The sequence below is a fragment of the Amycolatopsis sp. NBC_01480 genome (assembly GCF_036227205.1).
Taxonomy (GTDB): Bacteria; Actinomycetota; Actinomycetes; order Mycobacteriales; family Pseudonocardiaceae; genus Amycolatopsis.
Genome location: NZ_CP109442.1, coordinates 9,318,785 through 9,434,127 on the forward strand (window position 1 = coordinate 9,318,785; position 115,343 = coordinate 9,434,127).

At 71.9% G+C, this 115,343-nt stretch carries 97 protein-coding genes and 2 pseudogenes (2 of these 99 running past the window's edge); 46 read left to right on the forward strand and 53 right to left on the reverse strand.

All coding sequences use genetic code 11. The annotated features are described in order from the left end of the window. The 3 genes from OG371_RS43430 to OG371_RS43440 all read left to right on the forward strand — a co-directional run. A protein-coding gene (locus OG371_RS43430; protein ID WP_329062961.1) for a DMT family transporter crosses the window boundary here: on the forward strand, positions 1 to 726 show its 3' portion. It extends 219 nt beyond the left edge of the window; 726 of the gene's 945 nt are visible here — the last part of the coding sequence; its start codon lies off the left edge, out of view; its stop codon occupies positions 724 to 726. A 122-nt stretch (positions 727 to 848) separates the two neighbouring features. Further along, a complete protein-coding gene (locus tag OG371_RS43435) occupies positions 849 to 1,502 on the forward strand; it encodes a GPR1/FUN34/YaaH family transporter (RefSeq protein ID WP_329062962.1) in 654 nt (217 codons plus the stop codon). Between the two features lie 66 nt (positions 1,503 to 1,568). After that, complete coding sequence (locus tag OG371_RS43440) at positions 1,569 to 2,192, forward strand: RraA family protein (RefSeq protein ID WP_329062964.1); 624 nt, start codon at positions 1,569 to 1,571, stop codon at positions 2,190 to 2,192. On the opposite strand, the gene OG371_RS43445 is transcribed toward OG371_RS43440, so the two are convergent. Then, on the reverse strand, positions 2,182 to 2,319 hold the full coding sequence (locus OG371_RS43445; RefSeq protein ID WP_329062966.1) for a hypothetical protein: 138 nt from the start codon (positions 2,317 to 2,319) through the stop codon (positions 2,182 to 2,184). The genes OG371_RS43440 and OG371_RS43445 overlap by 11 nt on opposite strands. 49 nt (positions 2,320 to 2,368) lie before the next feature. Between OG371_RS43445 and OG371_RS43450 the strand changes: the two genes are divergently transcribed. From OG371_RS43450 to OG371_RS43460, 3 genes are all read left to right on the forward strand, one after another. Then, a complete protein-coding gene (locus OG371_RS43450; protein ID WP_329062968.1) occupies positions 2,369 to 3,118 on the forward strand; it encodes a Pr6Pr family membrane protein in 750 nt (249 codons plus the stop codon). Further along, entirely contained in the window at positions 3,118 to 3,420 is a 303-nt protein-coding gene (locus OG371_RS43455; RefSeq protein WP_329062970.1) for a hypothetical protein, read from the forward strand. Before OG371_RS43450 ends, OG371_RS43455 begins: the two co-directional genes overlap by 1 nt. Positions 3,421 to 3,697: 277 nt before the next feature. Next, positions 3,698 to 4,930: an alpha/beta fold hydrolase gene (locus tag OG371_RS43460; protein ID WP_329062972.1), complete on the forward strand. Its 1,233-nt coding sequence runs from the start codon at positions 3,698 to 3,700 to the stop codon at positions 4,928 to 4,930. Positions 4,931 to 4,939: 9 nt separating this feature from the next. Here the strand turns inward: OG371_RS43460 and OG371_RS43465 are convergent, their stop codons facing one another. Together OG371_RS43465 and OG371_RS43470 are read right to left on the reverse strand one after the other, a co-directional pair. After that, entirely contained in the window at positions 4,940 to 6,046 is a 1,107-nt protein-coding gene (locus OG371_RS43465; protein WP_329062974.1) for a hypothetical protein, read from the reverse strand. Positions 6,047 to 6,238: 192 nt separating this feature from the next. Continuing rightward, positions 6,239 to 7,810 (reverse strand): S53 family peptidase, encoded by a 1,572-nt coding sequence (locus OG371_RS43470; protein ID WP_329062976.1) that lies wholly within the window; start codon positions 7,808 to 7,810, stop codon positions 6,239 to 6,241. 71 nt (positions 7,811 to 7,881) lie between these two features. Between OG371_RS43470 and OG371_RS43475 the strand changes: the two genes are divergently transcribed. Both OG371_RS43475 and OG371_RS43480 read left to right on the forward strand, forming a co-directional pair. After that, positions 7,882 to 8,718 (forward strand): helix-turn-helix domain-containing protein, encoded by an 837-nt coding sequence (locus OG371_RS43475; RefSeq protein ID WP_329062978.1) that lies wholly within the window; start codon positions 7,882 to 7,884, stop codon positions 8,716 to 8,718. 74 nt (positions 8,719 to 8,792) lie between these two features. Next, positions 8,793 to 9,404 (forward strand): dihydrofolate reductase family protein, encoded by a 612-nt coding sequence (locus OG371_RS43480; protein WP_329062979.1) that lies wholly within the window; start codon positions 8,793 to 8,795, stop codon positions 9,402 to 9,404. A gap of 61 nt (positions 9,405 to 9,465) precedes the next feature. Here OG371_RS43480 and crcB (OG371_RS43485) read toward each other — a convergent pair whose 3' ends face one another. From crcB (OG371_RS43485) to OG371_RS43510, 6 genes are all read right to left on the reverse strand, one after another. Continuing rightward, entirely contained in the window at positions 9,466 to 9,831 is a 366-nt protein-coding gene (gene crcB, locus OG371_RS43485; RefSeq protein ID WP_329062980.1) for a fluoride efflux transporter CrcB, read from the reverse strand. Further along, positions 9,828 to 10,376: a fluoride efflux transporter CrcB gene (crcB, locus tag OG371_RS43490; protein ID WP_329062982.1), complete on the reverse strand. Its 549-nt coding sequence runs from the start codon at positions 10,374 to 10,376 to the stop codon at positions 9,828 to 9,830. Before crcB (OG371_RS43490) ends, crcB (OG371_RS43485) begins: the two co-directional genes overlap by 4 nt. Positions 10,377 to 10,504: 128 nt before the next feature. Beyond that, positions 10,505 to 11,167, reverse strand: a complete 663-nt coding sequence (locus OG371_RS43495; RefSeq protein ID WP_329062985.1) for an enoyl-CoA hydratase/isomerase family protein — start codon at positions 11,165 to 11,167, stop codon at positions 10,505 to 10,507. 48 nt (positions 11,168 to 11,215) lie between these two features. Continuing rightward, positions 11,216 to 12,031: a TetR/AcrR family transcriptional regulator gene (locus tag OG371_RS43500; protein WP_329062987.1), complete on the reverse strand. Its 816-nt coding sequence runs from the start codon at positions 12,029 to 12,031 to the stop codon at positions 11,216 to 11,218. A gap of 120 nt (positions 12,032 to 12,151) precedes the next feature. Continuing rightward, positions 12,152 to 12,439, reverse strand: a complete 288-nt coding sequence (locus OG371_RS43505; protein WP_329062989.1) for an isoamylase early set domain-containing protein — start codon at positions 12,437 to 12,439, stop codon at positions 12,152 to 12,154. A 120-nt stretch (positions 12,440 to 12,559) separates the two neighbouring features. Next, a complete protein-coding gene (locus OG371_RS43510) occupies positions 12,560 to 13,585 on the reverse strand; it encodes an epoxyqueuosine reductase (protein ID WP_329062991.1) in 1,026 nt (341 codons plus the stop codon). A gap of 166 nt (positions 13,586 to 13,751) precedes the next feature. Between OG371_RS43510 and OG371_RS43515 the strand changes: the two genes are divergently transcribed. Then, positions 13,752 to 13,883: a hypothetical protein gene (locus OG371_RS43515; RefSeq protein ID WP_329062993.1), complete on the forward strand. Its 132-nt coding sequence runs from the start codon at positions 13,752 to 13,754 to the stop codon at positions 13,881 to 13,883. A 151-nt stretch (positions 13,884 to 14,034) separates the two neighbouring features. Here OG371_RS43515 and OG371_RS43520 read toward each other — a convergent pair whose 3' ends face one another. After that, positions 14,035 to 14,886, reverse strand: a complete 852-nt coding sequence (locus tag OG371_RS43520) for a fumarylacetoacetate hydrolase family protein (RefSeq protein WP_329062995.1) — start codon at positions 14,884 to 14,886, stop codon at positions 14,035 to 14,037. 85 nt (positions 14,887 to 14,971) lie between these two features. After that, positions 14,972 to 16,708 carry an IlvD/Edd family dehydratase gene (locus OG371_RS43525; RefSeq protein WP_329062996.1) on the reverse strand — a complete coding sequence of 579 codons (1,737 nt, stop codon included), beginning with the start codon at positions 16,706 to 16,708 and terminating at the stop codon, positions 14,972 to 14,974. A gap of 119 nt (positions 16,709 to 16,827) precedes the next feature. Between OG371_RS43525 and OG371_RS43530 the strand changes: the two genes are divergently transcribed. Next, positions 16,828 to 17,103 carry a YggT family protein gene (locus tag OG371_RS43530; RefSeq protein ID WP_329062999.1) on the forward strand — a complete coding sequence of 92 codons (276 nt, stop codon included), beginning with the start codon at positions 16,828 to 16,830 and terminating at the stop codon, positions 17,101 to 17,103. A 12-nt stretch (positions 17,104 to 17,115) separates the two neighbouring features. Here the strand turns inward: OG371_RS43530 and OG371_RS43535 are convergent, their stop codons facing one another. Beyond that, positions 17,116 to 18,291 carry an acyltransferase family protein gene (locus OG371_RS43535; RefSeq protein WP_329063000.1) on the reverse strand — a complete coding sequence of 392 codons (1,176 nt, stop codon included), beginning with the start codon at positions 18,289 to 18,291 and terminating at the stop codon, positions 17,116 to 17,118. A 129-nt stretch (positions 18,292 to 18,420) separates the two neighbouring features. On the opposite strand from OG371_RS43535, the gene OG371_RS43540 reads away from it, so the two are divergent. Then, positions 18,421 to 19,302: an alpha/beta hydrolase gene (locus OG371_RS43540; protein WP_329063002.1), complete on the forward strand. Its 882-nt coding sequence runs from the start codon at positions 18,421 to 18,423 to the stop codon at positions 19,300 to 19,302. Positions 19,303 to 19,325: 23 nt separating this feature from the next. Here the strand turns inward: OG371_RS43540 and OG371_RS43545 are convergent, their stop codons facing one another. After that, positions 19,326 to 19,709: a MerR family transcriptional regulator gene (locus tag OG371_RS43545; RefSeq protein ID WP_329063004.1), complete on the reverse strand. Its 384-nt coding sequence runs from the start codon at positions 19,707 to 19,709 to the stop codon at positions 19,326 to 19,328. Positions 19,710 to 19,888: 179 nt separating this feature from the next. On the opposite strand from OG371_RS43545, the gene OG371_RS43550 reads away from it, so the two are divergent. After that, positions 19,889 to 20,890 carry an aldo/keto reductase gene (locus OG371_RS43550; protein ID WP_329063005.1) on the forward strand — a complete coding sequence of 334 codons (1,002 nt, stop codon included), beginning with the start codon at positions 19,889 to 19,891 and terminating at the stop codon, positions 20,888 to 20,890. An 81-nt stretch (positions 20,891 to 20,971) separates the two neighbouring features. Here the strand turns inward: OG371_RS43550 and OG371_RS43555 are convergent, their stop codons facing one another. Next, complete coding sequence (locus OG371_RS43555; protein ID WP_329063007.1) at positions 20,972 to 21,529, reverse strand: TetR/AcrR family transcriptional regulator; 558 nt, start codon at positions 21,527 to 21,529, stop codon at positions 20,972 to 20,974. A 191-nt stretch (positions 21,530 to 21,720) separates the two neighbouring features. On the opposite strand from OG371_RS43555, the gene OG371_RS43560 reads away from it, so the two are divergent. The 5 genes from OG371_RS43560 (at position 21,721) to OG371_RS43580 (ending at position 25,321) form a co-directional block, all read left to right on the forward strand. Continuing rightward, positions 21,721 to 22,515 (forward strand): S1 family peptidase, encoded by a 795-nt coding sequence (locus OG371_RS43560; RefSeq protein WP_329063009.1) that lies wholly within the window; start codon positions 21,721 to 21,723, stop codon positions 22,513 to 22,515. Positions 22,516 to 22,643: 128 nt separating this feature from the next. Further along, positions 22,644 to 23,141 (forward strand): YbaB/EbfC family nucleoid-associated protein, encoded by a 498-nt coding sequence (locus OG371_RS43565; RefSeq protein WP_329073418.1) that lies wholly within the window; start codon positions 22,644 to 22,646, stop codon positions 23,139 to 23,141. 25 nt (positions 23,142 to 23,166) lie between these two features. Then, on the forward strand, positions 23,167 to 23,499 hold the full coding sequence (locus OG371_RS43570) for a hypothetical protein (protein WP_329063010.1): 333 nt from the start codon (positions 23,167 to 23,169) through the stop codon (positions 23,497 to 23,499). Further along, positions 23,496 to 24,620, forward strand: coding sequence for a hypothetical protein (locus tag OG371_RS43575; RefSeq protein WP_329063012.1), 1,125 nt, complete (start codon positions 23,496 to 23,498; stop codon positions 24,618 to 24,620). The genes OG371_RS43570 and OG371_RS43575 overlap by 4 nt, the downstream gene beginning before the upstream one ends. Continuing rightward, the gene (locus tag OG371_RS43580) at positions 24,551 to 25,321 is read left to right on the forward strand and encodes a hypothetical protein (protein WP_329063013.1); all 771 of its coding nucleotides are present in this window, start codon (positions 24,551 to 24,553) and stop codon (positions 25,319 to 25,321) included. Before OG371_RS43575 ends, OG371_RS43580 begins: the two co-directional genes overlap by 70 nt. 43 nt (positions 25,322 to 25,364) lie before the next feature. Here OG371_RS43580 and OG371_RS43585 read toward each other — a convergent pair whose 3' ends face one another. The 6 genes from OG371_RS43585 to OG371_RS43610 all read right to left on the reverse strand — a co-directional run bounded on the left by OG371_RS43585 (position 25,365) and on the right by OG371_RS43610 (position 30,855). Beyond that, entirely contained in the window at positions 25,365 to 26,114 is a 750-nt protein-coding gene (locus OG371_RS43585; protein ID WP_329063014.1) for a short-chain dehydrogenase/reductase, read from the reverse strand. A gap of 41 nt (positions 26,115 to 26,155) precedes the next feature. Next, positions 26,156 to 27,073 (reverse strand): SDR family NAD(P)-dependent oxidoreductase, encoded by a 918-nt coding sequence (locus tag OG371_RS43590; RefSeq protein WP_329063015.1) that lies wholly within the window; start codon positions 27,071 to 27,073, stop codon positions 26,156 to 26,158. 84 nt (positions 27,074 to 27,157) lie between these two features. After that, a complete protein-coding gene (locus OG371_RS43595) occupies positions 27,158 to 27,589 on the reverse strand; it encodes a DUF6010 family protein (RefSeq protein ID WP_329063016.1) in 432 nt (143 codons plus the stop codon). Between the two features lie 116 nt (positions 27,590 to 27,705). Next, a complete protein-coding gene (locus OG371_RS43600; protein WP_329063018.1) occupies positions 27,706 to 28,818 on the reverse strand; it encodes a chitinase in 1,113 nt (370 codons plus the stop codon). Positions 28,819 to 29,099: 281 nt separating this feature from the next. After that, positions 29,100 to 29,573, reverse strand: coding sequence for a carboxymuconolactone decarboxylase family protein (locus OG371_RS43605; protein ID WP_329063021.1), 474 nt, complete (start codon positions 29,571 to 29,573; stop codon positions 29,100 to 29,102). A 97-nt stretch (positions 29,574 to 29,670) separates the two neighbouring features. After that, positions 29,671 to 30,855 (reverse strand): transcriptional regulator, encoded by a 1,185-nt coding sequence (locus OG371_RS43610; RefSeq protein WP_329063023.1) that lies wholly within the window; start codon positions 30,853 to 30,855, stop codon positions 29,671 to 29,673. Between the two features lie 152 nt (positions 30,856 to 31,007). Between OG371_RS43610 and OG371_RS43615 the strand changes: the two genes are divergently transcribed. Continuing rightward, entirely contained in the window at positions 31,008 to 32,825 is a 1,818-nt protein-coding gene (locus OG371_RS43615; protein WP_329063025.1) for a flavin-containing monooxygenase, read from the forward strand. A gap of 293 nt (positions 32,826 to 33,118) precedes the next feature. Here the strand turns inward: OG371_RS43615 and OG371_RS43620 are convergent, their stop codons facing one another. Continuing rightward, positions 33,119 to 34,915, reverse strand: a complete 1,797-nt coding sequence (locus OG371_RS43620) for a trypsin-like peptidase domain-containing protein (RefSeq protein ID WP_329063027.1) — start codon at positions 34,913 to 34,915, stop codon at positions 33,119 to 33,121. A gap of 178 nt (positions 34,916 to 35,093) precedes the next feature. On the opposite strand from OG371_RS43620, the gene OG371_RS43625 reads away from it, so the two are divergent. Continuing rightward, positions 35,094 to 35,807, forward strand: a complete 714-nt coding sequence (locus tag OG371_RS43625; RefSeq protein WP_329063029.1) for a M24 family metallopeptidase — start codon at positions 35,094 to 35,096, stop codon at positions 35,805 to 35,807. 56 nt (positions 35,808 to 35,863) lie between these two features. On the opposite strand, the gene OG371_RS43630 is transcribed toward OG371_RS43625, so the two are convergent. Beyond that, complete coding sequence (locus OG371_RS43630) at positions 35,864 to 39,994, reverse strand: S8 family serine peptidase (RefSeq protein ID WP_329063031.1); 4,131 nt, start codon at positions 39,992 to 39,994, stop codon at positions 35,864 to 35,866. A gap of 112 nt (positions 39,995 to 40,106) precedes the next feature. Between OG371_RS43630 and OG371_RS43635 the strand changes: the two genes are divergently transcribed. Next, positions 40,107 to 41,117, forward strand: coding sequence for a helix-turn-helix domain-containing protein (locus tag OG371_RS43635; protein ID WP_329063033.1), 1,011 nt, complete (start codon positions 40,107 to 40,109; stop codon positions 41,115 to 41,117). A 628-nt stretch (positions 41,118 to 41,745) separates the two neighbouring features. Here the strand turns inward: OG371_RS43635 and OG371_RS43640 are convergent. From OG371_RS43640 to OG371_RS43660, 5 genes and pseudogenes are all read right to left on the reverse strand, one after another. Next, a pseudogene (locus OG371_RS43640) lies at positions 41,746 to 42,585 on the reverse strand (glycoside hydrolase family 16 protein); the annotation flags it as partial. Between the two features lie 209 nt (positions 42,586 to 42,794). Then, positions 42,795 to 45,020 carry a 1,4-alpha-glucan branching protein GlgB gene (glgB, locus tag OG371_RS43645; RefSeq protein WP_329063034.1) on the reverse strand — a complete coding sequence of 742 codons (2,226 nt, stop codon included), beginning with the start codon at positions 45,018 to 45,020 and terminating at the stop codon, positions 42,795 to 42,797. Between the two features lie 3 nt (positions 45,021 to 45,023). Beyond that, positions 45,024 to 46,415: a maltokinase N-terminal cap-like domain-containing protein gene (locus tag OG371_RS43650; protein ID WP_329063036.1), complete on the reverse strand. Its 1,392-nt coding sequence runs from the start codon at positions 46,413 to 46,415 to the stop codon at positions 45,024 to 45,026. A 5-nt stretch (positions 46,416 to 46,420) separates the two neighbouring features. Continuing rightward, positions 46,421 to 48,235, reverse strand: coding sequence for a maltose alpha-D-glucosyltransferase (treS, locus tag OG371_RS43655; protein ID WP_329063038.1), 1,815 nt, complete (start codon positions 48,233 to 48,235; stop codon positions 46,421 to 46,423). Positions 48,236 to 48,361: 126 nt separating this feature from the next. Then, positions 48,362 to 50,338, reverse strand: a complete 1,977-nt coding sequence (locus OG371_RS43660) for an alpha-1,4-glucan--maltose-1-phosphate maltosyltransferase (protein ID WP_329063040.1) — start codon at positions 50,336 to 50,338, stop codon at positions 48,362 to 48,364. A gap of 465 nt (positions 50,339 to 50,803) precedes the next feature. Between OG371_RS43660 and OG371_RS43665 the strand changes: the two genes are divergently transcribed. Then, the gene (locus OG371_RS43665; RefSeq protein WP_329062161.1) at positions 50,804 to 52,192 is read left to right on the forward strand and encodes an IS1380 family transposase; all 1,389 of its coding nucleotides are present in this window, start codon (positions 50,804 to 50,806) and stop codon (positions 52,190 to 52,192) included. 334 nt (positions 52,193 to 52,526) lie between these two features. Here the strand turns inward: OG371_RS43665 and glgX (OG371_RS43670) are convergent, their stop codons facing one another. The 7 genes from glgX (OG371_RS43670) to OG371_RS43700 form a co-directional block, all read right to left on the reverse strand. Continuing rightward, positions 52,527 to 54,674 (reverse strand): glycogen debranching protein GlgX, encoded by a 2,148-nt coding sequence (gene glgX, locus OG371_RS43670; protein ID WP_329063041.1) that lies wholly within the window; start codon positions 54,672 to 54,674, stop codon positions 52,527 to 52,529. 80 nt (positions 54,675 to 54,754) lie between these two features. After that, positions 54,755 to 56,485 carry a malto-oligosyltrehalose trehalohydrolase gene (treZ, locus tag OG371_RS43675; RefSeq protein WP_329073419.1) on the reverse strand — a complete coding sequence of 577 codons (1,731 nt, stop codon included), beginning with the start codon at positions 56,483 to 56,485 and terminating at the stop codon, positions 54,755 to 54,757. After that, positions 56,482 to 58,764 (reverse strand): malto-oligosyltrehalose synthase, encoded by a 2,283-nt coding sequence (gene treY / locus OG371_RS43680; protein ID WP_329063043.1) that lies wholly within the window; start codon positions 58,762 to 58,764, stop codon positions 56,482 to 56,484. The genes treZ and treY overlap by 4 nt, the downstream gene beginning before the upstream one ends. A 103-nt stretch (positions 58,765 to 58,867) precedes the next feature. Next, positions 58,868 to 61,000, reverse strand: a complete 2,133-nt coding sequence (glgX, locus tag OG371_RS43685) for a glycogen debranching protein GlgX (protein ID WP_329063044.1) — start codon at positions 60,998 to 61,000, stop codon at positions 58,868 to 58,870. Between the two features lie 57 nt (positions 61,001 to 61,057). After that, positions 61,058 to 63,037, reverse strand: a complete 1,980-nt coding sequence (gene malQ / locus OG371_RS43690; protein WP_329063045.1) for a 4-alpha-glucanotransferase — start codon at positions 63,035 to 63,037, stop codon at positions 61,058 to 61,060. Between the two features lie 222 nt (positions 63,038 to 63,259). Further along, a complete protein-coding gene (locus OG371_RS43695) occupies positions 63,260 to 64,705 on the reverse strand; it encodes a M1 family metallopeptidase (RefSeq protein WP_329063047.1) in 1,446 nt (481 codons plus the stop codon). A 45-nt stretch (positions 64,706 to 64,750) separates the two neighbouring features. Next, positions 64,751 to 65,611 carry an LLM class F420-dependent oxidoreductase gene (locus OG371_RS43700; protein ID WP_329063049.1) on the reverse strand — a complete coding sequence of 287 codons (861 nt, stop codon included), beginning with the start codon at positions 65,609 to 65,611 and terminating at the stop codon, positions 64,751 to 64,753. 98 nt (positions 65,612 to 65,709) lie between these two features. Between OG371_RS43700 and OG371_RS43705 the strand changes: the two genes are divergently transcribed. Both OG371_RS43705 and OG371_RS43710 read left to right on the forward strand, forming a co-directional pair. Then, positions 65,710 to 66,855 (forward strand): permease, encoded by a 1,146-nt coding sequence (locus tag OG371_RS43705; protein WP_329063051.1) that lies wholly within the window; start codon positions 65,710 to 65,712, stop codon positions 66,853 to 66,855. A 96-nt stretch (positions 66,856 to 66,951) separates the two neighbouring features. Beyond that, a complete protein-coding gene (locus OG371_RS43710; protein WP_329063053.1) occupies positions 66,952 to 67,260 on the forward strand; it encodes a DUF3040 domain-containing protein in 309 nt (102 codons plus the stop codon). A gap of 11 nt (positions 67,261 to 67,271) precedes the next feature. Here the strand turns inward: OG371_RS43710 and OG371_RS43715 are convergent, their stop codons facing one another. Further along, the gene (locus OG371_RS43715; protein ID WP_329063055.1) at positions 67,272 to 67,754 is read right to left on the reverse strand and encodes an Lrp/AsnC family transcriptional regulator; all 483 of its coding nucleotides are present in this window, start codon (positions 67,752 to 67,754) and stop codon (positions 67,272 to 67,274) included. 133 nt (positions 67,755 to 67,887) lie between these two features. On the opposite strand from OG371_RS43715, the gene OG371_RS43720 reads away from it, so the two are divergent. Next, a complete protein-coding gene (locus OG371_RS43720; RefSeq protein ID WP_329063057.1) occupies positions 67,888 to 70,200 on the forward strand; it encodes a transketolase-like TK C-terminal-containing protein in 2,313 nt (770 codons plus the stop codon). Between the two features lie 35 nt (positions 70,201 to 70,235). Here the strand turns inward: OG371_RS43720 and OG371_RS43725 are convergent, their stop codons facing one another. Then, positions 70,236 to 71,318: an alcohol dehydrogenase catalytic domain-containing protein gene (locus OG371_RS43725; RefSeq protein WP_329063059.1), complete on the reverse strand. Its 1,083-nt coding sequence runs from the start codon at positions 71,316 to 71,318 to the stop codon at positions 70,236 to 70,238. A 34-nt stretch (positions 71,319 to 71,352) separates the two neighbouring features. Continuing rightward, entirely contained in the window at positions 71,353 to 72,768 is a 1,416-nt protein-coding gene (locus OG371_RS43730; RefSeq protein WP_329063061.1) for an aldehyde dehydrogenase family protein, read from the reverse strand. A gap of 219 nt (positions 72,769 to 72,987) precedes the next feature. Here OG371_RS43730 and OG371_RS43735 point away from each other — a divergent pair, with 219 nt between their 5' ends. The 3 genes from OG371_RS43735 (at position 72,988) to OG371_RS43745 (ending at position 75,407) form a co-directional block, all read left to right on the forward strand. Next, positions 72,988 to 73,434: a hypothetical protein gene (locus tag OG371_RS43735; RefSeq protein ID WP_329063062.1), complete on the forward strand. Its 447-nt coding sequence runs from the start codon at positions 72,988 to 72,990 to the stop codon at positions 73,432 to 73,434. A 208-nt stretch (positions 73,435 to 73,642) separates the two neighbouring features. Next, positions 73,643 to 74,395: a trypsin-like serine peptidase gene (locus OG371_RS43740; RefSeq protein ID WP_442876213.1), complete on the forward strand. Its 753-nt coding sequence runs from the start codon at positions 73,643 to 73,645 to the stop codon at positions 74,393 to 74,395. A gap of 52 nt (positions 74,396 to 74,447) precedes the next feature. Further along, the gene (locus tag OG371_RS43745) at positions 74,448 to 75,407 is read left to right on the forward strand and encodes an SDR family NAD(P)-dependent oxidoreductase (RefSeq protein WP_329063064.1); all 960 of its coding nucleotides are present in this window, start codon (positions 74,448 to 74,450) and stop codon (positions 75,405 to 75,407) included. A 7-nt stretch (positions 75,408 to 75,414) separates the two neighbouring features. On the opposite strand, the gene OG371_RS43750 is transcribed toward OG371_RS43745, so the two are convergent. Then, entirely contained in the window at positions 75,415 to 76,278 is an 864-nt protein-coding gene (locus OG371_RS43750; protein ID WP_442876051.1) for a hypothetical protein, read from the reverse strand. Between the two features lie 42 nt (positions 76,279 to 76,320). Continuing rightward, positions 76,321 to 77,841 (reverse strand): CehA/McbA family metallohydrolase, encoded by a 1,521-nt coding sequence (locus OG371_RS43755; RefSeq protein ID WP_329063066.1) that lies wholly within the window; start codon positions 77,839 to 77,841, stop codon positions 76,321 to 76,323. Positions 77,842 to 78,075: 234 nt separating this feature from the next. On the opposite strand from OG371_RS43755, the gene OG371_RS43760 reads away from it, so the two are divergent. Beyond that, positions 78,076 to 78,327 carry a DUF2510 domain-containing protein gene (locus OG371_RS43760; RefSeq protein ID WP_329063068.1) on the forward strand — a complete coding sequence of 84 codons (252 nt, stop codon included), beginning with the start codon at positions 78,076 to 78,078 and terminating at the stop codon, positions 78,325 to 78,327. Between the two features lie 101 nt (positions 78,328 to 78,428). Here the strand turns inward: OG371_RS43760 and OG371_RS43765 are convergent, their stop codons facing one another. Further along, a complete protein-coding gene (locus OG371_RS43765) occupies positions 78,429 to 78,878 on the reverse strand; it encodes an Lrp/AsnC family transcriptional regulator (protein ID WP_329063070.1) in 450 nt (149 codons plus the stop codon). A 92-nt stretch (positions 78,879 to 78,970) separates the two neighbouring features. Between OG371_RS43765 and OG371_RS43770 the strand changes: the two genes are divergently transcribed. From OG371_RS43770 to OG371_RS43780, 3 genes are all read left to right on the forward strand, one after another. Beyond that, positions 78,971 to 79,816: an LLM class flavin-dependent oxidoreductase gene (locus OG371_RS43770; RefSeq protein ID WP_329063072.1), complete on the forward strand. Its 846-nt coding sequence runs from the start codon at positions 78,971 to 78,973 to the stop codon at positions 79,814 to 79,816. Continuing rightward, positions 79,813 to 80,229, forward strand: a complete 417-nt coding sequence (locus tag OG371_RS43775; RefSeq protein ID WP_329063074.1) for a nucleoside deaminase — start codon at positions 79,813 to 79,815, stop codon at positions 80,227 to 80,229. Before OG371_RS43770 ends, OG371_RS43775 begins: the two co-directional genes overlap by 4 nt. 465 nt (positions 80,230 to 80,694) lie before the next feature. Continuing rightward, positions 80,695 to 81,216 carry a 2'-5' RNA ligase family protein gene (locus OG371_RS43780; protein WP_329063076.1) on the forward strand — a complete coding sequence of 174 codons (522 nt, stop codon included), beginning with the start codon at positions 80,695 to 80,697 and terminating at the stop codon, positions 81,214 to 81,216. Here the strand turns inward: OG371_RS43780 and OG371_RS43785 are convergent. From OG371_RS43785 to OG371_RS43795, 3 genes are read right to left on the reverse strand one after another with little or no spacing between them, the layout of a single operon-like run. Beyond that, on the reverse strand, positions 81,158 to 82,231 hold the full coding sequence (locus OG371_RS43785; RefSeq protein WP_329063078.1) for a hypothetical protein: 1,074 nt from the start codon (positions 82,229 to 82,231) through the stop codon (positions 81,158 to 81,160). The genes OG371_RS43780 and OG371_RS43785 overlap by 59 nt on opposite strands. Before the next feature lie 7 nt (positions 82,232 to 82,238). Then, positions 82,239 to 82,832, reverse strand: coding sequence for a hypothetical protein (locus tag OG371_RS43790; RefSeq protein WP_329063081.1), 594 nt, complete (start codon positions 82,830 to 82,832; stop codon positions 82,239 to 82,241). Positions 82,833 to 82,843: 11 nt separating this feature from the next. Continuing rightward, complete coding sequence (locus OG371_RS43795; RefSeq protein ID WP_329063083.1) at positions 82,844 to 83,293, reverse strand: helix-turn-helix transcriptional regulator; 450 nt, start codon at positions 83,291 to 83,293, stop codon at positions 82,844 to 82,846. A 214-nt stretch (positions 83,294 to 83,507) separates the two neighbouring features. Here OG371_RS43795 and OG371_RS43800 point away from each other — a divergent pair, with 214 nt between their 5' ends. Together OG371_RS43800 and OG371_RS43805 are read left to right on the forward strand one after the other, a co-directional pair. Next, complete coding sequence (locus OG371_RS43800; protein ID WP_329063085.1) at positions 83,508 to 84,452, forward strand: NAD-dependent epimerase/dehydratase family protein; 945 nt, start codon at positions 83,508 to 83,510, stop codon at positions 84,450 to 84,452. Next, positions 84,449 to 86,623: a glycosyltransferase gene (locus tag OG371_RS43805; protein WP_329063087.1), complete on the forward strand. Its 2,175-nt coding sequence runs from the start codon at positions 84,449 to 84,451 to the stop codon at positions 86,621 to 86,623. The genes OG371_RS43800 and OG371_RS43805 overlap by 4 nt, the downstream gene beginning before the upstream one ends. Here the strand turns inward: OG371_RS43805 and OG371_RS43810 are convergent. After that, positions 86,553 to 87,059, reverse strand: coding sequence for a GtrA family protein (locus OG371_RS43810; RefSeq protein WP_329063088.1), 507 nt, complete (start codon positions 87,057 to 87,059; stop codon positions 86,553 to 86,555). The genes OG371_RS43805 and OG371_RS43810 overlap by 71 nt on opposite strands. Before the next feature lie 181 nt (positions 87,060 to 87,240). Here OG371_RS43810 and OG371_RS43815 point away from each other — a divergent pair, with 181 nt between their 5' ends. Continuing rightward, positions 87,241 to 88,395: an NAD-dependent epimerase/dehydratase family protein gene (locus OG371_RS43815; RefSeq protein ID WP_329063091.1), complete on the forward strand. Its 1,155-nt coding sequence runs from the start codon at positions 87,241 to 87,243 to the stop codon at positions 88,393 to 88,395. Between the two features lie 55 nt (positions 88,396 to 88,450). On the opposite strand, the gene OG371_RS43820 is transcribed toward OG371_RS43815, so the two are convergent. Further along, the gene (locus OG371_RS43820) at positions 88,451 to 89,011 is read right to left on the reverse strand and encodes a maleylpyruvate isomerase family mycothiol-dependent enzyme (protein WP_329063093.1); all 561 of its coding nucleotides are present in this window, start codon (positions 89,009 to 89,011) and stop codon (positions 88,451 to 88,453) included. Between the two features lie 141 nt (positions 89,012 to 89,152). Between OG371_RS43820 and OG371_RS43825 the strand changes: the two genes are divergently transcribed. From OG371_RS43825 to rpmJ, 6 genes are all read left to right on the forward strand, one after another. Then, positions 89,153 to 90,712, forward strand: coding sequence for an SWIM zinc finger family protein (locus OG371_RS43825; protein ID WP_329063095.1), 1,560 nt, complete (start codon positions 89,153 to 89,155; stop codon positions 90,710 to 90,712). Positions 90,713 to 90,988: 276 nt separating this feature from the next. Next, positions 90,989 to 92,431, forward strand: coding sequence for a DUF5691 domain-containing protein (locus OG371_RS43830; RefSeq protein WP_329063098.1), 1,443 nt, complete (start codon positions 90,989 to 90,991; stop codon positions 92,429 to 92,431). Then, positions 92,428 to 93,513: an ATP-binding protein gene (locus OG371_RS43835; protein ID WP_329063101.1), complete on the forward strand. Its 1,086-nt coding sequence runs from the start codon at positions 92,428 to 92,430 to the stop codon at positions 93,511 to 93,513. The genes OG371_RS43830 and OG371_RS43835 overlap by 4 nt, the downstream gene beginning before the upstream one ends. Next, positions 93,510 to 95,690, forward strand: a complete 2,181-nt coding sequence (locus tag OG371_RS43840; protein ID WP_329063103.1) for a DUF5682 family protein — start codon at positions 93,510 to 93,512, stop codon at positions 95,688 to 95,690. The genes OG371_RS43835 and OG371_RS43840 overlap by 4 nt, the downstream gene beginning before the upstream one ends. A gap of 125 nt (positions 95,691 to 95,815) precedes the next feature. Beyond that, a complete protein-coding gene (locus OG371_RS43845; RefSeq protein WP_329073421.1) occupies positions 95,816 to 96,979 on the forward strand; it encodes a VWA domain-containing protein in 1,164 nt (387 codons plus the stop codon). A gap of 174 nt (positions 96,980 to 97,153) precedes the next feature. Next, positions 97,154 to 97,276 (forward strand): 50S ribosomal protein L36, encoded by a 123-nt coding sequence (gene rpmJ, locus OG371_RS43850; RefSeq protein WP_328610950.1) that lies wholly within the window; start codon positions 97,154 to 97,156, stop codon positions 97,274 to 97,276. A 63-nt stretch (positions 97,277 to 97,339) separates the two neighbouring features. On the opposite strand, the gene OG371_RS43855 is transcribed toward rpmJ, so the two are convergent. After that, entirely contained in the window at positions 97,340 to 97,900 is a 561-nt protein-coding gene (locus OG371_RS43855; protein WP_329063109.1) for a TetR/AcrR family transcriptional regulator, read from the reverse strand. A 37-nt stretch (positions 97,901 to 97,937) separates the two neighbouring features. Here OG371_RS43855 and OG371_RS43860 point away from each other — a divergent pair, with 37 nt between their 5' ends. Next, positions 97,938 to 98,447 carry an epoxide hydrolase family protein gene (locus OG371_RS43860; RefSeq protein ID WP_329063111.1) on the forward strand — a complete coding sequence of 170 codons (510 nt, stop codon included), beginning with the start codon at positions 97,938 to 97,940 and terminating at the stop codon, positions 98,445 to 98,447. A gap of 600 nt (positions 98,448 to 99,047) precedes the next feature. Here OG371_RS43860 and OG371_RS43865 read toward each other — a convergent pair. The 5 genes and pseudogenes from OG371_RS43865 to OG371_RS43885 all read right to left on the reverse strand — a co-directional run bounded on the left by OG371_RS43865 (position 99,048) and on the right by OG371_RS43885 (position 106,353). Beyond that, positions 99,048 to 101,399 carry a polysaccharide lyase 8 family protein gene (locus OG371_RS43865; RefSeq protein WP_329063113.1) on the reverse strand — a complete coding sequence of 784 codons (2,352 nt, stop codon included), beginning with the start codon at positions 101,397 to 101,399 and terminating at the stop codon, positions 99,048 to 99,050. A 118-nt stretch (positions 101,400 to 101,517) separates the two neighbouring features. Then, positions 101,518 to 102,978: pseudogene (locus tag OG371_RS43870) on the reverse strand (aldehyde dehydrogenase (NADP(+))); the annotation flags it as partial. Between the two features lie 27 nt (positions 102,979 to 103,005). Further along, positions 103,006 to 104,151, reverse strand: a complete 1,146-nt coding sequence (locus OG371_RS43875) for a hypothetical protein (protein ID WP_329063115.1) — start codon at positions 104,149 to 104,151, stop codon at positions 103,006 to 103,008. A gap of 4 nt (positions 104,152 to 104,155) precedes the next feature. Next, complete coding sequence (locus tag OG371_RS43880; RefSeq protein ID WP_329063116.1) at positions 104,156 to 105,412, reverse strand: glucarate dehydratase family protein; 1,257 nt, start codon at positions 105,410 to 105,412, stop codon at positions 104,156 to 104,158. After that, a complete protein-coding gene (locus OG371_RS43885) occupies positions 105,412 to 106,353 on the reverse strand; it encodes a 5-dehydro-4-deoxyglucarate dehydratase (protein WP_329063118.1) in 942 nt (313 codons plus the stop codon). Before OG371_RS43885 ends, OG371_RS43880 begins: the two co-directional genes overlap by 1 nt. A 221-nt stretch (positions 106,354 to 106,574) precedes the next feature. Between OG371_RS43885 and OG371_RS43890 the strand changes: the two genes are divergently transcribed. The 5 genes from OG371_RS43890 (at position 106,575) to OG371_RS43910 (ending at position 113,078) form a co-directional block, all read left to right on the forward strand. Beyond that, on the forward strand, positions 106,575 to 107,390 hold the full coding sequence (locus OG371_RS43890; protein ID WP_329063119.1) for an IclR family transcriptional regulator: 816 nt from the start codon (positions 106,575 to 106,577) through the stop codon (positions 107,388 to 107,390). A gap of 88 nt (positions 107,391 to 107,478) precedes the next feature. Continuing rightward, positions 107,479 to 108,303, forward strand: a complete 825-nt coding sequence (locus OG371_RS43895; protein WP_329063121.1) for an NAD-dependent epimerase/dehydratase family protein — start codon at positions 107,479 to 107,481, stop codon at positions 108,301 to 108,303. A gap of 118 nt (positions 108,304 to 108,421) precedes the next feature. Continuing rightward, the gene (locus OG371_RS43900) at positions 108,422 to 109,306 is read left to right on the forward strand and encodes an AraC family transcriptional regulator (protein ID WP_329063123.1); all 885 of its coding nucleotides are present in this window, start codon (positions 108,422 to 108,424) and stop codon (positions 109,304 to 109,306) included. A 95-nt stretch (positions 109,307 to 109,401) separates the two neighbouring features. Beyond that, a complete protein-coding gene (locus OG371_RS43905) occupies positions 109,402 to 111,312 on the forward strand; it encodes a maleylacetate reductase and hydroxyquinol 1,2-dioxygenase domain-containing protein (RefSeq protein ID WP_329063125.1) in 1,911 nt (636 codons plus the stop codon). A 14-nt stretch (positions 111,313 to 111,326) separates the two neighbouring features. Continuing rightward, positions 111,327 to 113,078 carry an FAD-dependent oxidoreductase gene (locus OG371_RS43910; protein WP_329063126.1) on the forward strand — a complete coding sequence of 584 codons (1,752 nt, stop codon included), beginning with the start codon at positions 111,327 to 111,329 and terminating at the stop codon, positions 113,076 to 113,078. Positions 113,079 to 113,082: 4 nt separating this feature from the next. Here OG371_RS43910 and OG371_RS43915 read toward each other — a convergent pair whose 3' ends face one another. Continuing rightward, complete coding sequence (locus OG371_RS43915; protein ID WP_329063128.1) at positions 113,083 to 114,270, reverse strand: peptidylprolyl isomerase; 1,188 nt, start codon at positions 114,268 to 114,270, stop codon at positions 113,083 to 113,085. Between the two features lie 57 nt (positions 114,271 to 114,327). Continuing rightward, positions 114,328 to 115,343, reverse strand: partial view of a M1 family metallopeptidase gene (locus OG371_RS43920; protein ID WP_329063130.1) — the 3' portion only. The gene runs 388 nt beyond the window's last position; the window shows 1,016 of its 1,404 coding nt (coding positions 389-1,404); its start codon lies off the right edge, out of view — the gene reads right to left on this strand; the stop codon is at positions 114,328 to 114,330.

The following is a 115,343-nucleotide window of genomic DNA, read 5'->3' on the forward strand; positions in this document are numbered from 1 at the left end:
ATGACGGCGTACCAGCTGCTGCTCAACTGGGGCGAGGTCCGCGTGCCGGCCGGGACGGCAAGCCTGCTGGTCGCCACCGCGCCGGTGTTCAGCGCGGTACTGGCGGCCGTCTTCCTCGGCGAACGGCTGGGCCTGCGCAAGATCGCCGGCAGCGCCGTCGCGCTCGGCGGCTCCGCGCTGATCGCCCTCTCCGGGGGCGACGTCGGCTACTCGACCGCCGCGTGGGCGCTCCTGGCCGCCGCGCTGGTGCAGGCGACGTACCACTTTTGCAGCAAACCGCTGCTGCGGAAGTATTCCGGCCTCGAAGTCGCCTGTTACGCGATGTGGACCGGCACGCTCTTCTCCCTCCCTCTGGCCCCGGCCGCCCTCCACGACCTCGCGTCGGCACCGCCCGCGGCGGACGCGGCGGTCCTGTTCCTCGGCCTGCTGCCGTCCGCGCTGGGGTTTGTGCTGTGGGGTTACGGCGTCGCCCGCAACACCGTCACCACGGCGACGGCCGCGCTCTACCTCGTGCCCGTCGTGGCGCTCGCGGTCGCGTACGTCTGGCTCGGCGAGGTCCCCAGCGCGGCCGAGCTGGCCGGCGGCGCGGTGAGCATCGGCGGCGTCGCGCTGATCGGCCTGCGCCGGTCGCGCCCTAAGTCCGTTAAGGCCCCCTTCACCGCGTCGGACGCGGGCAAGGAGTCCTTGACGGCGCCGCAGCCGGGGCCGGGCCGCGGCGCACCGTAGCGGTTCCGGCGCCGTCCACGCGTCTCGAAATGAGACTCCCGGAGGCGCGCGGGCGCGGTATACCGAGCTTTGTGCCTCCGCGACGACCCGGCACACTCCGGATGCCCGACCAGGGAGCCCGCATGACCACCCTCGATGCCAGTACCGAAAGCGTCCCCCGTGTCCCGGCCCAGCCCACCGCCGAAGCCGCCCCGGCTGCGGCGCCGGCCGCCGACCCGATGATGATCGGACTACCCAGCTTCGTGGTGGGTTCGGTCGCGCTCGGCCTCGTCCTGATCGGGTACGTGCCCGCCGCCGCGGTCGGCGCGTCGCTCGCCGTCATCATCGCCGCGACGGGCATCGGCCTGCTGATCGCGGCCGGCTGGGCCGCCGCCGTCGGCCAGAGCGCCGTGGCCGGCGTGTTCGGCATCTTCTCCGGATTCTGGCTGAGCTACGCGCTGCTCGTGCTCGGCCTGACGCACAGCTGGTTCGGCGTCCCCACGGCCGCGGCCGTGGACACCCAGGGCCTGTTCCTCATCTCCTGGCTGGTCGTGGTCGGCATGCTGACGCTGGCCACGCTGCGGCTGCCGGTGACGTACACGATCCTGTTCGCGCTGATCGAGGTCGCGCTCGCACTGGTGCTGGCCGGCACCGTGAACGGCTCGGCGGGCACGCTGCAGGTCGGCGGCATCGTGGTGCTGGTGTTCGCCGCCGTCGGCGTCTACCTGTTCTTCAGCACGGCCTCGACGGCGACCGGCGGGTCCGCCCTGCCGCTCGGCCCGCCGCTGGTGCGCTGACCCGATCCCAGCCGTGCCCCGGGGACCGCGACCCCGGGGCACTGTCGCGCACTTAGGATCCCGGGCATGACCGACGCCCGTGGCTTCCTGTCCCTGTCCCCCACCTCGCTGGCCGACGTGCTCGACCGCGGCCAGGTGATGGACCTCGGCATCCGCCCGCTGTGGTCGCCGATGCCGCGGGTCGCGGGCCCGGCGTACACGGTGCGCTGCCCGGCGGGCGACAACCTGATGCTGCACGCGGCGATCCACCGCGCGGAGCCGGGCTCGGTCATCGTCGTCGAGGCGGGCGATGTGGACTACGCGCTCGCCGGCGGCAACGTCTGCGCTGTCGCCCACCGCCGTGGCATCGCCGCGTTTGTGCTCGACGGCGTGATCCGCGACCTCGCCGAAATCCGCGAACTCGGCTTCCCGGTCTTCGCCCGCGGCGTGATTCCCATCCCCGGCGTCAAAGGCACTCTCACGCCGCTGAACGAGCCGGTCCGCTGCGGCGGCGTCACGGTGCACACCGGCGACATCGTGGTCGCCGACGAAGAGGGCATCGTGGTCACCCCCGCCGCCCGCGCCGACCAGGTGCTCGCCGACGCCTCCGCCAAGCAGGCCAAGGAAGAAGCCGAAACGCTCGACGAGTGGGCCGCCGCCCACCGCGACAAGGTCGAGAAGGTCCTGCGCGAGCAAGGCTTCACCGGCTGACCCTCTCCCCGGCGATGTGGTCCGGCGGCACTGCTGCCGGCGTCCCCGTGGCGTTGGCGCCCAGGCGGCAGTGCTTGTAGCCCTCGGCCTCCCCCGCGGCGTTGGCGCACAGGCGTTGTTGGGCCATTCGGGCTAAGCTCCCGGCAAATCCGCCGACCCGCTGAGCAGGGAGCCCCGTGACCAGTCGCCCCGCTGTCCTGACGTTGTCGCGCTGGTGGCACGGGCTGATCGCCGCGGTGATCGCCGTGTCGCTGGTGATCCAGATCGTGCTGGTGTTCCAGGGCGGTGAGGACGCGAACTCCGGCGACACGGGCTCGGCGGTGAGCGTCGGCGTCCGGCTGTGGCGGCTGTTCAGCTACTTCACCATCCAGAGCAACCTGATCCTGCTGGCCGCCGCGCTGGTGCTGGCCGCGCGGCCGGCGTTCGACGGCCGCGTCTGGCGGGTGGTGCGGCTCGACGCGTTACTCGGCATCCTCATCACCGGCCTGGTGTACGCGATCGTGCTGGCGCCGGACATCCACCTCACCGGCTGGGCGCTGACCGCGACCATCGGCTTCCACTACCTCTCGCCGTGGGCCGCGGTCGCCGCGTGGCTGCTGCTCGGGCCGAGGCCCGGGACCGGCAGCTGGGGCACGGTCGCGGCGGCGTTCCTCTGGCCGGTGGCGTGGCTGGTCTACATCTTCGTGCAGGGCGCGTTCACGCACTGGTACCCGTACCCGTTCATGGACGTCACCAAGATCGGCTTCGGCACGGCCGTGCGCAACGCGCTGCTGGTGGTCGTGGTCGCGCTGGTCTTCGCCGCGCTGGTGAAGCTGCTCGACCGGCGGCTGCCCGCCCTGCAGCGCCGCGAAGCCGCCGACCCGCCCGCCGAAACCCGGCTAGGGTCGGGTGCGGGGCAACCGGCCCGCGAAGGACGGAGCAGCTGATGAGCAGGAACAAGCCCGGCGACCAGGAACCCCTCGACGCCGAGATCGTCGCGGACACCCCAGCGGGCCTGCCCCAGCCGGTGGCGCTGCCGGAGCCGGACTACAGCGAGGGCGGCGTCCCGTCGTTCGACTCCGTGCGCGACCGGATCGAGAAGCGCTACGAGACTTCCGTGGGCGCGCAGGAGATCGCCGGTCTCGGCGGCAAGGAAGACCTGGCGTCGCTGGACAAGAAGATCGCCGACCGCGACAAGGCCGCGAAGGACAAGCTGGCCGAGATCCGCCGCGCGATGGGCCGCGAGTAGTCCCTTCACTGCACAGGGGGACCCCGCTGTGTCTCCCCGGCTGCGCCAGGTAGCGGATGACGCTTTCCCTGCACTCAGCGTAGCGAAAGCGTTATCCGCCACGGCCGCCGCACTGCCCAGCGGAAGCCACTGCGGCGCGGTGAAAGCCCCTTTCCCTGCACTCAGCGCGGGGGAAGCGTCATCCGCTGCACCGAGACCCGCGTTACCACCGGAAGTACTCGGCCAGGGTCGGCCCGACGATCCGCGCCGCCGCCGGTGATCGTGGTTGGATCGCGACATGGTTTCCACTGTGCGCGTCCCCGGCCTCGTCCTGACCGAGCACGAGTTCCGGGTGCCCCTCGACCACAGCCGGCCCGACGGCGAGCGGATCACCGTGTTCGCCCGCGAGGTGGCCGCCCCGGACGGCCTGGACCGCCCGTTCCTGGTGTTCCTGCAGGGCGGCCCGGGGCAGGAGGCGCCGCGGCCCGCAGGCGCGCCGCCGGCCTGGCTGGCCCGCGCCCTGCGTGACTACCGGGTGCTGCTGCTCGACCAGCGCGGCACCGGCCGGTCGACGCCCGTGGGCACGCTGCCGGGCAAGACGCCGGCCGAGCAGGCGGCGTACCTGACCCATTTCCGGGCCGATTCGATCGTGCGGGACGCGGAGCTGATCCGGGCCGAGCTGGGCGTCGAGCAGTGGAGCGTGCTGGGCCAGTCGTTCGGTGGTTTCTGTGTGCTGACCTACCTTTCGCAGTCGCCCGGCGGGCTGCGGGAGGCGTTTTTCACCGGCGGCGTGCCGCCGCTGCGGCCGGATCCGGACGACATCTACCGGGCCACCTTCGCCACGATCCTCGAGCGAAACCGCCGCTACTACGAGCGTTACCCGGCCGACCGCGAGCGCGTGCGGGCGCTGCACAAGCGGCTCGACGCGGGCGAGATCGAGCTGCTCGGCGGCACCCCGTTCACCTCACGCCTGTTCCGCCTGCTGGGCAGCGGGCTCGGCATGAGCGACGGCGCCGAGGCGCTGCACTACCTGCTGGAGCGTGACCCGGACTCCCCCGCGTTCGCGCACGACGCGGCGGCCGCGTTGCCGTTCTCCGCGCGAAACCCGCTGTACGTCCTGGTCCACGAGGCCGGTTACGCCGACGGCGGCGCCACCCGCTGGTCCGCCGCCCGCGTCCGCCCGCCCGTGTTCGACGAGGACGTGACGCTGTTCAGCGGCGAGCACGTGTACCCGTGGCTGCTCACGGACCTGCCCGGCCTGGCGCCGCTGCGCGAAGCGGCCGAGATCCTCGCCGAACACGAGTGGCCGCGCCTGTACGACGAAGAAGCCCTGCGAAACTGCGAAGTCCCTTGCGCCGCAGCCATTTACGCCGAGGACGCGTACGTGGACCGCGCCTTCTCCGAGCAGACCGCCCGCCTCATCCCGACCCTGCGCCCCTGGCTGACCAACGAATACGAGCACAACGCCCTCCGCGCCGCGGGCGACGTGGTCCTCGGCCGGCTGATCGACCTGGTGCGGGGCCGCGCCTGAGTTCCGTCGTCACCCGGAGGACCGATCAACGGAGCTGTGACGCGCCACAGACCGCTGCTGGGCCGGGATACCGCTTCGGCTGAACGGGTCTTCGGTCACCTTGAGCCAGCTGCGCAGCCCAGCCGGGCTCCGCCTCGTCAGCTCCTGGTGCAGCGACAGCGCATGGCTGCAGTGCTCGTGCCAGGTACTGGCGAGCGCTTCACTGGTGCGCGCCCGGCGCAGGTCTTGCCAAAGCAGGAGCTGGGCGTGGACGGAATGCCGGGCCGCCTCGGCCGGGGGCGCGGCGGCCCCGGCCAGCGCGGCCGGGGTGCGGCCGCGGCAGGACGGGCACTCACACACCCACAGGTGCTCGTGGTCGGGGGCGTCGCGGAAGAGCCGTTCCAGTGTCTCGAGCCGGTGGTAGGTCAGCAGCGGACCGACGAACGCGGAGACGCCGGAGTGCCGCGGCGAGCCGGTTCTCCGCAGCGGGTAGATGTGGCGAAGACCGCTGTCGGTCCCGGTCGCCGCGGCGTGGGCGCCGTGGCAAAGCGCCCCGAGCGCAGCGGCGTCCGCTCGGAGCAGCAGCACCGGCACGCCCGCCGAATCCAGCAGCTCCAGGAATCCGCGCACCACGTAGTGGGCGGCGAACGGGTCGGCCGGGTGCTCGATCCCGACCGCGACCGGCACGCCGTGCAGGGAGATCTGCGTGATCAGTCCTTCGAGGATTCCGGGGTAGCTGAACCACTCGGCGGCCAGCGGCAGCATCGCGACCACCGGTGGCTTCTGCGCCTTGGCGGCCCGCAGGATCGTGCGCAGGCCCGGAAAGTCCCGGTAGGCGAGATAACCGGAGTCGGTGAGCGGGAGCAAACCCAGATCCCGCTGCCGCCGGCACCAAGCGGGACGGATTCCGCGGCGACCGGCGACCCGCCGCCGTCCGGTGTAGCGCGCAGCGTCGCACAGGATGGGCCCGCCGAAACCGTTGTCCCGCAGCCGGCGCACGACGGGTTCAGGATCGGGACCGGTGAGTACCAGCCCGGTGTCGTGTTCCTGGGCCACCGCCGCGGCGGTGACAGCCTGACCGGGCCGGCACTGGATCAGCAGCCGGCCCGAAATGCGCTCCAGGAGGGAATCCCGCATTGATCAACAGTGCGCCCGGCGCACGCGGCGTGTCACCGGTCGTCACGCGGATGCAGAGCAACACCCGGCGGATGGCGCAAGGAACCGTCGCCCAGCGCACACGCTGAGGCGCCTGTGAGTTGCTTGCCGCGCCTACGGATCCGACGAAATCACCGCCGGTGCATCAGGTTTGGAATGTGCCCGCGCGATTGCCTACTTCTTTGCCGTCCCCCCGAGCGCTTTCAGCAACGCGGCGCCATCCGGTGAGCCGAGGCCGGTACAAGCATCCCAGCCACCGGAGGCCGAGTACGCGCCGTTGGTTCCGGAGGTGATGTCGCGGAAACCGGGCTGGACCGTGCCCGGCTTCACGCCGCCGTAGAGCTGCGTGTGGACGAGCCCGAACCGGCGGCCGGCGGATTGGGCGAGCCGGCAGAGCAGCGCGGCCCACAACGGCGCGACCGCGCTGGTCCCGCCGATCACCGATTCCTGGCCGTCGACCAGGATCCGGTAGCCGGTGGCCGGGTCCGCGTTGCCCGCGACGTCGGGGACGCCGCGTCCGGTGCCGCCGCCCGCGCGCGCCGGCACGCCTGCCGTGGTCTGGAACGCGGGGGGCGGGAACGCGTCGCTGACGCCGCCGCCGGTCGAGCCGCCGCCGGTGGTGTTCCAGACCGTTTCGGCCGTGATCGTGGCAGGCGGGGTGGCCTCGAGGCGGGTGCCGCCGCAGGCCAGGGCGTGCGGGCTGGACGCCGGGAAGTCGACGTGCTGCGCGTTGTCGGACTGGCCGTCGGTGCTGCCGTTGTCACCGCTGGCGACGCACACGGTCACCCCGAGCGCGGCGGCGTCGGCGAAGGCCTGGTCCATCGCGGTCCGCGCCTGGCCGGTCCACGCGTCCTCGGACTGGCCCCAGCTGATGCTGACCGCGGTCGGCGTCGGGGTGGCGTGCACGGCGGTGCTCACGGCGTCGAGGAAACCCTGGTCGGTGTTCGGCGCGAAGTAGACGAGCTGGGCGGCCCGCGGGGCGAGCGCGCCGACCACCTCGATGTCCAGCAGCACCTCGCCGTCGGCCGACGAGGGGTCGCCGGTGGGAGCGTTCTTGGCGCCGTCGACCTCGACGGCGGTGACCTGCGGCGGGGTGATCTTGAGGCCGCCGAAGTAAGTGGTGAGGTCCCCGGGCTTGAAGCCGCCGCCCAGTTCGATGATGGCGACGGTCTGGCCCGTGCCGTCCGTGCCGTCTGGGAACGCGTAGAGCTGGCCCAGCTGATCCGGGGTGAAGCCCTGCGACGCGGCGGGCTGCGCGTGCAGGCGGAACTGGGCGCGGCTCTGCGGACGGTCGTCCAGGCCCAGCACCCCGACCACGACGTCCGCCAGCTCGGCGGGCAGGTGCAGGTCGCCGGACCGGGCGCGGTGCTCGAAAGCGCCGCCACCGGGGGTGGTGGACCGCACCACGTTCAGCTCGGTCCCGAAGAACGTCGCCATGGCCTGCGCCGTTCCGCTGACGGAAACCCGCCGTGATCCGGCGTGCGTGTCGGTGATCGTGAGGCCCGCTCCGGTGAGCACCTCCTGCACGCGCTGGAGATCTTCCTCAGCCGCACCGTAACGCTCGGCCAGCTCGGCCGGCGTGATGGTGGCGGGGCCGGTGACCAGCTCCGGGTCGAGTTCTGCTCGGCGACGGAGCAGAACTGTCGCGGTCACGGTGCCGGATGGCTCGACCGGGCGGAGCACTTCGGCGCCGGCCAGCTCGGACCGGGCACTGCCTGGGAGGACGACGGGTGACGGCGCGTTCATCCATCCATCGTCACCCCGCCCGGTGACCGCCACCAACCGCGAGACGGGTGACCCGGGGGCACACTGAGCCGATGGAGTACGTCAGCCGGGTGCCCGCTCCGCCGCTCGAGGAGTTCATCGACGACCTCTACTGCCTGACCGGGACGCCGGGGCGGCGGCTGATGAGCGTCCCGCCGATGCCGTCGGCGCACCTGTACCTCAACCTGGGCGGACCGGCGCGCCTGTGGGATTCCGACCCCGCGGTGCCGCCCGCCGTGCTGGCCGACGGCTGGTTCATGGGGGTGTGGACCCGGCGGTTCCTGTTCGAATACCCCGAGCGGGTGCGGCTGGTCGGGGTGCATTTCAAGCCCTGGGGGATCTCGCCGTTCGCCGAGCTGCCGGCCACCGAGCTGCGGGATCGCTGGGTGCCGGTCGACGCCGTCTGGAAACGGTCCTTGGACCGGATCCGCAACCAGGTCGGCGACACCACGTCGGCGGCCGGGACATTGCGAGTAGTGGAGGACGAGCTGCGAGCACGGCTGGCCCCTTCGCGCGGTCTCGACCTGGTCCAGTACACCGGCGGGCGGCTGGCGGCGTCGCACGGCACGGTCCCGGTCGGTGCGCTGACCGGCCTCGCCGGGGTGAGCGGCAATCACCTGGCCGCGCAGTTCAAGGCGCACGTCGGGGTCACCCCGAAGCGGATGGCGCGGATTTACCGGTTCTCGCGGGCGATCCTGTCCGTGGACGCTCGGCGCCCGGTCGACTGGTCGGCGCTCGCCCATACGATGGGCTACTTCGACCTGGCCCACTTCAGCCGCGAGTTCAAGGACTTCACCGGCCACACGCCGACCGCGTACCTGGATCTGCGGCGCCGTTTCCCCACCGAGCGGGAGTTCCCGCCGGACCACGGCCCGATGCCCGCCGAGTGATTTTTTACAAGCGCGGCCGCCCCGGGACGAGAAGGATCAGGGGGCGAACGCTTGAGGGAACCCGAGGAGAGCCAGTGGGCACGGTAATCATGCACAACGTGGTGTCGGTGGACGGCTTCATCGCCGACGAGAAGGACGGCGTCGGGCCGCTGCACGAGTGGTACTTCAGCGGGGACACCCCGATCACCGGCAGCGACGACCCGGAGTTCGATCATTCCGGGAGCGGGAGCTCCTTCAGAGTCTCCCGGGCGTCGGCGGGTTATGTGCGGGAGATGTGGCAGGCGATCGGCGTGATCGTGATGGGCCGCCGGCTGTTCGACCTGGTGAACGGCTGGGAGGGCCGTCCGCCCACGGGTGAGCACGTGGTCGTGGTGTCGCACCGGCCCAAGCCCGAGGGCTGGCATCCCGAGGCGTCGTACCATTTCGCCGGCGATATCACGACCGCGATCGCCAAGGCCCAGGAACTCGCCGGGGACCGCGCCATCGCGGTGAACGCCGGCGACGTGGGCGGCCAGCTCCTCGCCGCGGGCCTGGTGGACGAGGTGGCGATGGACGTGGTCCCGGTGGTCTTCGGCTCCGGCAAACGCTACTTCGGCGGCATCGACGGGCAGGTCTTGCTGGAGGATCCCCACGTGGTCGTCCAGGGCGACCGGGTGCTGCACTTGAAGTTCAAGGTCCGCCGTTAGCCGGCGGCGCTTCGGTCCACCGGTATCCGGCGAGGCGCCGGCGGTTGTCATCAACCTGCCACTAGACTAGTGAATGCACTGCCGTGTAAGCGAACAACGCGCCGCCGACACCGGCGGCGACGCTGACGACCACGTTCATCACCGCGGCGACGTACGCCTTGCGCTCGGCCAGGCGGAGCGTCTCGTAGCTGAACGTGCTGTACGTCGTCAGCGCGCCGCAGAACCCCGTGCCGGCGAAAGCGAGCACGGCCGACGGCAGGGCCGAGCCCGCGCCGGCCAGCGAGCCGAGGATGAGGCAGCCCACCAGGTTCACCGCGAAGGTGCCCCACGGGAACTCGGTCTCGTGGCGCGTCTGCACGGCACGGTCGGTGAGGTAGCGCAGCGGCGCGCCCAGCACGGCGCCCGCGAAGACCAGCAGCAGCGTCACGACCGCACCGTCCTTTCCGGACGGACGGCTCGGGTGAGCGCCACCCCCGCCAGCACGGCGAGCAACGCGGCCACCACCGTGCCACCGAGGTAACCGAACGCGAGCGGCACGGACCCCGGCTGCAGCAGCCCGCGCGTTTCGACCGCATAGGTGGAAAACGTGGTGAACCCGCCGAGGAAACCGACGCCGAGGAACGGCCGCGCGAGGCGGTGCACGGGACGGATCTCGGTGAGCACGACCATGAGCACACCGATCAGGAAACAGCCGGCGACGTTGGTCAGGAAGGTGCCCCAGGGAAAGCGTCCGGGCAGGGTCGGCAGTGCTGTGGCGAGGCCGTAGCGGGCCAGTGCGCCCAGGCCGCCGCCGAGCGCGATCACGGCGAGTACTGGGCCTTGGCCTTGGCGGAGTTCGCGGCGGTGGGACTGGACCCGGAGGTCGACGTCGGGGTCGATCGGCTCGGTCAGGTCAGGTTGATCGGGGTGGCCGGACCGGTTGTCCTGATCGGACCGGCTGTTCTGGTGGGACCGGCTGTTCTGGTGGGACACAGCGTCTCTCCTACTCCGCTTCGGGCACGGTTCGTCCCGGTTCGAGTAGGGACTGTTGGCGGCGATCGCCGCGGTTGTCCGGGAGTCCCGGAACGGCGAGCCCCACCGCCGTGCCGGGGACTATACCGTCAGGGCGCGGGGGTTCGCAGGGCGGTCAGCGCGGGCGCGAACATGGTGGCCTTGATCGCGCCGAGGGTGCCGCGGTCCTTGCCGGCGAGGTCGCGGACCACGGTGGTCGCCGTTTCGAGGAGTGTGGCTTCGTCGGCCGTCGCGTCGACCAGTCCCAGGTCACGGGCTTGCGGGCCGGCGAAACGCCGTCCGGTGGTCATCGACGCGATCGCGGCCGAGGGAGTCAGCTTGCCCTGCAGCAGCGCCGCCATGCCCGGGGTGAACGGGATGTTGATGTCGGCCTCGGGGAAGCAGAAGTAGCCGCGGTCGGCGCGCATCACGCGGAAGTCGTGGGCCATGGCGAACATCGCGCCGGCGCCGAAGGCATGCCCGTTGACGGCGGCGACCGTGGGCACCGGCAGCTCCAGCATCCGCGCGAGCACCTCCTGCACGTCCGCGACGTACTTGCCGGCCTCGTCGCCGTGGCTCATCAGCCATTCCAGGTCGAGGCCGTTGGAGTAGAACTTCCCCCCGCCGACCGTGACGAGCGCCGCGGCCTCGGACCCGGCCACGACGGTGTCAAGCAGGGAATTGGCCTCCTCCAGCCAATCCGGGGAGAACCGGTTCTCCCCGTCACCGAGGTTCAGGACGAAAACGGCTTCGTGACGGGAAAGCTCAGGCATGGCGGAGTCCTTTTCAGACGGTCGGATCGGGCTTGGGACGGGGTGGGCTCAGCCGGTGGACGCGCGCCGCGGGCGGTCCGGCGGTGGCAGGGCGAGGACGGCGCGTACGGCGGCGGCCAACCGTCGACGCGTTTCAGGCCCCGCCGCTCCGTACGCAGCGAGGTCACGCTTCAACAGGGCAGTCGGCAGGTCGACGACGCAGGTGGTGATCACCTCGACGGCCGCCCCGTCACCGCGCTGCCACAGCTCACGCGCCAGCCGGACGAGCAGCCGGACGAGCCGCTTGTCGAGGGCATGCAGGTCTTCCAGCACGTCCTCAGGCAGCTGCGGCCCGAGGATCCGATCGGGCGAAACAGTCAACATCAGCCGCGCCGCCTCCGGCCGCAGCTCCGCGACGACCGCGGACGTATCCGCAGCCGCCACCACAGCGGCGACAGCCGGGGAATCCGCAGCGCTGACGGCCCCGCCAACCACAGGCAACCCCGCCGCACCCACGACCCCGCCAACCAAAGGCAACGCCGCGGCACCCACGGCCTCGGCGGCAGCAGTCAGGTCCGCACCGCCCGCCACCCCCGCGGGAGCAGGCAAGCCCACACCGCCATCCGACGCCGCGAGTGGCCCGCCGCCGGCCAGGGCCTGCTCGACCAGCTGGGTCTGGACGTCGAGGAAATACCCGGCCCCGCGCAGCCACGCGCGGCCGATCAAGGCGGGCAGCGAGCCGAAGCTGTGGTAAATCGTGCTGTTCGGCACCCCGGCCGCGACCGCCAGGCCGCGCACAGTGACCTCCTCGGGGCCGACGTCGGCGATCAGCCGCTCGGCGACGTCCAGCAGCCGTTCGGGGTCGTGGATCCGCGGGCGGGGCATGAGCCCGAGAGTAACGGAACAAGTGCTCCACAACCACCGTGAAGCCGTTGCCGAACATCACCAGAACGCTCACGCCCGGCCCCAAGCGGAACCCGACTGAGCCCAGAGCGCCGAACCGCCTCAGTGGGCCACGAAAACGCAGTTGGCGCCGCTGCGGTCGGGCACGTCCGGGTCGTCCAGCCAGTGGCCGCCGGCGGCCAGGTAGCGGAAGTGCAGGGTCGCGCTGGGGCGGACTTCCACGGCGGCCGAGCGGGTGCCGTTGGAGCGCTTGCGCAGCAGGTGCCGGCCGGGCGACCAGCCGTTGAAGTCACCGACGACGCTGACGGGTCCGGGCGGGGCGTCCTGCGGGAGGACGAAGGTGACCTTCCTCGCCTCGCGGCCGTCCCGGACCGGGCTGGTCTTGATCACGCGCGCGATTCCTTTCGTGGGTGCGGCTCGCCGGTGAGCCATTCCGGTTGACCCGCAAAGGGTTCCACGCCCGCCCGCGCGCCGGCGCGTGAACCGCGCTCCCGTCCGGGTGAACCGGGCTCAGGCCCGGCGGCCGCGGACCTCCTTGACGGTCTTGTTCGGGAACCGCCGCTCCACATGGGACCCGGCCGGCGAGCCCGGGGTGACGTAGATCGTCTCCTCCTTGTCCTGCAACGGCCTCAGCACATCTCGCATGAACCCCTTGCGGTCCTCCAGGTACGGGCCGAGCACGTCCTCCCCCGCCGGGCACACGGCCATGCAGTACGCCGCCTTGTAGTTGGCCTTGAAGGAAAGGCTCTGCCACATCGACGCGTTCTCCGAATCGGTGACGCGCTCGCGGAAGTCCGAGCCGTCCGCGCTGTCCGCGACGGTCTCGACCCAGTCGGTGAAGCCGCCCATGAACTCGCGGTAGTTGTGCGTGGAGCAGGCCGCCCAGTCGAACTCGCCGGCCTTGCCGATCGCGCCGACCGGGCACGCGGCGACGCACAGCTTGCACTCCACGCACGGGTTGTAGTCCAGCGGCTCGCCGTACTCGCCCACCTCCGCGTCGACCAGGAGCGTGGCCAGCAGGACGAAGTTGCCGAACTTCGGGTGGATCACGTTGCGGTGGATGCCCATCACGCCGAGGCCCGCCGCGACCGCGACGGTCTTGTGCGCCACCACCCAGATCCGGCCCGGGTAGCGGTCCATCTCCATCGGGAAGGTGGCCGACGGGTTCAGCACCCGGTGCCCCGCGTCCTGCAGCGCGCGGGTGATGGCGCGCGCGGCCTCGTTGATGATCTCGCCACTGCGGTGGAACTCCTGGTTCGCGACGCTGCGGGCCGGCGTGCGCACGTTGTCCCGGTTCATCCGCACCACCAGCGAAATCAGGCTGCGGGTTCCGGGCAGGGCGCCGAGCACGTGCGGCCGCTCCCCCTCCAGGTCGGGGTGGTCGAGCGAGACGGCGGCGACGTCGTCGGCCCCGGCCTCCAGCGCCAGCTCCCGCAGCCAGGCCGTGTCGATCGGACCGGGCCTCGGCGGCGTCCCACGCTCCAGCACGGCGCGGACCGACGGGTGGCGGGCGAGCTTCGGCGGCAGGTCGGGCACACGGACTCCTCGGTCGGTCTGATTTTCCAACTGACTGTCTCACGTGCTGAGTCGTGTTTCAAGACCGGCTTGAGCGCCCCGGGCGTGGTGGACTCGTCGCATGGACGCCGACCGGGGCTGACTGCGGCGGCAGTGGGATTCCTACGCCCCGCGGTACGACCGCTCGATGGGTTTCGCCGAACGGCTGCAGTTCGGCGGCGGCCGGGAGCGGGTCTGCTCGCGCACGTCCGGCGCGGTGCTGGAAGTCGCGGTGGGCGCGGGCCGGAACCTGCCCGCCTACCCGCGGGAGTGCGGCTGACGGCGGTGGACCTGAGCCCGGCGATGCTCGCCCGGAGATGCACCGGCTTTTGCGGCCGGGCGGGCAGCTCGTGGCTGCTGGACCACGTCGGCAGCCACCACCGCGTTGTCCACTTCGGACAGAAGCTGCTGGAGCGCACCACGCTGCGGCGTCACAGCCCCTTTCGCACCGGATTGCGCAGCGTGCCGATCCCGTCGATGGTGATCACGACCTCGTCGCCCGCGCACAGGGTCACGTCGGGACCGGGGACGGCCGACGTGCCCGTCGCGAGGATGGCGCCACGCGGGAAAACCTCGGCGCGGTAAAGGAAAGCGGTCAGATCCGTGAGCTTGCGGTGCAGGCGGGCGGTGCTCGTCTCGCCCGACCACAGCAGCGCGCCGCCGCGGTGGATCTCCACCGAGATCGCCAGCCGGTACGGGTCCGGGACACCGGTGGCGAGCACGATCGAAGGGCCCGCCGCGCACGAGCCGTGGTACATCTTCGCCTGCGGCAGGTACAGCGGGTTGTCCCCTTCGATGCTGCGGGAGCTGACGTCGTTGACCACCGTGTAGCCGACGATCGCGCCCGCGGCGTTGCACACGACGCCCAGTTCCGGCTCCGGCACGTCCCAGGTCGAGTCCTCGCGCACGCCGATCGGACGGTCCGGGCCCACGACCCGCCAGCCGACGCTCTTGAAGAACAGCTCCGGCCGCTCCGCCTCGTACACCCGGGCGTAGAGGTCCGAAGACGTGCTGCTCTCCTCCATCCGCGCCTCGCGCGACACCTCGTACGTCACGCCCGCCGCCCACACCTCGGTGTCGTCGTCCACGGGCGCCAGCAAGGAATCCGGGGCCGGGGCCGTCCGCGCCGTGGCGGCCACGAGCACGTCCAGCCCGTCGGCTGGCATCGCCAGCAGCGAGCCCAGCGTGGTGCCGGACGGCAGCGGCCCGGCACCGGACCCGCCGGACACCCACCAGCCGGACGACGTCTTCACCAGCCGGGGCGCGGAAAGTTCCGGGTTCATGGCCTGCCTTTCGGGAGTCTCGGCAAGTCCGTCAAGGACTCCTTACCGGCGTCGGACGCGGGTAAGGAGTCCTTGACGGCACACGTCAGTGGGAATCGCGCGGCACGCCGGGCCCGCGGCGCCCGTGCAGGAAGTCGAAGTCCGCGCCCTGGTTCGCCTGCGTCACGTGCTCGGTGTACAGCCAGGTGTAGCCGCTCACGTACGGCGATTCGGGCCGCTCCCAAGCCTGGCGCCGCGCGGCCAGTTCCTCGTCGGAAACCTGCAGAGTCAACGTGCGCGCGGGGGTGTCCAGCGTGATCAGGTCGCCGGTCCGCACCAGCGCGAGCGGGCCGCCGACCGCGGACTCCGGGCTCACGTGCAGCACCACCGTGCCGTAGCCGGTGCCGGACATCCGGCCGTCGCAGATCCGCACCATGTCCGTGACGCCTTGGTTGAGCAGCTTCGCCGGCAGCGGCACGTTCGCCACCTCGGGCATGCCCGGGTAGCCCTTCGGGCCGGCGCCGCGGATCACCAGCACGGTATCCGGCGTGACGTCCAGGTCCGGGTCGTCAGCGGAGTGGTGGTAATCCTCGGCGGTTTCGAACACAAGGGCCGGGCCGGTGTGCGTGAGCAGCTCCGGCGACGCGGCGGACTGCTTGACCACCGCGCCGTCCGGGGCGAGGTTTCCGGTCAGCACCGCCGTGCCGGTGCCGGCGGGCTGGAACGGCGCGTCCACCGCCGTGATCACCTCGGGGTTCCAGCACTCGGCCCCGGAAACGTTGTCCGCCACCGGTTTCCCGGTCACGGTGAGCGCGCCGTCGTGGAGCAGCCCGGCTTCGGAGAGCTGCCGCATGACCACGGGCAGCCCGCCCGCGTAACAGAAGTCCTCCATCAGGAACCGGCCCGAGGGCATCAGGTCCAGCAGCGTCGGCACCACCCGGCCCAGCTCGTCGAAGTCGGCCATGGCCAGTGGCACGCCCACCCGCCCGGCGATCGCCAGCAGGTGGATGATCGCGTTGGTCGAGCCGCCGATGGCCGCGTTGACCCGGATCGCGTTCTCGAACGCTTCCCGGGTAAGGATTTTCGACGGCCGCAGCTCCTCCTCGACCATGGTCACGATCCGCCGTCCCGCGTCCTGGCCGGTCTCGAAGCGGCGCGCGTCCACCGCGGGCCAGGTGGCCGAGCCCGGCAGTTGCATGCCCAGCGCCTCGGCGAGGCAGGCCATGGTGGACGCGGTGCCCATCGTCATGCAGTGCCCGTTGGAGCGCGCCATGCAGCCCTCGGCGAAGAAGCACTCCTCCTGCGTCATCCGGCCGGCCTTGAGCTCCTCCTCGAACTTCCACACGTGGGTGCCGGAGCCGACGTCCTGGCCGCGGAACTTGCCGGTGAGCATCGGGCCGCCGGTCACCATCACCGCGGGCAGGTCGACGCTCGCCGCGCCCATCAGCATCGCCGGCGTGGTCTTGTCGCAACCCGAGAGCAGCACGACGCCGTCGAGCGGGTTGGCGCGGATCAGCTCCTCGACCTCCATCGCCATCAGGTTGCGGTAGAGCATCGCGGTAGGGCGCATGAGCGTCTCCCCGGTCGCCATGGTCGGGAAGGCCAGCGGGAAGCCGCCCGCCTGCCAGACCCCGCGCTTCACGGCTTCGGCGACGCGCCCGAGATGCGCGTTGCACGGCGCCAGCTCCGAAGCGCTGGTCGCGATCCCGATCACCGGGCGGCCGTCGAACACGTCCGGGCCGAAGCCCTGCGACCGCATCCAGGACCGGTAGATCATCCCCGCCCGGCCCGAGGCGCCGAACCACGCTGCACTGCGCTGTTGACCGATGCGACGTTCACCCATGCCCACCACGGTAAAGGACCGCGTGGCTGAAAAGTCGCTGAGAAGCCGGTCAAACGGGACACTCCTGGGGCCGCGCGCGCGTTGGACGGGATGAACGGCAACTTCGAGGAGCGTGTGTGATGAGCCTGATCGGAACGCTGGTCGGGTACGTCCTGACCCTGTTCATCCTGGTGCTCGTGGTGCGGATGGTGCTCGACTGGACGCGCCTGGTGACCACCGGCCCGGCCTGGCTCGGGCAGGCGAGGCGGCTGAGCCACCGCACCACCGAGCCGGTGATCGCCCCCGTGCGGCGGGTCTTGCGGCCGGTGCGCACGGGCGGGATCGCGATCGACCTCGCGTTCACCGTGGTGTTCTTCGCGGCGCTGATCCTGCGGTCGATCGCCTTCGCGCTGTAGGCGCTGCAGGCGCTACCGGTGCTCCGGCTCGCTCCCGGCCCCGACGCTCGACAACGCCTCGGTGCCCACCGGCGCCGAGGCGGCGCGGCGCCGGGCGCGGAACGCGGACAGCGCGTCGTAACCCGCCATCAGGAAGCGGTGCGCGGGCCGCTCCACCAGCCGGGTCAGCGCCCAGCCGAGCAGCACGCCGGTGACGAGCATCGCGACGGTCTGCGCGACGGTGTTCGCGCCCAGCGCGGAGAACCAGTGCAGCACCAGGTAGCCGATCGCCTGGTGCATCAGGAACACGCCGTAGGAGATCCCGGCGAACCACTGCACCGGCCGCCGCAGCCACTGCGGCACCACGCGGTCCCAGTCGGGCCCGGCCGCGACCAGGGAAACCACGGCGAAGCCGATCCCGACGCCGATCACCGAGCCCCAGTCCACGGCCAGCCCGCCCGGCGTCCAGACCGCGCTGTGCAGCGCGTGCGCGGCCAGGCAGACCGCTTCGAGCGCGAGGAAGTGCGCGGTCGAGATCCGCTTGGTGCACCACAGCCGGATCGCGACGCCGGCGACGAACAGGTGCCAGCGGTGGAAACCGAGTCCGTCGGCCATCGTGCGGTACCACTCGGGCGGCCCGCTGATCCGCCACGGCCACTGCGCGAGCGGCACGAGCAGCGCCAGCCACATCAGCACGCGCAGCCGCGCGCCGTGCCCCCAGCGGCTGCGGTACAGCAGCGCGGCGACCGTGAAGGCCATGAGCTGCAACGGAATCGTCCAGTGCGAGCCGTCGACGAACGGGAAGTCCGCGGGCTTCCAGTTCCACAGCATGAGCAGGTTGCCCACCAGGTCCCGCCATTCCGGGCGGAACCAGCCGGCCGGCGAGAGCAGCCGCAGGGCCGCGTAGATCACCACCACGGCGGCGAGGAACGGCGGCAGCAGCCGGGCGACGCGGCCCCACCAGTACCGGCCCAGCGGCCCGCGCCCGATCGTCACGCACGCGAAGTACGCCGAGATCACCAGCAGCAGGCTAGCCCCGACCTGGTACGGGAAGGTGAAGCCCCGGGCGCCCAGTTCCGGGTGGACGACCACGCTCATGTACGTCGCGTGGTAGATCAGCACCAGCGTCACACAGCCGGCGCGGACGAGGTCCCAGCTGATCTTCCGGTTCGCCGCGCGCGGTGCGGCGAAGGAGTGGATCTCGGGCACGCCGCTGAGCGTATCCGGTCGGTCACGCTCCGGGCGAGCCCGGTCGCCGATGCCGGGAAGCCGTTGGCCCGTCCCGCTTCCTGGTACGGCTACCGGCCGGGTGCCCGATCCGTGACACTCGTCCCGGTGATGCGCGTTTTGCCCCAGACCGCCCCGCCCGAGGCCGAGCCCACCGGCGCCGCCGTGCTGTACCGCGACGCGGAGGTCGCCCCGCTGCTGGGCTACCGGCCGCTGTTGCTGGACCTCGCCGTGCCCGCCGGACCGCCGCCGGGCCCGGGCTGGCCGGTGGTCGCGTTCGTGCATGGCGGCGCCTTCGCCGTCGGCTCGCCCAAACACGCCCCGCTCGGCCGGTATCTCGGCGAACGCCTGCTGGAAGCCGGATTCGCCGTCGCGAAGGTCCACTTCAGACACAGCCGCGAGGCCGTGTACCCGGCGCAGCTGCACGACGTGAAGGCGGCGGTGCGCTGGCTCCGCCACCACGCGGTCACCCTGGCGCTCGACCCGGGCCGGTTCAGCGCGTGGGGCCACGCGGCCGGCGGGCACCTGGCCGTGATGCTCGCCGTCACCGGCGACCGCCCGGACCTGGAAGGCGACGTCGGCGTCACCGGCCCGAGCAGCGCCGTGCAGGCCGCGGTCGCGTGGAGCCCGCCGTCGGACTTCGCCCGCCTGCCGCCCCCGCCGCCTGGTTCGCCGTTCCATCGGACCGGCGAGGACCCGCATGCGTGGCTGCTGGGCGCTTCCCCGTCCGCCCAACCGGCCCTGGCCGCGGCGGCCAGCCCGCTCACCCACGTCACCGCGGCCGCCGCCCCGCTGCTGGTCACCCACGGCACCGGCGACGACGCCGTCCCGATCGCCCAGAGTGAGTCCCTGGTCGCGGCCTACTGGCAGGCGGGCGCGGACGCGGAGTTCGCGTGGCTCGAGGACACCGGCCACGTCTACGGCCATCGCACCCGCGCGGCGATGACGACCGCGGGTATCGAGTTCTTGCGGAACCGGCTTGGGCCGGGCTGAGCACCACTCGCGCGGCGGCCTGGTCAGACGCTGGCGAGGTGCTCGTTCTCGACCGCGCTGCTGTAGTACGCGATCTTCATCCGGATGTGCTCCTGGTGCCCGCGCAGCCGGCCGATCTGGTCCTCGACCCGTTCCTCGTGCTCGCGCAGGACGGCGAGGCGTTCGGCGCGGGTGTCGTCGCCCTCGCGCAGGAGGCTGACGAAACGGAGCATCTCGGCGATCGGCATTTCGGTGTCGCGCAGGCAGCGCAGCAGGCTGAGGAATTCGAGGTCCTGATCGGTGAAGCGGCGGCGGCCGCCGGCCGTGCGGCCGACCTCGTGCAGCAGGCCGATCCGCTCGTAGTAGCGGAGCGTGTCGATGGAGAACCCGGTCCGGGCGGTGACTTCGGCTGGTGAGTAGGAGTCCACGTACCCACCCTCGCACCTGGAGCGCACTCCAGGTCAAGCACCGGGTCGGGCGAGCTCACTTCCCGGAGCGTCCCAGCCCCCGGTTCGGCGCTCCGCCTCCCGCACATTTCCGGCCAACCTGCGGTAGCGGCCTTCACCGGCTTGACCCGGACCGCACTCCGGGGTGTTCGCTCGAACCCATGACTACAGCGTTTACCGGACTGGCCGACCACCGGCCGCTGGGCCGCTCGGGCCTGCGCGTCTCGCCGCTGGCGCTGGGCGCGATGACCTTCGGCGACCACGCCCTCTGCTCCGACGACGACACCTCCCGCAAGGTCTTCCGCACCTACCTCGAAGCGGGCGGCAACTACGTCGACACCGCCGACAACTACAGCGCCGGGCGCAGCGAGGTCCTGGTCGGCGAGTTCCTGCGCGAGCTGCCCGACCGCGACGACCTCGTGCTCGCCACCAAGTACTCCGGCCCGCACTTCACCGCGGACGGGGTCGTGCGGAACCCCGCCCGGCGCAGCAACGGCCGCAAGAACATGATCGCCTCGCTGGAGGCGTCGCTGCGGCGGCTCGGCGTCGACCACGTCGACCTGTACTGGCTGCACATCTGGGACGGCTTCACCCCGGTCGAGGAGGTCGTGTCGGCGTTCGACGACCTGGTGCGCGCCGGCAAGGTCCGCGCGGTCGGGCTCAGCGACGTCCCCGCGTGGTACGCGACGAAGGCCGCGATGCTGGGCGGCCCGCCGATCACCGCGATGCAGCTGGAGTACTCGCTCGTGGAGCGCTCGATCGAGACCGAGCACGTGCCGCTGGCGCGGGAGTTCGGCATCGCCGTGCAGCCGTGGGGCGCGATCGGCGGCGGTTTCCTGTCCGGCAAGTACACCCGCGAAGCCTCAGCCGACGGCCGCCTCGCCGGCGAGGAGCACTCCGAACGGCGCTGGGCCGTCCTCGACGTCGTGCGCGAGATCGCCACGACAGCCGGCGGCACCCCGGCCCAGGTCGCGATGCACTGGGTCACCCGGCAACCGGCCATCGCCGGAACGCTCGTCGGCGCGCGCACTCCGGAGCAGCTCACGGACACCGTCGGCGCGCTGGCGCTCGACCTGCCCACCGAGCAACTGGACCGGCTGACCGAGGCGAGCAGCCCCGAACTTCCCTTCCCGCACAGCATCATCAAGCGCGTCAACGGCTGAGCCCGACCGGCACCGGCGGGGATCGGACCCGGTCCCCGCCGGTGCGCGGGCATCCCGCGCGAATGAAGGACGCGGCCGCGCTCAAGCCCGGCGCAGCAAGGCAAGCACCCCGTCCACCGCGCGATCAAACGAGGCGACGTCCCCGGCTGCCTTCGCGAGGACATACCCGCCTTGCAGCACAGCGACAATCGTCGCCGCCGTCGCGACCGGGTCCAGCTCCGCGCCGAACTCCCCCTGGTCGCGCCCCTCGGCAAGAACCCCGGCCAGCCGTTCGCGCAGCCACTCGAAGGTCTCACCCAGCGGCGCGCGCAACGCCGGGTCCGCCATCACGTCCGGGTCCTGCGTGAGCCGTCCGACGGGGCAGCCCTTCAGCACGTCACGCTCGCGCCGCAGGTACGCCGTGATCCGCTCGAGTGCCGGGCCCGGCCCGGCCAGTTGCCGCTCCGCCTCGGCGCGCAGTTCGCTCGCGGTGCGCTCGATCGCCGTCCGCGCGAGGTCCGGCTTGCCGCGGAAGTGGTGGTACATGCTGCCCTGCCCGGCGCCGGCGCGCTCCTGGATCACCTTCGGGCTGGTGCCGACGTAGCCCCGTTCCCACAGCAGTTCCCGGGTGCTTTCGATCAGCCGTTCCGACGCGTCCACGCGCAAAACCGTACATACCAGTAGGTACAGGCGGCAACCCTACCCGGTGCCGTCCGCGGCCGGCCCGCTGAGACGGACAAAAACCAACTATGTTCGCGAATTTTCAGAATACGACTTACGTAGGTACCCGGGCCACGAGCCTGTCTGGTCTGCTCGGAAATGCACCTTTCCGGTCCCGAAGGGAGATGTTCATGCAGGTAGACGGACGTTCACTGGCCCGACGCGCGGCGCTGGCCCTCGCCGCGGCCGCGGCTTTCGCGGTCGTCGCCGCGCCCGGCGCCTCGGCCGGCGCGGGGCCACTGATCGTCGGCGGCTCGCCGACCACCATCGACGACTTCCCGGCCACCGTCATCTTCAACGTCGACGGCGCCCAGCACTGCGCGGGCACCCTGGTCGCGAAGAACAAGGTGCTCACCGCCGCGCACTGCACCGACGGGGTCAAGGCCGCGCAGATGGAGATCATCGGCGGCCAGACCAACTTCAGCGACACGACCGGCGAGAAGGCCGGCGTGAGCGACGTCTGGCAGAACCCCGCGTTCGACATGAACGGCATGCAGCACGACAACTCCGTGCTGACACTGGACAAGGACCTGCCGTACAAGCCGGCGACGCTCGTGCAATCGGCGGACGACGCGGCGTACAAGGCGGGCGCCGACGTCACCGTGGTCGGCTGGGGCACCACCTCGGAGGGCGGCGACGTCTCCGACCAGCTGCTCAAGGTGAACGTGCCGGTGGTGGACAACAACACCTGCGCGGACGACTACAGCAAGTCCGGCTCGAACTACGACAAGGCGTCGATGTTCTGCGCGGGCGTGCCCGAGGGCGGCAAGGACTCCTGCCAGGGCGACTCCGGCGGCCCGGCCTACGTCGACGGCAAGCTCGCCGGCATCGTGTCCTGGGGCCAGGGCTGCGCGCGCAAGGACTTCCCCGGCGTGTACACCAACGTGGGCAACGACTACGCCACGATCAGCTCCCACATCGGCTGAGCCGGCGACGACAGCGGCCCGGGTGCTTCCGCCCGGGCCGCTGTCGTTTTCCGCCAAAGCCGAACGGGAGCATGCGCGGATATGTCATGATCTGGACACATGACCACGAATCGCGCATCGGAGACACCATGTCCGCCCACATGGACGAGCTGATCGCCCAGTTCCGCACCTTCCAGGCGAAAACACAGCAGGCCGAGACCCGGTTCGACGGGGTCGCCGACATGCAGGAGCAGATCGCCCAGGTCCGTACGTCCGTGACCGCGCCGGACGGCACCGTGACGGTCGTCGCCGGGGCCGGTGGGACCGTCACCGATGTCCAGCTCTCCCCGGAAGCCCTGCGCCTCGACCCGGCGCGGCTGTCCGCGACGATCATGAGCACCCTGCGCCAGGCCGTGGCCGGCGCCGTGCAGCAGCAGGCCGGGATCGTGGACGAGGCCTTCGGCGACACCCTCGGCGTCGACATCTCGGCGCAGGTCCGCGAGGCGCAGGCCGAGGCGTTCGGAACCACCGCGGACGAACCCGCGTCACAGCAGCAATCGCCGCCACAGCAGGCATCCCGGCCCGGCCGCGGCGCCGGCCGGGACGACGACGACTACTTCGACGACAACTCGTTCCTCCGCCGCTGACCGCTCCGACCGAGGGAATTCCGCGATGCCAGACGGAATACAGACGAACATCGACGCGATCGCCGAGTACACCCGCCAGCTGCCGTACTACGAGCAGGAAGCGGGAAAGTTCGGCGCCAAGATCGACGCCGCCGACGTGGGCGACCAGTCGTGGGGGGTGATCGGCATCTTCGCCAAGCAGGGCTACACCGACCACCTCGCCGACCTGCGCTCGCTGCTGACCGACCTGAAGGACGGCGTGGACGCGCTGACCACCAAGCTCGGCACCGCCGCGCAGATGTACCAGGGCGCCGAAGACGCCGGGAAGATCACCTTCGGCCAGTACGAGGCGGAGATCGACGCTGTGGGGAAGCCGTGACCGAGAAGAAGAGCATCGCCGACACCCTGAACGTGTCGGCCTACGACGAGAGCACGGGCGCGAACGTCGACCGCGGGCTGAGCGCCGCGCCGGTGGTCGGCACCCTGTACGACTCCGGCAAGTCGATCGCCGGGCACGCCCAGCAGGCCGCCCAGGCGGACAGCCCGGGCGAACTGGCGTCCGCGGGCGCCGCGCTGGTCGGCGACGGGGCGTCGTTCGTCGGCGCCGCCGCCGGCGACATGGTCACCTTCGCCATGGACCCGATCGGCTGGCTGGTCAGCCACGGGCTCAACATGCTGCTGGAGCTGGTCCAGCCGCTGCAGGACGCACTGCACCAGGTCACCGGCGACGGCCCGGCGATCGGGCACGCGTCGGAGAACTTCACCACGATCGCGCAGGGCTTCGTCGCGCTCGCCGAGGACTTCGAGCGGACCGGCGACACCGCGCTGGCCGACTGGGTCGACGACGCCGGGAACGCGGCGAAGGAAGCGCTCGGCGACTTCTCCTCCGGCATCCGCGGGGTCGGCTCGGCCGCCGGCACGGTGGCCGAGGTGCTGCAGATGTGGTCGATGGTCATGGTGGTCATCGAGGAGGTGATCAAGGCGATCATCACCGAGCTGGTCTCCTGGCTGATCACCCTGTGGCTGCCCGCGCTGGCCGCCTCGGTGATCAGCTTCGGCGGCTCGGTCGCCGCGGCGATGACCGCGTCGATCGCCAAGGCCGCCAGCGTGCTGGGAAAGGTCACCCGCTACCTCGGCAAGTTCGGCAAGCTGCTCGACACCTTCATGGAATTTCTCGGCAAGATCGCCGGGAAGATGGCGGTGTTCACCAGGAAGCTGCGCGTCGGGGTGATGCCCGGGGAGACCAAGTTCGGGCTCGGCGCGGCCGCGCAGGGCTTCCAGCCGAGCAACCGGATGCTCTCCACCATGTTCGGCACCTCGGTCGGGGCCGGCCCGCTGGTCGCGGGGGCGAGCGTCAAAGCCGGGATCGGCGCCGGGAAGGCGCTGGCCGGCGAGGGCAAGGAAGCGGTCAGCGCCGAAGGAGACACACCGTGGTTCGACAAGAGCGAAATCGGCGGGGAGCAGAGCCCGGAGCAGACCCACAAGAACCTGGACGTCTAGCCGCCGACCCGGGCGAGCTGGCCGAGCAGGCGCCCACCGACACACGTCGCCGGGCCGGGCAGAAGATCTTCGCCCACCAAGAGCGCCTGGACGCCAAGACGGCCGAGCTGATGGTCCGTCCCGGGTTCCGGGAGCGGGTCGAGGCGCTGATGCGGGACCAGTGGCGCGAGCCGGTCATCGTGGTGCGCCTGCAAGAGGACGGCCTGGGCTTCGACGTGCCCGGACGGCGTGAGGACGGGACGGTCAAAGGGAAGCGGCTGATCCGGCGGTTCTTCTGGAACATCCTGCGCGGCATCGGCGTCGCCGTGGCCTACGTCTTCTACCTCGCGTACAGCTCAGGCAGCGGTGGTGGGAAATCGGGTAGCCGGCGGGCCGCCGTCACCGGGCCTGCCGACGCGATGGCGCTCGGCCTGCTCGACCGGATCCGGGCGGCGGACGGGCCGTGGCTGGTGTTCTCGCCCTCACACGTCGCGCTGGTCGACACCGGCTCGACGCAAAGCGACCCTGCCCACGCTCCCCCGCCGGAAATCCTTTGGCAGGCCAGCACTCCGCAGGAAGTCGAGGTCAACCTCCGGCGCCGCAAGCTGACCTGGCCGGACGGGTCGGTTTTCGCCTTCCCGCTGCACAACCGCGGCGAGGAGCAGCACCTGCGGGGTTACCTCGAAGCCCCGGACACCGTGCACTGGACCAAAAGCTCGTGAGTGTTCATGACGGTTCTAACCGTCATGAACACTCACGAGTCGTTCAGCCGGCCGAGGACATCCCGCCGTCGATGGTGACCACCGTGCCGCTGATGTAGGAGGCGCGGTCCGACGCCAGGAAGGCGATCAGGTCGGCCACCTCGCGCGGCTCGGCGACGCGGCCCGACGGCAGGGCGGCCATTCCGGCCGCGAAGTCGGCGTTCGCCGCGGCCATGGCGGTGATCCGCTCGGTCGCGACCGGGCCCGGGTTGACGCCGACCACGCGGATGTTGTCCCGCGGGCCGGAGCCGCCCAGTGCCTTGGTGAACGCCATCAGGGCGGCGTTCCCGGCGCTGCCCGCGATGTAGCCGGCGGTGGGCCGCTCGCCCGCGGCGCCGATGTCGTTGACGATCACGCCGTGGCCGCGCTCGCGCATCCGCGCGTAGACGAGCCGGGTGAGGTCGACGTAGCCGTAGACCTTGAGGTCCCAGCCGTGCCGCCACGCGTCGGCGCCGACCTGGTCGAGCGAGCCGGCCGGGATGTCGCCGGCGTTGTTGACCAGGATGTCGGCGTCCGCGGCGGCTTCGGCGAGCCGTTCGAGGTCCGCGGGCACCCGCAGGTCGACCGCGTGCACGGTGACCTCGACGCCGTGCGCCTCCCGCAGCCGCGCGGCGAGGCCTTCCAGCGCGTCCGCGCCCCGCGCCGCGAGGCGCAGGTGACAGCCCTCCCCCGCCAGCACCTCGGCGACGGCGGCGCCGATCCCCTTCGACGCGCCGGTGACCAGCGCGCGCTTGCCCTTGAGACCCAGGTCCATGGAAGTCCTCACTTTTTCGCTACCAGCCTGCGAAATCGAGGCTACTCACTTTTGATCATGGCCAGGGACTCCGACCAGAGCCGGGCGGCGTGCTCCGAGTCCAGGGCGTACCCGGCACCGCCCCGCCGTACGCCGGGGCGGTGCGCCACGGCCACCTGGCAGTCCTCGAAATACTGGCCCGTGACGCCCTCGACGAGCGGAGAAGCGGCCAGCAGCACCGACGTGGCGGCACCCTGCTGGGCGTTCTTCCACGAGACGTCCGAGCTTCCCGGATCGAACGACGCGGGCGCGGCGGCGATGTCACCGACGTGCCGGCCGAGCGCGGTCTCGGTGATCCGGCCGGGGTTCAGCGCGTTGACGGCGATTCCCTCGGCGCGCCAACGCTTCGCGGCCTCGACGGCGAACAGGATGTTGGCCGTTTTCGACTGGCCGTACGCCACCCACCGGTCGTACGGACGCCGGTGGAAGTGGATGTCGGTGAAGTCGACGTCGGCGTTCACGTGGCCGACGGAGCTGACCGAGACCACTCGCGCGGCCCCGGCGGACGTGAGCGCGCCGTGCAGCCCGGTGGCCAGGGCGAAATGGCCGAGGTGGTTGGTGGCGAACTGCAGTTCCCAGCCTTCGAGCGTGCGCAGCTCCGGCGTCGCCATCACGCCGGCGTTGTTGACCAGAATGTCGAGTGGCCCGGTCCAGCCGGCCACGAACTCCGCGACCGACACCCGGTCGGCCAGGTCCAGCCGGGCCACCCGCGCGCCGATCTCAGCGGCGACGCGCTCGCCCGCGGCGACATCGCGGACGGCCAGGGTGACCTCGGCGCCCGCGCCCGCCAGGGCCCGCGCGGTCTCGGCGCCGAGACCGGACGCGCCGCCGGTGACCACCGCGCGCCGTCCGGTGAGGTCGAGGCCCGCGACGACCTCCGCGGCCGTCGACGTGGCGCCGAAGGGAATGGTGACGGACATGAGGGCCTCGCTCCCGCAACGGGACCCGGACAACCGGAGCCGGGTCCGCTTACCTTCAGCATAAGCGGACCCGGCTCCGGTTGACTACTCGTGAGACGCGGCTCTCAGCCCGCCGGCCCGGCGCCGCGAGAACCAGGAGCCGATCAGCGCGGGCAGTGAAGGCCCGCCGCGCAAGCACCAGAGCGCGATCACCGGGTCGCAGATCGCGCAGCCGGACGACGAGTGCGCGAACGCCGGGATGATCGGCGCGCCGCGCAGGTGATGCAGCACGTCCCAGCCCGCGTGCAGCAGCCAGGCGATGCCGATCCAGGTCCACGACTCCAGCCCGCGGTACGCGCAATAGGTGACCGCGGCCGTGAACACGAACTCCCACGGCCCGAACGTCCCGCTGCTGAGATAGGCGGCACCGGCCCCCGCGACCATGATCGCGTTGAACCGGCGCCGCGAGGGTTCGCGGATCAGGGACATGACCGTTGCGTAGAGGACACCGATCAGCACCGGCGCGAGAACATCCATGCCCGGGGACGCTAATCGCGGCCCGAGCGCGGCGGAACGGACCGGGCTGCCACCTTTCACGCAGTTCTCGCCACCGTGAAACCCTTGGTGCGGAAGGGACTCAGGGCAGCAGGTTCTCACGGCAGCGCGTCGAGGAACGGCCGGTGCGCGTCCTGGAACGCCCAGCCGTAGTAGTGGTCCCAGTTGATCGACCAGGTCATCAGCCCGCGCAGGGCCGGCTGGGCGCCGCCGCGCAGGGTGTAGCCGCCGCAGCCGGAGTTCTTGACCAGGCAGGTCACCGCGGTCTGGGCGTCGGCCGGGGCGATGAAGCCGTTGCCCGCGCTGACCGCGGCCGGCAGGCCCACCGCGATCTGGTCGTCCCGCAGGCCGGCGAACGTCTTCCCGGTGTCCCCCACCGGGAAGCCCGCCTTGAGCATGTCCGCCATGGCGATCGGGAAGTCCGCGCCGCCCATGGTGTGGTACTGGTTGTCCAGGCCCATGATCGGGCCGGAGTTGTAGTCCTGGACGTGCAGCACGGTCAGCGAATCGCGCAGCGCGTCGATCACGGGCAGGAACGCGCCGCGGCGGGTGTCGCCGCCGTTGCTGCCGCCGCCGTAGAACTGGTAGCCGGTCTGGACGAGGAACGTCTCGGGCGCCATGGTGAGCACGAATTCGCTGCCGTAGTGGGATTTCAGCGACTTCAGCGCGGAGATCAGGTTGACCACCACAGGCGTGGTCGGGTGCTGGAAGTCGGTGTCGCCGGCGTCGAGGGTCAGGGAGTGGCCCTCGAAGTCGACGTCCAGGCCGTCGAGGCCGTACTTGTCGATGATCGCCGAAACGGAGCTGACGAACGCGTCGCGCGCGGCCGTGGTGGTCAGCTGCACCTGGCCGTTGGCGCCGCCGATGGAGATCAGCACCTTCTTGCCCTGCGCCTGCTTCGCGCGGATGGCCGCGATGAAGTCGGCGTCGCTCTCCACGCCCGCGCATTCCGAGGCGGGACAACGGTTGAACTGGATCTCCCCGGACGTCGGCGAGGTCGGCTCCCCGAACGCGAGGTCGATGACGTCCCAGGCATCCGGCACGTCGGCGAGCTTCACGTACCCCGAGCCGTTCGCGAAGCTCGCGTGCAGATAGCCGATCAGCGAGTGCTTGGGCAGGCCCGCCGCCCCGGCGGCCCCGGGCACGGCCACCACCCCGGCCAGGGCCACGGCCAGTGCGGCGAGGAAAACGGACAGTCGGGAACGCCTCATGACGGGCCTCCGGTGTCGGCGGGGATCCCTCATTGTCTGGACCACTGTGGGAAATGTCCAGACCATTCGGCGAAGCGGCCGGAATTCGCCACGCCCCGGGGGTCCGGCGACGGCTCCGACCTGGCGCCCCGACCGCCGGCCTGGTGGGCCGGAGACCCCACGGCGCCTGTTAGCCCGGCCTGACGTGCGAGCCCGCGGCGGCCGGTAGCCCCGGATGCCCGGCCCCGACGTGCGGGTCCAGCGCATCCGGAGCACCCCCAGTACCCGGCAAGCCGCAGTGCTCAGCCGAACTGGCCGACCTGGTACTCCCCCGCGGGCTGGCGCACGATGACGTTGAGCCGGTTGAAGGTGTTGATCAAGGCGATGAGCGAGACCAGCGCGCCGAGCTGCTCGTCGTCGTAGTGCTTGGCCGCGTTGGCCCAGACCTCGTCCGGGACGCCACCGGCCGCGTCGGCGATCCGGGTGCCTTCCTCGGCCAGCTCCAGCGCGGCGCGCTCGGCCTCGGTGAACACGGTGGCCTCGCGCCAGGCCGCGACGAGGTTGAGGCGCGTCGAGGTCTCGCCGGAGTGGGCCGCGTCCTTGGTGTGCATGTCGGTGCAGAAACCGCAGCCGTTGATCTGGCTGGCGCGGATCTCCACCAGCGCCCGCGTTTCGGCGGGCAGGGCCGAGTCCACGACCGCCTTCGACGCGTCGAGCAGCGGCTTCAGGAAACTGGCCGTGCCCGGGTTGGTGAACAGGTTGAGACGAGCATCCATGGTGAACTCCCCATGTCGTGACCGGTGTGTACGCCTCCTTGACGAACCGGCCGCACGAGATGTGACAGCACCGGGTGTGACCCGCGTCTCGCGGGGCTCACTGTCCAGGATGGACGGTCAGGCGCACGTCTTCGGCCAGGCGGTACGGCCGGCTGTCGACGATCCCGCCCAGCAGCCGGCGCAGGCGGGAGACCTCCGCGCGGACCGTCACGAGGTGCTCGGCGTCGCCGTGCAAGGCCCGGCTCAGCGCCTCGGCGGACAGCCCTTGATGGCCCGCTTTCCCCAGCAGCACCAGGATTTCCGCGTGACGCCGGGTGACCGGGCGCCGCCAGCCGGTCTCGCCGGCCCGCAGGCTCAGCACCGGCGTGCGGCCCAGGTCCAGGTCCAGCACCACCGGCCGGGCGGACCCGGCCGGGCGGACCAGCCAGCCGTCGCCGAACGGCTCGGGCAGGCAGGCGCCGAGGCCGGGCACGGCGAGCACCTGGCCGGGCCGGGGCGCGGCGATCCGCTCGCCCACCGCGACCCCCGCGCTGTGCGCGACCCAGCCGTCGGCGTCCACCAGCAGGGCCGGGCCGGCGGCCAGCACCGGCTCCCCCGCCCGCCGCAGCCGTTCCAGGCGGCGGCGGTGCGAATGCCACAGCTGCGATTCCGCCAGCCGCCGGCCGGTCTCCACCAGCGCGCCGACCGCCGGGTGCAGGGTCAGGGCCGGGCCGCTGACGTCGATCACGCCGAGCAGCTCACCGGTGCGCGGGTCGTGGATCGGCGACGCCGTGCAGTACCAGGGGTGCTGGTTCTGCTCGAAGTGCTCACCGGCCAGCAGCTCGACCGGGGCGGCCTCGGCAAGCGCGGTGCCGATCGCGTTCGTGCCCACCCGGGCCTCGGTCCACTCCGCGCCCTCGGCGAACCCCAGCGCGTCCGCACCACGGCGGACGGCCGAAGATCCTTCCCGCCACAGGATTACGCCATCCGAGTCCGTGACGACCAGGAGCATGTGGCCGGCGTCGGACATCGCGCCGATGACCTGCCGGAGGTCGCCGATCACGTGCCGCAGCGGCGAGGAGTGCCGGCGGCGCGCGACCTCGGCCTCGGGCACGGAGTCCCGCTCGTTCATGCTGTCGGCGGCCAGGCCGAGGCCCAGCACCCGGGACCACGAGCGCGAGACGAGCGGACGCGGGCGCACCGGCGGGCGTCCGCCGCCGATCACCGCCTCGTGCATCCGCACCAGGTCACGGGCGTGGGCGGGCAGGCTGCGGCCCGGGGGAACCGCGCTGTGCACAGCCAAAGCCCACCTCCCGCGCCGGCGTTCCAGCATAGGTCGCCGCCGGCCCCGGCACCAACGAGCGCCGGCGTGCAACTCGCTGCAACCCTTGCCGCCGGGCCGCGCCAAGGCGTGTGATCGGGGTTACACCACGACACCGGAGTCAGGGAGTAGCCATGACGCAGACGGCGGACCGGATCGCGCCGGCGGAATCGCCACAGGCCCGGGTGGAGGACTGGCTGGCCCGGTTCGAGGCGGCGCTGGCCGCCCGGGACGCCGAGGCCGCGGCCGCCTTGTTCGCGGTCGATTCCTATTGGCGCGACCTGGTTTCCTTCACCTGGACCCTCAAGACCGTGGAGGGCCGCGAAGGCGTCGCCGGCCTGCTGCGCGCCTGCCTGGACAGTACCGATCCGCGCGGGTTCCGCACGACCGAACCGGTCACCGAGGCCGGCGGGGTGGCGGAGGCCTGGATCGAGTTCGAAACCGCCACCGGACGGGGCAAGGGCTACCTGCGCCTGAAGGAAGAGGGCGCGTGGACATTGCTCACGAGCCTGCGTGAGCTCAAGGGTTTCGAGGAGCCGGAGCGCGAACGCCGGCCCAAGGGCGTCGACCACGGCGCGGTCCGGGGACGCCGTTCGTGGGCCGAAAAGCGGGCCGACGAGCAGGAGCGGCTGGGCGCCGAGGAGCAGCCGTACGTGGTGGTCGTCGGCGGTGGCCAGGGCGGCATCGCCCTCGGCGCGCGGCTGCGCCAGATCGGCGTGCCCGCGCTGGTCGTCGAGCGCAACGACCGGCCCGGCGACTCCTGGCGCAACCGGTACAAGAACCTCTGCCTGCACGACCCGGTCTGGTACGACCACCTGCCCTACCTGCCGTTCCCGGAGAACTGGCCGGTGTTCGCGCCCAAGGACAAGCTCGGCGACTGGCTCGAGATGTACACCCGGCTGATGGAGGTGCCGTACTGGACGCGGTCCACGGTCACGTCCGCCTCGTTCGACGAGCAGGCGCGGCAGTGGCGAGTCGTCGTCAACCGCGACGGTGCGGAGGTGGTGCTCGCGCCGCGTCACCTGGTGTTCGCGACCGGCGTTTCCGGGAAGCCGAACCTCCCGTCGTTCCCCGGCATGGACGTGTTCGAGGGTGATCAGCACCACTCCTCGGCGCACCCCGGCCCGGACGCCTACGCCGGGAAGAAGGCCGTGGTCGTCGGCTCGAACAACTCCGCCCACGACATCTGCGCCGCCCTGTGGGAGCACGGCGCCGAGGTCACCATGGTGCAGCGGTCCTCCACGCACATCGTGAAGTCGGATTCGCTGATGGAGCTGGGCCTCGGCGACCTGTACTCCGAGCGCGCGGTGCGCTCCGGCGTCACGACCGAGAAAGCCGACATGATCTTCGCGTCGATCCCGTACCGGATCATGCCCGCGTTCCAGACCCCGGTGTACGACCGGATCCGCGAGCGCGACGCGGACTTCTACGCGCGGCTCGAAGCGGCCGGCTTCCAGCACGACTGGGGCGACGACGGGTCCGGCCTGTTCCTGAAGTACCTGCGGCGCGGCTCCGGCTACTACATCGACGTGGGCGCGGCGGAACTCGTCGCCGACGGCAGCATCAAACTCGCGCACGGCCAGGTCGACCACCTCACCCGCGACGCCGTGGTCCTCGCCGACGGCACCGAGCTGGAAGCCGACCTGGTCGTCTACGCGACCGGCTACGGCTCGATGAACGGCTGGGTCGCCGACATCGTCGGCCAGGAAACGGCCGACAAGGTCGGCAAGTGCTGGGGCCTGGGCTCCGCGACGACGAAAGACCCCGGCCCGTGGGAGGGCGAGCAGCGCAACATGTGGAAGCCCACGCAGCAGGAGGGATTGTGGTTCCACGGCGGGAACCTGCACCAGTCCCGGCATTACTCGCTTTACCTGGCGCTGCAACTGAAGGCGCGCTACGAGGGGATCCCGACGCCGGTGTACGGGTTGCAGGAGGTGCACCACTTGTCGTGATTCGGCGGGCTGGCCCGGTCGCTCGGCCCACGAGGCTGGCAAGGCAGGCAAAGCCCGCGAGGCTGGCAAGGCTGGCGAGGCTCGCGAGGCTGGCAGGGCTCGCGAGGCTGGCGAGGCTGGCAGGGCTCGCGAGGCTGGCGAGGCTGGCGAGGCTGGCGAGGCTGGCAGGGCTCGCGAGGCTGGCGAGGCTGGCGAGGCTGGCGAGGCTGGCGAGGCAAGGAAAGAAGCCCGGCCCGGGACGTCGGCGGGTGAGCCGAGTCCCGGGCCGGGCCCGTGGGTGCTGCTGCGATAGGTCAGCCGACGGGGCCGCTGGCCGGGGTGACTGTCACGTCGTGTTGCTGGCCGGTCTGGCCGATGACGGTGACCGTGAGCTTGTCGCCCGGGTGGTGGGTGTCCATCAGGTTGGTGAGGGTGGTCGCGGAGTCCACGGCCTTGCCGTCGAGGGCGGTGATGACGTCGCCGGCGGTGAGGCCGGCGGTGGCGGCCGGGCCGCCCGCCACGACGTCCTGGATCTGGGCGCCCTGGCCGCCGGTGCTCTGGCCGGTGCCGCCCTGGCCGAGGCTGCCCTGGCCGTTGCCGCTCTGAGCACCGGCGTCGCTGACCGAGACGCCGAGGAACGCGCTCTGTCCGATGTGGACGGAGTCGGAGCCGGTGCCCGCGACGATCTGGTGCGCGAGCGTGATCGCCTGGGCGATCGGGATCGCGAAGCCCTGGTGTCCGGTGCTCTGCTGGCCCGAGCCCTGCTGGCCGTTGCCCAGGCTGCCGTCACCCTGGCCGAGACCGCCCTGGCCCTGACCCAAGCCGCCCTGGCCCTGGCCGAGACCGCCCTGGCCCTGACCCAAGCCGCCCTGCCCTTGGCCGAGACCACCCTGGCCCTGGCCGAGGCCGCCGCGGCCCTGGCCGCCGTTGAACTGGTAGCCGGCCGAGGCGGCGGTGTCGACGCCGATCACCTGGCCGTTGGCGTTCACCAGGGCGCCGCCGGAGTCGCCGGACTGGATGTCGGCGTCCACCTGGATCAGGCCGGTGAGCTGCTCCGACGAGCTGCTGGACTCGTCCGACGCGGTGATGGACTGGTTCAGCGCCGTCACCTTGCCCGCCGCCGCGCTCGGGGTGCCGCCGGTGCCGCCGGCGTTGCCGATGCCGACCACCGCGTCGCCGACCTGGACCGAGTTCGAGTCACCGAGCGACTCGGTGGTCAGGCCGGAGGCGTTGGCCAGCTTGATCACCGCGATGTCGTGGCTGCGGTCGTAGCCGAGCACCGACGCGGTGTAGGTCTTGCCGTTGCCGATGTCGGTCACCTTGATGCTGGTGGCGCCCTCGACGACGTGGTTGTTGGTCAGGATCTCGCCGTCCGCGGTCAGCACGATGCCGGTCCCCGCGGCCGCGGCGCCCTGGTAGCCCAGCTCGGTGTTGATGTCGACCAGGCCCGGGTTCACCTTGCCCGCGATCGCGGACGGGTTGATCGACGTGCTCGAGGTCCCGCCCGGCGCGCTCTGCGAGCCGAAGTTCTGGTTGCCGCTCGCCGAGGACCCGCCCGGCGTCCACACGAAGTGCCCGACGCCCAGCCCCAGCACCACGGCCAGCCCGATCGACCCCACGGCGATCGCCGCGCTGCGCACGGGCCGGTTCGCCTTCTGCGGCTTGTGGTACGGCGTCTGCGGGAACTGCTGAGTGCCCGGGTACGCACCGTAAGCCGGGTATTGGCCGCCCGCGTACTGGTAGCCGGTCTGCGGGCCGCCCGGGTAACCCGCGTACCCAGCGGGGTACTCGGCACCGGGCTGGTACGGGTATCCGGCCTGCTGCGCGGGCCCCGGGTAACCCTCGTGCCCCTGCGGCGCGGCGCCCTGGGCCGGTGACGAGCCGTCGTGCGGCGCGCCGCCCGCAGCCTGAGCACCGAGCCCTTGACCACTGAGCCCTTGGCCGCCCAGCCCCTGACCACCCAGCCCCGGCGCGTCTCCCGCGCCCTGGGCCGACCATTCCTGACCGGGACGGCCGGGCTGCCCGGCCTGGTCCCGGTACTCCTGCGGTCCCCACTGCCCGCCGGTCGTGCCCGGCTCCTGCTCGCTCATGTCCCGCTCCAGCATCGTCATGTCCGGCTACCGCCAGGGACAAGGACACACCCTGTACCTGAGATTTTCCTTGCCGTGCTCCGTGCGGAACCTGTGTACTTCCCCCCGACCGCCGTCAGCCCCGGGCATAACCGCCAAATCGGGCGGTTTTCCACTGTCGCAAAAGGACAGACCGGGCGGCCTTGCTACCGTCGGGGGCATGAGCGAGCTGATCGAGGACGAGGCGGTCCGGGCCGCGCGGCTGCTGGACGCGCAGGCCAAGGCCGTCGAGCTGTTCGCGCAGGTGCAGGCGCGGGGCATCCTCGCGCCGGGCGTGCGCGAGACCGAGGCGAGCAACGCGGTCCGCGACCTCGCCGGGGAGCTGTTCGGCGTGGAGCGCTACTGGCACAAGCGCATCGTGCGCGCCGGGGTGAACACGCTCAAGCCGTACCGCGAGAACCCGCCGGACCGGGTCATCGGCGAGGACGACATCGTGTTCGTCGACTTCGGCCCGATCTTCGAGGAGTTCGAGGCCGACTTCGGCCGGACGTTCGTGCTCGGCGACGACCCGGTCAAGCACCGCCTGCGCGACAGCCTGCCGGTGGTGTTCGACGCGGGCCGCGAGTACTTCGAGACGCATCCGGACGTCACCGGCGCCGAGCTGTACGCGCACGTCACGAAGCTGGCGGAGGAGGCGGGCTGGACGTTCGGCGGCGCGCACTCCGGGCACCTGGTCGGCCAGTTCCCGCACGAGACGATCGACGGGGCGAAGATCGAGTCCTACATCGCGCCGGGCAGCGACCGGCCGATGCGCCGTCCCGACCGCAACGGGCAGGTCTCGCACTGGATCCTCGAGGTCCACCTCGTCGACCTGGACCGGCAGTTCGGCGGGTTCTTCGAAGAACTGCTCGACCTCGGCCACGAGAAACCCTGACCCCAGACGACGGTGGCCCCGCTCCAACCCGGAGCGGGGCCACCGTCGTCACAGCTTCAGTACCGGAACTGCTGCAGCTGCCGCCCATCGGACGAGGGCACCCAGCCGGTCCGGGTGGCGGGGTCGAACTGCGCCGAGCGCTCGGTCAGCGAGTTGTACTCGCCGCCGAACGGGCTGGACACGAAGTTCAGCCCCGAGGCCGTCGCCACCTGCTTGCCGGTGACCAGGTCCATCACCGCGAACTGGCTGGTCGCGTTGTTGTCCGTGTTCACCCCGCCCGGGTGGCCGAACGGCGTGAGCACCGGCGGCGTGCGGAACGCCACGAGACCGAGGTGGTGCACCGAATCGACGGCCAGGAACCCGCCCTGCTGCTGGCGGACCGGGATCGTGCCCGCGGACGCGAGCGTGTCGCCGGTGACCGCGTTCAGCGAGGAGGTGCCGACGATGTTGACGCTGACCGAGCGGTAGGTCAGCTGGTACAGCTTGTTCGCCGCCTCGTCGACGGCCAGCCCGCCGGCGCAGATGCTGCCCGCGTCGGACGGCCGGACCGCGCCGGAGTCCAGGTCCAGGCTGGCCACCGCGGTCGCCCCGCCGCCGAAGCAGATCGAGCTGGTGCTGGCCCGCGAGAGGTACACCAGCCCGGTCGCCTGGTCCAGCTCGATCATCTTGAACCCGCCCGCGGGCGCGCCCGGCGGATCGGCCGGCAGCGGGGTGCCGAGCTTGCCGTCGCCGAGGTTCAGCGGCAGCACGACATCGGCGCTGTCCGACGTGCGCTTGGCCAGGATCGCCGCGCGGTGGCGGGCCGGATCGACCCGGCCGCCCTGCACCGTGTACCCGTCGGTGGCCGCGGTGCCGACCGGCTTAGCCGTGGCCGTGTCGTAGGTTTCCAGCGACGAGCCGGTGGCGGTGAAGTGCAGCAGTGCCAAGCGATCCGCGTCCGCGCCGAGCACCTGGTAGCCGCCGGACGGCGACGGGTCGCTGGTGACGACCCGGCCGTAGGTCCCGGCGGCCGCGTTGTACTCCCGCACGGACTCCCCCGCGCCGGGCTCACGCAAGGCGGCGTACGACGTGCCCTGCGCAGCCGCGGCGAAACTCGTCACCGCGGTGTCGCCGGGCGCGTAACCGTCGTCCAAGGTCAGGAACGACGTCGGGGACGCCTGGCCGAGGACCCGGCCGTTTCGGTCGGTGGCGAACACGCGGACGTTGTACGACAGCGAGCCGCCGAGGCCGAGCTTCACCGCGTCGAGGGCCGCGACCCCGCTGCGTGACGGAAGCTGTTGGTAGGCCACCGATCCCGCACTCTGACCGCCCTGGTCACGGCGGTCGCCGTTCGCGTTCGTGACGGTGTTGAGCGCGTTGAACAGCGTGGGCGCGGGCGCCGAGACCTCAACGGCCGCACCGGTCGCGCCCGGCACGCCGCGGACGTCGTAGCCCAGCGAGAAGCCCGGCGCGGAGCGGGTGATCTCCACGTTGTGGGCCATCGCGCTGCCACCGGCGGCGAGCGTCGGCGCGTCCGGCCGACGGTCTCCGGTGCCGCCGACGCGGACCGCGGTGAACTCGCCGTAGGTCGGGCTGCCCGCGTTGCCGGTCACCGAGCGCTGCACGATGCCGATGCCGTAAACCCCGGCGCCGCCGGCGAACGCGGTGGCCGGGACCAGCACGTCACCCGCCGTCGCGGTGAGCGGCGCGACGAAACCGGTGCCGAACAGCGGCGCGGAAACCGGGTTCCAGTGCCCGAGTGTGGAGACGACCAGCTGCGGGTTGGACAGGGTGCGGACGCCGGTGAGGTCGTAGTGCACCTTCACCGCCTGTCCCGGGGCGACGGTCGCCGGCGCCACCGGGGCCTGAGCCTCGGCGTACGCGCCGTCGGTGGGGCCGAAGGTCAGCGTCTGCTTCGCGGACGCGACCACCCACGGCCCGAGGCGCACCTCGAACGTGACCGGCACCGTACGGTCCTCTGTGGACACCACGGGCTGGCCCGCGGCGGTGAGGATTTCGGTCGGGGTGAGCCGCACGGCGGGGACGTTCGCGGTGAACTCGTGCCCACCGATCTTCAGCGCGTACGTGGCGTTCGGGGGCGCGCCCACCACGTCGGCGCCGACCGTGACCGGGCCGAGCAGGCCTTCGCCGGTGCCGTTGGTCTGCAGGTCGATCCGGCCGCCGTCGGCGTTCTCGAGGAACTGTCCGCCAAGCCCGCCGGTGGCGACCCGGTGCGCGACCGAAACCCGCGAGATCGCCGGGGCCCGCCAGCCGCCGAGCACGGACTGCACCGCGGCGGTGACGTCGATCTGCGGCCCGACCGTCACCGGCCGGTCGGCCTGCGGCGGGCTCGCCACCGGCCGCGCCGTCTGCTCCAGCACCGAGCGGACGGCGGCCGGGTCCAGCGGCCGTCCGGTGGTCTTGGCCGCCTGCAGCACCACGGCCGCCGCGGCCGCGGTCATCGGCGCGGACGCCGAGGTGCCGCCGTTCAGCACCGGGGTCACGTCCTGGGCCGAGCCGCGCGGGGTGTGCTCGTAGACCAGGATTCCGTCGCTGGGCGCGGAAACGTTGACGCGCGTGCCGAAGCCGGAGGAGAAGTTGCCGCCGCCGTCGGTGCGCGTGGTGGCGAAGGTCGGGTTGTGCGCGGCCGCGCCGCCGGCCCGCTGCGGCACCGCGAGCGTGTCGTCCAGCGTGGTGCCGCCGACGGCGATGGCGCCGCTGTCGGTGACCTGGCTGGGCGTGGTGGAGGACGCGACGTCGTTGATGTCGGTGGTGGCGCGGGTGTCACGGGTGACGTCGGTGGGCGTGCTGCCGCCGTCCGGGCCGACCGCGGCCGGGGTGTAGAGCCGGGTGCCGTCGTTGGAGGAGACGGTGACGACGATGTGGTACTGCCGCACGATCGTCGCGATCACGGCCTGGGTCACCGGGTCGTCTTCGAGGTAGCGGCCGGGGAAGCCCGCGGTGTCGGTGCCGAAGCCGAGGCTCGCGGTGATCACGTCCGGGCGCGGGGTCTGGCGCGCGGCGGCCATCAGCGCGACCGCGATCTGGTCGGTGGTCGGCTGCTGCGGGACGACCAGCCGGTACTGCGCGCCGGGCGCGATGCCGAGCAGGTCGGTCAGGCCGGAGCCGGTGGCGCCGGGGCGCTGCCGGTCGTGCGGCAGCGGGGCCATCACGCCGAAGTCGAGCAGCACCTCGCCGAGCGCGGGGTCCTGCTGCTCGGCCGAGCCGAGCGGGTCGAGCCGGCCGGACGGGCTCGCGGTGTAGGTCGGGATCAGCGGCATCGACGGCAGGTCGAGGTAGCGCTGCCCGTTCTGGACCACGGTGGTCGGGCCGTACGTGCTGACGTAGCCGTCGCCCGCGTCGGCCATGGACTGGTCGGTGAGGTCGCCGATGGAGACGTTGGTGATGATCTCGCCGGCGCCGGGCAGCTTGCCCGGCAACAGGCTGTACGCGCCGAGCGCGTTGGTCCCGCCGGCGTTGAGGTAGCTCTGGGCCGAGGAGGTCACGCCGTAGTTCGAGGGCACCGGCGCGAGCGGATTCTGGTGCGCCTGCGGGAGTTTCGCGGCTTTCACGGCGGGCTGCGGCACGGGCACCGGGCCGGTGGACATCGCGGAAACACGCCGGTTCGGCTTCGCGCTGACGACGCCGGGGGTGGCCCCGAGCGTCTTCGCCGCGGCCGCCGGGTCCTGGCCGCCGAGGTGGACGAGCACGGTCTTGGCGAGCGCGGGCACGTCGGCGGCGTCGGGGAACACCGGCTCGACCGAGGTGGCGCCGACCTTGCCGAAGGCCGCGTTCACCCCGTCATCGGACGTTTTCGCGGCGCGGCGGCCGGCGGCCAGCGGGGCGCCGGTGACCGTGGTGCTGCCGGCGAGCTGCACGAGCACGTCGCCGGGCTGGGCGGGCGCGGTGGTCTGGGTGAAGGCGGCGCGCACGGCGTCGTCGGGCAGGTCGAAGCCGCCGAGGGCCGAAGTGCCTTGCGGCAGCGCGAGAACGGTCTTGGCGAGGGGCTTTCCGTGGGCGTCGGCGCGGGTCGCGGTGCCGTCGGCGTCGAGGGTGATCGCGCCGCCGTCCGGCATCGCGATGTGTCTGGACGGCGGGGCCTGCGGTTCCGGCGGCGGGGCGGCGGTCGCCGGCGCGGCGGTGACCGCGGCGATGGTGACCACCGCGGTGACGACGGCGAGCAAGCCGCGAAGCGGGTTCGTCTGCACGACGCTCCCTTTCTCGGGGGTTCGGGGATCCGGGGCCGGGCGGGACAGCGGCGTCCGCCCAGTGATCGGATCAATTTCCCAGTCCGCGCGCGGCTGGCGCAAGATAGCCACCATGACCAATAGTCGCCAGGTGGCGGGTTCCCGCCAGCAGCTGCGGGACCTGGACGCGCTCGGCATCCCGGCCGCGGACGCGCGGGTGTACACCGCCTTGCTGGGTCATCCGCGCACGCGCGCGGTGGACCTGGCGGAGCAATGCGGGCTTTCCGCCCAGCAGGTGGCGCGGGCGCTGTCGCGGCTGGCCACCGGCGGGCTGGCGAGCCGGGTGCCCGGACGGCCCGCGCGGTACCTCGCCGCGCCGCCGGACATCGCGCTGGGCGGGCTCGCGGCCGAGCGGGCCGCCGAACTGCGCGGCGCGCGGGCCGCGATCGAGGACCTGATGGAGGTCCACCGCGAGGCCAGCCGGTTCACCCACCCGGCCGAGCTGGTCGAGGTGGTCACCGGCGCCGAGAACATCGACAGCCGCGTCCGCCGGCTCCAGGACGGCGCCCGCACGCAGATCCGCGGCTTCGACCGCCCGCCGTATGTCAGCCCGCCCGGCGGCAACCTCGGCCACGAACACCGGCGGCTGACCGACGGCGTCGCGTACCGCGTGATCTACGACCGCGAGGCGATCGCCCTGCCCGGCCGCCTGCACGGCGACATCCTGATCAGCGGCACCCACGGCGAACGCTCGCGGGTCCGTCCGCAGCTGCCGATCAAAATGGTGCTGGCCGACGAGCAGACGGCGGTGATCCCGATCAGCTCGTCCCCGCACGTGGTGGACGCGGCGTACATCATCCACGCCTCCGCGTTGCTGGACGCGCTGGTGACCCTGTTCGAGGCGGAATGGGACCGGGCGGTGCCGCTGAACGAGGCACTCAACCCCGCAACGTCCGGGCGCGATCCGGAGACGAGCGAGCTGCTGGCTTTGCTCGCGGCCGGTCAGACCGATGCGGGAATCGGGCGCGCGCTGGGGTGGAGCCCTCGCACCACGCAACGACGGGTCCGGGCCTTGATGACCGAGCTGAACGCGACCACGCGGTTTCAGGCCGGGATGAACGCCCGCGAGCGCGGCTGGCTTTGAGTGGCGGTGAGAACTGGAAAGTCTTGGGGCGCCTGGACTTCAGCGCCTGGCAGTGATCCGCAGCCTCGCCCGGCCCGGGCGAACCAGACCGGGATGAACGCGGGCGGGCACGACGGGCTCTGACCCGCGAGGAGCACGAGGCTTGGGAGCGACCGGCCTTCACCCCCGGCACCGGCGAGGAGCCGAGGTCCCGGCCGACCGGTGAACCAGACAGGAAATACCTGGGGCGCCTGGACTTCAGCGCCAGGCATTGATCCGCAGCCTCGCCCGGCCCGGGCGAACCGCCGAGACGAACGCCAGCGAGCGGCTGGCTCCAAGCCGCGAGCAGACGAGAAAGCCTTGGGTCGACTGGGCTTCAGCCCCGGCACCGGCGGGGAGCCGAAGCCTCGGCCAACCAGGGAAACCAGACAAGAAAGTCTTGGGGCGCCTGACCTTCAGCGCCAAAGCCGGAGGAGATCCGGGGCCCCGCCCGGCCCGCCGAAGCAGGCCGGGCGAGTCCGCGGGGACCCGCGCCAACGGGATCCCCGCCCACCGCCGTAGAGCAGGCGGCGTCCGGTGGGGTGGCGGTTCGCAAGGTGGGCCCGCCCGCGCCGTGCACGGCCGATGCCTTGTCCGCCAGGGATTTCTAACTCACGTGCACGTAGTCCACGACGAGCTGCTGCGGGAACTGCGTGCTGCCGTCCGGGTCGCCGGGCCAGTCGCCGCCCACGGCGAGGTTCAGGATCAGGAAGAACGGGTGGTTGTAGACCCATTGGTTGCCGTTGAGGTCCGCCGGGGTGCGGGTCTCGTAGGCGTTGCCGTCGACCGACCAGGTGATGCTCTCGCCGTTCCAGTCCACCGCGTAGGTGTGGAAGTCGTCGGAGAAGTTGGGGCCGTTGTACGCGGCGCCGATGCCGTTGGCGCCGGAGTAGCCCGGGCCGTGGATCGTGCCGTGCACGGTGGTCGGCTCCTTGCCGATGTTCTCCATCACGTCGATCTCGCCGTCGGTCGGCCAGTTGCTGCCGCCGAGCATCCAGAACGCGGGCCACATGCCCTGCCCGCGCGGCAGCTTCATCCGCACCTCGATGTGGCCGCCGCTGGTGGAGAACTTGCCGGCCGTGTTCAGCCGCGCCGAGGTGTACTCGCACGCGCCGTACCAGCAGTTGTTGCCGGAGTTCTCCTTCTTGGCGGTGATCACCAGGTGGCCCTGGCCGTCGAGCGCCGCGTTGGAAGCGCCCGCGGTGTACCACTCGCGCTCGTGGTTGTTGCCGCCGTTGTCACCGGTCTCGTAGGTCCACTTCGAGCCGTCGGCCGGGCTGCCCGCCGGGCCGTCGAAGTCGTCGGAGAACTGGTCCAGGATCTTCGCGTCTTTCGCCGGGGCGGGCGTCGGGGCGGCGCTGCCGGCCGGGGCGGCCGCGAGCGTGACCGCCGCGGCGACCGACAAGGCTGCCGGAATCGCCAGCAGCCGCCACCGTGCGGACGTCTTCAGAGACTTCATCGTCATCCTCGTCCCTCGAGGAGCGGCCTGGCGGCGCCACCCCGGGTTTGTTGTGGATGGCAACAAAGTATGCCCGTGCCGTTCTTCACAGGCAAGACAAGACGTGAGACATTTTCCGACAACGGAGCCGAGCGGGACGGATCCGGGGTGCATCCGGGCAGAACCGGCCGCCCCACCCTGCGGCAGCGCGCGCCAGCCCGTCAGCTCACCGCCGGGATGACCTCCTCCAGAGGACCGGCCGGAGACGCCTCGGTCAGCCACAGCACGCCGCTCGGAGGCAGCTGCAACACGGCCGACGCGGGCTGCCCGTGCCACGGCTCCACGGTCGCCTCCACCGAGCCGAGGTTCCCGACGCCGGAGCCGCCATAGGCTTCCGCGTCGGTGTTCAGCAGTTCGGTCCAGCGACCGGCGGCGGGCAGGCCGACGCGGTAGTCGTGGTGCGGCACGCCGGCGAAGTTGGCGACGCAGGCCAGGCGCGAGCCGTCGGAGCCGATGCGCAGGAAGCTCAGCACGTTGCCGCCCGAGTCGTTCGCGTCGATCCACTGGAAGCCCTCGGGCCGCACGTCGCCGCTGAACAGCGCCGGGGTGTCGCGGTAGATGCCGTTGAGGTGGCGCATCAGGTCGCGCACGCCGCGGTGCAGTGGCTGCTCCAGCAGGTGCCAGTCGAGCGAGTCCGACTCCGACCACTCCTGCGGCTGGCCGAACTCGCCGCCCATGAACAGCAGCTGCTTGCCCGGGTGCGCCCACATGAACGCGAGCAGCGAGCGCAGCCCGGCCGCCTTGTTCCAGTCGTCGCCCGGCATCCGCTGCCACAGCGATCCCTTGCCGTGCACCACTTCGTCGTGCGAAAGGGGCAGCACGAAGTTCTCGCTCCAGGCGTACACGAGCGAGAACGTCATCTCGTTGTGGTGGAACGCGCGGTGCACCGGCTCGTGCCCGAGGTAGCGCAGCGTGTCGTGCATCCAGCCCATGTTCCACTTGAAGCCGAAGCCGAGGCCGCCCAGATGCGTCGGGCGCGTGACGCCGGGCCAGGCGGTGGACTCCTCGGCCACCATCACCACGCCCGGGTGTCGCTTGTAGACAGTCGCGTTCAGCTCCTGCAGGAACCGCACCGCGTCGAGGTTTTCGCGGCCGCCGTACTCGTTCGGCAGCCACTCCCCCTCCTTGCGCGAGTAGTCCAGGTAGAGCATCGAGGCGACGGCGTCCACGCGCAGGCCGTCGAGGTGGAACTCCTCCAGCCAGTACAGCGCGTTGGCCACCAGGAAGTTGCGCACCTCGTTGCGGCCGAAGTTGAACACGAGCGTGCCCCAGTCCGGCTGCTCGCCGCGGCGCGGGTCCTCGTGCTCGTACAGCGGGCTGCCGTCGAACCGCGCCAGCGCCCAGATGTCGCGCGGGAAGTGCGCGGGCACCCAGTCCACCAGCACGCCGATCCCGCGCTGGTGCAGATGGTCGACCAGGTAACGGAAATCGTCCGGGTCCCCGAAGCGCGAGGTCGGCGCGTAGTAGGAAGTGACCTGATAGCCCCAGGAACCGCCGAACGGGTGCTCGGCCACCGGCAGGAACTCCACGTGCGTGAAGCCGGTTTCCTCGACGTACTCGGCCAATTGGTCGGCCAGCTCGCGGTAGCCCAGGCCCGGGCGCCACGAGCCGAGGTGCACCTCGTAGACGCTCATCGGCGCGTCGGCCCAGTTCGTCGCCTCGCGGCGCGCGGCCCACTCCTGGTCGGCCCAGGTGTACTGCGACTGGGTCACCTTCGACGCGGTGGCGGGCGGGACCTCGGTGGCGAACGCCATCGGGTCGGCCTTCTCGTGCCAGTGCCCGTCCGCGCCGAGGATCCGGAACTTGTAACAGCTGCCCACCGTCACGTCCGGGATGAACAGCTCCCACACGCCCGACGAGCCGAGCGAGCGCATCGGGTGCCCGCGGCCCTCCCAGGCGTTGAAGTCGCCGATCACCCGCACCCCGCGCGCGGTCGGCGCCCACACCGCGAACGACACGCCTTCGACAGTGCCGTCCGGGGTTTCGTAGGCGCGGACGTGCGCGCCGAGCACGTCCCACAGCCGCTCGTGCCGGCCCTCGCCGATCAGGTGCTGGTCCAGCTCGCCGACCGTGGGCAGCCAGCGGTACGGGTCGTCGGTGACCACGGTGTGCCCGTCGTAGTCCACCTCGACCCGGTAATCGCCGGGGTGCTCGGGCAGCGGGGCCGCGAACAGCGCGTCGGCCACCCGCTCCAGCGGGAACCGGGCCCCGCCCGCCAGCACCGTGACGGCCTTCGCGCCCGGGTGCAGGGCGCGCGCATAGATGCGCTTGCCGTCCGAGTGCACGCCGAGCACCGAGTGCGGGTCGTGGTGGGACCCGGCGAGCAGGTTGTCGATGTCCTGCGGCGACGGGGCGGCATCGGGCAGGTCCCGGGGAGCCGTGGTCACTGGTCACTCACCTCCGTGCGTGATGCGGGCGATCGCCGCGAGCGGGACGGCCAGCCAGTCCGGCCGGTTCGCGTGCTCGTAGGCGACCTCGTACACCGCTTTGTCGAGTTCGAAGGCACGGAGCAGTTCCCCGTGCTCGCGCGGGTCGCCGAGCGGCGCCGCGGCGCCCAGGGCGTAACCCTCGCAGAAGGCGGCGCGGTTGCGGCGCGCCCACTCCAGTGCCCGCTCGGTCAGCGCCGGATCCTCCGGCTGGCCGACGAGCAGTTGCTGGGCCGCGTAGTCGAAGGAGCGCAGCATGCCCGCGACGTCGCGCAACGGCGAGCGCAGCGCGTGCCGCTCCGCCACCGGCGCGGCCGGCTCGCCCTCGAAGTCCAGCAGCAGCCAGCCGCCGACGGTGCGCAGCACCTGGCCGAGGTGCAGGTCGCCGTGGACGTACTGCATCGAGATCGGCGAGGAGCCCGGCGGCAGCTCGCGCACGGCGTCGAACGCAGCGCGCAGCGCCGGCACGTGCTCGGCCAGCTCCGGCACATCGCGGGCGACCTCGTCGAGCCGGTCGGCCATCGCCTTCACGGTGCGGTCCAGCTCGTTGTCGTCAACCGGCTCGGTGCCGAGCGCCGACGCGAGGTCCGCGTGCACCCGCGCGACGGCCGTGCCCAGCCGCTCGGCCTCGCCGGCGAAGTCTCCGCCCAGTTCTTCCGGCCGCAGCTCCGGCTCCGCCATCAGGTCGCGCACGCTGGTGGTGGCCATCGCCCAGCCGTCGACGGCGTCGGGCAGGAACACCTGCAGCATGCCGATCGTGGTGGGCTCCCCGGCCAGCTCGCCGGTGATCGAGCCGACCACCTCGGCGATGTGCTCGCAGCCCGCGGCCTGCAGCGCGCGGTGCAGCAGCAGGTCCTTGTTGAGGCCCGGGCTGAGCTTGCGGAACAGCTTGAGGATGTACTGCCCGCCGTAGACGAGCGAGGTGTTGCTCTGCTCCGAGGTGATCGGCCGGGCCCGCAGGCCCCCGGTCAGCACCGCGCCCGGTTCGTGCTCGAAGACCAGCGGGCCGACGCGCTCGCCGGCCACGATCTTGTCCAGCAGCAGGGCGGTCAGGTCCGCGTCGCCGCTCGCCTCGTAGAAGTTCAGCCCGCCGTCGGCCCCGATCCACGACCCCGAAGCGATCTCCGGCGGGTGCGACCGGCGGCCGACCAGCAGCTGGTACGGCTCCTGCCGGTCCCCCTGGATCACCTCGACGACCACGTGCAGCAGCTGCGGGTCGCCGTCGATCAGGACCGTGGCCCCGAGCGGCCGCACCGCGGTCACCGGCCGGTCCTTGCCCGCGAACCACCGCTGGGACGGCAGCCAGCCCGGGAGCTCGGTGACCAGTTCGTCGACCAGGTGACCGGGGTCGGTCAAGGGACTCACCTCATCTCGCCTTCGTCTTCCGGCTCGAGGAGCTGGAACCAGTAGAACCCGTGACCGGGCAGCGTGAGCAGGTAGGGCAGCTCGCCGATGCCGGGGAAACGGACTCCGCCGGTCAGCTCGACCGGCACCCCGCCGCGGTGCGCGGCCAGGTCCAGCTCCACCGGCTGCGGGAAGCGCGACAGGTTGTTCACGCACAGCACCACGTCCTCGCGCCCGTCCGGGCGCCGCCACTGGCGCTTGTAGGCGAGCACGCTCGGGTTCGACCCGCCCAGGTCCACGAAGTCGCCCTCGGCGAACGCGTGGTGCTGCTTGCGCACCTCGATCATCCGCCGGGTCCAGTTCAGCAGCGACGAGGCGTTGTTCGACTGCGCCTCGACGTTCAGCGCCTGGTAGCCGTAGACCGGGTCCATGATCACCGGCAGGTAGATCCGGCCGGGGTCGCAGGCGGAGAAGCCGGCGTTGCGGTCCGGGGTCCACTGCATGGGGGTGCGGACCGCGTCGCGGTCGCCGAGCCAGATGTTGTCTCCCATGCCGATCTCGTCACCGTAGTACAGAACGGGTGAGCCCGGCAGGGACAGCAGCATCGCGGTGAACAGCTCCTGCTGGTTGCGGTCGTTGTCCAGCAGCGGCGCCAGGCGCCGGCGGATGCCGATGTTGGCCTTCATCCGCGGGTCCTTGGCGTACTCGGAGTACATGTAGTCGCGCTCTTCGTCGGTGACCATCTCGAGCGTCAGCTCGTCGTGGTTACGCAGGAAGATGCCCCACTGCGTGCCGCTCGGGATCTGCGGGGTCTGCAGCAGGATCTCCGAGATCGGGAACCGGGACTCGCGGCGCACGGCCATGAAGATGCGCGGCATCAGCGGGAAGTGGAACGCCATGTGGCACTCGTCCCCGCCGACCGCCGGGTCGCCGAAGTACTCGACCACGTCCGAGGGCCACTGGTTGGCCTCGGCCAGCAGGATCCGGCCCGGGTACTCGTCGTCGACCACCTTGCGGCAGCGCTTGAGGAACTCGTGCGTGCGCGGCAGGTTCTCGCAGTTGGTGCCCTCCTGCTCGAACAGGTAGGGCACGGCGTCCAGCCGGAAGCCGTCGATGCCGAGGTCGAGCCAGAACCGCAGCACGTCCAGCATCGCTTCCTGGACGTTCGCGTTCTCGTAGTTCAGGTCGGGCTGGTGGGAGAAGAAGCGGTGCCAGTAGAACTGGCCGCGCACCGGGTCGTACGTCCAGTTGGACGTCTCGGTGTCGACGAAGATGATGCGCGCGTCGGCGTAGCGGGAGTCGTCGTCGCTCCACACGTAGTAGTCGCCGTACGGGCCGTCCGGGTCCGAGCGCGACTGCTGGAACCACGGGTGCGCCTCGGAGGTGTGGTTCAGCACCAGGTCGGTGATCACCCGGATGCCGCGTTTGTGCGCCTCGGTCAGCAGGTGCACGAAATCGTCCACGCTGCCGAACTCCGGCAGCACGGCGCGCCAGTCGCTGATGTCGTAACCGCCGTCGCGCAGCGGCGAGGCGTAGAACGGCGGCAGCCAGAGGCAGTCCACGCCCAGCCACTCGAGGTAGTCGAGCCGGCCGGCCAGCCCGCGCAGGTCGCCGGTGCCGTCGCCGTTCGAGTCGGCGAACGCGCGCACCAGCACCTCGTAGAACACCGCGCCCTTGAACCAGTGCGGGTTGCTGGGCGCCTGCTCGGCCGCCTCGAAGTCGCCCGCCTGCGGTTCGACCAGCATGCCGTCGGCGTCCATCGCCTCCCCGGTGTGGGGCACTCCGTCCAGGTCCAGTCCCAGAGTCGCGTCGGGCCGGTCACCCTTGTCCATGAACTCCACCTCGTCCCGCGTTCGCTGGGTACGTTCGATCGTCCCTGCCGCATGCCGCCGGCGCAGGGTGGTTGGCCAATCCGCTGAATTGTCGGAGTGCTGAGGTGCCGGAAAGCCGGCGAGTCGTTACGCGAGCCGGCGTCGCACGGCGACCACGTGGGCCACCGCACGCCACGGTTCGAGCCGGACGAAATTCGCCTGGCCCCAGTCCCAGGTCTCCCCGGTGACCTCGTCGTGCGCGATCAGCCGCTCGTGCCATTCGAACCCGAGCGAGTCGAGGTCGAGCCAGAGGGTGCCCTCCTGGGCGCCGTGCGGGTCGAGGTTCACCACGGTCACCACGGTGTCGCCGGTGGCCGGGTCCTGTTTGGAGTAGGCCAGCAGCGCGCCGTTGTCGACGTGGTGGAACCGCAGCGACCGCATCCCGTGCAGCGCCGGGTGCGCGTGCCGGATCGCGTTCAGCTTGGTGATCCACGGCTCCAGCGAACGGCCCTCGGCCAGCGCCTTGGCGAAATCGCGCGGGCGCAGCTGGTACTTCTCCGAGTCGAGGTACTCCTCGCTGCCCGGGCGCACCGCCTGGTGCTCGAACAGCTCGTAGCCGGAGTACACGCCCCAGGTCGGCGACATGGTGGCGGCGAGCGCGGCGCGCACCGCGAACATGCCGGGACCGCCGTGCTGCAGCGATTCGTGCAGGATGTCCGGGGTGTTGACGAACAGGTTCGGCCGGCCGTGGTCCCAGTGCTCCACCAGGTCGACGCCGAACTCGACCAGCTCCTCCTTGGTCGTGCGCCAGGTGAAGTAGGTGTAGCTCTGGGTGAAGCCGAGCTTGGCCAGCCCCCACAGCCGCGCCGGGCGGGTGAACGCCTCGGCCAGGAACAGCACGTCCGGGTGCGCGTCCTTGACCGACTGGATCAGCCAGGCCCAGAAGTCCGGCGGCTTGGTGTGCGGGTTGTCCACCCGGAAGATCCGCACCCCGTGCGAAACCCAGTGCAGCACCAGCCGCAGCACCTCGTCGTAGATGCCGCGCGGGTCGTTGTCGAAGTTGACCGGGTAGATGTCCTGGTACTTCTTCGGCGGGTTCTCCGCGTACGCGATCGAGCCGTCCGGCCGGGTGGTGAAGAACTCCGGGTGCTTGAGCACCCACGGGTGGTCGGGCGCGGCCTGCAGCGCGAGGTCGAGCGCGACCTCCAGGCCGAGGCCCTCGGCGCGCGCGGTGAACTCGTCGAAGTCCTCCATCGTGCCGAGGTCCGGGTGGATCGCGTCGTGCCCGCCCTCGTCCGCGCCGATGGCCCACGGCGAGCCGACGTCTTCCGGCCCGGCGCCGAGGGTGTTGTTGGGGCCCTTGCGGTTCACTCGTCCGATCGGGTGGATCGGCGGCAGGTACACGACGTCGAAGCCCATGCCCGCGACGCGGTCGAGCGCCTGCGCGGCGGTGGCGAAGGTGCCGTGCACCGCCTCGCCGTTCTCGTCGACGCCACCGGTGGAGCGCGGGAACAGCTCGTACCAGGAGCCGAACGCGGCGCGCTTGCGGTCGACCCACAGCTTGAGCGGCTTGCCCTTGGTGATCAGTTCCCGCACCGGGAACTCGTGCATCAGCCGGCGGACTTCCGGCGACAGCGCGGCGCCGACCCGCCCGGCCAGGTCGCGCTCGTCGTCGCGCAGCATCGCCGCGGCGCCGGCCAGCAGGCCGCGCTCGGCCCGGCGGTCCGGGCGGCGGGAGACGCGGTCGAGCAGCCGCGCGCCGTTCTCGAGGTCGTTCTCCAGCTCGCCGGGCCCTTGCCCAGCCGCGATCTTGACCTCCACGGCGTGCTCCCAGGTCGCCCAGGGATCACTCCACGCGTCGACGCGGTAGGTCCACATGCCCTCGGCGTCGGGCACCACCACGGCGGCGAACCGGTCGAGCCCGGTGCCCTGTTCCACCATCCGGGTCTGGCGCGAGACCCGGTCGCCCGGCCCGCGCCACGCGACCGTGGCCGACACCGCGTCGTGGCCCTCGCGCCACACCGTCGCGGACACCGGGAAGTGTTCTCCCACAACGGCTTTGGCCGGATACCGGCCACAGCTCACGGTGGGCGTGACCTCGTCGATACCGAGCCGGCCGGTCATGGCAACGCCCCTTTAACCGAATTCGTGACTGTGCGGACGCGAGCACGGTCAGTGTGCCTGATTCGATCAAAGCCCTTGACAGCGGGGCCTTTCCCCGAACGTACCCGCCACCCGGACGGGCGACACGACGCCGTACGGCGGAAGTTCTTTCACGTTACGGGTTTCGCCACGCCGGGACCCGCGCAGCGAAATCGTGAACATCACGCGACTTTTGTGTTTCGCGCCCGCACCCGGGACCGCGCCCGCGCCCCGCCCGCGCCGCTCCGCGTGAATCGCCCCAATGCCGCATTGGGTGCGTTGGACGCACCCAATGCGGCGTTCGGTGCGCTCAACCTGGATCCACCGATGATCTTGGTGGTGGGTCGTGTCGTGGATGCGCAGATGCCCTCTGACTTGGGATGATTGTTCTTGCGACGGAACAAGAGTCCACGAGTGGGAGGGCATCTGCTGATGCGATCGTCTCATATGGCTGGCGCGTTGTCGGTGCGCTGTGATGATCCGGATCTCGTGTCGCAGGCTGGTGTGGTTCCGGTGATGCGGCTGGCCGAGCACGCCGGGCTGGCGGATGTGGCCGACGAGCTGCTGACCCTGGGTGGCACGAAAGGGTCGAACGCGGGGGCGAAGATCGCCTCGATCGTGGCGGGCATGGTCGCCGGCGCGGACTCGATCGACGATCTGGATGTGCTGCGCCACGGCGGGTTACCGGCCCTGTTCGGCGGGATCCGGGCGCCGTCGACGCTGGGCACGTTCCTGCGGCATTTCACGATCGGGCACGTGGCGCAGCTGGAGAGAACGGCCGGGCAGGTCCTGGCCCGTCTCGGTGAGCTGGCCCCGGGTGTGCTGCCGGTGCCGGAGGCGGCCGGGCGGCCGGTGTTCCTCGATCTGGACTCCAAGATCAGCCAGGTGTTCGGGCGGAGCAAAGAAGGCGCGGCGTTCGGCTATACCAAGGTCCGCGGGCTGAACTTCCTCGCCGCCACCCTCTCCGGCGGCCGGGACCGGAGCGCGCCGGTGATCACCGGCACCCGGTTGCGCGGCGGCAACGCCGACACCCGCCGCGGCGCGGCGTCGTTCCTGCGGCAGAACCTGACCACCGCGGCCCACGCCCTGGGGACAGGACAGAAACTGTGGGTGCGCATGGATTCCGGGTTCTACGTCGGGAAAGTCATCAAGACCGTCACCGACGCCGGGCACTGGTTCAGCGTCACCGCGCCGCAACGCCAACCGATCCGCGCCGCGATCGCCGCGATCCCCGAGACCGCCTGGACAACCATCACCTACGACCAACCGGTCCACGACGGCGAGACCGGGACACGGATCCACACCGCCGAGATCGCCCTCACCCGCTACACCGCGTTCACGAATCCCACCACCCAGCGCGGACAACGGATCACCGCCGACCTGGTCGTGCGCCGCACCCCCGCCCACACCCCAGAAGAGGCGCCGGGACTGTTCACCGCCTGGCGCTACCAGGCCATCTTCACCAACTATCCCGCCGGCCCGGCGGCCATCGAGGCCCACCACCGCGCCCGCGCCGGGGCCATCGAGCAGGTCTTCGCCGACCTGTCCGACGCCGCCCTCGCCCACTTCCCCTCCGGCCGCTTCGCTGCCAACGCCGCCTGGCTCACCCTCTCCGCCCTCACCCACAACCTCCTGCGCGCCGCAGGCCACCTCGCCTCCACCTTCCACGCCAAAGCCAGAACCGGCACCATCCGCCGCCACCTCATCCACCTCGCCTCCCACATCACCCGCACCCCCTCCGGCCAGATCGTGCTGCACCTGCCCCGCAACTGGCCCTGGGCAGCCCCCTTCACCACCCTGTTCACCAGCACCCACCCACCACCACACCCAGCCTGAACCCCACCCGCCCCACCCCGAAAACAGGGCCTGACCGGAAACCACACGTGGACGCGCTGGACCAGCCAGCACGACCCAGCACGCCCACACCCCAACCCAAGATCACCAACCCACACCAAGATCACCAACAAACTCATCGGTGGATCCAGGCTCAACGCAACCAACGCCACATTGGGGCGCTTCAGGCGACCCACCGGACGGGTGAGCGGCGCGAGTGGGAGGCGCGGGTGGACGGGTGAGCGGCGCGAGTGGGAGGCGCGGGTGGACGGGTGAGCGGCGCGGGCAGGAGGCGCGGGTGAGCGAGGCGGCACGGGTCGGTGGGCGGGCGGTTCCCTCACGGCGTCTGCGGGCCTTCGATGAAATCGCGCGGGGCGCGCAGAAGGAGCAGCGACCGCGCCTCGACGGTGATCCGCGCCTTCGGCTCCAGCACGGCGGGATGGGTCGAGACCCCGTCGGCGGTGCTGGTGTCGAGGGTCGGCTTGTAGGTCTCGCCGTACTCGCGCCCGGGCAGCACCACCTCGAGCGGCTCGTCGCCGGCGTGCAGGATGAGCAGCCACGAGTGGTCGGTGACCAGCGCGCCCTCGCGGTTGCGGGCCTGGCTGTTGGAGCCGTCGATCCACAGGCAGAGCGAGCGGCGGTCGTCGTCGAACCAGTCGACCTCGTCGAACTCCTCGCCGTCGGGGCGGAACCAGATCAGGTCGGGCTTGCCGCTGGGCGTGGTCCGGCCTTCGAAGAACTCCGGCTGGCGCAGCGCCGGGCTCTCCGCGCGGATGCGGACCAGCCGCCGGGCGAAGGCGAGCATCGGCTCCGAAGCCGCCGACGGCGTCCAGTCGAGCCAGGAGGTCTCGTCGTCGAGGCAGTAGGCGTTGTTGTTGCCGCCCTGGGTGCGCCACATCTCGTCGCCCGCGGTGAGCATCGGCGTGCCGGTGGACAGCAGCAGCGTGGCGAGCAGGTTGCGGGCCTGGCGGGTGCGCAGCGCGAGCACGCCCGCGTCGTCGGTCTCGCCCTCCACGCCGTGGTTCCACGAGCGGTTGTCGTTGGTGCCGTCGCGGTTGTCCTCGCCGTTGTCCTCGTTGTGCTTTTCGTTGTAGGACACCAGGTCCCGCAGTGTGAAGCCGTCGTGGGCGGTGACGAAGTTGATCGACTGCCACGGGCGGCGCAGGTTGTGGTCGTACAGGTCCGAGGACCCGGACAGCCGGAAGGCGAGGTCGCGCACGCCGGTGGCGCCGCGCCAGAAGTCACGCAGGGTGTCGCGGTAGCGGCCGTTCCATTCGGCCCACTGCGCGCCGAAGTCACCGACGCGGTAGCCCTCTCCCGTCGCGTCCCACGGCTCGGCGATGAGCTTGCAGCCGGAGAGCACCGGGTCGGTGGTGATGGCCGTGAGCATGGTCGAATCGCGGTCGAACATGCCGCCGCGCGGCCGGCCGAGCGTGCTGGCCAGGTCGAAGCGGAAGCCGTCCACGCCCAGTTCCTGCGTCCAGTACCGCAGGGAGTCGGTGACCAGCCGGACGACGGTGGGCGAGCCCGCGTCGAGGGTGTTGCCGCAGCCGGTGATGTCGGCCATGTGCCCGCGCTTGGTGTGCAGGTAGTAGGCCGGGGCGTCGAGCCCGCGCAGCGACAGCGTCGGCCCGTCCGGCCCGCCCTCGCAGGTGTGGTTGAACACCACGTCGACGATCACCTCGATGTTGGCCGCGTGCAGCGCCGCCACCATGGTGCGGAACTCCTCGACCTCACGCCCCGGCTCGCTCGCGTAACGCGGGTGCGGCGCGAAGTAGCCGAGCGGCGAGTAGCCCCAATAGTTGTGCCGGCCCGCGCGGATCAGCGACGGCTCGTCGGTGAACGCGTGCACCGGCAGCAGCTCGACCGTGGTGACGCCGAGCCGGGCCAGGTGCTCGATCGACACCGGGTGCGCGAGGCCGAGGTAGGTGCCGCGCAGCGCCTCCGGGATGAACGGGTGCTGCTGCGTGAACCCCTTCACGTGCACCTCGTAGATCACCGACTCCTCGAACGGCACCTCGGGCTTTGCGCCGGTGTCCGGCCCGCCCGGCGACATCACCACCGAGAGCGGCACGCTGCCCAGGGAGTCCACAGTGGACGCGGGGCCGCGGGCCGGGTCGCCGACGAAGCCCTGCGCGGCGTGCAGGTTCGTCAGCCGCCCGGTGATGCGGTAGGCGTACGGGTCCACGAGCAGCTTCGCCGGGTTGCAGCGCAGCCCGCGCGAAGGGTCGTACGGGCCGTGCACGCGGTAGCCGTACCGCTGCCCGGGGGTGACGCCGGGGACCAGGCCGTGCCACACGCCGAAGGTGCGCTCGGTGACCTCGATCCGGCGCTCGGACCCGTCGTCCGCGATCAGGCAGACCTCCACCGCGTCGGCGACGGCGGAGGTGACGGCGAAGCGCACGCCGCCGGCCTCGGGGTAGGCCCCGAGCGGGAACGGTCGTCCGGCGAGGACCTGGGTGTCGGATGCGGGTCGCGTGGCCATGGGCAGATCCTCCCAAAGTCCGCGCCCGAACGGGACCGGTGCACGTCCGGGTCAGGGGTTCGGCCAGACCCGGGCGGTCCTCAGGGACCGGTGCTGACCAGCGCGAACGACTCCCCCGGCAGGCGCACGGTGACGCCGCCCGCCAGGTCGGTCCCGGGCGCGCCCCAGGTCAGCAGCACCTCCTCGGCCGTCCCGCCCAGCGGGACGGTGACCTCCTCGGCGCCGAAGTTGCACGCCAGCCGCAGAGCGCCGCGGTGCAGCACGAGCCACGAGCTGTCCGGCGCGGCCTGCACCACCAGCCCGGCCAGCCGCGGGTCGGCCAGCTCCGGGCGTTCACGACGCAAGCGGATCAAGGTCTGGTACAGCTCGAGCATGTCGCGGTGGCCTTCGCGGCCGGGTTCGGCCCAGTCGAGCCGGGAGCGGGCGACGGTGGCCGGGTCCATCGGGTCCGGCACGTCGGCCTCGCCCCAGCCGTGCCGGCCGAACTCGCGCCGCCGACCCGTGCGCACCGCCTCGGCCAGCACCGGGTCCGGGAACGAGGCGAAGAACTGCCACGGCGTGCTCGCGGCCCACTCCTCGCCCATGAACACCATCGGCGTGTACGGCGAGCAGAACACCACCGCCGCGCCGCAGGCCAGCTTGCCCGGCGAGACCGTGGCCGAAAGCCGGTCGCCGGTCGCGCGGTTGCCGATCTGGTCGTGGTTCTGCAGGTACGCGAGGAACCGGTGACCGGGCGCCTTCCGCGTGTCGAGGGGGCGCCCGTGCGTCCGCCCGCGGAACGAGGACCAGGTGCCGTTGTGGAAGAACACCTCGCGCAACGTCTTCGGGAGCGCGCCCGGCGCGGCGAAGTCGGTGTAGTACCCGGTGGTCTCGCCGGTGAGCCGGACGTGCAGCGCGTGGTGCAGGTCGTCGGACCACTGCGCGCCCAGCCCGTAGCCGCCGCCGTCTCGCGTGGTGACGAGTTTCGGGTCGTTCTGGTCGGACTCCGCGATCAGCGTGAGCGGCCGCCGCAACGCCGTCGACAGCTCCTCGACCTCGGCCGCCAGCTCCTCCAAAAGGTGCGTCGCGCGCTTGTCGACCAGGGCGTGCACGGCGTCGAGGCGCAGGCCGTCGGCGTGGAAGTCGCGCAGCCAGCCGAGCGCGTTGTCGAGCACGTACCGGCGGACCTCGTCGGAGCCCGGCCCGTCGAGGTTCAATCCGGCGCCCCAGTCGGTGGCCCCGGCGAAGTACGGGCCGAACCGGTCGAGGTAGGCGCCGGACGGGCCGAGGTGGTTGTAGACCGCGTCGAGCAGCACGGCCAGCCCGCGCGCGTGGCACGCGTCGACGAAGCGCTTCAGCCCGTCCGGCCCGCCGTACGGCTCGTGCACCGCGCCCCACAGCACGCCGTCGTAGCCCCAGCCCGCGGTGCCGTCGAAGGAGTTCACCGGCAGCAGCTCGACGTGCGTGATGCCGAGGTCCACGAGGTGGCCCAGCCGCTCGATGGCCGAGTCGAACGTGCCGCCTTCGGTGAACGTGCCGAGGTGCAGCTCGTAGACGACGCCGCCGGGCAGCTGCCGTCCGGTCCACCCGCTGTCGGTCCACGCGAACGCCGAGTGGTCGTACACGCGGGAGGCTTCGTGGACACCGTGGGGCTGACGCAGCGAACGCGGGTCCGGCAGGGGCTTTTCGTCGTCGCCGAGCAGGAACGCGTAGTCGGTGCCGGTGACGTCGGCCTGCCACCAGCCGCCGGTGGCCGCGGTCATGGCGTGGTCCGTGCCGTCGACCCGGACCCGCACGCGCTCGGCCTCGGGCGCCCACACCGTGAACATCAGGAATCCCCTCGTACCAGCAAAGCCACCGGGTAGCGGTCGAACAGCGACGCCGCGGCCGGCCGGTCGCCGACGGTGCGGCCGGTCAGCACGTCGGTCCAGACACCCTCGGTCAGCGGCAGCACGGTGTCGCGCCAGCCGCCGCCGCGCGCCAGCCCGACCGGCAGCCGGGTGACGGCCACGGCCAGGTCCTCGCCGCGCTGGAACGCCAGCAGGTGCTCGGCGGCGGCGCCCTCGGCGTGCAGCGGCCGGTAACCGGTGAACAGCTCGGGCCGCTCGCGCCGCAGCGTCAGCGTCTTGCGCACCACGAGCAGCTTGGCCGCGCCGGTCTCGTCGACCTCCGGCTGTTCACCCGCCAGCACGCGGGCGAGGATCTCGCGGCGCACGCCGTAGTCCACCTCGCGCCGGTTGTCCGGGTCCACCAAGGAAAAGTCCCACAACTCGGTGCCCTGGTAGACGTCCGGGACGCCGGGGCCGGCCAGCTGGACCAGCTTCTGCCCGAGCGAGTTCACCCAGCCCGGCCCGCGCACGCGCTCGACGAACGCCTCGACGTCGGCGGCCAGCTCGGCGTCGCCCAGCACCTGCCCGGGCCAGGCGGCGACGGCCCGTTCGAACGGCTCGTCGTGGTCGGTCCAGGTGGTGCGGAGCTTCGACTCCTTGGCGGCCTTGTCCAGGTAGTCCCGCAGCCGCTCGGCGCTGATCGGCCACGCTCCGACGAGCGTCTGCCAGGCCAGCAGGTTCAGCGCGGGCTCGTCGATCGGCCGGCGCGCGGTCCACCGCCGGACCGCGGCGGCGAACTCGTCCGGCACCTCCGAGAGCACGGCCAGCCGCGCCCGGGTGTCCTCGGAGCGCTTGGTGTCGTGGGTGGTCAGCGTGGTCATCGTCGCCGGGTACGCCGCGGCGCGGTTCTCCGCCAGCCCGTGGAAGTCCGCGACGCCGAGGCCGAACCGGTCCGGGTTGCCGCCGACCTCGTTCAGCGCGGCGAACCGGGTGAACCGGTAGAAGGTGGTGTCCTCGGTGCCCTTGGCCACGACCATGCCCGAGGTCTGCTGGATCCGGGTGGCCAGCTCGCCCTCGGGCTCGCCGCGCACCTGGGTGTCCAGCGCGTCGAGCGCCGCGCCGAGGTCCGGCCGACGGCTCCGCGCCAGCTCGAGCGCCGCGGCCCAGTTTTCGCCGCCCTCGGGCAGATACGAGCGGTAGACCGGGAACGCGATCATCACCTCGGCCACCGCGGCCCGCGCGGCTTCGGTCTCCACCCCGGTCAGCAACGCGGCGATCCGGCGCACTTCCGCGACCAGGATCCGGTCGGTGACCAGGCGGCGGGCCTGCTCCTCCACGGCGTGGTAATCGGTCCGGCCGCCCAGCTCGCCGGCCAGCCGGGTGAACGCGGGCGCGGCGGCGGGATCGACGAACACACCCGCGATCTCCCGCAGCGCGTCGTACCCCGTGGTGCCGTCCACCGGCCAGCTCTGCGGCAGCGCTTCGCCGGGGTGCAGGATCTTCTCGACCACCAGCCACGCGCCCGGCGCGCCCTCGCGCAGCCGCGTCATGTAGCCGCCGGGGTCGGCGAGGCCGTCCGGGTGATCCACGCGCAGGCCCTGGACGTCGCCGTCGGCCACCCAGCGCAGCACCTCGCCGTGGGTCTCGGCGAACACCTCGGGCTTCTCGACGCTGACCGCCGCCAGATTCGTGATGTCGAAGAACCGCCGGTAGTTCAGCTCCGCGTTGCCCCGGCGCCAGCCCACCAGCTCGTAGTGCTGACGGTCGTGGACTTCCTGCGGGCTGCCGCCATCGGTGCCGGGCGCGATCGGGAAGCGGTGGTCGTAGTAGACGAGTTCGTCGCCTTCCACGGCCAAATCCGCGACGGCGTCGTCGTCACCGAGGACCGGCAGCAGCAGCCGGCCACGGCTCCAGTCGATGTCGAAGTACCCGGCGTACGCGGATTCACGGCCGTTGCGCAGCACGTCCCACCACCACGCGTTGGTCTTCGGCACCTCCACGGCCATGTGGTTCGGCACGATGTCGACGACCAGCCCGAGCCCGGCTTCCTTCAGCCGTGCCGACAACGCTTTCCGGGCCTCTTCGCCGCCCAGCTCGGGCCGCGCGCGGGTCGGGTCGACCACGTCGTAACCGTGGGTGGAGCCGGGAGTCGCGTCGAGCACCGGCGAGGTGTACAGCGCGCCGACGCCGAGGTCGCGTAAGTAATCGACCAGTTCGGCGGCATCGGTGAAAGTCAGCTCCGGGCGCAGCTGCACCCGGTACGTCGAGGACGGCTTGGTCACGCGCCCACCTCACTGAACACGGCTGCAGCGGATGACGCTTTCCCCTCACTGAGTGCAGTGAAAGCGTCATCCGCTACGTGCTCGCTCCGCGAAGACAGCTTGGTCATACGTCGTCGTCCTCCCCCGCGGTCCGCTGCAGCACGACCAGCGAGCGCGCGGCCAGGTTCAGCTTGCCGCCGCCGGGCACCAGCTCGCCGTCGGCGTGCCCGACCTCGCCGGTCGCGGTGTCCACCACCACGGTCCACTCGCGGCCGTAGCCGTTGCCCGGCAAGGTCATCGCGATGTCCTCGTAGTGCGCGTTGAACGCCAGCAGGAACGAGTCGTCGACCACGCGCATGCCGCGCGGGTCCAGGTCCGGGATGCCCTCGCCGTTGAGGAAGATGACCACGGACTTGCCGAAGCCGTCGTCCCAGTTCTGCTCGGTCATCTCCTCGCCGGCCGGGGTGAACCAGGCGATGTCGCCCAGCTCCTCGCCCTTGCGCAGCGGCTTGCCCTGGAAGAACCGGCGGCGCCGGAACACCGGGTGCGCCCGCCGGAACGCGGTCAGCCCGGCGGTGAACTCCACTAGGCCGGCGTTCTCCGAGGCCAGTTCCCAGTCCATCCAGGACAGTTCGGTGTCCTGGCAGTAGGCGTTGTTGTTGCCCTGCTGGGTGCGGCCGAACTCGTCGCCGTGCAGCAGCATCGGCACGCCCTGGGAGAGCAGGTTGGTGGCGAGCAGGTTGCGGCGCTGGCGGGCCCGCAGCGCGAGCACCTCGGGATCGTCGGTCGGGCCCTCGACCCCGCAGTTCCACGAGCGGTTGTCGTCGGCGCCGTCGCGGTTGTCCTCGCCGTTCGCCTCGTTGTGCTTTTCGTTGTAGGACACCAGGTCCGCCAGCGTGAAGCCGTCGTGCGCGGTGACGAAGTTGATCGACGCGAACGGGCGGCGGCCGTCGTCCTGGTACAGGTCCGAGGAGCCGGTGATGCGGGAGGCGAACTCGCCGAGGGTCGCCTGCTCGCCGCGCCAGAAGTCGCGCACGGTGTCGCGGAACTGCCCGTTCCACTCCGTCCACAGCGGCGGGAAGTTGCCGACTTGATAGCCGCCGGGGCCGACGTCCCACGGCTCCGCGATCAGCTTCACCTGGCTGACGATCGGGTCCTGCTGCACCAGGTCGAAGAACGTGGACAGCCGGTCGACGTCGTAGAACTCGCGGGCCAGCGCCGAGGCGAGGTCGAACCGGAACCCGTCCACGTGCATCTCGGTCACCCAGTACCGCAGCGAGTCCATGATCAGCTGCAAGGTGTGCGGGTTGCGCACGTTCAGCGAGTTCCCGGTGCCGGTGTAGTCCATGTAGTACTGCGGGTCGTCCTCGACCAGCCGGTAGTAGGCCTCGTTGTCGATGCCGCGCATGGACAGCGTCGGGCCCAGGTGGTTGCCCTCGGCGGTGTGGTTGTAGACGACGTCGAGGATCACCTCGATGCCCGCCTCGTGCAGCGCGCGGACCATGCCCTTGAACTCCTGGACCTGGCCGCCCTGCCCGGGCATCGCCGCGTAGCCGTCGTGCGGGGCGAAGTAGCCGATGGTGTTGTAGCCCCAGTAGTTGCGCAGGCCCTTCTGGTCCAGCCCGTGGTCGGTGACGAACTGGTGCACCGGCATCAGCTCGACCGCGGTCACGCCCAGCTTCTTCAGGTGCTCCACCACCGCCGGGTGCGCCAGCCCCGCGTACGTGCCGCGCAGCCGCTCCGGCACGAACGGGTGCGTCATGGTCATGCCCTTGACGTGCGCCTCGTAGATCACCGTCTCGTGGTACGGCGTGCGCGGCGCCCGGTCGTTCGCCCAGTCGAAGAACGGGCTGACCACCAGCGAGTACGGCACGTGGCCGGCGGAGTCGTCGTCGTTGCGCTGCTCCGGGTCGTCGAAGCGGTAGCCGAACAGCGCCTCGGTCCAGTCGACGCCGCGGGAAAGCGCCTTGGCGTACGGGTCGATCAGCAGCTTGGTCGGGTTGCAGCGCAGGCCGCGCTCCGGGTCGTACGGGCCGTGCACGCGGAACCCGTAGCGCTGGCCGGGGCCGATGCCGAGCAGGTAGCCGTGGTGGACGAAGCCGTCCACCTCCTCCAGCCGGGCGCGCGTCTCGGTGCCGTCGTCGTCGAACAGGCACAGGTCGACGTGCTCGGCCACCTCGGAGAACAACGCGAAGTTGGTCCCCACCCCGTCGTAGGTCGCGCCGAGGGGATAGGACGTTCCGGGCCAGGGCCGCACAGGGCTCTCCTTGGGTGACTTCGATTCCGACGACAGGGACTGGGTTCGGCGATCCCGCTAGGGCAGCGGCCGGGCGGCCTTCAACGGGGCCACGGCCGCGTGCACCCGGGGATCGGCGAAGAACCCGTCGACGGTGACGGGCAAGGGAATCCGCCAGTTAGGGTACTGGTCGACGGTGCCGGGCAGGTTGGGCTGGCGCAGCTGGCCCACCACGTCCGCGGGCGAGGTCAGGACCAGCCGCGACGCCGCCGAGGCCAGCAGGGTGTGCAATGCCACCACGAGGTCGTCGCCGGAGATCCCTTCCCGCGCAACGAGTTCCAGCAACGCAGCGCGTTCGGCCGCTGCCTCCGCGTACTCGTCGGCCGCCGGCCGGTCGAGCAGGCCCAGCTCGGCGCGCACCCGCACGTGCTCGGCCGCCAGCCAGCCGGCGACCGTGGGCAGGTCGTGCGTGGAAATGCTGGCCATCGCCTCGGGGTCCCACTCCGCCGGACGGACGAACGGCTGTCCGGGCGCGTCCCAATCACGCTGGAACCACAGCACGGCGGAGCTGAGCAGCCCGCGCGCCTGCATGGTTTCGGTGACGGTGTCTTCCACGGTGCCCAGATCCTCGCCGACTACGACGGCGCCCGCGCGGTGAGCCTCCAGCGCGAGCACGCCTAGCATCGCTTCGGCGTCGTAGTGCACGTACGTGCCGCGGCCGGCGGGCTCGCCCGGCGGGATCCACCAGAGCCGCCAGAGCCCGGCGATGTGGTCGACGCGGATGCCGTCGGCGTGCTGGAGCACCCCGCGGACGACGTCGCGGAACGGCGCGTAGCCGGCCTCGGCCAGCCGGTCCGGGCGCCACGGCGGCAGGTTCCAGTCCTGGCCCTGCTGGTTGAACGCGTCCGGCGGCGCGCCGACGCGGACCTTCGCCGCGAAGACGTCACGCAACGCCCAGGTGTCCGCGCCGCCGGGGTGGACGCCGACGGGCAGGTCGTGCACCACGCCGACCGGCATCCCGGCCTCACGCGCGGCACGGCGGACGTCGTCGAGCTGCTCGTGGCAGAGCTGCTGCAGCCAGCCGTGGAACTCGACGCGCGAGGCCAGCTCCTCGCGGGCCGCGGCGACCGCGGGGCTCGACGGGTCGCGCAGCGGCTCCGGCCACTCGCGCCAGTCGGCGCCGTGGACCTCGGCGAGCGCGCCGAACGTCGCGAAGTCCCGCAGGTCGCCGTCCAGCTCGACCGGGCGCGGATGGTGCGGGCGGAGCAGTTCGAGGGCGCTGTTCTTGGCCGTCCAGACCGCGTCGTAGTCGATCAGCTCGGCCTCGCCGGCGGGCGCGAGGGCCAGCACCTTGGCGCGGGTGTCCTCGTCGGCGTTCGCGAAGGCCTCGGTCGCGGTGACGCGCAGGTAGATCGGGTTGGCGAAGCGGCGGCTGGACGGCGAGTACGGCGAGCGCTCGACCGGGTGCGCCGGGCTGAACGCCTGCACCGGGTTGACCAGCAGCACCCCGGCGTCCAGTTCGGCGGCCGACCGCGCGGCGACGGTCTTGAGGTCGCCGAAATCGCCCATCCCCCACGACTCCCCGGAGTGCAGCGAGTAGAGCTGGAGCATCCAGCCCCAGGCCGGCGGCACGTCGGGCAGCTTCGCCGGGACGACGGCGAGCGGCACGCGCTGGTCGGCCGTGACCACGTGGTGCCAGCCGAGCGGCAGGTCGGCGGGCAGCGAGGTGCCGACGTCGCGGGTGGTGCCGTCCTCCAGCTCGACCGTGGCGGCCCGGCCGAGGTCCCGTTCCTGCCCCTCGCGGACGACCAGCGTCGGCGGCAGGGCGGTGGTGTCCCGGCTTTCGCGGACCGCGGTCAGCGCGGCGGCGACGGCTTCGGGGGTACTGGCGTCGACGTCGAACTGCGCGAGCACGGCGACGACGACTTCGGCCTCCACCTGGACCTCGACCTGATCGGAATTCTCGTAATGGGTGGCCACGCCGTAGGCGGCGGCCAGCTCGGCCAGCTCGGGCGGGACGGCGTTCTCGGGCGCCTCGTCGGCGGCGGGGCTCTGCACCGGTCCAGTCTCTCGGGCGGTGCGGCGGCGCGCCAATCGCCCCGCCGGGCGGCACCCGAATGCCGGAAAGCCACTGAAAAAGCAACAGCGGTAACCGGCCAGTCGGGGGGCGTGCCGGCCGGTTACCGCCACACCACCACAGAGGGCGGGGCGCGAGCGAAATGACGGCTGAACCGTGACTTCACTCGTTCAGGTGAACCAGGCGGTTCAGGGGTTGCGGAGTCAGCCGTTGAGCGGTCCCGGATGCAGGTACGGCTCCGGCGGGATCACCGAGCTGTGCGCCCACGCCCGGAAGAACCCCGACAGGTCCTGTCCGGCGTCGTGGGCGGCGAGTCGTTCGAAGCCGGGCCAGGATGCGTTGCCGTAGCGGTGGGCGGCGGTCCAGTGCTGGAGCAGGCCGAAGAACTTGGCGTCGCCGATGGTGCGGCGCAGCGCGTGGAGCATCAGCGCGCCGCGGTCGTACAGCGCGTAGTCGAGCGGACGGTCCTTGCCCGGGTCGTAGATCGGCACCGCCCAGTACGCCGCGTCGCCGACGTGGCTCGCGACGATCTCGCGGTAGGACTTGTCGAGGTCCGCGCCGTTCTCGGCTTCGTCCCAGAGCTGGCCGGTGTACTGGGCGAAGCACTCGGCGATACATCCGTCACGCCAGTCCGAAAAGGACACTGAATCGCCGAACCACTGGTGGGCCAGCTCGTGCACCGCGGAGGCGTCGAAAAACGCGCCGTCGTAGGTCGGGCGGGTCTGCGTCTCCAGCGCGAGACTGCCCTCGGTCGCCTCCGGCGCCACGACGATCGAGCCGGTGGAGTCGAACGGGTACGGGCCGAACGTCTTCGTCAGGAACGCCATGATCTTCGGCACCAGCGCCTCGGAGTCCGGCAGGTAGGTGGTGTTCTGGCCGTACGCGTTGATCACCGGCGTGCCGTCGGCCAGCTTCGAGGCGTGCACGGTGAACTTGTCGATCGCCATCGTCGTCGCGTACGAGACGATCGGGTGATCTTCGTTCCACCGGAACGTTTTCAGCCCGTCGCGCTCCGACGTCGGCCCGGGCAGGCCGTTGCCGATCACCGTCCACTCGGCGGGCACGGTCGCCTCCAGGTGCAGCGCCGCCTTGTCCGACGGGTGGTCGTTCAGCGGGAACCACGCGGTGGCCGAGTGCGGCTCGCCGGTGACGTCGACGCCGCCGCCCTGCAGCTTGTGCCAGCTCGCCCCCGCCGGCTTGCCGGAGTAGCCGACGCGTACCGCGAACACACTCCCCCGCCGGACGCGCGACGCCGGCGTGATCACCAGCTCGTGCGCACCCGTCCGCGCGACCTCCCGCGCCGGCACCCCGTTCACCGTGACCGAGCTGACGGTGAAACCCTCCAGATCGAGGTTGAAGCGGTCGAGATCCTGCTTCGCCGCCGCTTGCACTGTCGTGTCGCCGGTGAACGAATCCGGCTTCGCGGGGTCGTAGAAGACCTTCACGTCGTAACGCGAGACGTCGTAGCCGCCATTGCCGTCCTGCGGGAAATACGGGTCGCCGACGCCGTCCGAGCCAATCGCGGACGGCGACGCCAGCCCGAGAGCGGCCGCGCTGCCGACGACCAGGGCCAGCGCGACGGCCTTGTGCCACAACGGGTTCACTGCTTCTCGGGTCGAGCCGACGGCCGCATATACACTCTTGAACACCGCGCCAGACTCGCAGAAATCCGGCGGGCACCGGTCAGGAAGTTGTCAAGATCCGGTGATCCTCTCGCGACCGAGCTTGCCGGCCAGCCGGCCGAGCCAGGCCTCGACTTCGGCGGGCTCTCGGTCGGGCAATCCGAAGATCGTCTCGGTCACGCCGGCGGCTTCCAGCCGGGCCAGCAGGCCGGGATCCGGCCGCGGTCCCAGCGCGGCCACCTCGGGCTCGCCCTCGCGGCCCTCCTCCTGCCAGATCCGCCGCAGCAGCGCGACGTTCTCCTCGATGTCCAATTCGGACGGAGTGGTGAGCCAGCCGTCGGCCGAGCGCGCGATCCAGCGGAACGTCTTCTCCGTGCCGCCCGCGCCGACGAGCACCGGTATCCGTGGCTGCACCGGCTTCGGCCAGGCCCAGCTGGGGCCGAACTCGACGAACTCGCCGGAGTAGCTGGCCTCGTCGGAAGTCCACAACTCGCGCATCGCTTCGAGGTACTCGCGCAGCGCGGTGCGGCGCTTCTTGCCCGGCACGCCGTGGTCGGCCAGCTCGTCGGTGTTCCAGCCGAAGCCGACGCCGAGCGTCACCCGGCCGCCCGAGAGGTGATCGAGGCTCGCGACGGTCTTGGCCAGCGTGATCGGATCGCTCTCCACCGGCAGCGCGACGGCGGTGGCGAGCCGGATCCGCGTGGTCACCGAGGCCGCGGTGGCGAGCGCGACCCACGGGTCCAGCGTGCGCAGGTACCGGTCGTCCGGCAGGGTTTCGTCCCCGGTGCGCGGGTGGGGCGCCGAGCGCCGCACCGGGATGTGCGTGTGCTCGGGGACGTAGAAGGCGTCGAAGCCCGCGTCCTCCGCTGCCCGCGCCGCGGCCGCCGGGGTGATGCCCCGGTCGCTGGTGAAGAGCACGATCCCGTATTTCACACCTCCGCACATTATTAGAACGTGTTTCAGTTTGCAACGGCCGCCGGTGCCCGCGATGATCGGCCGGTACCAGTCACGGGGTTCGGCGGGAGGCAGCCGTGGACGCGATCAGCCGGGCGCTGGCGCTCGCGGGTTCGATGGCGTGGGAGATCCTCTGGGCGCTGATCCTCGGCTTCGCCCTCTCCGCGACGGTGCAGGCGGTGGTGCGCAAGTCGACGATCGTGCGGCTGATGGGCGACAACCGCCCGCGCACCCTGGCCACCGCGACCGCGCTGGGCGCCGCTTCGTCCTCGTGCTCCTACGCCGCCGTCGCGCTCGCGCGGTCGCTCTTCCGCAAGGGCGCGGACTTCACCGCGGCCATGGCGTTCGAGATCGGCTCGACGAACCTGGTGGCCGAACTGGGCATCATCCTCGCGCTGCTGCTCGGCTGGCAGTTCACCCTGGCCGAGTTCGTCGGCGGCCCGCTGATGATCGTGCTGCTGGCGCTGCTGTTCCGCTTGTTCGTCCGCACCCGGCTGGTGTCGCGGGCGCGCGAACAGGCAGACAAGGGCGTCGCCGGTTCGATGGAGGGCCACGCGGCGATGGACATGTCCGTCGGCGGCGAGGGCTCGTTCCTGCGCCGGCTCACTTCCCCGGACGGCTTCACCGCCGTGGCGCACGTTTTCGTGATGGAGTGGGCCGCCGTGCTGCGCGACATCGTGATCGGGCTGCTGATCGCCGGCGCGGTCGGCGCGTGGGTGCCGGACTCGTGGTGGCAGGCGCTGTTCTTCGACGGCCACCCGCTGGCTTCGGCGCTGTGGGGCCCGCTGATCGGGCCGGTGGTGGCGATCCTGTCGTTCGTCTGCTCGATCGGGAACGTGCCGCTGGCCGCCGTGCTGTGGAACGGCGGCATCAGCTTCGGCGGCGTGGTCGCGTTCCTCTTCGCCGATCTGCTGATCCTGCCGATCTTGAACATCTACCGGAAGTATTACGGTCTGCGGGTGATGTTCGTGCTGCTCGGCACTTTCTACGCGGCGATGGCGGGCGCGGGCTACCTCGTCGAGCTGCTGTTCGGCGCCGCCGGGCTGGTCCCCTCCCAGCGCTCCGCGCGCTTCGGCGAAGACGGGATTTCCTGGAACTACACCACCTGGCTGGACCTGGCCTTTCTCGTGCTCGCGGCGGTGCTCGTGGTCCGCTTCACCCGCACCGGCGGCCTCCCGATGCTGCGGATGATGAACGGCTCACCGGACCACCCGCACCGTTAGCCGATTATTCCGGCAAAACCGGTGCTTGACGCGGGGGTGGGTCGGGTACTCAACTGTAGGTGCGATCACCGGCCCGATCCGTCCCGAGGAGGGGTCATGCTGCCCTATCGAGACCGCAGCGCGCTGCGGAAGATCGAAGAAGAGCTGGCCGCGAGCGATCCCGCGTTCGTGGCCGCGTTGAGCCAGGGCGTGCCTCCGACGCGCTCACGACTATGGCTGACCACGCTCGTGCTGGCCGACGCCACCGTCGTGCTGATGGTCGTCTTCGGCCTGCTCACCGGCAGCACCGGCCTGTTCTTGTGGGGCTTCGCCGCCATCCCCGCGCTCGTCTGGGTCCACCACGATCTGCTCAAGCGCAAGCGGGAACGGCAGTCCGGGGAGGCGCTGAACCGCTCGGCCGACTAGCCGGGACGGTCTTACTTGCCCGCCGCGGCCCGCTCCAGCAGCGGGGTGATCCGGTACGGCACCATCTCGCGCATCACGAGCGCGTTGTTCGTCCGCTCCACGCCCGGGATCTCGAGCATCTGCCCGGCGATCCGGTACAGGTCGTCGGCGTCGGTCGCGACCACGTGCACCAGCAGATCGGACGGGCCGGTCAGCCCGTGCACCCGCAGCACCTCGGGCACCGCGGCCAGTGACCGGCCGACCTCGTCCAGCAGCCGCTGCACGACCTGCACAGTGACGAACGCGGTGAGCGGGTAGCCCAGCGCCGCCGGGTCGATCCGGTGCTCGGCCGAGCGCAGCGCCTCGCCCTGCTCCAGCCGCGCGAGCCGGCTCTGCACGGTGTTGCGGGAAAGGCCGAGCTCGTCGGCGAGCGCGACGGCGGTGGCGCGGGGCGCGCGCCCCAGGGCGAGCAGGATGCGGGCGTCGGTGGCGTCGAGCCGCTGGGCACTGGGCATGCTGCGCAATCCTTTCCGCGCCCGGAGGCGCCGGTCTGGGCGTTCTGCTCAATGAGCCACGCTTCAGTTGTGCAGCCTAACCAGCTCTGCTGGACTGGCTGACACGTTCCGCCCAAGAGAGGTCCACGAAGCCGTGAGCAGCCCCGCCCCCGAGCGCACCAGCGAGACCGGCACCGAGATCCTGCGCGAGGTGCAGGACCGGGTGCTCTGGCTCTCCACCGCGATCATCGACCACGCCAACCGGGTGCGCCCCAACCCGACCGGCCTCAAGGTCGGCGGGCACCAGGCGTCCAGTGCCTCGATGGTGTCGATCATGACCGCGCTGTGGTTCGCCCGGCTGCGCGCCGAGGACCGCGTTTCGGTGAAGCCGCACGCCTCCCCCGTGCTCCACGCGATCAACTACCTGCTGGGCGACCTCGACGAGCGCTACCTGACGTCGTTGCGCGAGTTCGGCGGGCTCCAGAGCTACCCGTCGCGCTCGAAGGACCCGGACCGGGTCGACTACTCCACCGGCTCGGTCGGCATCGGCGCCACCGCGCCGTTGTGGGGCGCGATGGCCCGCCGTTACGTCGAGGCCAGCACCGGCGGCGCGGGCACCGGCCGCCAGTACTCGCTCGTCGGCGACGCCGAATTGGACGAGGGCGCCGTCTGGGAGGCGGTGCTCGACCCGACCGTCGCCGAGCTGGGCGAGGTCGTGTGGATCGTGGACCTCAACCGTCAGTCGCTCGACCGCGTGGTGCCCAACATCGGCGCGACCCGCCTGCAGGGCATGTTCGACGCGGCCGGCTGGCAGGTGCTGACCGTCAAGTATGGCCGCCTGCTGCAGGACCTGTTCGAGCGCCCGGGCGGCGACGCGCTGCGCCGCCGGATCGACGAGATGGCCAACCCCGAGTACCAGCGGCTGTTGCGCTGCAACCCCGCGCAGCTGCGCGAGCGGCTCGCTTCACCGGAGCTGTCGCCGTTGCTGGACACGCTCGACGACGCCACCCTGCACGCGGCCATCCGCAACCTCGGCGGCCACGACCTGCCGGCGCTGCTGGACTCGTTCGACGCCATCGACGACCGCCGTCCGACGGTGATTTTCGCTTACACCGTCAAGGGTTTCGGCCTGGCCAGCGAGGGCCACCCGCAGAACCACTCCTCACTGCTGACCGCCGAGCAGGTCGGCGAGCTGGCCGCCCGCGTCGGCACCTCGGCCGACGACCCGTGGCGGAAGTTCGAGGACGGCACGGCCGCCGCCCGGCTGTGCGCGGACACCGCCACCCGGCTGCGACGGGAACCCGTTGCGCCGCACCAGGTTCCGCCGATCCCGGCGGACATCGGCCGGACCCCGTCCGGGCGCGCCACCACACAGGCCGCCCTCGGGCGCGCACTGCTGGACCTGACGCGGGAGGCGCCGGAGGCCGCGAAGCTGGTCGTCACGCTGTGCCCGGACGTCTCGTCGAGCACCAACCTCGGCGGCTGGGTCAACAAGGTCGGCGTGTGGTCGCCGCAGGAGCGCGTCGACTGGTTCGCCGACGACCCCGAGACGATCCTGCACTGGCGCGAGCGGCCCACCGGCCAGCACCTGGAGCTCGGCATCGCCGAGACGAACCTGGTGGGCGCGCTGGGCGAGCTGGGCGCCACCTGGTCGCGCTGGGGACGGCCGCTGCTGCCGATCGGCGTGCTCTACGACCCCTTCGTGGAACGCGCGCTGGAGCCGTGGTCGTTCGGCATCTACGCGGGCGGGCAGTCGATCCTGGTCGGCACGCCCTCGGGCGTCACGCTGGCCCCGGAGGGCGGCGCGCACCAGTCCGTGACCACGCCGTCGGTGGGCTTGGAGCAGCCGGGCTGCATCACCTACGAGCCGGCGTTCGCGCTCGACGTGGAGTGGACGCTGCTGGCGTCGCTGGCCCGTCTCGGCCGGCCCGACGGGACCTCGGCGTACCTGCGGCTCTCGACGCGGCCGGTGGAGCAGAGCCTGGCCGCGGTGCCCTCGGACCCGGCGGCCCGCGAACGCCGCCGCCGCCAGGTCGTGGCCGGCGCGTACCCGCTCCGCACCGCCGCGGTGGCGCGCCCGGACGTCACGATCGTGACGATGGGCGCGCTCGTCACGGAGGCGCTGACCGCCGCGGATCGCTTGGACGCGCTGGGCAAACATGCCGACGTGGTCTGCGTGACCAGCCCCGGACTGCTGTTCCGCGCATTGCAGGCCCGCGCCGGGCAGGGCCACGCCGACACCTGGATCCTCGACTCCGCGCTGCCGGCCGAGCGCTCCGCCCCGATGGTCACGGTGCTCGACGGGCACCCGCACACGCTCGCCTTCCTGGCCAACGTGCACCGCGTGCGCGCCGCCCACCTCGGCGTCACGCAGTTCGGCCAGTCCGGCGACCTCGACAGCGTCTACCGCCACCACGGCATCGACGCGGACAGCACGATCCGGGCCGCGCTGGACGTCGCGGACTGAGCCGGTTGAATCGAGGGACTGTCCACAGCGGACGGTCAGGCGCCGATCATGATCAGCGACCGGGCGCCTTGGCCCGCGCGCATCCGGGCGAACGCCTCGGGCACCTCGTCCAGCGTGATCCGGTGCGTCACCAGGGTTTCCAGGTCGAGCGCGCCGGAGCGGACCTCTTCGGCAAGCAGCGGGATGTCGCGGTCCGGGTCCGAAGCGCCGTAGACGGTGCTGGTGAGCGTGCGCGCGAAGTGGAAGATCTCCAGCGGGTTGAACACCACCTCCTGGTCGCGCCGCCCGACGCCGACCACGGTGCAGTGCCCGCCGCGGCGGACCGAGCTCCAGGCCGCGCGGATCGTGGTGGCCGCGCCGACGCATTCGAACGCGTGGTCCGCGCCGCGGCCCTCGGTGAGCCCGCGCACCTGCCGGGCCAGTTTGTCGTTGCTGAGCAAGAAATGCGTGGCCCCGGCGGCGCGCGCCAGCTCCTCCTTCTCGGGCGAGATGTCCACGGCGATGATCGGCGCCGCGCCCGCGACCTTCGCCCCGAGCACCGCGCACAACCCGATGCCGCCCAGACCGAGCACGAGCACGGACTGTCCACTCCGGACCTTCGCGGTGTTGCGCACGGCGCCGACGCCGGTCAGCACCGCGCAGCCCATCAGCGCGGCGAGGTCCAGCGGGACACCGTCCGGCAGTGGCACCACGGACTTGCCGGGCAGCACCGTTTCCTCGGCGAAGCCGCCGACGCCGAGGACCACGTGCAGCTGCTCGCCGCCGATCTCCCCGCGTGGCAGCGTGGTGACGCCTTCGATCGCGGCGCAGAGCCACGGCTCGCCGGCCCGGCAGAACCAGCACTCCCGGCAGGCCGCCGCCCAGTTCAGCACCACGCGGTCCCCCGGCCGGACGTGGGTCACCTCAGCGCCGGTCTCGGCGACGATGCCCGAGGCCTCGTGCCCGGGCACGAACGGGTACTGCGGGCTCAGCGTTCCGTCCACCATGGACAGATCGGAGTGGCAGACGCCCGCCGCGGTGGTCCGCACCCGCACGTCAGCCGGCCCGACCGGCGGCAGCGTGACGTCCAGTACCTCCGGCTCGGCCCCGGGCTCGCGCACGACAACGGCTTTGACCACGGCGTCTTCTCCTTTGCCTGGCGTGGAAAACGACTCAGAGCTGGATGGACTTGACCTCGGTGAACTCGGCCAGCGCGTGGCGGCCCATCTCCCGGCCGACGCCGGACTGCTTGTACCCGCCGAAGGGCGCCAGCGGGTTGTACGCGCCGCCGTTGACGTCGATCTGACCGGTGCGCACGCGCCGGGCGAAGGCCAGCGCGCGGTCCTGGTCGGCCGACCAGACGGCGCCGTGCAGGCCGTAACGCGAGTTGTTCGCGATCCGCAGCGCGTCGGCCTCGTCGTCGAACGGGATGATCGACAGCACCGGGCCGAAGATCTCCTCCTGCGCGATGGTGGCGTCCGGGTCGACGTCCGCGAACACCGTCGGCGCCACGAAGTACCCGGTGTCCAGCCCGGCCGGGGCTTCGGCGCCGCCGGTCACCAGCGTCGCGCCCTCGGCCACGCCCTTGGCGATGAACTCGCGAACCCGCTCGCGCTGCGCGGCCGAGACCATCGGGCCGAGCTTCGTCTTCGGGTCCAGCGGGTCCCCGGGGGTGAAGCCCTCGGCGAACTTCTTCGCCAGCGCCACGGCTTCCTCCTGCTTCGCGCGTGGGACGAGCATCCGCGTCCACGCCGTGCAGGTCTGGCCGCCGTTGAGGAAAGCGTTGGAGACGCCCACTTTCACGGCCATCGCGAGGTCGGCGTCGTCGAGGATCACGTTCGCGGACTTGCCGCCCAGCTCGAGCGTGACCCGCTTGACCGAGCGCGCGGCCAGCTCGGCCACGCGGGTGCCCGCGCGCACGGACCCGGTGAACGACACGACGTCGACCTCCGGGTGCGTCGCCAGCGCCTCACCCACCACCGGGCCGAAGCCGGTGACCAGGTTGACCACGCCGGGCGGGAAACCGGCCTCGTGGATCGCGTCGAACAGCTGGTACGCGCTCAGCGGCGCGACCTCGCTGGGCTTGACCACCACCGTGCAGCCCGCCGCCAGCGCGGGCGCGATCTTGCAGGTGATCTGGTGCAGCGGGTAGTTCCACGGCGTGATCGCGGCGACCACGCCCGCGGCCTCGCGCACGACGAGCGAGTTGCCGGCCCGCTCTTCGGGCTCCTCCTCGGCCAGCAGGTCGACGTACGTCTGCACGTCCGTCTGCGGCAGCGCGGCTTGGATGCGCGTGGCGATGCGCAACGGCGTGCCGACGTCCCGGGCGATGGTCTCGCCGATCTCCGCGGCGCGTTTGACCAGGCCTTCGTGCAGCCGCCGAAGGCATTCCGCCCGCTCGGCCCGGCTGGTCGCGGACCACGCGGGGAAGGCCTCCCGCGCCGCCCGCACCGCGCGATCGGCGTCCTCGGCCGTGCCCTCGGGAATCACCGCGAGCACCTCTTCGGTGGCCGGGTTCTCCACCGCGATCGTGGCCCCGCCCCCGGGCACCCACCCGCCGCCGACGTACAGCACGTTGCGCTCTTCCACCGAGTCTCCTTCGACCGGAACCGCTGGCGAGACGACTCTATAGAAACCGTCCCCGACGTCCCGGGGCGCGAGCGGATCACCGGACCTGATCGTGACCTCGGTCACATTTACCCGCCCGCAGAACCTCCCGCGCCGCCCCGGCGACTTTCCGGATGAGCCCCAGGACACGGGGCCGGCCGATTAACCGTCCGAAGTGGACATCGACTAAGGGGAGAAGTCATGACGCTGTCACGCAAGCAGGGATTCCTGATGTCCGGAGTGGCCGCGGCGGTGCTGCTGACCGCGGGCACGATCGGCCTCACCACCGCGTCGGCGGACCCGGCGCAGAACACGGGGAGCAACCAGAACATGGCTCAGCACAGTCAGACCGCGGCCCAGCCGCCGAAGGGCGCCCGCGCGGTCGTCCAGGTCAGCCCGAACCCGACCACCGAGCGCGGCCAGGAGGTCACCATCACCGGCAACTGCGGCGGCGGCACCGGCCTCAAGGCCGTGGTCGGCGGCTCGTTCGAGCGCCCGTCGCTGGTGAACGTCAAGATCCTCAAGAGCGACGCGGACGGCTTCCTCGCCAAGGCCAACGTCGCGCCGAACATCGGCAACGGCGTCGGCCCGGTCCTGGTGGACTGCGGCGGCGAGGCCGGCGTGACCCTGCTCGTCACGCACGTCTGAGGGAGCGAATCGGGGCCGGCCGGGTGCGCACCCGGCCGGCCCCGCTCTCACTCCGATGGCGGCTTTCGTCCCTGTCCGCGCGCTGTCAGGCCACTGTGAGGTTGCTGTGCATCCGCTTTTCCATGATGCCCCGCGGCCCGAACCGTGCTGATCTGGACAGGTGACGATCAACGTTTCCCGGGTGGCGCTCGCGGTCTCGACCGCGGCGATGCTGGTTCTGGCGGGTGGGGCCTCGGTCAACCCGGCCGACGAGGCGACCGCGCTCGCCGCCGGCAACCCGGTGCCGACCCCCGGGGCCGGCGACGTCACGCAACCCTCCTCCGCCACCACCTCCCCGACGCTCACCGCGACGCCCGCGGTGGGCGCGTTGTTCTCCGGCGGCAGCCACTTCTGCTCGGCGAGCGTGGTGCACAGCCCGGCCGGCGACCTCGTCCTCACGGCCGCGCACTGCCTCAGCGGCGGCACCGACGGCCTGACCTTCGTGCCCGGCTACCACGACGGCGTCTCGCCGTACGGCAGCTGGACGGTGACCGCCGAAGCGGTCCCGGCGGGCTGGACAGCGTCGTCCGACCAGGACCTCGACTTCGCGTTCCTCACCGTCACGCAGCCCGGCAACCCCGAGTCGCTGGAGAGCCTCACCGGCGCGAACCAGCTCGGCGTCAGCGAGGGCTTCGTCAACCGGATCACCCTCACGGGCTACCCCGACACCACCGACGCCCCGGTGGTCTGCGCGAACACGACCACGCAGGCGGACGTCTACCAGGAGCGCGTCGCCTGCCCCGGGTTCCCGGACGGCACCAGCGGCGGCCCCTGGGTCACCGCCGCCGACCCGGCGACCGGGCTCGGCACCGTCGTCGGCGTGATCGGCGGTTACGAGCAGGGCGGCGACACCCCGGACGTCTCGTACAGCGCCTACTTCGACGACGACATCCAGCAGCTGTACAACTCCGCGGTGAGCTGAGCCCGGGCGCGGATTTGACCTGGAGTGCACTCCAGTTCCTAGCCTGGTTCCCATGACCGTGACCCCGCAGCACAAGATCGGCTCCGGCTTCGGCCCGGGCAGCACCGCCACCGAAGTCCTCACCGGCATCGACCTCACGGGCAAGCTCGCGATCGTCACCGGCGGCTACTCCGGGATCGGCATCGAGACCACCCGGGCCCTGACCGCGGCCGGCGCGCACGTCGTCGTCCCCGCCCGTCGCCCGGACGTCGCCGCGGAAGCGCTCAAGGACGTCGACGGCGCCGAAACCGCCACCCTCGACCTCGGCGACCTGGAGAGCGTCCGCGCCTTCGCCGACGATTTCCTGGCCTCCGGCCGCGGCATCGACCTGATCATCGACAGCGCGGCCGTGATGGCCTGCCCCGAGACCCGGGTCGGCCCGGGCTGGGAAGCCCAGTTCGCCACCAACCACCTCGGCCACTTCGCGTTGGTCAACCGCCTCTGGCCCGCGGTCCGCCCGGGCGCGCGCATCGTCGCCGTCTCCTCCCGCGGCCACCACCGCTCCGACCTGCACTGGGACGACCTGCACTTCACCCAGCGCCCGTACGACAAGTGGGAGGCGTACGGCCAGGCCAAAACCGCGAACGTCCTCTTCGCGGTCGGACTCGACGCTCTGGCCCGCGAGAGCGGCGTACGCGCCTTCGCCCTGCACCCCGGCGGCATCATGACGCCGCTGCAGCGCCACCTTGGGCGCGAGGAGATGATCGAGCGCGGCTGGATCGACGAGAACGGCAAGCTCCTCGTCGCGTTCAAGACCCCGGAACAGGGCGCGGCGACCCAGGTGTGGGCGGCCACTTCACCCCAGCTGGACGGGCTCGGCGGCCTGTACTGCGAAGACTGCGACATCGCGGAACTCACCGATGCTGACGCGGACACCGGCGTCCGCGCCTACGCCGTCGACCCCGCCCAGGCCGCGCGGCTGTGGGCCCTGTCCGCGGAACTGACCGGGGTGAACGCCTTCGCCGATCGCTGAGAACGCGTCAGCTGGTCGGCGGAGTCGTCACCTGGTGCAGCGACAGGTCCTGGCCGGCGGCGGAGTCCGCGGTCCAGGCGCCGGAGTCCGCAGTCCAGGTCTGGCCGGCGAAGCTGACCTTGTCGATGCCCAGCGGGATCGAGCGGGCGACCAGCCAGCTGCTGAACGCCCAGCCCTGCGCGGCCGGGTGGGGGCCGCTGAGCTTGGCCGTGCCCAGCTCGGTCTCCGCGGTGTTCACCAGGTTCACCGTGGGCAGGCCGACGGTCAGGTTGCGGCAGGTCATCGCCGCCGGGTATTCGCCGGTGAGGGCGGACGCGGCGGCGCGGGCCTCGGGCTCCCACTGGGCGTAGGCATCGGGGGCGCCCGAGCGCTGCACGGACTGCGCGACCTCGGTGATCGGCAGCGTCTGCCAGTTGTCCAGCTTCACGAGCTTCTCGTAGAACGCGGTCGAGGCGTAGACCGGGTCCTGCAGCTGCGCGGGGGTGCCCCAGCCCTGGCTCGGCCGTTGCTGGAACAGGCCGATCGAGTCCCGGTCGCCGCCGGGCAGGTTGCGCAGCTTCGACTCCTGCAGCGCCGTGGCCAGCGCGATCGTCACGGCGTGCCCGGGCAGCCCGCGCTGGACGCCGACGGCCGCGATCGTCGCCGCGTTCCCCATCTGGTCCGGTTGCAGCGTGAACTCCGTGGCCGCGGCGTTGTTCGCGTCCTTCGGCAGCGTGACGGTGCACCCCGGCGTCGTGACGCCCTTCTGGTTCAGCACGACCACCACCACGACGACGGCCGCGAGGACCACCACGACGGCCGCGATCGCCGCCCGCACGCCGCACCCGCGCACCCGGAACTCCCACCCGTCGATCTCACCTGACCGGAGCAAGTCTGCCGGGCACCCCGGTAGGGCGAGCGTGTGGGTCCGGCGCTAGGAGCCCGCGCCCAGGAAGATCGGGTTGGACATGGCCACCATCGCGTTGGGCGTGGTGGTGTTCGGCCCGCCCGAGGGACGGCGGACCTCCACCCGCACCCAGCGGCTGTAGCGCGGGTACGTGGTCCAGGTGACCGTGGCGCTGCCGGACTCCGGCACCGTCTCGGTGTGCTCCGGCCCGAGCTGGTCGAGGAAGGTGACAGTGGTGCCCGGGGCCCCGGTCACCGTCGCGCCGACCGTGACCGGCGTGCCCGTGCCCACCGCGATCCGCTCGCCGATGCCCGCGCTGCGCCCGCCGCCCGAAGCGCCGAACTCCAGGTTCACGGCCTTCGACTCGGCCAGCCACGAGCGCCCGGCCTTCAGCCCGGCGAGCAGCTCGGCCTGGCGCAGGCTGCCGGCCTGAACCACGGTGTGCGGCAACGCGACGGTCTGGTCCGGGTTGTGCGCGTCGGAGTCGCCGATCGCCGGGATCCAGCGGCCGCCGCGCAGCAGCCCGTCCCAGTGCGTGACGCTGGCCTCGTCGTCCTGCGTCCAGGGGCCGTTCCAGACCTCGACCAGGTCGGCGATCTCGTACGCGAATTCGTACGTGCAGCCGAAGCAGTTCGCGAACGGGTGCGCCGCGGTGACCAGGCCGCCCGCCCGGTGCACCTGATCGGTGAACCGGCGGAAGTCGGCCGCGTCGGACGCGCGGTAGCGCCAGTCGATCCAGGTGCCTGCGGGCAGCCCGATCGCGGGCCAGTGCCCGGACCGGGTGGTGACCTCCTCGCCGTTGAGGATCAGCAGGTCGTCGGTGGCGTAATTGCCCCACACCAGCTGCGAGCTGTTCGTGTTGTGGTCGGTGGACACGATGAAGTCCAGGCCGGCCGCGCGCGCGTCGGCGACCAGCTGCTCGGGCGTGCGCTTGCCGTCGGAATAGACGGTGTGCAGGTGGCAGTCGCCGCGGTACCAGGACTTGCCGCGCTGCCGGGCGGGCGCGCTCACCGGCGCCGGGTTCGGCCGGAACGGCGCCCCGTCCGCGCCGAAGGTCAGCGTGATGTCCACGCGGTAGTTCATGCCCTGCGGCGCCACGGTGTACGGGCCGAGGATCACGTGCCAGCGCCCCGCGCGGACCGGCCCCGCGACGTACCCGGGCGTGGCCTCGGTGGCGCTGATGGAGAACCGGTCGCGGAACCCGCCGGACCAGCCGCGGAACCCGCGCGTATTGCCCAGTTCGTGGCCCTCCGGCCCGAACATCCCGATGTCGCAAGCGTTTCCGCGGACCCCGGCCGGCACGGTGGGCTTGTCGTAGGAGTACACGACGTCGATCTGCTTGACCCCGCGCGGCACGTCCACGGGCAGGTAGTACCAGTCCGGCACGTCCGGCTTGAACGTGCCGGTGACGGTCTGGGTTTGCGGCCCCGCAGCCCCGGGCGCCGGCGCCGCGAACGCGACGCCGGGCAGCAGCCCCGTCGCCGCCCCGGCCGCCACGATCCCGCCCGCACGCAACAGGTTCCGCCTGCTCAGATCCCCCGTGGACATGCCCACCTCCGCATAGGAACGACGGCCCGACGCTAGGCGCACGGGGCCGCCACCATCAAGGACCCCCAGGTGAACACTCGGCGACCCGGCCGGCGTGACTGGTGGAACAGTCCGGCCTGACGCACCGGTCGGCCCCGGTTTTGGTACGGCTGCCCGATTTCCGGCACGACGGCGTGCGGTCGTCCTGCCACCGCGCGCGCAGCCGACCATCGCTGATCAGAAAGGCCCGGATCCATGGGCATCATCCGCAAGTCCCTCATGATCGGCACCGCCGGCGTGGTCCGCGGCTCGTCGAAGAAGCAACGCGTCGCGAAGGCCCAGCTGAAGGAGCTACGCAAGCAGACCGAGATCGCGCAGGCGCAGGCCCGAGCCGCGGGCGTACCGGACGCCCGGCCGCTCAGGTTCCACGACCAGACGCGCGCCCCGTCGAGCCTTGTGCCCAAGCCCGGTGCGCAGTGGACTCCGTCGTTCGCGCCCCGGCCCTGACCACTCCGGAACACCAGTACTACCCGACCGCACCGACAGTTTCCGCCCGATGAGCCGGAAACCCAGCAGCAGCACCACATCCGCCCCACCATCGACAACCTTCACGACGGCTTCCGCGGCCCCCGATACGGCAGCGTCTGGCTGTACACGACGTTGGTCGTAGTGCTGCCGAACTGGGCCAGCTCCCCCATCACCCGCTCCAGGTGCGCCATCGACGTGGCCGCGACCTTGAGCGTGTAGCAGTCGTCGCCCGTGGTGCGGACGCATTCGAGCAGTTCCGTGCGCTCGGCGAGCAGCCGGTGGAGGGGCTCGTGCCGGTTGCCGGGGTACTTCAGGCGCACCACGGCCAGCACGGTGAAGCCGACCTTCTCCAGGTCCACTTCCGCGCGGTAGCCACTGATCACGCCGAGGGACTCCAGGCGCCGGACGCGCTCGGTGGTGGCCGAGGCGCTCAGGCTGACGCGTTTGCCCAGTTCGGTGAGCGGGAGGCGGCCGTCCTGCTGCAGCTCGGCGAGGATCGCCCAGTCGGTGTCGTCGAGACTCTCGGCCATTCCGGCAATCTACCGGCAGATCCACGGCGGCAGGGCGCAAATGCCGGAAGGAGTCCCTTCACCGATCGGCGCCGCCTGGATAGCGTTTTCCCGTGCGACTCGGCGTGAACATCCCGAATTTCGGCCCCGGCACCGACCCGGGGATGCTGCGGGCGTGGGCCCAGACCGGTGAGGGCCTCGGCTACGACCTGCTGATGGTGTCCGACCACGTGGCGGTGACCCCGGACGTCGCCGCGCAGTACCCGGCGCCGTTCTACGAGCCGTTCACCGCGTTGTCCTGGCTGGCCGGGGCGACGACCCGGGTCCGGCTGGGCACCACCGTGCTGATCGTGCCCTACCGGCATCCCCTGCTGACCGCGCGGATGGCGGCGAACCTCGCCGACCTCAGCGGCGGCCGGCTGGTGCTCGGGGTGGGCGTCGGCTGGGCGAAGCAGGAATTCACGGCGCTGGGGGTGCCGTTCGAACGCCGCGGAGCCCTGACCGACGAATACCTCAGCACGATCCGCACGGCCTGGACGGACGAGCGGGACTATCGCGCCGGCAGAATCCCGCTGTGGATCGGCGGCGGGAGCGACGCAGCATTGCGCCGCGCCGTCCGGTTCGGCGACGCTTGGCACCCGCTCCGGTTCGAGCTGCCTTGGCTGCGGGACGCGGTCACCCGCCTCAAGGCGTACGCCGCGGGCGGTCCGGTGCCGGAGCTGGCCCCGCGGATCGTCCTGCGGCTGATCGGCAAACCGCTCGAACAGCGCCTGGCCGGCGAGGGCACCGTGGACCAGGTGATCGACGACCTCGAGCAGTTGCGCCTGCTCGGCGCCGCCGACGTGGTGCTCGACCCGTTCACGGGAGACCCGGAAGAGACCCGGCGGCCCACCACCGCCTGGCGCGCGCTCGCGACCGTCGCGGACGCCTGGAAACTACACACAGGGGAACGACTATGACCCAGGAACTGCTCCGCCACGCCATCAGCCTGGCCGCGAAGGCGCGCGAGAACGGCAATCCGCCGTTCGGCTCGCTGCTCGCCGCCCCCGACGGGACCGTGCTCGCCGAAGCGCAGAACACCTCGGTCACCGAAGGGGACATCACCGCGCACCCCGAGCTGAAGCTGGCGCGCTGGGCCGCGCGCGAGCTGGACCCCGCCACGGCCGCGAAAACCACCATGTACACCAGCTGCGAGCCGTGCGGGATGTGCGCGGGCGCGATCGAGCGCTCCGGCCTGGGCCGGGTGGTGTTCGCGCTCTCGACCGCCCAGCTGGGCACCCTGAAGCCCGTCGCCACGAGTGCGGGCTTCACGAAGGAGGGCCCGGCGTTGTTCGACGAGGCACGCGGCCCCGTCGACGGGTATTACCGGTGAATCCCCCGTTATTGCTTATTACCCACCCCTGGGCGCGGCCGGCATAATGTCAGCCGCGGGTACTGATCAATTCTCTTTCCGGCTCTCCCCGCTCGGTCCGGCGGCGTACCGGAACACAGGCCAGGAGCAGGGAAACCGCCACGACGCCCAGGAGCACGTGGCCGGCGAGGGCGCACAATCCGCATAATGCGGTCCATAGGACGATCTTCATCAACCGAGTGTAGGGCGGCCCGGAATGGGCGGCGAAAAACTTGGGGAAGACTTAGGGTTTCGGTCCGGCCACATTCCTTGGCCGGAAGTCCCTGCCGACGGTCCGAGCGATCCGGCCACCAGCTCTGATGGCCACCTTCAGAGTCCGTTATGCCCTCAAGGTGGCCTTCAGGGCATACTCGCCGATACCGGCCGAGTCCACAATGGACGAACCCCGGTCGCGCCCGGTGCACGCGGGTACGGGAGGATCGGCCCGTGCCCACTCCCGGAACCAGCGCGCTCGTGGTCGAACTGCCCGCCGCCGAAGGACTGCTCGACGCCGCCCGCGCGGTGAACCCCGCACTCGTGCGGCCGGGCCTGTCGCCGCACGTCACGGCGCTGTACCCGTTCCTGCCCGCCGCGCAGCTCACCGAATCCGTCGACGAAGCCGTCACCGCACTCGCCCGCGAGCACCACGCCACCGATGTGCACTTGACGGAACTGGTCGTCACCGCCGGTTTCGTCGCGGCCGCGGCGCCCGCGCTGCAGCCCCTCGCCGACGCCGTCTGCGCGCAGTGGCCGGACGTCCTGCCTTATGGCGGCCGGTTCGGCCCGCGGCCGCCGGTGCACCTGACCATCGCGATGGGCGGCACCGAGGCCGAGAACCGGGAAGTGGTGGCAGCGGCGGAAACCCTGCTGCCCATCACCGGCCGCGCCGAGGCGCTGCACCTGGTGGTCCTCACCGAGCAGGGCTGGCAGCTCCGGCTGACGGCTCCGCTCGGAACTCCCGCGCGATAGCCCGAAGCCGCGCGACCTCCGCGGAAAACGTGGCGTCCCCTTCAGCGGGAACACCGGTCTCCGCGGGCGCGCCCGAGCGCAGGGCCCGCGCGGCCGCGTCCGGGGGCATCGACGGCGCGACCCCGGCCAGGAGCAGCCCGTCGTTGACCTCGCTCATAACCGTGAGCAGCCGCTCCCGCCCGGTGACGCCGGCGGAGCCGAGCCGCACCACGTCCGGGAACCGCTCCACCAGGTGTTTTCGCAGCGGTCGCAGCGCGGCGCGGGTGCGCGCGTCCCGGATCGCCCGGCCCGCGGCGGGCAGCGCGGGCAGGGTCAGGCCGATCACGATCAGCAGCACCGAGATCGCCGGGAACCCGACGTCCAGTGAGCACTCGAGGTTCGAGAAGGCACTGCTGCACACCATGTTGACGGGGTGGGCCGAGTTCAGGTCCCCGATCAGGCCGGCGATCTTCCCGGCCAGATAAGCCAGCGCGAACACGCACGCCACGAGCATCACGCCGAGCCCGGCCCGCAGTGCGCCGGTGCCCGCGCGGATCGCCCCGGCCGAAACGATCGCGATGTCCACCACCGCGTAGCCGAGATACAGCGTGTACACGAAGATGTAAACCACCAGCGTCGGGTTCGAGCGGTACAGCTCGTCGAACAGCCCGATCCCGGTCGGCAGCCCGGACGTGGCGAAGAACGACACCACCAGCACCACCAGCGCGACGGCGAGCGCGGCCCGCCGGCTCCGGCGGCGGCGATGCGCGGCCCCGCCGATTTCCGCGACCGTGACCTCGATGCCGTACGCGGCCACCATCGTCGCCAGGTTCGACAGCAGCCGCCCGAGGCTCGGGTAGACCCGGCTCTCGATCGCCTGCGCGCCGTCGGCCAGGAAGCAGAACGCCGCGCCGAGCGCGATCAGGGTGATCGCCAGGCCCGCGCCCGCGCCGGTGCGCCGGGCCCGCAGCGCGCGCCAGATCCCGGCGGCCAGCGCGAGCAGGCCGACCCCGAAGAAGAGGACGTCGATCATCATCGGGCGGCTACCCGAGCAGCGACGCGAGCCGCTGCGCCTGGTCGGCGGACCGGCCGGACGCGCCGGGCCGCAGTTGCGCGACACCGGCGGTCGCCTCGCTCATCAGCAGCACGGCGATCAGCTCGGCCTCGTATTCGTCTTCGTCGGTGGTCACACGGGTGAGCAGGTGGGAAAGCAGGTGCGCGCTCAGGTCCGGGGCGACCGCCGCGGCTTCGGCCTTCGACATCAGGCAGACGCCGCGGTGCTCGCACAGCAGGTGCGCGATCTCGTGGGCGATGATGTGGTCCTGGTGCAGTGGCGAAGTGCCGGCGGTGTAGGCGATCAGGTCGTAGTCCGCGCGCCGCTGCCAGGCTCCCGAAGGCAGGCCGGGCGCGTACTCGACGGCGACCAGGTCGATTTCCCGGCCACGCCGCCGTTCCAGCCGGTCCACCCACGCGTTCATCGACCATGGGCGCGGCAACGGGACGTCATGCAGCAGCTCGCGCACGCGCGCCCGGGCGCGGGCCCGCAGGCTCGGGTCGATGACCCCTCCCGAAACGATCGGTGGCTGGACCAGCCGGGTGCACTGGGCACGGCCCGTCGTCCCGGCGGAGATCAGCATAGCGGGCAGCGCTACTCCGGCTTCCGCGCGCGACGGGACCGGTCGCGGCCCGCGTCGTAGCTGTTCAGCTGGTCCACCAGCGTGGTCACCGTCTCGCGGTCGCGCGGGGAAAGGCGCATCGCGCGCTGGGCGAGGTCGCGCGCCTCGGTGTCGCGCCAGGCCACGACTTCGGCGACCTGGCCGTCGACCCCCTCGGCCACGTCCTCGTCGAAGAAATAGGTGACGGGCACGCCGAAGAACCGCGCCAGCGCCTGGATGTGCGAACGCTTCGGGTCCCGCCGCGCGCCGACCGCGAGCTGCTGGACGTGCGTGGCCGACATGCTCACGCCGGTCAGGTCGGCGACCCCCTTCGCGATCTCGCGATAGGAGTACGGCTTGCGGTCCGGCGGGTGCACGGTGGCGATCAGCTTCGCCAGCCGCTCGGCGAAACTGCGTTCACCGTCTTCCGGTGTCCCGGCCATCAACGCCCCCAAACCGTCCTACGCCCGTGACGTCGTCGAGCATAACCGTCACGAAAGCTTGACACCAGCTGTCCCGTCAAGGCTACACTTCGCTCTGGTGGTGTGAAGAAAACTAAACACGGTTCGTCCGCGTGTGGTCACTGGGGGTGGCCGCACGCGGACACCGGTTCCGCTGCCGGGGGTGCGCACAGCTCACGCAGGTAGGTTGTCCGCCATGTCACTCCCGAGCGGTCCGGAAAGGACCTCCGTCCTGGTCACCGGCGGCAGCGGTTTCATCGGCCGCCCGGCTGTGCGCGCGTTCCGCGACCAGGGCCACCCGGTCACGGTCGTGGACCGGGTGCCGTACGAGACCGAGGACGACGGCATCCGCGTGGTGGTGGGCGACCTGCGCGACGCCGCGACCCGCGAAGCCGCGGTCACCGCGGAAACCGCGGGCATCGTCCACCTCGCCGCGCTCACGTCGGTGCTGAAGTCGGTCGAACGCCCCGCCGAAACGTTCACCGAGAACGTCGCCGTGACCCACGAGCTGCTGGAGCTGGCGCGTCAGCGCGAAGTGCCGCAGTTCGTGCTGGCCTCGACCAACGCGGTGGTCGGCGACGTCGGCACGTCGACGATCACGGTGGACCTGCCGACCCGGCCGCTCACCCCGTACGGCGCCACGAAAGCCGCCTGCGAGATGCTGCTGTCCGGCTACTCCGGCGCGTACGGCATGACCACCTGCGCGCTGCGGTTCACCAACGTCTACGGGCCGGGCATGTCCCACAAGGACAGCTTCGTCCCGCGCATGATGCGCGCGGCGCTGGCCGGCGAGGGCGTGCGCGTGTATGGCACCGGCGAGCAGCGACGGGACCTCGTGCACGTGGACGACGTGGTGCGCGCGCTCCTGCTGGCGTTCGAAAGGAAGTACAGCGGCCGCGCGATCGTCGGCGCCGGACATTCGGTTTCGGTGCTGGAGATGGTCCGGACGGTGCGCGAGGTGACCGGCGCCGAGCTGCCGGTGGAGCACGTCGCCGCAGCCGCGGGCGAGATGCCGGCGGTGGTCGTCGACGTCTCGGCGAGCGCGGAGGCCATCGGCTTCACCCCGGCGATCTCACTCGCCGACGGGCTGGCCACTGCGTGGAAGTACTTCTCGGAACTGGACCTGAAAGCAACCCTGTGACCCTGTTCCTCCGCCGGCACGCACTCCTGCTGGCCCTGCTCGCCGCCGGCACCGCGCTCCGGGTGCTGACCTGGGTGGCCTACCAGCCGGCCCTGCTCTACATCGACTCGTTCCGCTACCTCGACAACCTGCACGCACTGCGCGCCGACCAGCTCAACCCGATCGGCTACGACCTGCTGCTGCGGCCGTTGCTCGCGGTCGGCGGGCTGTCGTTCGCCGCGGCGGTGCAGCACCTCGGCGGCCTGGCGATCGCCGTCGGGATCTACGCGCTGGCAAGGAAACTCGGCGCCCGGCGCTGGGTCTCGGCGCTCGCGTCCGCACCGATCCTGCTCGACGCCTACCAGCTGCAGATCGAGCAGAACATCATGTCCGAGGTGCTGTTCGAGGCACTGCTGCTCGGGCTGCTGTGGCTCCTGCTCGCACGCGGGAAGCCGAACTGGCGGCGGATCGCGCTCGGCGGGCTGGTGGTCGGTTTCGCCGTGCTGGTGCGGCTGATCGGGATCACGCTCGCGGTGCCGTTCCTGCTCTACGTGCTCGCCGCGGGCAGCGCGTGGCGGCACTGGCGGGGCTGGCGCAACGCGGGGATCGGGCTGCTCGCGATCGTCGTCGTGGTGCTGCCGTACGCTGCGGAAGTCAAGGCGCAGACCGGTAAATGGGGCCTGACCGGTCCGTCCGGCAGCATGTTCTACGGGCGCACCGCGGCCGTCGCGGACTGCGCGAACCTGCACCTCGCCCCGGAGCTGCAGGTGTTCTGCCCGACCGAGCCGGCCGGGCAGCGGCTGGTGGACAACTACACCCACGCCGACCTCGATCCCGCCTGGCCCGGCCCGTTGCCGCCCGGCGCGGACCGCGCGGCGCTGGCGCACCAGTTCTCCGTCGACGTGCTCGAGGCGCAGTGGTGGGACGTTGCGAAGGCGATCATCGGCGACTTCGGCAAGAGCTTCCAGTTCACCCGCGCCACGGCGATCAACGACGTGCCGATCGACCGCTGGCAGTTCCAGCTCACCTACCCGGAGTGGAACGAGCCGGCCGGCATCGCGATGATCACGCAGCAGTACGACGGCGTGGACCCGAGCGCGCGGGAGCCGATCGCGGTGGTCCTGCGCGACTACCAGCTCCACGGCGGGTTCGTCCCCGGTGCGGTGCTCGGGTTCTTCGCCCTGCTCGGCCTGCTCTCCTTGCTACGGCGCAAGAAGCCGCGGGACCCCGCGCGCAGTGGCGCCCTGCTCGCCGCGGGCACCGGGCTGTTCCTGCTGTTCGCTTCGGCGGTGTTCGAGTTCTCCTGGCGCTACCAGCTGCCCGCGCTGGTGCTGCTGCCGGTGGCGGGCGCGCTCGGTTTCACCACGCTCACCGCGGCCAGCAGGCGGCGTCTCGGCGCGTACCCGGACGCGGTGGACGACGGCGCGATCGCGGACTTCGAAGGCAGGCACCCCGGTGCGCAGCTGGCCGAGCTGACCGTGGTGATCGCCGCGTACAACGAAGCCGGCGGCATCGGGCAGGTCCTGGAGAAGATGCCCGACGATTGCCTCGGCCTGCCCGTGGACGTGCTGGTGGTGGTCGACGGCGGCAGCGACGACACCGCGCGGATCGCCGAGGAACACGGCGCGTACGTGTGCGTCGCGCCGGCCAATCGCGGCCAGGGCGCCGCGCTGCGCCTCGGCTATCACCTGGCCACCGCCAAGGGTGCGAAGTACATCGTCACCACCGACGGCGACGGCCAGTACGACAACAGCGAAATGGCCGAGCTGATCGCGCCACTGCTGGAGGACAGCGCGGACTTCGTCACCGGCTCGCGGCGGCTGGGCCACGAAGAGGCCGACAGCCGGATGCGCTGGGTCGGCGTGCGGGTGTTCGCCTGGCTGGCCTCGGTGCTGACCTGGCGGAAAATCACCGACACCTCGTTCGGATTCCGGGCCATGCGAGCGGAACTCGCCTGTGCCGTCCCGCTGAACGAACCGCAGTACCAGTCTTCGGAGCTGCTGCTGGGCCTCACCGCGCGCGGCGCCCGGGTGCTGGAGCGGCCGATGAGCATGCGCCTGCGCAAGGCGGGCAAGAGCAAGAAGGGCGGCAGCGTCGTCTACGGCGCGAACTACGCCAGGGTCATGACGGGGACGTGGTGGCGGGGATACGTGCTGCGCCGCGGCCGAACACGAACCGGTCGAGCATCGTGAACTTGACGACGAACACCACGGCGTAACTGAACACGTACGCGGCGTCGATCAGCACGACCCACCAGGCGTGCGGCAGGTTCAGGGGCGCGAGCAGGTGGCCGGTGAGCGTGGTCAGGCCGACCGAGGCGAGCCCGCCGAGGGAGATCACGGCGACGTAGGGCACCAGCTCGGCGCCGACCTGCGGCCGGCCGCGCCTGCCCCACACCCAGCGACGGGTCAGGAAGAAGTTCAGCACCGCCCCGGCGGCGAACGCGAACGCGCTGGCCAGCCACGGTGCCCCACCCAGCGCGAGCACCGACAGCAACGCCGCCTGGCTCAGCATCGTCGCCCCGACCGAGCTGGTCGCGGCCCGGAAGAACCGGATTGTGCCGCGTCGCCGGGAACGGGGTGATTCCTCCGTCGTGCGAGGCTTCGCCGGGTTGGTTACCGTCGTCATGTCCCCAGTCTCCCCTCGGCCGTCCGCCACGGCCGTCCGGCCCCCCTGACGCATAGGAGATTCACAGCTCATTGCCAGGTCTTCATCAGCACCTGGTCGATAGGTTCGAGCCCGGTCATGGCGTCATGTACAAAGAGGAATCAGCGTGCTTGTCGCGTAAACGAAACGGAAAGGCTCCTCTATGCGAGTGCTGGTTCTCGGTGGCGACGGATACCTGGGGTGGCCCACGGCACTGCACTTGTCGGACAAAGGCCATGAAGTGGCCGTTCTCGACAATTTCGCCCGCCGGCAGTACGACGTCGAACTGGAAGCCGAGAGTCTCGTCCCCATCGAAGACCTGGCGACCCGCATCGATGCCTGGCAGGAGGTGTCGGGCAAGAAGATCGTTTCCTACCTCGGCGACCTGCTCGACGCGGAATTCCTGTTCGACGCGGTGCGCGAGTTCGCGCCCGACTCGATCGTCCACTTCGCCGAGCAGCGCTCCGCGCCGTACTCGATGATCGACCGCGACCACGCCGTCTACACCCAGCACAACAACGTGGTCGGCAACCTGAACCTGCTGTACGCGATCGCCGAGACCAACCCGGACATCCACCTGGTCAAGCTCGGCACCATGGGCGAGTACGGCACCCCCAACATCGACATCGAGGAAGGCTGGCTCGAGGTCGAGCACAACGGCCGCAAGGACCGGATGCTCTACCCGAAGAAGCCCGGGTCGTTCTACCACCTGTCGAAGGTGCACGACTCGCACAACATCGAGTTCGCCTGCCGCATCTGGGATCTGCGCGCCACCGACCTCAACCAGGGTGTCGTCTACGGCCAGGTGACGCCGCAGACCGTGCGCGACCCGCGGCTGGCCACCCGCTTCGACTACGACGCGGTGTTCGGCACGGTACTCAACCGGTTCGTCATCCAGGCGGTGCTGGGCCAGCCCCTGACCGTGTACGGCAAGGGCGGCCAGACCCGCGGCCTGATCGACATCCGCGACACCGTCGAATGCATCCGGCTCGCCGTGGAGAACCCGGCCGGGCGCGGCGAGTTCCGCGTGTTCAACCAGATGACCGAGAGCCTGTCGGTGAGCGAGATCGCGGAGCTGGTGGCCGAGGCGTTCCCCGGCCCGGTGCAGATCGAGCACCTGGAGAACCCGCGCGTCGAGCAGCCGGAGCACTACTACAACGTCAAGCACACCGGGCTGGTCGGGCTGGGGCTGGAGCCGCACCTGCTGTCGGACACACTGATCGAGTCGATGTTCGACATCGTCGGCGCCAACAAGCACCGGGTGGACATCGACCGGATGCTCCCGCAGGTCAGCTGGCGCGGGGCGGTCAAGGGCTGACGCTTTTTCCTTTGCTGGACACGCCGGGCCGCCCTTCGCGGTCCGGCGTTTTCCGTCAGTAGGTGGGCCAGGCCAAGTCTCGGAGGGGCCCGGCTACTCCGGCGGTTTGCTCGTGGGGGACGTCGGTGGCCGTCAGGCTGGTGTCCTTAGGGATCCGCTCGCGCATGAAGCCGACGGCGTGCTCGGCGAAGTCCTCGGGCCAGTCGGCCGGGCCGATGCCGACATCGAGGTCCACGAGGTGGATCCAGACCTCGCGCCAGCGCGTGTTCACGGCCGGGGCGAAGGCCGGCCAGTCCTCGACGCGCGACCACACCCGTTCCAGGGCTTCGGCCTGTTCGGCGACGGCGGCACGGTGCTCGTCGGCGGTCCGGCCGGCGGTGGCGTCGATGATCGTGTCCCGCTCCCCCGGCGCCCACATCGTGACGGCCTCGCCGCGCAGCGCGTGCTCGACGACGCGAGCCCGTGCGCGCGCGGCGTCGGCGACGTGGGCGAGCACGTGGCCACGGGTCCAGCCGGGCAGCAGCGAAGGCTCCCGCACCGCGTCGTCCGTGAGCCCGGCGAGCGCGTCGCCGAACCGCCGGTGGGCCTCGGCGACGGCGGTGAGCGGTGGGGGCACGGATCGGATCGTAGCGGGCGGACCGTGGCGGCGGCCGAAAATGTCGGTGCCGGATGGGATGCTTCTCGGGTCAGCCCCACCAGGGGGAGGAAACGATTGTGCGGCAAGGGAACAGTGGCCAGGGAAACGTTGGGGGGACCGGTGGCGGCGCGCTGGAGCACCGAGCGCGTCCTCGGGCTCGCGTCGGACGCGTCGTCGGCGAAGGCCGGGCGCGGGCAGGCAGTGCCGGCGAAGTGGTCCGGCACGGGCGCGTCAGCGCGGGCCGTGTGGGGTGCCTGCCAGGGCAGTGGGCAGAAGCCGTACCAGGCGGCGGTCGAGCTGGCCGGGCCCGCGTTCCGGTGCACCTGCCCGAGCCGGAAGTTCCCGTGCAAGCACGCGCTGGGGCTGTTGCTGCTGTGGTCGTCGGGGCAGGTCCCCGAGGCTGAGGACGAGGCCGGATGGGTGCGGATCTGGTTGGAGGAGCGGGCTTCTCGCGTCACCCGCGCGGAAAAACGGCCGGAGGCGCCAAAGGACCTGGAGGCCGCGGCGAAGCGCGCGCAAGACCGGATGGCCCGCGTCACCGCGGGCGCCGCCGAGCTGCGCGGCTGGCTGACCGACCGCGTCGGCGCCGGTTTCGCGGGCTTCGAACGCGGCGGCGCCGGAGAGCTGCGCGGCGTGGCGGCAAGGATGATCGACGCCCAGGCGACCGGCCTGGCCAACGGCCTGCGCCGGGCCGCGGGCCTGATCGGCCAGGGCCGCGACTGGCCGGGTGACCTGCTGTCGGAGCTGTCACTGCTGTACGTCCTCGCCGGCTCGGTAACCCGTCTGGAAGAGCTGCCGCCCGCCCTCGCCGAGACGGTCCGCACCCGCCTGGGCTTCGCCGCGAGCACCGCGCAGGTACTGGAGTCCGGCGAGCGCGTCGCCGACCAGTGGCTCGTCACCGGAGCGGTCGACGAGGAGCAGGACTCCCTCCGCACCCGCCGCACCTGGCTGCGCGGACGGCACTCCGGCCGTCCCGCGCTGGTGCTGTCCTTCGCCCCTCCGGGCCGCCCGCTGGACAGTTCGCTGCCACCGGGCCACATCGTGCCGGGCGAGCTGGCGTTCTACCCAGGCGCGGTGCCGTTACGCGCCTTGGTCGCCGACCACACCGAGCCGGTAACGTCCCCGATCCCCCGCGGCGACACCGTCACCGAGGCCCTCGCGTCCTACGCCGAGGCCCTAGCCGCGGACCCTTGGCTGGACCGCTGGCCCATGCTCCTGGCCGACCTCACCCCAGCCACCTGCCCGGCTGACTCCCCGACCAGCTTCCCGACCGGTGCCTCGGCCACCGGTCCAGCCGCCAGCCTGACTGGCTCACTCACCGGGCCGCCCACCGGCCCAACCCGCTCACCGGCCGACCCGAGCGCCCCACCGACCGGCTCGACCGGCCAGCCCACCGGCCCAGCCGGCTCGACCGCCAGCCCACCGACCGGCCCGACTGGCCCGTCCACCCGCCAAGCTGGTCCGACCACCGGCCTGCCCAGGCACCCGCCCACTGGCCGGACCGGCTGGGCACTGTCCGATGTAGACGGAGCCGCCCTGCCCCTGACCCCCGGCACCGACCCGTGGCGCCTGCTGGCCCTGGCCGCGGAACACCCGGTAACCCTCGCCGCCGAATGGACCCCCGCAGGCCTCCGCCCCCTCACCTGCTGGCACCCGGATGGCGTGGTGCGCCTTGATTGAGCAGCATCGCCCGCCCGTACTGCCCGGCACCACCGTGATGCCCAGTGCCACCGCCTCTGGCACGCTCGCGGCGAAGACCTCCGCACTTACCGAATTCTCTTGCGCCACAACAACAATCACCACCGCACCCACCAACGCAACCACCTCCACCACAACGACTGGCGCCACCGCCGCAACACCCGAGATCACCACTCCCAGCGCAGCAACCACCCCCATTCCCGAAGGGACCTCTCCCCTGCCCCTCCACCGCCGGCCCCCAACCCAGGCGGTGCTCCGATGAAGTCCTGGGACGACCTGGTCAGCACCGCCCTGCTCGGCACCCGCCGCCGGACGCTCGACCTCGCCGGGCAGCCCGCCGCCATCCGGGCGCTCACCGAAGGCAGCCAGGACGCCGCGGACGGGGTGCTCACCGCCGCCGCGCTGATCACCAATTACCGGCGGGCCGGGCGGTTGCCGTTGGCGGGGGCGCGGCGCGAGGATCCCGCCGAGCCGGACGGGCGGCCGCTGGTGCCGCCCGTGGCGCGCGAGCGGCTGGCCCGGCTGCTCCACGCGAACCGGCCCGAGCTGCTGGAAGAATGGCTGAACGCCGTCGCCGCGGCCGGGTTCCGGGTGCCGCCCGACCAGGTGCCCCAGCTGGCCGAACGGGCGCGGTCGCGGGTGCCGTTGCGGGGGCCGCTGGCGGCGGTCGCCGGGGCCGTCGGGACCTGGCTCGGCGAGCGGAATCCCGACTGGGCGTTCCTGGTCGCCACGGTCGCGGACGACAACGACGACGCCTGGCAGTTCGGCACCCCCGCGCGCCGGCAGGCCTGGCTCGCACGGGCCCTCGCCGAGGATCCGGACGCCGCCCGGACCGCGCTCGCGGCCACCTGGCGCACCGAGCCCGCCGACCAGCGCGCCGTTTTCCTCGGCCTGCTCGGCGAGCACCTGACCGACGACGACGAGCCGTTCCTCGACGCCGCGCTCGCCGAGCGGGCGGCGGGAGTGCGCGACACCGCCACGCACCTGCTCGGCCGGCTGCCCGAGGCGGACCTCGGCCGGCGCATGGCGGCGCGGCTGCAGGAGTGCGTCACCGTCCGCAGCCGGGAGTTGCGGGCCGACGTCCTGCAGCTGGCCCTGCCCGAGGCGGACGACACCCTACTGCGCGACGGCGTCCGCGTGCCGCACGGGCCGGACCAGGGCGTCGGGCGGCTGCGCGCGATCATTTCCGCCACCCCACTGGGTTTCTGGGCGAAGTTCGGCACGCCGGCCGACCTCGTCGGCATGCTCGTGGAGGGCTGCCCGCTGCCGGTGCTGCGCGACAGCTGGGCCACGGCGGCGATCCGGCAGGGCGACGAGGCGTGGGCGCAGGCACTGGTCGAGGCCGAGCCGGGCGGGCGCAGCACGGCCGCGCTGATCGGCGTGCTCGCCCCGCAGCGGCAGGCCGCCACCGTCGCGAAACTCGCGCGGGGCCTCAAAGTCGAGGCCCTCACCCGGCTGATCCTCGACCTGCCGCAGCCCTGGCCCGAGGAGCTGGGCCGGGTGCTGCTCGACTGGGTCGCCGCCCAGCAGGACCACCGGCTGGTCGCGCACGCGGCCACTCTGATCGCCAAGGCGGTGCCGCCGGCCTGTCTCGCCCACCGGCTGGCCGTGATCCCCCTGCCCGGCGAGGCCGCCCCGTGGCGGCGCGCCGTCGCCGAAACCCTTACCTTCCGCCGCGAAATGCACGAGGAGCTCTCATGACGTCCGCAGTCCTCCGGCCCCACGCCGAGCAGGAGTACGCCGGTGAACTGGCCGCGCTGGCCGCGGCCGACGACCGGACCAGGCCGCCGTCGTGGCTGCTCTCGCCGTGGGCCGTGGTCACCTACCTGCTCGGCGGCCGGCTCGACGACGGCACCGAGATCACGCCCAAGTACGTCGGCCCGCGGCGGCTGGTCGAGGTCGCCGTCGCGACGCTGGCCACCGACCGGGCGCTGCTGCTGCTCGGGGTGCCCGGCACGGCGAAGACGTGGGTGTCCGAGCACCTGGCCGCGGCCATCAGCGGCGACTCGACCCTGCTGGTGCAGGGCACGGCGGGCACGGCCGAGGAGTCGATCCGCTACGGCTGGAACTACGCCCGGCTGATCGCCGAAGGCCCGAGCGAGCGGGCACTGGTGGAGAGCCCGATCCTGCGCGCGATGCGCGACGGCAAGGTGGCCCGGCTGGAGGAGCTCACCCGCATTCCGGCCGACGTCCAGGACTCGCTGATCACCGTGCTGTCGGAGAAAACGCTGCCGATCCCCGAGCTGGGCAGCGAAGTGCAGGCGCGGCCCGGTTTCACGCTCATCGCCACGGCGAACAACCGCGACAAGGGCGTGAACGAGCTGTCCAGCGCCCTGCGCCGCCGGTTCAACACCGTGGTGCTGCCGCTGCCGGACACCGCCGAGGCCGAGGTGGAGATCGTCAGCCGCCGCGTCGCCCAGCTCGGCACCGCGCTGTCGCTGCCCGCCGAAGCCGCGGAGCTGTCGGAGATCCGCCGCGTGGTCACGGTGTTCCGCGAGCTGCGCGCGGGCCGGACCGAAGACGGGCGCACGGCGGTGAAAACACCGTCCGGCACACTCTCCACCGCCGAGGCGATCAGTGTGCTCACCGGCGGTCTCGCGCTGGCGACCCACTTCGGCGACGGCGTGCTGCGGGCGCAGGACGTGGCCGCCGGCATCCACGGCGCGGTGGTCAAAGACCCGGTCGCCGACCGCGCGATCTGGATCGAGTACCTGGAAACCGTGGTGCGCGAGCGCGAAGGCTGGGCCGACTTCTACCGGGCGGGCCAGGAGATCAGCGGATGACCACGCACCTGCTCGGGATCCGGCACCACGGGCCGGGCTCGGCGCGGGCGGTGGCCGCGCGGCTGGCCGAGCTGGAGCCGGACGTGGTGCTCATCGAAGGCCCGCCCGAGGCCGACGCGCTGGCCGGGCTGACCGCCGACGAGGACATGCGCCCGCCGGTGGCGCTGCTGGCGTACGCGGCGGACGACGTCTCGAGCGCCGCGTTCTGGCCGTTCGCGGTTTTCAGCCCGGAGTGGCAAGCCCTCCGGTACGCCACCGCCGCGGGAGTTCCGGTGCGGTTCTGCGATCTTCCTGCGGCGCACCAGTTCGCGCTCGGCGACGAAGGCAGCGCCCGCTCCGGCGACCCGCTCGCCGAGCTGGCCGCGGCGGGCGGGTACGACGATCCCGAGCGCTGGTGGGACGACGTCGTCGAGTCGCGGCGCGACACCGAGCCACCGTTCGAAGTGATCGCCGAGGCGATGACCGCGCTGCGAGAGGACAAGCGGCCGGAAGACCTCCACGAGCGGCGGCGCGAGGCGTACATGCGCACGGTGCTTCGCAAGACGCGCAAAGAAGGCTTCGAGCGGATCGCCGTGATCTGCGGTGCTTGGCACGTCCCGGCGCTGGCCGATCCATTGCCCACCGCGGCCTCGGACCAGTCCGTCCTCAAAGGACTCCCGAAGCGGAAGGTGGTGTGCACCTGGGTGCCGTGGACGCACGGCCGCCTCGCGACCGGCAGCGGTTACGGCGCCGGGGTGCGCTCGCCCGGCTGGTACCACCACCTGTTCACCACGGCCGAGGACGTCACCGCCCGCTGGCTCACCCGCGTGGCGGGCGTGCTGCGCGAGGAGGATCTGCCGGTCTCCACCGCGCACGTGATCGAGGCCGTGCGGCTGGCCGACACCCTGGCGACGTTGAGGGGACGGTCCTCGGCCGGGCTCGCGGAGGTCGACGCCGCCACCCGCGCGGTGCTGTGCGGGGGCGACGACGTGCAGGCCGACCTGGTCACTCGGCGGCTCGTGGTGGGCGAGCTGCTCGGAGAGGTACCCGAGACCGTCCCGCAGGCCCCGCTCGCGGCGGACCTGATCGCCACCGCGCGACGGCTGCGGCTCAAACGCGAGCCGGAGCCGCGGGAGCTGGACCTCGACCTGCGCACGCCCGCCGGCGTCGACCGGTCGCGGCTGCTGCACCGGTTGCGGGTGCTCGGCATCCCTTGGGGCACACCGGAAATCTCGGCGACGCGCAGCAAGGGCACGTTCCGCGAGACCTGGACGCTCTGCTGGGAGCCCGGCTACGAGGTGGACCTGGTCGCGGCGGCGGTGCACGGGACCACGGTTCCGTCGGCCGCGGCCACGGTGGTCCACGAGGTCGTCGCCGGGAAGCCGCCGCTGGCCGACATCACCACGGCGGTCGAGGACTGCCTGCTCGCGGACCTGGGCGAAGCGCTGCCCGAGGTGCTCACCGCGCTCGACACCCGGGCGGCGGCCGACGCGGACGTCGCCCGGCTGATGGCGGCCCTGCCCGCGCTGGCGCGAGCGACGCGGTACGGCGACGTCCGCGGCACCGACACGGCGCGGCTGCGCGAGGTCGCGGACCGGATGCTCACCCGCGTCTGCGCCGGCCTGCCGCCCGCGACCCACGGCATCGACGAGGAAGCGTCCGAACGCTTCTGCCGCCTGGTCGACGACGTCCACGAGGCGACCACCCTGCTGGGCGAAGCAGCGCGCGAACGTTGGCTCTCCGCGCTGGCCGGCCTCGCCGGGCGCGACACGCTGCCGCCGCTGCTGGCCGGGCGGGTCGTCCGTCTCCTGCACGACGCCGACCTCCTGGACGGCGCGGAGGTCGAGCTGCGACTGGGCCGCGCGCTCACACCGGGCATCGAGCCGACGGCGGGCGCGGCGTACGTCGAGGGCTTCTTCGCGGGCGGCGCCCTGCTGCTGGTCCACGACGAGCGCATGCTGCGGGTGATCGACGCCTGGCTGGGCGGCATTCCGCCGGACGTGTTCACCGAGGTGCTTCCCTTGCTGCGCCGCACTTTCGGTGCCTTCGCGGGCCCCGAAAAACGAGCCATCGGCGAACGCGCCGCCACCCTCTCCGGCGGCGCCCCCCAGGCGGCAGCCCCCACCGACGAACTGGACGAGCCCCGCGCCGAAAGCGCCCTGCCCGTGCTGGCCACCCTCCTGGGAGCGACGCTGTGACCGAACCGATCGAACCCACCGCGCCTGCCCCGCCGACCAGCCCAGCCGGACCCGCCACGCCGAGCCCATCCACCGGACGAGCCGAACCGGCTGAACCGAGCGGAGCGGCCGGGCCCACCGGTCCCATCGCGCCGGTCGCGCCCGATCGGTTGCGCCGTTGGCGGCTGGTGCTGGGCGGGGGCGACGACGGCACCGGCCGGGCACTGTCCGAAGAGGACAGAGGGCTCGACGCGGTGCTGGCGGCCCTCTACGACGAGCGGGAGGAAAACACCCGCGGCGGCGATCGGCGGGGGGCGAATCTGGCCGCGTCGGCGCCGCGGGTGGCGCGGTGGCTGGGCGATATCCGGCGGTATTTTCCCGGTTCGGTGGTCCAGGTGATGCAGCGTGACGCCGTCGATCGGCTGGGGCTCACGCGGATGTTGCTGGAGCCGGAGCTGCTGGCTGCCGTCGAGCCGGACGTGCATCTGGTCGGCACCTTGCTCTCACTGAACGGCGTGCTGCCCGAGGAGACGAAAGAGACCGCGCGCACCGTGGTGCGGACCGTGGTCACGCAGCTGGAGGAGCGGCTCGCCGAACGGACCCGTGCGGCCGTGCGCGGCGCGCTCGACCGGGCGGCCCGCACCCAGCGCCCACGCGCGGCCGACATCGACTGGGCGCGCACCGTGCACAAAAACCTGAAGCACTACTCCCCCCAGCTGAAGACCATCGTGCCCGAGCGGCTGGTCGGCTTCGGCCGGCGGCAGCACAGTGTGCAGCGCGAGGTGATCCTGGCCGTCGACCAGTCCGGCTCGATGGCGGAATCGGTGGTGTACTCGGGTTTGTTCGGCGCGGTGCTCGCGTCGATGCGGGCGTTGAGCACGAAGTTCGTCGCGTTCGACACCGCGGTGGCCGATCTGACCGAGTACCTCGCCGACCCGGTCGACCTGCTCTTCGGCACCCAGCTGGGCGGCGGCACGGACATCAACCGCGCGCTGACCTACTGCCAGGGCCTGATCGAACGCCCCGAGCAGACCCTGCTGGTCCTGATCAGCGACCTGTACGAGGGCGGGGTGCGCGAAGACCTGCTCCGCCGCGTCGGCGAGCTGGTCGGCTCGGGGGTCCAGGTGGTGACCCTGCTGGCCCTCTCCGACTCCGGCGCGCCGTTCTACGACCACGAGAACGCCGCCGCCCTGGCCGAGCTGGGCGTCCCGGCCTTCGCCTGCACCCCGGACCTCTTCCCCGACCTGATGGCGGCCGCCATCCGCGGGGAGGACCTGGCCCGCTGGTCGGCCGCCGCCACCGCGACGTGAACCAGGAGACGTCAACAGGCGGCGTGAACCAGGCGGCCCGCCCGCCACGCCGACGCGGACCACAACCGGCCGGACCACGCCCGGACACAGCCGACACAGCGGCCACACCGCGGGACTAAACCGACCGGTCACGCTGTTAAACCTGCTGTCAGACTTCCAGAGAGGACGGTAGCCATGAAGGTTCGCACGTCGGTCCGCTCCCTGGCCCGCCAGCCGGGCGCCCAGGTGATCCGCCGCCACGGCAAGGTGTTCGTGATCAACCGGGACAACCCGCGGAACAAGGCCCGCCAGGGCTGACTCGTTTCGCCCAGCGCCGCCCAGCCCATCAGGCCGGGCGGCGCTGTCGTGTCCAGACCGGAGTCAGCCATCAGCCAAGCGCTGGATGGTGGCGGCCAGCCAAGCCTGAAGGTCATCGGGATCGCCGAGCTCGGCCCGCAAGACCCGGCGACGCGTCGAGACGCCGAGCACAAAAGCGTCGATCGCGGCGGCTCGGCGGCGGGCTTCCGCGTCGTCCAGACCACTCGCGCGCAGGTAGCGGTGCAGCGGGTCAAGCGAGTTCGTGTCGAGGAAAACGGCCAGCGCTTCCGCCGCCTCCGGGCGTTCGCCGGACGCGCGTTGCAACGCGAGCAGCGGGTCCTCCCCCGGCGCGCCGGACCAGCGCCGCACGATGCTCGCCGCGAGGCGCGCGCCCAGCTCGGCCCGCTCGCCGTCGAACGAGTCCGCGACCGGGATCTCCACCTGGGTCGCCGCGAGGAAAAGACCTTCCTTGCCGCCGAAATAGCGCGTGATGAGATTCGGCGACACCCCTGCCGCGTCGGCCACGCCCTTGACCGTGATCGCCCGGTACCCGTGCTGGGCGAACTGGCGTCGGGCCTGTTCCAGGATCCGTTGCTGGGTGGCGGCGGCGTTGCGCGAAGTCATGTGTACGAGCATACACATAATGTGTACGCTGATACACATGAACGACGAGATGCGGGACCGGCTCCAGCGGACGCGGCGGGTCACGACCCCGTGGAGCGACGACGGGACGCGCGGCATCACCAGCGCCCACCTCGACGCACTGCTCGAGCGCTGGGCGAACGGCTACGACTGGGGCGTGCACTCGCGCCGTATCGCCGAACTTCCCTGGGTGACGGTGAAGGCCGGCGACACCGAGCTGCGGCTGATCCACCAGCGGTCCGCGGATCCCGGCGCCCCGGTGGTCGTGCTGCTGCACGGCTGGCCGGACTCGGTGCTGCGGTTCGAGCGTCTCCGGCCCCTGCTCACGGACGCGCACGTGGTGGTCCCGGCGCTGCCGGGCTTCCCGTTCGCGGCCCGCTCACCACGCCCGGCATGTCAGCCGGCCGGATCGCCACGGTCCTCGCGGACAGCCTGGCCGCGCTGGGCCACCCGCGGTACACGGTGTCCGGCGGCGACGTCGGCGCCACCGTCGCGGAGCTCCTCGCGGCCGAGCACCCGGACCGGGTGACCGCCCTGCACCTCACGAACATCGCCCCACAGCACGCGTTCACGGCGGACCCGGCGAAGCTCGCGCCCGACGCGGCGGCCTACCTCGGCCGGGCGGCCCAGTGGTTCCGGACCGAGGGCGGGTACATCGCGGAGCAGTCGACGCGGCCGAACACCCTCGCCGTCGCGCTCGGCGACTCACCGGCCGGCCTCGCGGCATGGATCGTCGAGAAGCTCCAAGCCTGGTCCGACGACGGGGCCTTCACCCTGGACGAGCTTCTCACCTGGGTCACCGCCTACTGGGTCTCCGGCACCATCGGCACCTCGTTCGCCACTTACGCCGAACCGGTCGCCGTCCCCGAGCGGATCGAGACGCCGACCGTGCTTTCGGTGTTCGCGCACGACACCAAGCCGGAGCCGCGGAGCTACGCCGAAGCGTTCCTGAACATCCGCGAGTACGTGGAGCACGAGGCCGGCGGCCACTTCGCCGCTTGGGAGCAGCCCGAGGCCTACGCCGCCGACGTGCGCCGCGCGATCCAGTTGGGCAGCTGATATGACTCCGCCGGGCCGGGTCGGGGTACACCGGCCCGGCGGAGAGTTCTTGCGCCGCACCAACTTGACCTCAGTGCAGCGGAACCACCTGGGTTGCGCCGAACGTGCCCTTCAGGGGCACCGTGACCGTGCTACGCCGCACTGTCACTTCGACACTGTCCTGGAGCTGCGTCGGGTCGGACACGGCGAGCTGCCAGCTTCCGCCGCTCCGCCCCAGTGCCACCGACGCCGGTCCTGAGACAGTTACCTCATCAACAGTACCCGCACTGTAGAAATTAGCCAGCAGGGTGTGTTCGGCCAGCCGGATCGCCTGCGCTCCGGCGGTGTTCGCGCGCACGCGCCAAGCCAGCACCGACGCGACCGTCCCCACCACCGACGCCGCCGGCAGCACCGCGTACGCGTAACTGGCGCCGGCCGGCTTCACCCCGTGTTCGATCACCAGCTTCTGGTACCGCCGCGTGTACGGGTCCGTGGTGCCCTTCGTGTTGGCGCCGGTGTCAACGTCGCGCCAGGTGCCGGTACGGTCCTCGCGCAACGCGGTGACCTGGGCGTCTTCGAGCAGCACGTAACCGGCGACGCCGTCGAGGTGCAGCCAGCGCGGCTTGCGCAGCGCGTTCGCCTTGCCCGGCGCGGTGGAGATCAGGCGGGCGTCGGCGAGCAGGGTGCCCCGGCCGTTCTCGCCGAGGTTGCGGTTCTCGACGGTGGTCCGGACCTGTGCACCGGAGGCGTCGGTGATCCCGGCGCCGAGGCAGACGATGCCGGACGGGGTGAAGAACCACGACTTCTTCGCCGTCAGAGTCCCGTCGGCGGAAACGAAATCCATCGCGTACGCGCCGTGCCGCGCGTCCCAGCGGACGCCGCCGACGTGGGCCTTGGTGCTCAACGGCGTGGCGCCGAGCGCGCCGGTCGGGCCGGCCTTGGTGGTGGTGCCGGGCAGCAGCAGCGGGTCGACCGTCGGCCAGTACGCGTCGGAGTAGTGGCCCTTCGCGTTCGGCAGGAAGGTGTAGAGCACGCCGTCGCCGACGTACCAGCCGTGCTGGTTCATGCCGTTGATCGACTCGTACCGCGAGATGCGCGTGGAGCCGACGCCGAGCGCGCCGGACCAGCCCTCGGTCACGTGCACCATCCGGTCCTGCTGGCCGAAGATCCGGTGCGTGGCCACGATCTTCGCCGGCCGCGGGCGCGCCGCCAGCAGGTCCTGCGCGAACTCGATGCCCGGCGTCGCCACCAGGTCCGGCCCGGGCGCGAACCGCTCGGGATCCGGGATCTGCAGGAACGGCGCGTACGTGCCCTCGCCGATCCACTTGGCCGCGAGGCCGGACAGCTCGTCCTTCGCCGCGCCGGTGGCCGAACGCGCGAGCACCAGCGTGGAGACCGTCAGCTGGTGGCCGATGTCGTGCCCGGTCTCGCCCTGCCGCGAGAGCATGCGCCCGCGCACCGGCTCCATCAGCGCGCCCGCGTAGACGAACGGCGCGAAGGTGTCGCCGACGAGCGCGTACACCTTCTGCTTGAGGTCGTCCGGCACCGCGTACGCGGTGCCCTCGGTGACGTGGATGGCGCCGGCCAGCGCGGTGAGCAGCACGATGCCGTAGTGCCCGGGGTACGGGATGGTGTCGTGCTGGATGAACGAGCCGTCCACGTGGAAGCCGTCGCCGGCGGCCTTGTCGAGCTTCGCGACGACGCTCGCCGCGCCACCGCCCGCGACGTCGGTGATGGCGTCGATGCCCGTCTTGATCCACGCCGCGTCACCGGTCAGCGCGCCCGACACGATGGAGATCAGCGCCTTGTCCGCCCGGTTCGCGCCGGTTTCGACCACCGAGGGGCTGTTGGCGCGCACGTTCGGATTGCCCACGAACCGCTTGATCGGGCTGACGTAGCGGGCCAGCTCGTCGGCGGTCAGCTCGCCGGCGACCGTGACCAGTGTGTGCAGGACGTAGTACGGCACCCCGATTTCGTAGGTGTACCAGTTGCCGATCTCGCCGACCTGCGGGTTGTACTGGCTGGTGTAGATCAGCTCGAGCGCCTGCTTGATCCGCGCCAGCACCGCCGGGTCGCCGGACAGCGTGCCGCCCGGGGTGCCCCAGTCGACCGCGATGGCGCGCAGCCGGCCGTACATCGACGTGGTGTAGTCGCTGCCCGGCCCCAGCGGCAGGTCGGTCCACAGTGGACCGCCGGTCACCGACATGGTGTCGTTGTACGACTTCGCGACCCGGCCCAGGTTCTTCAGGGCCGCGGTGCGCTCGGGCGAGGGCCGGTTGATGCCGGTCTGCAGCTCGCGGTAGCCGGCCACGATGGCCTGGTACGGGTCGGCCGCGGCGGGGGCCGACGGTGCAGCCGCGGCGGGCCGCACGGTGCCGGCCAGCGCGACCGCGGCGGCCGTGATGGCGCCGCCGCGCAAAGCAGTTCTCCGGTTCACGGGCATGACGATGCCTCCCAGGATCAAGACGTCCTTGGCTTGCGGGAACCCTGGCGAGTGCCGGCAAACGGGCACTCACCAGGGGGGTGGCGGCGGCGGATTCAGTTGTGGGAGCGGGAAGAGCTCAGCGGGCCCCGTCCGTGCGCCGCGGCAGCTGCCACGGGTTGTCCTCGCGCAGCGGCTCGGGCAGCAGCGCGTCGGGGAAGCCCTGCCAGGCGACCGGGCGCTGGAACCGTTCGATCGCCGCGGTGCCGACCGAGGTGGTCGTCGGCGCCGTGGTGGCCGGGTATGGGCCGCCGTGCTGCTGGGCCCAGCTCACCGTGACGCCGGTGGGCCAGTCGTTCCAGAGCAGCCGGCCGGCCAGCCGGGTCAGCGCCGGCAGCAGCGCGCGGACGTACTCGGCCTCGTCTTCCTCGCCCTGGATGGTGGCGGTGAGGCCGGGCTCCAGCGTCTCCAGCACCTCGATCAGCTCGGCCTGGTCGCGGTAGGTGACGATCAGCGACGCGGGGCCGAAGTGCTCCTCGCGCACCGCTTCGCCGCCGGCCAGGAACTCCTTCGCGGTGGTGGCGAGCAGGCTCGGGGTGAACTCCTGGCCCTGGTGGGTGCCGTCCACGAGCGTCTCGACGCCCGGCGCCGCGCGCAGCTCCGAAAGCTTGTGCGCGAACCCGGACGCGATGCGCTCGTTCAGCATCGGCTGGCGCGCGACCCCGCCGACGGCTTCGCGCAGGGTGCCTTCGAGCTCGTGGCCCTCCGGCAGGAGCAGCAGGCCCGGCTTGGTGCAGAACTGCCCGGCGCCGAGGCTGAACGAGCCGCTGTACGCCTTCGCCACGGCCTCGCCGCGCGCCGCGACCGCGCCCGGGGTGACCACCACCGGGTTGACGCTGCCCAGCTCGCCGTAGAACGGGATCGGCGTCGGGCGGGAGACGGCGATGTCGAACAGCGCGCGCCCGCCGGGCACCGAGCCGGTGAACGACGCCGCGGCGATCCGCGGGTCCTTCAGCGCGGTGATCCCCTGATCGAAGCCGTGGATCACCGCGAAGGCGCCCTCGGGAGCACCGGCGGCGGCCAGCGCGGAAACGACGATTTCGCCGGTGCGCGTGGACAGCTCCTCGTGGCCCGGGTGCGCCTTGAGCACCACCGGGCAGCCCGCGGCCAGCGCGGACGCGGTGTCCCCGCCGGCCACGCTGAACGCGAACGGGAAGTTGCTGGCCGCGAAGACCAGCGCGGGCCCGATCGGCACCAGCACGCGGCGGATGTCCGGGCGCGGGCCCATCGGCCAGTCGGCGTCGGCGTGGTCGACCGTGGCGCCGAGGAAGGCGCCGTCATTGAGCACCTGGCCGAACAGCCGCAGCTGGAACGTGGTGCGCGCCAGTTCGCCCTTGAGTCGCGGCGCGGCGGGCAGGTGGGTCTCGGTGTGGGCGAGGGCGATCAGCTCTTCGGCCTCGGCGTCGAGCGCGTCGGCGACGGCGGTCAGCCAGCCGGCCCGCTCGGCCGGGGTCGAGGCCGCGAACGGCCGGGCGGCGGCAGCGGCCGCGGCGAGGATGTGCTCGAGCTCCGGGGCGGAGGTCTCTCGGCTCATGATGAAACGGTTCTCCTCGGGTGGATCGGCGGTTCAGGGCTCGCGGTGGGCCGCCGCGGTGGCGGCGAGCAGGTCCGGCCGCCGGCCGGGGCCCGCCAGTCCCAGATGGTAGAGGTGCAGCTCGGTGGTGCCGGCCTGGCCGAGCCCGGTCACGTAGGCCTCGATGTCGGGCACGGGGTTCGCCGCGACGGTCGTGATGTAGCTGCCGATCGCGACATTCGCGGGCAACGCGGCGCGGGCCGCGGCCACGGCGTCGACGCTGCCCTGACCGGGCACCCAGTTGAACAGGACGACCGTGGCGACATCGTCGGCCGCTTTCGGTGTGAGGCCAGGCAGCGCGCCGGTGACCCACGGGTCGAGCGCGCCGTGCAGCACGATCCGCGTGCCCGGCTCCAGCACGGCGAGCACCGCGGCACGCAACGCGTCGGTGGCCCGCTGGCGGCCGGCGAGCACGATGTCCTTCACCGACGCCGGCAGCCGGTCTTCGGTGACGCTCAGATCACCCGTGTCCAGTAGCCGCCGGACCTCGGCGCGCAGCTGGTCGCGCACCGTGGCGGCGTCAAGCCCGTCCCAGCCTTCAGCGCAGGCCGCGCAAGAGCAGATCGACAGCAGTCGCGCCACGGCCGGCGCCCACACGCCGTCGGTCTTCTCGTGCTGGTGCTGGTGCACCGCGCCAAGCGGGCCGCAGGCTTCGAGGATCACCGACGACAACTCCAGGCCCGCCACGGCCTCGGCGGTCAAGGTCGCGGCGTACTCGCGGACCGCCGGTTGTGCCGGGCACAGCGCCCACGGATAGCTCTCACCAAAGCAGTTCTGCACGGTGTACTGCGGGAAAGCGGTGCCCAGCCGGGAATTGTGCGTCAGCACGATCCACGCGGCGGCCGGGACACCGACTGTGTTCAGCAGCCGCACGGCGTCGCCCCCGCTGTCCGGCTGCGCGACCCAGTCCGCTGTGGACGGACGGAGTTCCTGTCCCTGCCAGGCTTCCTCGCGCACCGGCCGGTAGATCGCGGCGTGCGGCGCGATCACCGACGTGCGGTCTTCGGACGACGGCGTGGCCGCGCGGGTGCCGTGGTAGGTCAGCGCGACCGCGACCTCGTCCACTCCGAGTTCCCGCGCCCGCTCGACGAAGCCAGGCTCGAGCACGTCCCAGGAGTAGGCGTATCCGGTGACCTTCACCGCGTCACCACCTCGCCGTGTTCGGTTCGAACCCCGGGGTCCACTGGCGCATGTAGGTCACGTCGTCCCGCTTGGTCAATCCACATCGGACGAAGTCCTCGTGCGCGCGAGCCAGCGCGTCGGGGTCGATCTCGATGCCCAGCCCCGGCTTTTCCGGCACCTTGACCGCGCCTTCGACGAACTCCAGCGCGCCCGGCGCGATCACGTCGGCGGTCTTCCACGGCCAGTGCGTGTCGCAGGCGTAGGTCAGGTGCGGCGTGGCGGCGGCGACGTGCACCATCGCGGCCAGGCTGATCCCGAGGTGGCTGTTGGAGTGCATCGACAGGCCCACGCCGAAGCTCTCGCACGTCACCGAAAGCGCCTGGGTGTCCCGCATCCCGCCCCAGAAGTGGTGATCCGAGAGCAGCACGCCGATGGCGCGGGCGCGGAACGCCGGCTCGATGTCGCCGAAGTTCACCACGCACATGTTGGTGGCCAAGGGCATACTCGCGCGCTCGGCCACCTTCGCCATGCCCTCGATGCCCGGCGTCGGGTCTTCGAGGTACTCCAGCACGCCGTCCAGCTCTTCGGCGACGCGGATGCTGGTTTCGACGGTCCACGCGGCGTTCGGGTCGATCCGCAGCGGGTGCCCGGGGAACGCCTCGGCGAGCGCGCGGATGCCGTCGACCTCTTGCGCCGGCTCGAAAACACCGCCCTTGAGCTTGATCGAGCGGAAGCCGTACTCCTCGACCATCCGCTTCGCCTCGCCGACCAGCTGCTCCGGCGTGACGACCTCGCCCCAGCTGTCCTCCTGCGCGCCGATGTGGGCGCCGTACTTGTAGAACAGGTACGCGGAGAAGTCGACGGCGTCGCGCGCCTTGCCGCCGAGCAGGTCGGCGACGGGACGGCCGAGGTAGTGGCCCTGCGCGTCGAGGCAGGCGACCTCGAACAGCGCGTACACGCTGGCGATCGTCTTGCGGATGGAGAACCCGCCGATCAGGCCGTGCGCGTCGGTCAGCACGGTGCCCGCGAGCGCCTTCGTGACGATCCGCTTGAGCCCCGGCAGGTCGAACACGTCGTGCCCGGCCAGCTCCGGCACCACCTTGCGCACCTCGCCGAGGAACGCCGCGTCGCCGTAGGATTCGCCGAGGCCCACGACTCCGTCTTCACACCGGACCTGCACCACGCTGCGCAACGCGAACGGCTCGTGCACGCCCATCACGTTCAGCAGCGGCGGGTCGGCGAAGGCGACCGGGGTGAGAACCACGTCCTCGATCTTCATCAGCGGCCCTCGATCCCCTTCAGCACGGCGAAACCGTCCTCGACGACCTTGCCCAGCCGGTCGATCTGCTCGGCGGTCGGCTCGATCAGCGGCGGCCGGACCGTGCCGACCTTGTCGCCGCGCAGCCGGGCGGCCGCCTTCACCAGCGAGACGGCGAAGCCCGGCGTCTCGTCGCGCAGGGAGACCAGCGGCAGGTAGAAGCCGGCGAGCAGGCGGTCCATCACCGCGGTGTCGCCCTCGGCGAGCGCGCGGTGGAAGCGGTGGGCGATCTCCGGCGCGAAGCAGTGCACCGCCGAGGAGTAGCGGGCGACGCCGATGGCCGCGTACGCCTTCGCCGACACCTCCGCGGTGGGCAGGCCGTTGAAGAACAGGAACCCGTCGGAACGCTCGGTGCCCAGCGAGCGGATGGTGGTCACGATGCGGGTCATCACCTCGGCGTCGCCGTAGCCGTCCTTGAGGCCGACCACCGACGGGATGTCGAGCAGCCTCGCGGCCGAAGGCGCGGTGAAGACGCCGGTGCCGCGGTGGTAGACGATCACCGGCACGCTGGTGTCGCCGACGGCGTAACGGACGTAGTCGACGAGCCCGGACTGCGGGCCGGTGACCAGGTACGGCGGGAGCAGCAGCACGCCGTCGGCGCCGCCCGCCTGCGCGGCCGCGACCCCCGCGCGCGCGGCCGCGGCACCGCCGCCGGCCCCGACCCACACGGGCACGCGCCCGGCGGCCACCTCACGCGCTTTCGCCAGCACAGAAGCGACTTCGCCGGCCGAGAGCGAGCTGAACTCCCCGGTCCCGCAGGCGACGAACAGCGCGCCCGCGCCGGCGGCCACGTGACTCTCCACGTTCTCCGCGAACCCGTCCAGGTTCACCTCGAGGTCGTCGGTGAACGGGGTCAGCGGGAACGCCAGCAGGCCGTCCAGCTCGATCTCGGTCTGTGCCATCAGTTTCTGCTCTTTCCGTCCTCGTCGGGTGTGGCCGGGGCGGCGCGCCCGGTGCACGGGTTCGACGATCCCACTGGTGTCCCCAGCATGCTCGGGACACTCCCCGGTGTTCACATTCCTGAATGGAGTCTGTTATGGTGACTATGTTCATCCATAAGAATGCTGTTCGGGACGCTAATATGGCCGGAGTCACAAGTCAACGGCCGGTGGGAGGACGCACCATGCCGCAGAAGCTCGACACCGCGGTCGCGGCGAGCGGCACCACGCCCAGTGCGGAGCCCGCGGGCGTGAAGTCCGCGCGGCGCGCGATCGACCTGATCGAGACCTTCGCCGCGAACGACGTCTGGCTCTCGCTCTCGGACCTGCACACGCGCACCGGTTTCCCGCGCTCCAGCCTGCACGGCCTGCTGCGCACGCTACTGGAGGCGGGCTGGCTCGAGGCGGACGCGAACACGGCGCGGTACCGCCTCGGCGTGCGTGCGCTGATCTGCGGCACCGCGTACCTCGACCGCGACGCGATCGTCCCGTTCGCCACCGAGGCGCTGGAGCGGATCCGCGAGAAGACCGGGTTCACCGCGCACTTCGCCCGCCGCAACGGCACCGAGGTCGTGTACCTGGAGACGCGTGAGTCGCAGCATTCGACGCACCTCGTCTCGCGCGTCGGCCGCACGCTGCCCACCCACGCCACGGCGCTGGGCAAGGCGCTGCTGGCCGAGCTGACGCACGACGAGATCGAGAGCCTGATGCCGGCCGAGCTGCCGCCGCTCACCCCGAACACGATCACCGACATGGCCGCGCTGCACGCCGATCTCGCGCGTACCCGCGAGCGCGGGTACGCGGCCGAGATCGAGGAGGGCACCCTCGGCGTCCGCTGTGTCGCCGCGGTGATCCCGTACCGCATCCCCGGCACCGACGCGATGAGCTGCTCGATGCCGATCGGCCAGGTCACCGACGCCGACGTCCAGCGCGTCGGCGAGCTGCTGGCCGAAACCACCGCCGAGCTCGGGCAGCAGCTGCGCCGGGCCGGCATCCGCTGACCGCCGCCACCCGTCCCCGGGCCCGGCACCGGCCCTGACCGGCGCCGCGCGCGAGGGCGTTCCCGTTCCCCGTTGCGAGAGGACCCCCATGGCAGACCAGCGCGTGCTGATCACCGGATCGGCAGGCATCGTCGGCACCCTGATGCGGCCGCGGCTGCGCCGCCCCGGCCGGGTGCTGCGGCTGCTCGACCTGGCCGCGCAGCCCGCCGCCGAGGACGGCGAGGCCGTCGAGATCGTGACCGGCTCGGTCACCGACCCGGCCGTGATGGCCGCGGCCTGCGCGGGCGCCGACGCCCTGATCCACCTCGGCGGGCACAGCCGCGAGAACTCGTGGGAAGCCACGCTGGACGTCAACATCAACGGCACCCACACCGTGCTGGAGGCCGCGCGCCAGGCCGGCATCAAACGCGTGGTCCTGGCGTCGAGCAACCACGCGGTGGGCTTCCGCCGCAACGCCGACGCGGGCGAGGCCGGCCTGCCCGCCGACTCGAGCCCGCGCCCGGACACCTATTACGGCGTCAGCAAAGCCGCCATCGAGTCGCTCGGCAGCCTGTACCACTCGCGGTTCGGCATGGACGTGATCGTGGTCCGCATCGGCTCGTGTTTCGAGACGCCGCTGCAGCTCGGCCCGCGCGGGCTGACCACCTGGCTCTCGCCGGACGACGGCGCGCGCCTGTTCGAGGCCTGCCTGAGTGCTCCTTCGCCGGGCTACCGGCTGATCTGGGGCGTCTCGGACAACACGCGGCGGATCTACTCGCTGACCGAAGCCGAAGCGCTGGGCTACAAGTCCCTCGACAACGCCGAGGCGTACGCCGGGCAGCTCGCGGACAAGCCCGGCCCGGCCGGCGCGGCCGCCGATTTCGTCGGCGGCCCGTTCTGCACCGCGCCGCTGGGCGAGTTCAACCCGATCTGACGCCCGGCCCCGAGCCGTCAAGGACTCCTTACCCGCGTGGGACGCGGGTAAGGAGTCCTTGACGGACACCCGGGCCGCCTACACTGGTCCGCACACCTCGAAGCCGAGGGAGGACAGCGTGGGCGAGCTCGGGCCGGCCGACACCAACGGCATCCTCGGCCTGCCCTGGATGCGCCCGGAGCGCACCAGCGCGGGACTGGGCTGGGAGCACGTTTACCTCTCCAAGCAGCACGAGCACCCGTACCGCGGTGAGTTCGGCGCGGCCCGCACGCACCAGCTGATCCTGCACCTGGCCGGTCCCGTCACCGTCCGCCGCCGGGCCGGCACGCCGGCCGAGATGAGCCGCAGGATGCAGGCGCGCGAGCTGTTCCTCCAGCCCTCGGGCACCGACCTGTCCGTGGAGCTGGGCGGCGAGCTGGACACACTGCACGTCTACGTCGCGGACACCGCCGTGCAGGAGGCCGCGGGCACCGAAGCGCCGATCCGGCTTTCGGAGGAGCTGGGCAGCGTCGACCCGTTGCTGGAACAGCTGGTGCTCTCCCTCGACGGCGTGGTCCGCGAATGGGAGCCGACCACCCGGACGTACGCCGACCAGCTGTGCGCCCTCGTCGCCGCTCAGCTCGCCCGCCGTCACCGGGCCGGAACCGCGCAGGCGCCCGAAGAGCCGCCCGTGCCCGCCGCGTTGTCGGACCACCAGTTCTCGCGGGTGCGGGAGCTGATGGCCGAACGGCTGGGCGAGCCGCTCGGGCTGGCCGAGCTCGCGGACGCCACCGGGCTGAGCGTCAGCCGGTTCTCGCGGCGGTTCAAGGCGCGCACCGGCCTGCCGCCGCACCGCTACCTGCTGCGCCTGCGCGTGGAACAGGCCGGGCTGCTGCTGCGCACCGGCACCGAGCCGATCGCGGACATCGCCGCCCGCTGCGGCTTCTCGCACCAGGAACACCTCACACGCGTGCTGCGCAGCCACCTCGGCACCACCCCCGCCGCCCTGCGCCGCGCCCGCTGACGCGCGCGTTTCGTGCAGCCCGCACGGCCGGATCGTGCAGGAAACCACCGCGCGGGGCGCCGATACTCGACAGACCCCGCGTGGAAGGAACATCGATGTTCAGCTACACCGCCAACCCGGCCCGGGTCGTCTTCGGCAGCGGCGCGCTGGCCACCCTGCCCGACGAGGTCCGCCGCCTCGGCGTGAGCCGGGTTCTGCTGGTGGCGAGCGCTTCGCGGGCCAAGCCGGTCGCGGCGGCGCTCGGCCCGCTGCTGGCCGCCGAGTTCCACGACGCCGCGATGCACACGCCCGTCGACGTCACCGAGCGAGCGCTCAAGGTCGTCGCGGACCACGACGTCGACGCGGTGGTCGCGCTCGGCGGCGGCTCCGCGACGGGCCTGGCCAAGGCGATCGCGCTGCGCACCGACCTGCCGCAGCTCATCGTGCCGACCACCTACTCCGGCTCCGAGATGACGCCGGTGCTCGGCGAGACGGCCGAAGGGCGCAAGACCACGCAGTCCTCGCCGAAGGTCCTGCCCGAGGTGGTGCTGTACGACGTCGACCTGACGCTCGGCCTGCCCGTGGGGCTTTCGATGACCAGCGGCGTCAACGCCATGGCCCACGCGGTCGAGGCGCTGTACTCGGCGCAGGCCAACCCGATCGTCGACCAGTTCGCGGTGGAGGCGATCCGGCTGCTGGCCGGCGCCCTGCCGCGGATCGCGGCCGATCCGTCCGATGTGGACGCTCGCACGGACGCCCTGCGTGCGGCCTGGCTGGCCGGCTCCTGCCTCGGCTCGGTCGGGATGTCGCTGCACCACAAGCTGTGCCACACCCTCGGCGGCAGTTTCGGCCTGCCGCACGCGGAAACGCACACCGTCGTGCTGCCGTATGCCATGGCGTACAACACTTCCGGAGCGCCGAAGGCCATGCGGCGGATCGCTGAAGCTCTGGGCGCACCGGACGCCGCTACCGGGATGTACGACCTCATCGCCGGGCTGCCTGCGCCGCGCTCGCTGGCGGAGCTGGGCCTCGCCGAGGCCGACCTGGCCAAGGCCGCCGAACTGGCGACCGCCGCGCCGTACCCGAACCCGCGCGAGGTGACTCGCGAAGGCATCGAAGACCTGCTGCGCCAGGCCTGGACGGGCGAGCGCCCCGCCGCGGCGGCCGGGAGTCTGCCGGACGTGCGCGCGTTGACCGGGCAGGTCGTCGACAGCTTCGCCGCCACCCCGGACCCGCGGCTGCGCGGGCTGCTCTCGGACCTCGTCCGCACGCTCCACTCGTACGTGCTGCGCAACGACCTCACGCAGGAGGAGTGGGAGTACGCGATCGGCTTCCTCACGCGCACCGGCCAGATCTCCAGCGACACCCGGCAGGAGTTCATCCTGCTGTCCGACACCCTCGGCGTGTCCAGTGTGGTCGACGTGCTCACCAACTCGCGCACGCCGGACACCACCCCGTCCGCCGTCCTCGGCCCGTTCTACGTGTCGGGGCCGCCCGAGACCGAGCAGGGCGCGGACCTCGCCGAAGGGCTGCCCGGCACTCCACTGTGGACCGACGTGCGGATCACCGACCCGCACGACACCCCGGTGGCCGGCGCCGTGGTGGACGTCTGGCAGTCCAATGAGGACGGTTTCTACGACGTCCAGCTGCCCGACCTCGACGGCCCGGTGCTGCGCGCCCGCTTCCGCACCGACGACGAGGGGCGGCTGCGGTTCTGGACGATCGTGCCCTCGGCGTACCCGATCCCGGCCGACGGCCCGGTCGGGCAGCTGCTCGGCGCGGTGGGCCGGCACCCGTACCGCGCGCCGCACGTGCACTTCATGATCGCGCACCCGGGCTTCCGGACGCTGGTCACGCAGCTGTTCGTCCAGGGCGGGGACTACCTCGACTCCGACACGGTCTTCGGCGTCAAGGACGGGCTGATCGTCGACTTCACCGAGCAGTCCGGCCCCGCGCCGGACGGCCGCGAGCCCGCCGGGGGCTGGCGCCGCCTCGACTTCACCTTCCGCATCTCCCCCGCCGAATAACCAGGGAATCCGCCATGACGCACTTCGACACCGACGTCCTCGTGATCGGCAGCGGCCCCGCCGGCGGCACCGCGGCGCTGGCGCTCGCCACCTACGGCGTGCGCACCGTGCTCGCGACCAAGTACGGCTGGACGGCCAACACGCCCCGGGCGCACATCACCAACCAGCGCGCGATGGAGGTGCTGCGCGATCTCGGCGTCGAGGAGGAGGCGCTGGCGCAGGGCACCCCGCCGGAGCTGATGGGCGACACCGTGCTGTGCACCTCGCTGGCCGGCGCCGAGATCGGCCGGATCGCCAGCTGGGGCACCGGCGACCGGTCGGCCGCGGAGTACACCGCCGCCAGCCCGTGCCACATGATCGACCTGCCGCAGACCTACCTGGAGCCGATCCTCGCCACGAACGCCGCCGCGCGCGGCGCGAAACTGAGGCTGGACACGGAATTCCTGGACTTCACCCAGGACGCCGACGGGGTCACCGCCCGGCTGCGCGACCGCGTGCGCGGCGACGAGTTCACCCTGCGGGCCCGGTACCTGATCGGCGCGGACGGCGCGCGCAGCCGCGTCGCCGAGCAGGCCGGCCTGCCGATCGCGGGGCAGACCGGCAAGGCCGGCAGCATGAACATCACGTTCACCGCGGACCTTTCCCGGTACGTCGCGCACCGGCCGAGCGTGCTGTACTGGGTGATGCGGCCCGGGGCGCACCTCGGCGGGATCGGCATGGGCCTGGTCCGGATGGTGCGGCCGTGGCGTGAATGGCTGCTCACCTGGGGCTACGACATCGAGCAGCCGCCGCCGGAGGTCGACGTCGCCGAGGCCACGCGGCTGGTGCGCGACCTGGTCGGCGACGAGAGCCTCGCCGTCGAGATCACCTCGACTTCACTGTGGACGGTCAACCACAACTACGCCACCGAGTACTCCCGCGGCCGCGTGTTCTGCGCGGGCGACGCGGTGCACCGGCACCCGCCGTCCAACGGGCTCGGCTCCAACACCTCCGTGCAGGACGCGTACAACCTGGCCTGGAAGCTCGCCATGGTCGTGCGCGGCGAGGCCGGCGAAGGCCTGCTGTCCAGTTACACGGCCGAGCGCGCGCCGGTCGGCCGTCAGGTGGTCGACCGCGCGAACCTGAGCCGCGAGCAGTTCGGCCCGATCTTCGAAACCCTCGGCATCACCGGCGACACCGACGCGGACGGCATCACCTCAGGCCTGGCCGCCTGCGTCGCGCCCGACGCCGAAGGCGCCCGGCGGAGGCGGCTGCTGGAGAAGGCGATCGAACTCAAGCACTACGAGTTCAACGCGCACGGCGTGGAGCTGGACCAGCGTTACGTCTCGGACGCGGTGGTCCCGGACGGCCCGGAGCCGGACCGCGAAGCCGACGCCGAACTGTTCCACCGCCCCACCACCCTGCCGGGTGCGAAGCTGCCGCATGTGTGGCTGGTCGACGCCGACGGCCGTCGGGTGTCCACTTTGGACCTCGTCGGCGGCGGCCGGTGGACTGTCCTCACCGGACTGTCCGGCACGGCCTGGCCCGAAGCGGCGGCGAAGGCGGCGGCCGAGCTGGGCCTGGACCTGCGCGTGGTCACCGTCGGCACGCCCGGCGCCCGCGACTCGTACGGCGACTGGACCCGCGTCAGCGCCCTCGACGAGGCCGGCGCCCTGCTCGTCCGACCGGACGGCTACATCGCCTGGCGGCACCCGGCCGCGGACGGCCAGACCGCAGCCGCGGCGCTGCTGACCGCGCTGCGTTCGGTGCTGGACCGGACCAGCTGAGGATTCAGCCGACAGTGACCGCGTTGAACACGACCGGGATCCGCGGCGGCCCGGTGTCGTCGCCTGCGGAGCCGGCGCTCGCGACGCCGCCTTGGGCCACCTTGTCCAGCACGGCCAGCCCGCCGTCGGAGATGCTGCCGAACACGGTGTAAGTCGGTGGGATCGGGGTGTTACCGAACATCATGAAGAACTGGCTGCCGCCCGTGCCCGGCCGGCCGGTGTTGGCCAGGGCGATCAGGCCGCGGCCGTAGGCCAGGCCCGGGAAGAACTCGTCGGGCACCGTGTAGCCGGGGCCGCCCGTGCCGTCGCCGGCCGGGTCGCCGCACTGCAGCATCTGCAGGTCCGTGACGCCGAGCCGGTGGCATTTGGTGCCGGTGTAGAAGCCCTGGTTCGCCAGGCTCACGAAGCTCGCCACCGTGCACGGCGCCAGCGCGCGGTCGAGCGAAAGGACGATGTCGCCGGCCGTCGTGCGAAGCGTGACGCCGACCGTGCCACTGGCCGGCTGCGGGCCGTCCACGGGGCGGGTGGCCGGTTTGGGGCCGGGCCCGTTCGGGTCGGCCGGGAAACTGCAGGTCGACGGGTCCGGCAGCGGCGTGGCCCGATGCGGCTCGGGGGTGCGCGTGGTCGGGATGGTGACGTTGCCGCTCGGCGGCGGCGCGCCTGGCAGCCCAGTCCCCGGCGGTGGCTCCGACGGCGAGGTCGCGGGCGCACCACCGTCCACAGCCGTCCCGCTGCCGTTCCGCGACGGCAGCAGGAACCCGGGCGTGACGAACCCGGTCACGGCAAACGCGGCCACCAGCACCACGACCGCGGCGACCACCCCGACGATCAGCCCGGTGTTCTTCCGCGACGGTGGCTGCGGCGGCGGCCAGCCCGGCTGCTGCGGCCACCCTTGCGGCTGTTGCTGCCAGCCCTGCGGACTGCCCGGCTGCGGCTGTTGCTGCCAACCCGGCGAGCCGCCTTGCTGCCAGCCCTGCGCGCTCCGCGGCGACGGCTGCTGCCACCCCGCGCCAGTCCCCGGCTGCGGCTGACCGACCGGCGGCTGCCACCCCGCCCCGGCTCCCGGCTGTGCGTTAGCCGAAGGCTGTTCCCCCGGCGAAACCGGCGGCACCCCGCCGGAGATCCCGCCCGACGCCGGTTCCCGCGGCGGCTGTGCGCCTGGCTGGTCCCCCGGTTGCTCCGGCCACGTCATCGGGCACTCTCCTCACCTCGGTGCGGTCATTCTGCACCCGGCGGGCCCCGCCGTGGCTCAGGGCAGGGGCGGCAGCGCGGGAGTGTCGAGCCAGGTGGTGAAGAACGCGCTCAGCGAACGCCCCGCGTACGTTTCCGCCAGCGCGACAAAGGCTTCCGTGGTCACCGTGCCGTGCCGGTATTCCACCGCCCAGGCCTTCACCAGCGCGAAAAACGCCGGGTCGCCGATCTCCGCGCGCAGGGCGTGCAGGGTGAGGCCGCCGCGTTTGTACACGCGCTCGTCGAACATGCGGGCCACGCCGGGGTCACTGATCCGGACGTCGGCCGGCTTGGCCTTCAGACGGGTGTGCCAGGTGCGGGCCAGTGAGCGCGCCGGCTCGCCGCCGGACTCCTCGGACCACAGCCACTCGGCGTACGTCGCGAAGCCCTCGTTGAGCCAGATGTGGCGCCAGTCCGCCACAGTCAGGCTGTTGCCGAACCACTGGTGGGCCAGCTCGTGCACGACGAGGCGTTCGTAAGTGCGCCGCCCGTCGACGTGGTTGGCGCCGAAGATCGCCATGCCCTGGGCCTCGATCGGGTCGTCCAGGTCGTCGTCGGTGACGACCACGACGTACTCGCCGAACGGGTAGGGCCCGAAGATCCGCTGCAGCGTCTCCATCATCCGGTCCTGGCGGCCGAAGTCGCGGGCGAACTGCCGGCGCAGCCGCGGCGGCACGGCGGCGCGCTGCGGCACCACCGGCACCGGCGTCTTGTTCTTGCCGAAGCCGACGAAGGCGCGCACCTGCGAGTGCGCGAACCAGCCGGCGTCCGGGCCCGCGACCAGCTCGACGTCGTCGTAGCGCCCGATCTGGACGCTCATCAGGTACGCGGCCGTCGGCTCGTTGCGCTCGTACACCCACTTCGTGGTGCTCGCCGCGTTGTAGCGCGAAACGAGGTCACCGGTCACCGCGACCAGGTACGGCGAAGACGTGCTCACCGCGACCCGGTACGCGGCCTTGTCCGAAGGCTGGTCGTTGCACGGGAACCACGACGGCGCGCCGACGGGCTGGCTGGCCACCAGCGCGCCGTCGGTCA

Coding starts and splice junctions, on each gene's coding strand:
- OG371_RS43435 (WP_329062962.1), top strand. CDS start 849: ATGACCACCCTCGATGCCAGTACCGAAAGCGTCCCCCGTGTCCCGGCC.
- OG371_RS43440 (WP_329062964.1), top strand. CDS start 1,569: ATGACCGACGCCCGTGGCTTCCTGTCCCTGTCCCCCACCTCGCTGGCC.
- OG371_RS43445 (WP_329062966.1), bottom strand. CDS start 2,319: ATGGCCCAACAACGCCTGTGCGCCAACGCCGCGGGGGAGGCCGAGGGC.
- OG371_RS43455 (WP_329062970.1), top strand. CDS start 3,118: ATGAGCAGGAACAAGCCCGGCGACCAGGAACCCCTCGACGCCGAGATC.
- OG371_RS43460 (WP_329062972.1), top strand. CDS start 3,698: ATGGTTTCCACTGTGCGCGTCCCCGGCCTCGTCCTGACCGAGCACGAG.
- OG371_RS43465 (WP_329062974.1), bottom strand. CDS start 6,046: ATGCGGGATTCCCTCCTGGAGCGCATTTCGGGCCGGCTGCTGATCCAG.
- OG371_RS43470 (WP_329062976.1), bottom strand. CDS start 7,810: ATGAACGCGCCGTCACCCGTCGTCCTCCCAGGCAGTGCCCGGTCCGAG.
- OG371_RS43475 (WP_329062978.1), top strand. CDS start 7,882: ATGGAGTACGTCAGCCGGGTGCCCGCTCCGCCGCTCGAGGAGTTCATC.
- OG371_RS43495 (WP_329062985.1), bottom strand. CDS start 11,167: ATGCCTGAGCTTTCCCGTCACGAAGCCGTTTTCGTCCTGAACCTCGGT.
- OG371_RS43500 (WP_329062987.1), bottom strand. CDS start 12,031: ATGCCCCGCCCGCGGATCCACGACCCCGAACGGCTGCTGGACGTCGCC.
- OG371_RS43515 (WP_329062993.1), top strand. CDS start 13,752: ATGGGTTTCGCCGAACGGCTGCAGTTCGGCGGCGGCCGGGAGCGGGTC.
- OG371_RS43520 (WP_329062995.1), bottom strand. CDS start 14,886: ATGAACCCGGAACTTTCCGCGCCCCGGCTGGTGAAGACGTCGTCCGGC.
- OG371_RS43525 (WP_329062996.1), bottom strand. CDS start 16,708: ATGGGTGAACGTCGCATCGGTCAACAGCGCAGTGCAGCGTGGTTCGGC.
- OG371_RS43530 (WP_329062999.1), top strand. CDS start 16,828: ATGAGCCTGATCGGAACGCTGGTCGGGTACGTCCTGACCCTGTTCATC.
- OG371_RS43540 (WP_329063002.1), top strand. CDS start 18,421: ATGCGCGTTTTGCCCCAGACCGCCCCGCCCGAGGCCGAGCCCACCGGC.
- OG371_RS43550 (WP_329063005.1), top strand. CDS start 19,889: ATGACTACAGCGTTTACCGGACTGGCCGACCACCGGCCGCTGGGCCGC.
- OG371_RS43560 (WP_329063009.1), top strand. CDS start 21,721: ATGCAGGTAGACGGACGTTCACTGGCCCGACGCGCGGCGCTGGCCCTC.
- OG371_RS43565 (WP_329073418.1), top strand. CDS start 22,644: ATGTCCGCCCACATGGACGAGCTGATCGCCCAGTTCCGCACCTTCCAG.
- OG371_RS43570 (WP_329063010.1), top strand. CDS start 23,167: ATGCCAGACGGAATACAGACGAACATCGACGCGATCGCCGAGTACACC.
- OG371_RS43585 (WP_329063014.1), bottom strand. CDS start 26,114: ATGGACCTGGGTCTCAAGGGCAAGCGCGCGCTGGTCACCGGCGCGTCG.
- OG371_RS43590 (WP_329063015.1), bottom strand. CDS start 27,073: ATGTCCGTCACCATTCCCTTCGGCGCCACGTCGACGGCCGCGGAGGTC.
- OG371_RS43595 (WP_329063016.1), bottom strand. CDS start 27,589: ATGGATGTTCTCGCGCCGGTGCTGATCGGTGTCCTCTACGCAACGGTC.
- OG371_RS43600 (WP_329063018.1), bottom strand. CDS start 28,818: ATGAGGCGTTCCCGACTGTCCGTTTTCCTCGCCGCACTGGCCGTGGCC.
- OG371_RS43605 (WP_329063021.1), bottom strand. CDS start 29,573: ATGGATGCTCGTCTCAACCTGTTCACCAACCCGGGCACGGCCAGTTTC.
- OG371_RS43615 (WP_329063025.1), top strand. CDS start 31,008: ATGACGCAGACGGCGGACCGGATCGCGCCGGCGGAATCGCCACAGGCC.
- OG371_RS43620 (WP_329063027.1), bottom strand. CDS start 34,915: ATGACGATGCTGGAGCGGGACATGAGCGAGCAGGAGCCGGGCACGACC.
- OG371_RS43625 (WP_329063029.1), top strand. CDS start 35,094: ATGAGCGAGCTGATCGAGGACGAGGCGGTCCGGGCCGCGCGGCTGCTG.
- OG371_RS43635 (WP_329063033.1), top strand. CDS start 40,107: ATGACCAATAGTCGCCAGGTGGCGGGTTCCCGCCAGCAGCTGCGGGAC.
- treS (WP_329063038.1), bottom strand. CDS start 48,235: ATGGACAAGGGTGACCGGCCCGACGCGACTCTGGGACTGGACCTGGAC.
- OG371_RS43660 (WP_329063040.1), bottom strand. CDS start 50,338: ATGACCGGCCGGCTCGGTATCGACGAGGTCACGCCCACCGTGAGCTGT.
- OG371_RS43665 (WP_329062161.1), top strand. CDS start 50,804: ATGGCTGGCGCGTTGTCGGTGCGCTGTGATGATCCGGATCTCGTGTCG.
- glgX (WP_329063041.1), bottom strand. CDS start 54,674: ATGGCCACGCGACCCGCATCCGACACCCAGGTCCTCGCCGGACGACCG.
- OG371_RS43710 (WP_329063053.1), top strand. CDS start 66,952: ATGCTGCCCTATCGAGACCGCAGCGCGCTGCGGAAGATCGAAGAAGAG.
- OG371_RS43715 (WP_329063055.1), bottom strand. CDS start 67,754: ATGCCCAGTGCCCAGCGGCTCGACGCCACCGACGCCCGCATCCTGCTC.
- OG371_RS43735 (WP_329063062.1), top strand. CDS start 72,988: ATGACGCTGTCACGCAAGCAGGGATTCCTGATGTCCGGAGTGGCCGCG.
- OG371_RS43740 (WP_442876213.1), top strand. CDS start 73,643: ATGCTGGTTCTGGCGGGTGGGGCCTCGGTCAACCCGGCCGACGAGGCG.
- OG371_RS43745 (WP_329063064.1), top strand. CDS start 74,448: ATGACCGTGACCCCGCAGCACAAGATCGGCTCCGGCTTCGGCCCGGGC.
- OG371_RS43755 (WP_329063066.1), bottom strand. CDS start 77,841: ATGTCCACGGGGGATCTGAGCAGGCGGAACCTGTTGCGTGCGGGCGGG.
- OG371_RS43760 (WP_329063068.1), top strand. CDS start 78,076: ATGGGCATCATCCGCAAGTCCCTCATGATCGGCACCGCCGGCGTGGTC.
- OG371_RS43765 (WP_329063070.1), bottom strand. CDS start 78,878: ATGGCCGAGAGTCTCGACGACACCGACTGGGCGATCCTCGCCGAGCTG.
- OG371_RS43775 (WP_329063074.1), top strand. CDS start 79,813: ATGACCCAGGAACTGCTCCGCCACGCCATCAGCCTGGCCGCGAAGGCG.
- OG371_RS43785 (WP_329063078.1), bottom strand. CDS start 82,231: ATGATGATCGACGTCCTCTTCTTCGGGGTCGGCCTGCTCGCGCTGGCC.
- OG371_RS43790 (WP_329063081.1), bottom strand. CDS start 82,832: ATGCTGATCTCCGCCGGGACGACGGGCCGTGCCCAGTGCACCCGGCTG.
- OG371_RS43795 (WP_329063083.1), bottom strand. CDS start 83,293: ATGGCCGGGACACCGGAAGACGGTGAACGCAGTTTCGCCGAGCGGCTG.
- OG371_RS43800 (WP_329063085.1), top strand. CDS start 83,508: ATGTCACTCCCGAGCGGTCCGGAAAGGACCTCCGTCCTGGTCACCGGC.
- OG371_RS43810 (WP_329063088.1), bottom strand. CDS start 87,059: ATGACGACGGTAACCAACCCGGCGAAGCCTCGCACGACGGAGGAATCA.
- OG371_RS43815 (WP_329063091.1), top strand. CDS start 87,241: ATGCGAGTGCTGGTTCTCGGTGGCGACGGATACCTGGGGTGGCCCACG.
- OG371_RS43830 (WP_329063098.1), top strand. CDS start 90,989: ATGAAGTCCTGGGACGACCTGGTCAGCACCGCCCTGCTCGGCACCCGC.
- OG371_RS43835 (WP_329063101.1), top strand. CDS start 92,428: ATGACGTCCGCAGTCCTCCGGCCCCACGCCGAGCAGGAGTACGCCGGT.
- OG371_RS43840 (WP_329063103.1), top strand. CDS start 93,510: ATGACCACGCACCTGCTCGGGATCCGGCACCACGGGCCGGGCTCGGCG.
- rpmJ (WP_328610950.1), top strand. CDS start 97,154: ATGAAGGTTCGCACGTCGGTCCGCTCCCTGGCCCGCCAGCCGGGCGCC.
- OG371_RS43855 (WP_329063109.1), bottom strand. CDS start 97,900: ATGACTTCGCGCAACGCCGCCGCCACCCAGCAACGGATCCTGGAACAG.
- OG371_RS43860 (WP_329063111.1), top strand. CDS start 97,938: ATGAACGACGAGATGCGGGACCGGCTCCAGCGGACGCGGCGGGTCACG.
- OG371_RS43865 (WP_329063113.1), bottom strand. CDS start 101,399: ATGCCCGTGAACCGGAGAACTGCTTTGCGCGGCGGCGCCATCACGGCC.
- OG371_RS43880 (WP_329063116.1), bottom strand. CDS start 105,412: ATGAAGATCGAGGACGTGGTTCTCACCCCGGTCGCCTTCGCCGACCCG.
- OG371_RS43885 (WP_329063118.1), bottom strand. CDS start 106,353: ATGGCACAGACCGAGATCGAGCTGGACGGCCTGCTGGCGTTCCCGCTG.
- OG371_RS43890 (WP_329063119.1), top strand. CDS start 106,575: ATGCCGCAGAAGCTCGACACCGCGGTCGCGGCGAGCGGCACCACGCCC.
- OG371_RS43895 (WP_329063121.1), top strand. CDS start 107,479: ATGGCAGACCAGCGCGTGCTGATCACCGGATCGGCAGGCATCGTCGGC.
- OG371_RS43905 (WP_329063125.1), top strand. CDS start 109,402: ATGTTCAGCTACACCGCCAACCCGGCCCGGGTCGTCTTCGGCAGCGGC.
- OG371_RS43910 (WP_329063126.1), top strand. CDS start 111,327: ATGACGCACTTCGACACCGACGTCCTCGTGATCGGCAGCGGCCCCGCC.
- OG371_RS43915 (WP_329063128.1), bottom strand. CDS start 114,270: ATGACGTGGCCGGAGCAACCGGGGGACCAGCCAGGCGCACAGCCGCCG.